The sequence below is a fragment of the Paracoccus sp. SSJ genome (genome assembly GCF_030234105.1).
GTDB lineage: Bacteria > Pseudomonadota > Alphaproteobacteria > Rhodobacterales > Rhodobacteraceae > Paracoccus > Paracoccus denitrificans.
In genome coordinates this window covers 150061-262541 of the sequence record NZ_JASSPE010000004.1, presented here as the reverse complement: position 1 = coordinate 262541, position 112481 = coordinate 150061, and the positions used below count along the sequence as shown (strand labels likewise).

General features: G+C 68.4%; 108 protein-coding genes (2 of these 108 only partly in view). 45 read left to right on the top strand and 63 right to left on the bottom strand.

Annotated features, from left to right (window positions below):
* From QPR87_RS06510 to hutI, 11 genes are all read right to left on the bottom strand, one after another.
* Positions 1–1029, bottom strand: the 5' portion of a protein-coding gene (locus tag QPR87_RS06510) for an NADH:flavin oxidoreductase/NADH oxidase (protein WP_285048802.1). Its footprint begins 75 nt before the window's first position; only the first 1029 of its 1104 coding nucleotides appear in the window; it begins with the start codon at positions 1027–1029; the stop codon falls past the left edge of the window.
* A gap of 216 nt (positions 1030–1245) precedes the next feature.
* Entirely contained in the window at positions 1246–2016 is a 771-nt protein-coding gene (locus QPR87_RS06505) for an amino acid ABC transporter ATP-binding protein (RefSeq protein WP_285048801.1), read from the bottom strand.
* Positions 2017–2020: 4 nt separating this feature from the next.
* Complete coding sequence (locus tag QPR87_RS06500; protein WP_011747063.1) at positions 2021–2683, bottom strand: amino acid ABC transporter permease; 663 nt, start codon at positions 2681–2683, stop codon at positions 2021–2023.
* Positions 2683–3330 carry an amino acid ABC transporter permease gene (locus tag QPR87_RS06495; protein WP_011747062.1) on the bottom strand — a complete coding sequence of 216 codons (648 nt, stop codon included), beginning with the start codon at positions 3328–3330 and terminating at the stop codon, positions 2683–2685. Before QPR87_RS06495 ends, QPR87_RS06500 begins: the two co-directional genes overlap by 1 nt.
* A 57-nt stretch (positions 3331–3387) precedes the next feature.
* Positions 3388–4206 carry a transporter substrate-binding domain-containing protein gene (locus QPR87_RS06490; RefSeq protein WP_011747061.1) on the bottom strand — a complete coding sequence of 273 codons (819 nt, stop codon included), beginning with the start codon at positions 4204–4206 and terminating at the stop codon, positions 3388–3390.
* Between the two features lie 64 nt (positions 4207–4270).
* Complete coding sequence (gene hutU, locus QPR87_RS06485; RefSeq protein WP_285048800.1) at positions 4271–5935, bottom strand: urocanate hydratase; 1665 nt, start codon at positions 5933–5935, stop codon at positions 4271–4273.
* 12 nt (positions 5936–5947) lie between these two features.
* Positions 5948–7102, bottom strand: coding sequence for an acyl-CoA dehydrogenase family protein (locus QPR87_RS06480; protein ID WP_285048799.1), 1155 nt, complete (start codon positions 7100–7102; stop codon positions 5948–5950).
* Positions 7099–8247 (bottom strand): CaiB/BaiF CoA transferase family protein, encoded by a 1149-nt coding sequence (locus QPR87_RS06475; RefSeq protein ID WP_011747058.1) that lies wholly within the window; start codon positions 8245–8247, stop codon positions 7099–7101. Before QPR87_RS06475 ends, QPR87_RS06480 begins: the two co-directional genes overlap by 4 nt.
* On the bottom strand, positions 8244–9035 hold the full coding sequence (gene hutG, locus QPR87_RS06470; protein ID WP_285048798.1) for an N-formylglutamate deformylase: 792 nt from the start codon (positions 9033–9035) through the stop codon (positions 8244–8246). The genes QPR87_RS06475 and hutG overlap by 4 nt, the downstream gene beginning before the upstream one ends.
* Positions 9032–10597, bottom strand: coding sequence for a histidine ammonia-lyase (gene hutH / locus QPR87_RS06465; protein ID WP_285048797.1), 1566 nt, complete (start codon positions 10595–10597; stop codon positions 9032–9034). The genes hutG and hutH overlap by 4 nt, the downstream gene beginning before the upstream one ends.
* On the bottom strand, positions 10566–11768 hold the full coding sequence (gene hutI / locus QPR87_RS06460; RefSeq protein ID WP_285048796.1) for an imidazolonepropionase: 1203 nt from the start codon (positions 11766–11768) through the stop codon (positions 10566–10568). The genes hutH and hutI overlap by 32 nt, the downstream gene beginning before the upstream one ends.
* 96 nt (positions 11769–11864) lie before the next feature.
* On the opposite strand from hutI, the gene QPR87_RS06455 reads away from it, so the two are divergent.
* From QPR87_RS06455 to QPR87_RS06440, 4 genes are all read left to right on the top strand, one after another.
* Complete coding sequence (locus QPR87_RS06455) at positions 11865–13226, top strand: formimidoylglutamate deiminase (protein ID WP_285048795.1); 1362 nt, start codon at positions 11865–11867, stop codon at positions 13224–13226.
* On the top strand, positions 13223–13924 hold the full coding sequence (gene hutC / locus QPR87_RS06450; protein ID WP_011747053.1) for a histidine utilization transcriptional repressor HutC: 702 nt from the start codon (positions 13223–13225) through the stop codon (positions 13922–13924). Before QPR87_RS06455 ends, hutC begins: the two co-directional genes overlap by 4 nt.
* 68 nt (positions 13925–13992) lie before the next feature.
* Positions 13993–14781 carry an inositol monophosphatase family protein gene (locus QPR87_RS06445; protein WP_011747052.1) on the top strand — a complete coding sequence of 263 codons (789 nt, stop codon included), beginning with the start codon at positions 13993–13995 and terminating at the stop codon, positions 14779–14781.
* 62 nt (positions 14782–14843) lie between these two features.
* On the top strand, positions 14844–15803 hold the full coding sequence (locus tag QPR87_RS06440) for a DMT family transporter (RefSeq protein WP_285048794.1): 960 nt from the start codon (positions 14844–14846) through the stop codon (positions 15801–15803).
* On the opposite strand, the gene QPR87_RS06435 is transcribed toward QPR87_RS06440, so the two are convergent.
* Entirely contained in the window at positions 15757–17910 is a 2154-nt protein-coding gene (locus tag QPR87_RS06435; RefSeq protein ID WP_285048793.1) for a lytic transglycosylase domain-containing protein, read from the bottom strand. The two genes, QPR87_RS06440 and QPR87_RS06435, sit on opposite strands and share 47 nt — an antisense overlap.
* Positions 17911–18013: 103 nt before the next feature.
* Between QPR87_RS06435 and dapA the strand changes: the two genes are divergently transcribed.
* A complete protein-coding gene (gene dapA, locus QPR87_RS06430) occupies positions 18014–18889 on the top strand; it encodes a 4-hydroxy-tetrahydrodipicolinate synthase (RefSeq protein WP_011747049.1) in 876 nt (291 codons plus the stop codon).
* A gap of 49 nt (positions 18890–18938) precedes the next feature.
* Here dapA and QPR87_RS06425 read toward each other — a convergent pair whose 3' ends face one another.
* From QPR87_RS06425 to QPR87_RS06395, 7 genes are read right to left on the bottom strand one after another with little or no spacing between them, the layout of a single operon-like run.
* Positions 18939–19211: a hypothetical protein gene (locus QPR87_RS06425; protein ID WP_104491283.1), complete on the bottom strand. Its 273-nt coding sequence runs from the start codon at positions 19209–19211 to the stop codon at positions 18939–18941.
* A gap of 6 nt (positions 19212–19217) precedes the next feature.
* Complete coding sequence (locus QPR87_RS06420; RefSeq protein ID WP_285048792.1) at positions 19218–19601, bottom strand: Na+/H+ antiporter subunit G; 384 nt, start codon at positions 19599–19601, stop codon at positions 19218–19220.
* A gap of 9 nt (positions 19602–19610) precedes the next feature.
* Positions 19611–19880, bottom strand: coding sequence for a K+/H+ antiporter subunit F (locus QPR87_RS06415; RefSeq protein WP_011747046.1), 270 nt, complete (start codon positions 19878–19880; stop codon positions 19611–19613).
* Positions 19877–20368, bottom strand: a complete 492-nt coding sequence (locus QPR87_RS06410) for a Na+/H+ antiporter subunit E (protein ID WP_285048791.1) — start codon at positions 20366–20368, stop codon at positions 19877–19879. The genes QPR87_RS06415 and QPR87_RS06410 overlap by 4 nt, the downstream gene beginning before the upstream one ends.
* Positions 20365–21957 carry a monovalent cation/H+ antiporter subunit D gene (locus QPR87_RS06405; protein WP_285048790.1) on the bottom strand — a complete coding sequence of 531 codons (1593 nt, stop codon included), beginning with the start codon at positions 21955–21957 and terminating at the stop codon, positions 20365–20367. The genes QPR87_RS06410 and QPR87_RS06405 overlap by 4 nt, the downstream gene beginning before the upstream one ends.
* Positions 21954–22307 (bottom strand): Na+/H+ antiporter subunit C, encoded by a 354-nt coding sequence (locus tag QPR87_RS06400; protein WP_011747043.1) that lies wholly within the window; start codon positions 22305–22307, stop codon positions 21954–21956. Before QPR87_RS06400 ends, QPR87_RS06405 begins: the two co-directional genes overlap by 4 nt.
* Positions 22307–25147, bottom strand: a complete 2841-nt coding sequence (locus tag QPR87_RS06395; protein ID WP_230998580.1) for a monovalent cation/H+ antiporter subunit A — start codon at positions 25145–25147, stop codon at positions 22307–22309. Before QPR87_RS06395 ends, QPR87_RS06400 begins: the two co-directional genes overlap by 1 nt.
* Positions 25148–25271: 124 nt before the next feature.
* On the opposite strand from QPR87_RS06395, the gene ruvC reads away from it, so the two are divergent.
* From ruvC to QPR87_RS06370, 5 genes are read left to right on the top strand one after another with little or no spacing between them, the layout of a single operon-like run.
* Positions 25272–25766, top strand: coding sequence for a crossover junction endodeoxyribonuclease RuvC (gene ruvC / locus QPR87_RS06390; protein WP_285048789.1), 495 nt, complete (start codon positions 25272–25274; stop codon positions 25764–25766).
* Between the two features lie 10 nt (positions 25767–25776).
* Positions 25777–26448 carry a Holliday junction branch migration protein RuvA gene (gene ruvA, locus QPR87_RS06385; protein ID WP_104491280.1) on the top strand — a complete coding sequence of 224 codons (672 nt, stop codon included), beginning with the start codon at positions 25777–25779 and terminating at the stop codon, positions 26446–26448.
* A gap of 5 nt (positions 26449–26453) precedes the next feature.
* Positions 26454–27332 (top strand): zinc metalloprotease HtpX, encoded by an 879-nt coding sequence (gene htpX / locus QPR87_RS06380; RefSeq protein WP_285048788.1) that lies wholly within the window; start codon positions 26454–26456, stop codon positions 27330–27332.
* On the top strand, positions 27329–28354 hold the full coding sequence (gene ruvB, locus QPR87_RS06375; RefSeq protein WP_011747038.1) for a Holliday junction branch migration DNA helicase RuvB: 1026 nt from the start codon (positions 27329–27331) through the stop codon (positions 28352–28354). The genes htpX and ruvB overlap by 4 nt, the downstream gene beginning before the upstream one ends.
* On the top strand, positions 28347–28757 hold the full coding sequence (locus tag QPR87_RS06370) for a PaaI family thioesterase (RefSeq protein WP_285048787.1): 411 nt from the start codon (positions 28347–28349) through the stop codon (positions 28755–28757). The genes ruvB and QPR87_RS06370 overlap by 8 nt, the downstream gene beginning before the upstream one ends.
* Before the next feature lie 36 nt (positions 28758–28793).
* Here the strand turns inward: QPR87_RS06370 and QPR87_RS06365 are convergent, their stop codons facing one another.
* From QPR87_RS06365 to QPR87_RS06310, 12 genes are all read right to left on the bottom strand, one after another.
* Positions 28794–29111 carry a chorismate mutase gene (locus QPR87_RS06365; protein WP_011747036.1) on the bottom strand — a complete coding sequence of 106 codons (318 nt, stop codon included), beginning with the start codon at positions 29109–29111 and terminating at the stop codon, positions 28794–28796.
* 328 nt (positions 29112–29439) lie between these two features.
* Positions 29440–31338, bottom strand: coding sequence for an ATP-dependent zinc metalloprotease FtsH (gene ftsH / locus QPR87_RS06360; RefSeq protein WP_285048814.1), 1899 nt, complete (start codon positions 31336–31338; stop codon positions 29440–29442).
* Positions 31339–31398: 60 nt separating this feature from the next.
* A complete protein-coding gene (gene tilS / locus QPR87_RS06355) occupies positions 31399–32628 on the bottom strand; it encodes a tRNA lysidine(34) synthetase TilS (protein ID WP_285048786.1) in 1230 nt (409 codons plus the stop codon).
* The gene (locus tag QPR87_RS06350) at positions 32618–33544 is read right to left on the bottom strand and encodes a tetratricopeptide repeat protein (protein WP_041529770.1); all 927 of its coding nucleotides are present in this window, start codon (positions 33542–33544) and stop codon (positions 32618–32620) included. Before QPR87_RS06350 ends, tilS begins: the two co-directional genes overlap by 11 nt.
* The gene (gene pal / locus QPR87_RS06345; protein ID WP_041529769.1) at positions 33544–34053 is read right to left on the bottom strand and encodes a peptidoglycan-associated lipoprotein Pal; all 510 of its coding nucleotides are present in this window, start codon (positions 34051–34053) and stop codon (positions 33544–33546) included. The genes QPR87_RS06350 and pal overlap by 1 nt, the downstream gene beginning before the upstream one ends.
* Positions 34054–34075: 22 nt before the next feature.
* Entirely contained in the window at positions 34076–35404 is a 1329-nt protein-coding gene (gene tolB, locus QPR87_RS06340) for a Tol-Pal system beta propeller repeat protein TolB (RefSeq protein ID WP_041529768.1), read from the bottom strand.
* Positions 35405–35462: 58 nt separating this feature from the next.
* Positions 35463–37007 carry a cell envelope integrity protein TolA gene (tolA, locus tag QPR87_RS06335; protein ID WP_285048785.1) on the bottom strand — a complete coding sequence of 515 codons (1545 nt, stop codon included), beginning with the start codon at positions 37005–37007 and terminating at the stop codon, positions 35463–35465.
* Between the two features lie 3 nt (positions 37008–37010).
* On the bottom strand, positions 37011–37475 hold the full coding sequence (locus QPR87_RS06330) for an ExbD/TolR family protein (protein WP_011747029.1): 465 nt from the start codon (positions 37473–37475) through the stop codon (positions 37011–37013).
* A 1-nt stretch (position 37476) separates the two neighbouring features.
* Positions 37477–38172 (bottom strand): protein TolQ, encoded by a 696-nt coding sequence (gene tolQ, locus QPR87_RS06325; RefSeq protein ID WP_011747028.1) that lies wholly within the window; start codon positions 38170–38172, stop codon positions 37477–37479.
* Positions 38173–38273: 101 nt separating this feature from the next.
* Positions 38274–38678 (bottom strand): tol-pal system-associated acyl-CoA thioesterase, encoded by a 405-nt coding sequence (ybgC, locus tag QPR87_RS06320; protein WP_285048784.1) that lies wholly within the window; start codon positions 38676–38678, stop codon positions 38274–38276.
* 79 nt (positions 38679–38757) lie between these two features.
* Positions 38758–39342, bottom strand: coding sequence for a hypothetical protein (locus QPR87_RS06315; RefSeq protein ID WP_011747026.1), 585 nt, complete (start codon positions 39340–39342; stop codon positions 38758–38760).
* A gap of 53 nt (positions 39343–39395) precedes the next feature.
* Positions 39396–40076 carry a GntR family transcriptional regulator gene (locus QPR87_RS06310; protein ID WP_011747025.1) on the bottom strand — a complete coding sequence of 227 codons (681 nt, stop codon included), beginning with the start codon at positions 40074–40076 and terminating at the stop codon, positions 39396–39398.
* A gap of 136 nt (positions 40077–40212) precedes the next feature.
* On the opposite strand from QPR87_RS06310, the gene QPR87_RS06305 reads away from it, so the two are divergent.
* From QPR87_RS06305 to QPR87_RS06295, 3 genes are read left to right on the top strand one after another with little or no spacing between them, the layout of a single operon-like run.
* Positions 40213–40911, top strand: a complete 699-nt coding sequence (locus tag QPR87_RS06305) for an aspartate/glutamate racemase family protein (RefSeq protein ID WP_285048783.1) — start codon at positions 40213–40215, stop codon at positions 40909–40911.
* A gap of 28 nt (positions 40912–40939) precedes the next feature.
* Positions 40940–42292, top strand: coding sequence for an NCS1 family transporter (locus tag QPR87_RS06300; RefSeq protein ID WP_011747023.1), 1353 nt, complete (start codon positions 40940–40942; stop codon positions 42290–42292).
* 3 nt (positions 42293–42295) lie between these two features.
* Positions 42296–43057 (top strand): aspartate/glutamate racemase family protein, encoded by a 762-nt coding sequence (locus tag QPR87_RS06295; protein ID WP_011747022.1) that lies wholly within the window; start codon positions 42296–42298, stop codon positions 43055–43057.
* A 127-nt stretch (positions 43058–43184) separates the two neighbouring features.
* On the opposite strand, the gene QPR87_RS06290 is transcribed toward QPR87_RS06295, so the two are convergent.
* Genes QPR87_RS06290 through QPR87_RS06280 form a run of 3 tightly spaced genes read right to left on the bottom strand, consistent with a single transcriptional unit; the run spans position 43185 to position 46620 of the window.
* Positions 43185–43895, bottom strand: a complete 711-nt coding sequence (locus tag QPR87_RS06290) for a sulfite exporter TauE/SafE family protein (RefSeq protein ID WP_011747021.1) — start codon at positions 43893–43895, stop codon at positions 43185–43187.
* The gene (locus QPR87_RS06285; protein ID WP_285048782.1) at positions 43892–45289 is read right to left on the bottom strand and encodes an amidohydrolase family protein; all 1398 of its coding nucleotides are present in this window, start codon (positions 45287–45289) and stop codon (positions 43892–43894) included. The genes QPR87_RS06290 and QPR87_RS06285 overlap by 4 nt, the downstream gene beginning before the upstream one ends.
* A complete protein-coding gene (locus QPR87_RS06280; protein WP_285048781.1) occupies positions 45289–46620 on the bottom strand; it encodes a uracil-xanthine permease family protein in 1332 nt (443 codons plus the stop codon). The genes QPR87_RS06285 and QPR87_RS06280 overlap by 1 nt, the downstream gene beginning before the upstream one ends.
* A gap of 133 nt (positions 46621–46753) precedes the next feature.
* Here QPR87_RS06280 and QPR87_RS06275 point away from each other — a divergent pair, with 133 nt between their 5' ends.
* Complete coding sequence (locus QPR87_RS06275) at positions 46754–47743, top strand: substrate-binding domain-containing protein (protein ID WP_285048780.1); 990 nt, start codon at positions 46754–46756, stop codon at positions 47741–47743.
* Between the two features lie 114 nt (positions 47744–47857).
* Here QPR87_RS06275 and QPR87_RS06270 read toward each other — a convergent pair whose 3' ends face one another.
* The 4 genes from QPR87_RS06270 to QPR87_RS06255 are packed head-to-tail and all read right to left on the bottom strand — an operon-like array spanning position 47858 to position 51823.
* Positions 47858–49138 carry a F390 synthetase-related protein gene (locus tag QPR87_RS06270; protein ID WP_285048779.1) on the bottom strand — a complete coding sequence of 427 codons (1281 nt, stop codon included), beginning with the start codon at positions 49136–49138 and terminating at the stop codon, positions 47858–47860.
* Positions 49135–49917 carry an MBL fold metallo-hydrolase gene (locus tag QPR87_RS06265; RefSeq protein WP_285048778.1) on the bottom strand — a complete coding sequence of 261 codons (783 nt, stop codon included), beginning with the start codon at positions 49915–49917 and terminating at the stop codon, positions 49135–49137. The genes QPR87_RS06270 and QPR87_RS06265 overlap by 4 nt, the downstream gene beginning before the upstream one ends.
* Positions 49905–50837, bottom strand: a complete 933-nt coding sequence (locus tag QPR87_RS06260; RefSeq protein ID WP_285048777.1) for an NAD-dependent epimerase/dehydratase family protein — start codon at positions 50835–50837, stop codon at positions 49905–49907. Before QPR87_RS06260 ends, QPR87_RS06265 begins: the two co-directional genes overlap by 13 nt.
* Positions 50837–51823, bottom strand: coding sequence for a 3-oxoacyl-[acyl-carrier-protein] synthase III C-terminal domain-containing protein (locus QPR87_RS06255; protein ID WP_285048776.1), 987 nt, complete (start codon positions 51821–51823; stop codon positions 50837–50839). Before QPR87_RS06255 ends, QPR87_RS06260 begins: the two co-directional genes overlap by 1 nt.
* A 91-nt stretch (positions 51824–51914) precedes the next feature.
* On the opposite strand from QPR87_RS06255, the gene QPR87_RS06250 reads away from it, so the two are divergent.
* Both QPR87_RS06250 and QPR87_RS06245 read left to right on the top strand, forming a co-directional pair.
* Complete coding sequence (locus tag QPR87_RS06250; RefSeq protein WP_011747013.1) at positions 51915–52505, top strand: TetR/AcrR family transcriptional regulator; 591 nt, start codon at positions 51915–51917, stop codon at positions 52503–52505.
* A complete protein-coding gene (locus tag QPR87_RS06245) occupies positions 52502–53575 on the top strand; it encodes a sulfotransferase (RefSeq protein ID WP_285048775.1) in 1074 nt (357 codons plus the stop codon). The genes QPR87_RS06250 and QPR87_RS06245 overlap by 4 nt, the downstream gene beginning before the upstream one ends.
* 138 nt (positions 53576–53713) lie before the next feature.
* On the opposite strand, the gene QPR87_RS06240 is transcribed toward QPR87_RS06245, so the two are convergent.
* Positions 53714–55177: an alanine/glycine:cation symporter family protein gene (locus QPR87_RS06240; RefSeq protein ID WP_011747011.1), complete on the bottom strand. Its 1464-nt coding sequence runs from the start codon at positions 55175–55177 to the stop codon at positions 53714–53716.
* Positions 55178–55388: 211 nt separating this feature from the next.
* Positions 55389–56873, bottom strand: coding sequence for an inorganic phosphate transporter (locus QPR87_RS06235; protein ID WP_285048774.1), 1485 nt, complete (start codon positions 56871–56873; stop codon positions 55389–55391).
* A 308-nt stretch (positions 56874–57181) separates the two neighbouring features.
* Between QPR87_RS06235 and QPR87_RS06230 the strand changes: the two genes are divergently transcribed.
* From QPR87_RS06230 to QPR87_RS06215, 4 genes are all read left to right on the top strand, one after another.
* The gene (locus QPR87_RS06230; protein ID WP_011747009.1) at positions 57182–58183 is read left to right on the top strand and encodes a TAXI family TRAP transporter solute-binding subunit; all 1002 of its coding nucleotides are present in this window, start codon (positions 57182–57184) and stop codon (positions 58181–58183) included.
* A gap of 82 nt (positions 58184–58265) precedes the next feature.
* The gene (locus QPR87_RS06225; protein WP_285048773.1) at positions 58266–60332 is read left to right on the top strand and encodes a TRAP transporter permease; all 2067 of its coding nucleotides are present in this window, start codon (positions 58266–58268) and stop codon (positions 60330–60332) included.
* Positions 60333–60521: 189 nt separating this feature from the next.
* On the top strand, positions 60522–61943 hold the full coding sequence (locus QPR87_RS06220; protein ID WP_285048772.1) for an alanine/glycine:cation symporter family protein: 1422 nt from the start codon (positions 60522–60524) through the stop codon (positions 61941–61943).
* Between the two features lie 367 nt (positions 61944–62310).
* Complete coding sequence (locus QPR87_RS06215; protein ID WP_011747006.1) at positions 62311–62658, top strand: DUF488 domain-containing protein; 348 nt, start codon at positions 62311–62313, stop codon at positions 62656–62658.
* Here QPR87_RS06215 and ggt read toward each other — a convergent pair.
* The 7 genes from ggt to QPR87_RS06180 all read right to left on the bottom strand — a co-directional run bounded on the left by ggt (position 62652) and on the right by QPR87_RS06180 (position 71242).
* Complete coding sequence (gene ggt / locus QPR87_RS06210; RefSeq protein ID WP_285048771.1) at positions 62652–64394, bottom strand: gamma-glutamyltransferase; 1743 nt, start codon at positions 64392–64394, stop codon at positions 62652–62654. The two genes, QPR87_RS06215 and ggt, sit on opposite strands and share 7 nt — an antisense overlap.
* A gap of 208 nt (positions 64395–64602) precedes the next feature.
* Complete coding sequence (topA, locus tag QPR87_RS06205; protein WP_104491262.1) at positions 64603–67158, bottom strand: type I DNA topoisomerase; 2556 nt, start codon at positions 67156–67158, stop codon at positions 64603–64605.
* A gap of 124 nt (positions 67159–67282) precedes the next feature.
* Positions 67283–68119: a ferredoxin--NADP reductase gene (locus QPR87_RS06200; protein WP_104491261.1), complete on the bottom strand. Its 837-nt coding sequence runs from the start codon at positions 68117–68119 to the stop codon at positions 67283–67285.
* 53 nt (positions 68120–68172) lie between these two features.
* Positions 68173–68544, bottom strand: coding sequence for a DUF934 domain-containing protein (locus QPR87_RS06195; RefSeq protein WP_285048770.1), 372 nt, complete (start codon positions 68542–68544; stop codon positions 68173–68175).
* Positions 68541–69272: a phosphoadenylyl-sulfate reductase gene (locus QPR87_RS06190; protein WP_285048769.1), complete on the bottom strand. Its 732-nt coding sequence runs from the start codon at positions 69270–69272 to the stop codon at positions 68541–68543. Before QPR87_RS06190 ends, QPR87_RS06195 begins: the two co-directional genes overlap by 4 nt.
* Positions 69265–70920, bottom strand: coding sequence for a nitrite/sulfite reductase (locus QPR87_RS06185; RefSeq protein ID WP_285048768.1), 1656 nt, complete (start codon positions 70918–70920; stop codon positions 69265–69267). The genes QPR87_RS06190 and QPR87_RS06185 overlap by 8 nt, the downstream gene beginning before the upstream one ends.
* Positions 70913–71242 carry a DUF2849 domain-containing protein gene (locus QPR87_RS06180; protein ID WP_041529766.1) on the bottom strand — a complete coding sequence of 110 codons (330 nt, stop codon included), beginning with the start codon at positions 71240–71242 and terminating at the stop codon, positions 70913–70915. The genes QPR87_RS06185 and QPR87_RS06180 overlap by 8 nt, the downstream gene beginning before the upstream one ends.
* A gap of 122 nt (positions 71243–71364) precedes the next feature.
* Between QPR87_RS06180 and QPR87_RS06175 the strand changes: the two genes are divergently transcribed.
* Complete coding sequence (locus QPR87_RS06175; RefSeq protein ID WP_011746998.1) at positions 71365–71847, top strand: Lrp/AsnC family transcriptional regulator; 483 nt, start codon at positions 71365–71367, stop codon at positions 71845–71847.
* 49 nt (positions 71848–71896) lie between these two features.
* On the opposite strand, the gene QPR87_RS06170 is transcribed toward QPR87_RS06175, so the two are convergent.
* The 5 genes from QPR87_RS06170 to QPR87_RS06150 form a co-directional block, all read right to left on the bottom strand.
* Positions 71897–73000 carry a pyridoxal phosphate-dependent aminotransferase gene (locus QPR87_RS06170; RefSeq protein ID WP_285048767.1) on the bottom strand — a complete coding sequence of 368 codons (1104 nt, stop codon included), beginning with the start codon at positions 72998–73000 and terminating at the stop codon, positions 71897–71899.
* A gap of 83 nt (positions 73001–73083) precedes the next feature.
* Complete coding sequence (locus QPR87_RS06165) at positions 73084–73320, bottom strand: Lrp/AsnC ligand binding domain-containing protein (protein ID WP_011746996.1); 237 nt, start codon at positions 73318–73320, stop codon at positions 73084–73086.
* A gap of 30 nt (positions 73321–73350) precedes the next feature.
* Positions 73351–74727, bottom strand: coding sequence for an MATE family efflux transporter (locus QPR87_RS06160; protein WP_011746995.1), 1377 nt, complete (start codon positions 74725–74727; stop codon positions 73351–73353).
* A gap of 56 nt (positions 74728–74783) precedes the next feature.
* Positions 74784–75413 (bottom strand): L,D-transpeptidase family protein, encoded by a 630-nt coding sequence (locus QPR87_RS06155; protein ID WP_285048766.1) that lies wholly within the window; start codon positions 75411–75413, stop codon positions 74784–74786.
* Complete coding sequence (locus tag QPR87_RS06150; RefSeq protein WP_285048765.1) at positions 75410–76594, bottom strand: MalY/PatB family protein; 1185 nt, start codon at positions 76592–76594, stop codon at positions 75410–75412. The genes QPR87_RS06155 and QPR87_RS06150 overlap by 4 nt, the downstream gene beginning before the upstream one ends.
* Positions 76595–76684: 90 nt before the next feature.
* Here QPR87_RS06150 and def (QPR87_RS06145) point away from each other — a divergent pair, with 90 nt between their 5' ends.
* The 7 genes from def (QPR87_RS06145) (at position 76685) to QPR87_RS06115 (ending at position 82966) form a co-directional block, all read left to right on the top strand.
* Complete coding sequence (def, locus tag QPR87_RS06145) at positions 76685–77206, top strand: peptide deformylase (protein WP_011746992.1); 522 nt, start codon at positions 76685–76687, stop codon at positions 77204–77206.
* Positions 77199–77756: a peptide deformylase gene (locus tag QPR87_RS06140; protein ID WP_285048764.1), complete on the top strand. Its 558-nt coding sequence runs from the start codon at positions 77199–77201 to the stop codon at positions 77754–77756. The genes def (QPR87_RS06145) and QPR87_RS06140 overlap by 8 nt, the downstream gene beginning before the upstream one ends.
* Before the next feature lie 283 nt (positions 77757–78039).
* Positions 78040–78540 carry a peptide deformylase gene (gene def / locus QPR87_RS06135; RefSeq protein ID WP_230998557.1) on the top strand — a complete coding sequence of 167 codons (501 nt, stop codon included), beginning with the start codon at positions 78040–78042 and terminating at the stop codon, positions 78538–78540.
* Positions 78541–78844: 304 nt separating this feature from the next.
* Positions 78845–80482: an alpha/beta hydrolase gene (locus tag QPR87_RS06130; protein WP_285048763.1), complete on the top strand. Its 1638-nt coding sequence runs from the start codon at positions 78845–78847 to the stop codon at positions 80480–80482.
* Positions 80467–81345 carry a dienelactone hydrolase family protein gene (locus QPR87_RS06125; protein WP_285048762.1) on the top strand — a complete coding sequence of 293 codons (879 nt, stop codon included), beginning with the start codon at positions 80467–80469 and terminating at the stop codon, positions 81343–81345. Before QPR87_RS06130 ends, QPR87_RS06125 begins: the two co-directional genes overlap by 16 nt.
* A 25-nt stretch (positions 81346–81370) precedes the next feature.
* Complete coding sequence (gene fmt / locus QPR87_RS06120) at positions 81371–82264, top strand: methionyl-tRNA formyltransferase (protein ID WP_104491254.1); 894 nt, start codon at positions 81371–81373, stop codon at positions 82262–82264.
* A gap of 153 nt (positions 82265–82417) precedes the next feature.
* On the top strand, positions 82418–82966 hold the full coding sequence (locus QPR87_RS06115; protein WP_011746986.1) for an HdeD family acid-resistance protein: 549 nt from the start codon (positions 82418–82420) through the stop codon (positions 82964–82966).
* A 39-nt stretch (positions 82967–83005) separates the two neighbouring features.
* Here the strand turns inward: QPR87_RS06115 and hrpB are convergent, their stop codons facing one another.
* On the bottom strand, positions 83006–85414 hold the full coding sequence (hrpB, locus tag QPR87_RS06110; RefSeq protein WP_285048761.1) for an ATP-dependent helicase HrpB: 2409 nt from the start codon (positions 85412–85414) through the stop codon (positions 83006–83008).
* 98 nt (positions 85415–85512) lie between these two features.
* Between hrpB and QPR87_RS06105 the strand changes: the two genes are divergently transcribed.
* The 6 genes from QPR87_RS06105 to QPR87_RS06080 all read left to right on the top strand — a co-directional run bounded on the left by QPR87_RS06105 (position 85513) and on the right by QPR87_RS06080 (position 92521).
* Positions 85513–86880, top strand: coding sequence for a YcjX family GTP-binding protein (locus tag QPR87_RS06105; RefSeq protein ID WP_285048760.1), 1368 nt, complete (start codon positions 85513–85515; stop codon positions 86878–86880).
* Positions 86881–86889: 9 nt separating this feature from the next.
* Positions 86890–87999: a YcjF family protein gene (locus QPR87_RS06100; protein ID WP_011746983.1), complete on the top strand. Its 1110-nt coding sequence runs from the start codon at positions 86890–86892 to the stop codon at positions 87997–87999.
* 84 nt (positions 88000–88083) lie between these two features.
* A complete protein-coding gene (gene pbpC / locus QPR87_RS06095) occupies positions 88084–90135 on the top strand; it encodes a penicillin-binding protein 1C (protein WP_285048759.1) in 2052 nt (683 codons plus the stop codon).
* Between the two features lie 66 nt (positions 90136–90201).
* On the top strand, positions 90202–90633 hold the full coding sequence (gene arfB, locus QPR87_RS06090; RefSeq protein ID WP_011746981.1) for an alternative ribosome rescue aminoacyl-tRNA hydrolase ArfB: 432 nt from the start codon (positions 90202–90204) through the stop codon (positions 90631–90633).
* On the top strand, positions 90630–91100 hold the full coding sequence (locus QPR87_RS06085; RefSeq protein WP_285048758.1) for an NUDIX hydrolase: 471 nt from the start codon (positions 90630–90632) through the stop codon (positions 91098–91100). Before arfB ends, QPR87_RS06085 begins: the two co-directional genes overlap by 4 nt.
* A complete protein-coding gene (locus tag QPR87_RS06080; RefSeq protein ID WP_285048757.1) occupies positions 91097–92521 on the top strand; it encodes an inorganic phosphate transporter in 1425 nt (474 codons plus the stop codon). The genes QPR87_RS06085 and QPR87_RS06080 overlap by 4 nt, the downstream gene beginning before the upstream one ends.
* Positions 92522–92531: 10 nt before the next feature.
* On the opposite strand, the gene QPR87_RS06075 is transcribed toward QPR87_RS06080, so the two are convergent.
* A complete protein-coding gene (locus QPR87_RS06075; RefSeq protein WP_285048756.1) occupies positions 92532–94193 on the bottom strand; it encodes a thiamine pyrophosphate-binding protein in 1662 nt (553 codons plus the stop codon).
* 150 nt (positions 94194–94343) lie between these two features.
* On the opposite strand from QPR87_RS06075, the gene smpB reads away from it, so the two are divergent.
* The 5 genes from smpB (at position 94344) to QPR87_RS06050 (ending at position 98370) form a co-directional block, all read left to right on the top strand.
* Positions 94344–94814: an SsrA-binding protein SmpB gene (gene smpB, locus QPR87_RS06070; RefSeq protein WP_011746977.1), complete on the top strand. Its 471-nt coding sequence runs from the start codon at positions 94344–94346 to the stop codon at positions 94812–94814.
* 65 nt (positions 94815–94879) lie between these two features.
* Complete coding sequence (sseA, locus tag QPR87_RS06065) at positions 94880–95740, top strand: 3-mercaptopyruvate sulfurtransferase (protein WP_011746976.1); 861 nt, start codon at positions 94880–94882, stop codon at positions 95738–95740.
* A complete protein-coding gene (locus QPR87_RS06060; RefSeq protein WP_285048755.1) occupies positions 95740–96924 on the top strand; it encodes an amino acid aminotransferase in 1185 nt (394 codons plus the stop codon). Before sseA ends, QPR87_RS06060 begins: the two co-directional genes overlap by 1 nt.
* Positions 96925–97066: 142 nt before the next feature.
* Positions 97067–97513 (top strand): hypothetical protein, encoded by a 447-nt coding sequence (locus tag QPR87_RS06055; protein ID WP_285048754.1) that lies wholly within the window; start codon positions 97067–97069, stop codon positions 97511–97513.
* A complete protein-coding gene (locus tag QPR87_RS06050; protein ID WP_285048753.1) occupies positions 97510–98370 on the top strand; it encodes a TerB family tellurite resistance protein in 861 nt (286 codons plus the stop codon). The genes QPR87_RS06055 and QPR87_RS06050 overlap by 4 nt, the downstream gene beginning before the upstream one ends.
* On the opposite strand, the gene QPR87_RS06045 is transcribed toward QPR87_RS06050, so the two are convergent.
* The 3 genes from QPR87_RS06045 to ubiA form a co-directional block, all read right to left on the bottom strand.
* Complete coding sequence (locus tag QPR87_RS06045; protein WP_011746972.1) at positions 98367–98693, bottom strand: hypothetical protein; 327 nt, start codon at positions 98691–98693, stop codon at positions 98367–98369. The genes QPR87_RS06050 and QPR87_RS06045 overlap by 4 nt on opposite strands.
* Before the next feature lie 30 nt (positions 98694–98723).
* Positions 98724–100994 (bottom strand): OmpA family protein, encoded by a 2271-nt coding sequence (locus tag QPR87_RS06040; RefSeq protein WP_285048752.1) that lies wholly within the window; start codon positions 100992–100994, stop codon positions 98724–98726.
* A gap of 62 nt (positions 100995–101056) precedes the next feature.
* The gene (gene ubiA / locus QPR87_RS06035) at positions 101057–102028 is read right to left on the bottom strand and encodes a 4-hydroxybenzoate octaprenyltransferase (RefSeq protein ID WP_011746970.1); all 972 of its coding nucleotides are present in this window, start codon (positions 102026–102028) and stop codon (positions 101057–101059) included.
* A 16-nt stretch (positions 102029–102044) separates the two neighbouring features.
* Between ubiA and QPR87_RS06030 the strand changes: the two genes are divergently transcribed.
* Together QPR87_RS06030 and QPR87_RS06025 are read left to right on the top strand one after the other, a co-directional pair.
* Positions 102045–102764, top strand: a complete 720-nt coding sequence (locus QPR87_RS06030; RefSeq protein ID WP_011746969.1) for a 16S rRNA (uracil(1498)-N(3))-methyltransferase — start codon at positions 102045–102047, stop codon at positions 102762–102764.
* A gap of 238 nt (positions 102765–103002) precedes the next feature.
* The gene (locus tag QPR87_RS06025; protein ID WP_011746968.1) at positions 103003–103197 is read left to right on the top strand and encodes a DUF1127 domain-containing protein; all 195 of its coding nucleotides are present in this window, start codon (positions 103003–103005) and stop codon (positions 103195–103197) included.
* Positions 103198–103317: 120 nt separating this feature from the next.
* Here QPR87_RS06025 and QPR87_RS06020 read toward each other — a convergent pair whose 3' ends face one another.
* Together QPR87_RS06020 and msrA are read right to left on the bottom strand one after the other, a co-directional pair.
* Complete coding sequence (locus tag QPR87_RS06020; protein WP_285048751.1) at positions 103318–104187, bottom strand: 50S ribosomal protein L11 methyltransferase; 870 nt, start codon at positions 104185–104187, stop codon at positions 103318–103320.
* Positions 104188–104772, bottom strand: coding sequence for a peptide-methionine (S)-S-oxide reductase MsrA (gene msrA / locus QPR87_RS06015; RefSeq protein WP_104491381.1), 585 nt, complete (start codon positions 104770–104772; stop codon positions 104188–104190).
* Positions 104773–104911: 139 nt separating this feature from the next.
* On the opposite strand from msrA, the gene QPR87_RS06010 reads away from it, so the two are divergent.
* Complete coding sequence (locus QPR87_RS06010; RefSeq protein WP_285048750.1) at positions 104912–105895, top strand: P1 family peptidase; 984 nt, start codon at positions 104912–104914, stop codon at positions 105893–105895.
* Between the two features lie 3 nt (positions 105896–105898).
* On the opposite strand, the gene glmS is transcribed toward QPR87_RS06010, so the two are convergent.
* Positions 105899–107716, bottom strand: coding sequence for a glutamine--fructose-6-phosphate transaminase (isomerizing) (gene glmS, locus QPR87_RS06005; protein ID WP_011746964.1), 1818 nt, complete (start codon positions 107714–107716; stop codon positions 105899–105901).
* Position 107717: 1 nt separating this feature from the next.
* Positions 107718–109058: a bifunctional UDP-N-acetylglucosamine diphosphorylase/glucosamine-1-phosphate N-acetyltransferase GlmU gene (gene glmU, locus QPR87_RS06000; RefSeq protein ID WP_285048749.1), complete on the bottom strand. Its 1341-nt coding sequence runs from the start codon at positions 109056–109058 to the stop codon at positions 107718–107720.
* A gap of 104 nt (positions 109059–109162) precedes the next feature.
* Between glmU and QPR87_RS05995 the strand changes: the two genes are divergently transcribed.
* Positions 109163–109837, top strand: coding sequence for an HAD-IA family hydrolase (locus tag QPR87_RS05995; RefSeq protein WP_285048748.1), 675 nt, complete (start codon positions 109163–109165; stop codon positions 109835–109837).
* Positions 109838–109899: 62 nt separating this feature from the next.
* On the opposite strand, the gene bfr is transcribed toward QPR87_RS05995, so the two are convergent.
* Complete coding sequence (gene bfr, locus QPR87_RS05990) at positions 109900–110385, bottom strand: bacterioferritin (RefSeq protein WP_011746961.1); 486 nt, start codon at positions 110383–110385, stop codon at positions 109900–109902.
* Positions 110333–110623, bottom strand: coding sequence for a (2Fe-2S)-binding protein (locus QPR87_RS05985; RefSeq protein ID WP_011746960.1), 291 nt, complete (start codon positions 110621–110623; stop codon positions 110333–110335). The genes bfr and QPR87_RS05985 overlap by 53 nt, the downstream gene beginning before the upstream one ends.
* A gap of 121 nt (positions 110624–110744) precedes the next feature.
* Between QPR87_RS05985 and queA the strand changes: the two genes are divergently transcribed.
* Both queA and QPR87_RS05975 read left to right on the top strand, forming a co-directional pair.
* A complete protein-coding gene (gene queA, locus QPR87_RS05980; protein WP_285048747.1) occupies positions 110745–111800 on the top strand; it encodes a tRNA preQ1(34) S-adenosylmethionine ribosyltransferase-isomerase QueA in 1056 nt (351 codons plus the stop codon).
* On the top strand, positions 111800–112481 hold the 5' portion of the coding sequence (locus QPR87_RS05975; RefSeq protein WP_104491236.1) for an MFS transporter. Its footprint extends 569 nt past the window's final position; the window shows 682 of its 1251 coding nt (coding positions 1–682); the start codon lies at positions 111800–111802; its stop codon lies beyond the right edge, outside the window. The genes queA and QPR87_RS05975 overlap by 1 nt, the downstream gene beginning before the upstream one ends.

Here is a 112481-nt window from a genome sequence, read left to right as displayed (position 1 = left end):
CAGCTTCGCCGCCGCGTGCCAGGGCCAGCGCGGATCGTAAAGCACCGTCCTCGCCAGCGCGATCATGTCGGCATCGCCGGTGGCGACGATGGCCTCGGCCTGCTCGGGCTCGGTGATCAGGCCGACGGCGATGACCGGGATGCCGACCGCCTGCTTGACCGCGCGCGCCAGCGGCACCTGATAGTTGGGGCCGACGGGGATCTGCTGGCGCCTGTCCAGCCCGCCGCTGCTGACATGGATCGCGGCGCAACCCCGCGCCTCCAGCGCCTGGGAAAAGGCGATGCTGCCGGCGATGTCCCAGCCGCCCTCGACCCAGTCGGTGCCCGAGATGCGCACCGTGACCGGATAGTCCTGCGGCACCGCGTCCCGCACCGCCTCGAAGACCTCCAGCGGAAAGCGCATGCGGTTTTCCAGGCTGCCGCCGTATTCGTCCTCGCGCCGGTTCGACAGCGGCGACAGGAACTGATGCAGCAGATAGCCATGCGCGGCATGGATCTGGATCGCATCGATGCCCAGCCGCACGGCACGGCGCGCCGCCTCGGCAAACCCGTCGCGCACCCGCGCCAGCCCCGCGCGATCCAGCGCGACCGGAGGGTTCTCGCCCTCGGCGAAGGGCAGGTCCGAGGCCGAGACGGTCTGCCAGCCATGCTCCGCATCCGGCGCGATCTGCGCGCCACCGTCCCAGGGCTTCGCGGTCGAGGCCTTGCGCCCGGCATGGGCCAGTTGGATGGCGATGGGCATGTCCGACCAGGCCCGCACGCCCTTCAGCACCCGATCCATGGCCGCCTCGGTCGCATCGTCCCACAGCCCGACATCGGCGTATGAGATGCGTCCCTCGGGCAGGACGGCGGTGGCTTCGATGGTCAGGATCGCCGCGCCGGAATGCGACAGCGCGCCCAGATGCATCAGGTGCCAGTCGGTCATCCGCCCGTCCTCGGCCGAATACATGCACATCGGCGCGATGACGATCCGGTTCGCAAGGGTCTGGCCGCCGATGGCGATCGGCTCGAAAAGTTTGGGTTGGGGCATGAGGGGAAAGTCCTTGCTGCTACCCGTTCCAGATAAGCCGCAGCCGCCCCGCCGCAAGCCCCCGCCCGCGCGCTTCGCCGTTTCCCAAATGCTCCGGGGGTGAGGAACGCCCGGAAAAGATCCGGTGGATCTTTTAAGCGAGGAACGAAACAGAACCCCCGCGACGGCCCGGACAAGGGTCCGGCGCAGCGCAGGGGCAAAGCCCCGCCTTTCCCCTCAGAAGCTGTTGCGCTCGTGATAGGTGCGCAGGAAGTTCCAGATCCGTTCGTCCTTCGGCGCATGGAAGATGCCTTGCGGGCTGTCCACCGCCACCAGCTCGCCCTTTTCCATGAAGGCCACCTGGTCGGCGACATGGGCGGCAAAGCCCATCTCATGCGTGACCACCACCATGGTCATGCCCTCGCTGGCCAGCGCCTTCATCACGTTCAGCACCTCGCCCACCAGTTCGGGATCGAGCGCCGAGGTCGGCTCGTCGAACAGCATCAGCCGCGGCTCCATGGCGATGGCGCGGGCGATGGCGACGCGCTGCTGCTGGCCGCCCGACAGGCGTGCAGGGTGATTGCCCATCTTGTCGGCCAGCCCGACCTTTGTCAGCGCCTCGGCGGCGCGGGTCTCCGCCTCGGCTTTCGACAGGCCGCGCACGCGGATCAGCCCCTCGGCCACGTTTTCCTTGGCGGTCATGTGCGGCCACAGGTTGAACTGCTGGAACACCATGCCGATGGAACGGCGCATCTGCCGCAGCTTGCGCCCCGACATCTTGCGGCCCGGCACCTCGTAGCCGATCAGCTGGCCGTCGATGCGGATCTCGCCCGAGTCGTATTCCTCGAGGAAGTTGATGCAGCGCAGCAGCGTGGACTTGCCCGAGCCCGAGGGGCCGATCAGGCAGGTCACCTTGCCCGGCGGGATCGCCAGGTCCACGTCCTTCAGCGCGTGGAAAGGGCCGTAATACTTGTTGACCTTGCGAATATCGACGGCAGAAGCCTGCATCGGCTCAGGTCCTTTCGATCAGGTGTTTGGTGATGCGCGTCTCAAGCCGGCGGCCGACGCGCGAGATGGTCTCGACCAGCGCCCAGAAAAACAGCGCCAGCACCAGGTTCGCCTCAAGATAGCGGAAGGTCTCGGTGGACATGCGGCTGACCTGATACATCAGTTCGGGCACGGTGATGATGGACAGGATCACCGTCTCCTTGGTCAGGATGATCGAGAAATTGACCAGCGCCGGCAGCGACGAAACCAACCCCAGGGGCAGCAGGACGCGGCGCACGATGGTGGGCTCGGCCATGCCGATGGCGCGCGCGGCCTCGATCTGGCCATGCGGTACGGCGCGAAAGCCCGAGCGGAAGATCTCGGCGAAATAGGGGCTGCCATAGATGGTCAGGCCCAGAAGCCCCGCCGGCAGCGCATCCAGCCGCAGCCCGATCAGCGGCCCGCCGTAATACAGCACGAAAAGCTGCACCAGGAAGGGCGTGCCGCGGATCACCTCGATATAGGCCTGGATGATCCAGCCCAGCCAGCGCGGCCCATAGCGCTGGATCAGCGCGATCATCAGGCCCAGCGCCATGCCGAAGATCGTGCCCAGGATCCAGCACAGCACGGTGACGCCGAACCCCCTCAGCAGGGCGGGGCCGTATTGTTCAAGGATGCTCCATTCCATCAGACGGCCGTCCTGTGTTCGAGATAGCGTCCCAGCGCCGCAAGGCACAGGTTGATCGCCAGGTAGATGCAGGCGGCGGCGAGATAGACCTCCAGCGGGCGGAAGGTGGTCGCGGCCTGCGCCTGGCTGGCGCGGGTCAGCTCGAGGATGCCCACGACCGAGACCAGCGAGCTGGCCTTGACCAGCAGGATCAGCTCGTTGACCAGCGCCGGCAGCGACATGGTGAAAGCCTGCGGCAGGATCACCCGCGTCCAGGTGTCGCGCGGGGTCATGCCGATGGCCACGGCGGCCTCGGCCTGGCCCCTGGGCAGCGCCGCGATGGCGCCGCGCCAGATCTCCGAGATATAGGCGCTGGCGCAGATGCCGACCGTCACCACCGCCGCGAAGATGGCGGGCACGTCGATGCCGATCACCGGCAGCGTGTAATAGAACACCAGCAACTGCACCAGCAGCGGCACGCCGCGCAGGAAGCTGACCCAGATCGCCGCGAAGCCGCGCAACGGCGCATAGGGTGAAAGCCGCGCGGCACAGACCAGCGTGCCGATCACCAGCCCCAGCGCGATGCCAAGGCCCGAAATCAGCAGCGTATAGCGTGCCGCCCAGAAAAGCGGCTCGAAGCTTTGAAGGAAGACCGGGATCGAAAACATGCGCGCCTCGCCTTGGCCCTTGGGGAACGGGCGGGGAAGGCCCCGCCCGCCAGCGACTTAGTTGGCCGGGACTTCGCGGGGCAGTTCGGTATGGCTGCCCAGCCATTTCTCCTGGATCGCCTTGACGCGGCCGTCGTCGGTCATCTTCAGCAGCGCGTCGTTGATGGCCTTGGCAAAGCTTTCGCTGCCTTCTTCCTTGCGCAGCACCCAGGCGAAATAGGTCGGCTGGCCGAACTGGGCCGGCTCGAACAGCGCGAAGGTCTCAGCGCGGTTCTTGACCAGATAGGTCAGGTTCGGCAGCGAGCCCGCCACCGCGTCCAGCCGGCCGGCGGCCAGGTCGGCATAGGCTTCGTCCGTGGTGCCGTATTCCTTGACGTTCACGCCGCCCAGGCTTTCGCCATAGGCTTGAAGCTGGCGGAACTGCGCGGTGCCCTGCTGGACGCCGACGGTCTTGCCCTTGATGTCCTCGGGCTTCGTCAGCTCGGTATTCGCGGCCGCGCGGACCAGCGAGACGGTGGCATCGGCGATCGGCAGGGTGAAGGTATAGCGCTCCAGCCGTTCGGGGGTGATCGTCACCGGGGCGATCACGATGTCGAACTTGCCGACCTCGAGGCCCGGCAGTTCGGCGGTCCAGGGAATGTCCTGATAGACCGGCTCGACGCCGATCTCTTTCGACACCTCGTCGAACAGATCCTTGGTCATGCCCTCATAGGTGCCGTTGTTCAGCATGTCGAAGGGGGCATAGTGCATGTCGGTCGCGGTGACGATCTTGCCGGCGGCCTTGATGTCGTCGAGTTGGTCGGCCGAAGCCGCCGAACCGAGCGCAAGCGCGGAAAGCCCGAACAGGGCGGCCTTGAGGCTGGTCTGAAAAGTCATGTCTGTCTCCTAGTTGGACGGTGAAGGGGCGCGGCCCGGTGCGTTGCGACGCCGCGCCTATGGATCAGAGAATGGCGGGCAGATTCAACCCGTGCTCCCGCGCGCAGTCCAGTGCGATCTGATAGCCCGCGTCCGCGTGCCGCATGACGCCGGTGGCCGGGTCGTTCCACAGCACCCGGGCCAGGCGCGCATCGGCATCCTCGGTCCCGTCGCAGCAGATCACCATGCCGGAATGCTGCGAAAAGCCCATGCCGACGCCGCCGCCATGGTGCAGCGACACCCAGGTCGCGCCCGAGGCGGTATTGAGCAGCGCATTCAGCAGCGGCCAGTCGGAAACCGCGTCCGAGCCGTCCTGCATCGCCTCGGTCTCGCGGTTGGGCGAGGCGACCGAGCCCGAGTCGAGATGGTCGCGGCCGATGACGATGGGCGCCTTCAGCTCGCCATTGCGCACCATCTCGTTGAAGGCGAGGCCCAGCTTGTGGCGGATGCCAAGGCCGACCCAGCAGATCCGCGCCGGCAGGCCCTGGAAGCTGATACGCTCGCGCGCCATGTCCAGCCAGTTGTGCAGATGCGGGTCGTCCACCAGCTCTTTCACCTTCTGGTCGGTCTTGTAGATGTCTTCGGGGTCGCCCGACAGCGCCGCCCAGCGGAACGGACCGATGCCCTTGCAGAACAGCGGCCGGATATAGGCCGGCACGAAGCCCGGGAAGGCGAAGGCGCGCTCGAAACCCTCTTCCAGCGCCATCTGGCGGATGTTGTTGCCGTAATCGACGGTCGGGATGCCCTGGTCGCTGAAGGCCACCATCGCCTCGACCTGCTTGCGCATGCTGGCGCGAGCAGCGCGTTCGACGGCCTTGGGGTCGGTTTCCTGGCGCGCGCGCCATTCGGCGACGGTCCAGCCCTGCGGCAGATAGCCATGCACCGGGTCGTGGGCCGAGGTCTGGTCGGTCACGATGTCGGGACGCACGCCGCGCTTGACCAGTTCCGGGAACACGTCGGCGGCATTGCCGATCAGCGCCACCGATTTCGCCTCGCCCGCCGTGGTCCAGCGGTCGATCATCTCCAGCGCCTCGTCGAGGCTGTGGGTCTTTTCGTCGACATAGCGGGTGCGCAGGCGGAAATCGGCGCGCGTCTCGTCGCATTCGACGGCAAGGCAGCAGGCGCCGGCCATGACGGCTGCCAGCGGTTGCGCGCCGCCCATGCCGCCAAGCCCGCCGGTCAGGATCCACTTGCCTTTCAAGTCACCGCCGTAATGCTGGCGCCCGGCCTCGACGAAGGTCTCGTAGGTGCCCTGAACGATGCCCTGCGACCCGATATAGATCCACGAGCCGGCGGTCATCTGGCCATACATGGCCAGGCCCTTCTTATCCAGTTCGTTGAAATGGTCCCAGTTCGCCCAATGCGGCACCAGGTTCGAGTTGGCGATCAGCACCCGCGGGGCGTCCTTGTGGGTCTTGAACACGCCGACCGGCTTGCCGGATTGCACCAGCAGGGTCTCGTCGGTCTCCAGCTTGCGCAGCGCGTCGACGATCAGGTCGAAATCCTTCCAGGTGCGGGCGGCACGGCCGATGCCGCCATAGACCACCAGCTCATGCGGGTTCTCGGCCACGTCGGGATGCAGGTTGTTCATCAGCATCCGCATCGGCGCCTCGGTCAGCCAGCTTTTCGCGGTGATCTCGGTGCCGGTCGGCGGGAAAATGTCGCGGGTGTTGTGACGGGGATTGTCCATGATGCTCTCCGTTCAGGCCAGCATGTTGCCGGAAATGATGATGCGTTGGATTTCCGAGGAGCCCTCGTAGATGCGCATGATGCGCAGGTCGCGGGCGATCCTCTCGATGGGGAAGTCGCGGGTATAGCCATAGCCGCCATGCAGTTGCAGCGCGGTGTCGGCGATCCTGCCCGCCGCCTCGCTGGCCGCGAGCTTGGCCATGCTGGAGGCAAGCGAAAAGCGCCCGCCGCCATGATGCGCCGCCTGCCTCTGCCGTGCCGCGTCCTGCGACAGAAGCAGCGCCTGGCGGAAGGCCACGCCCATGTCGGCGATCATCCAGCGGATGCCCTGCCGGTCGGTGAGCCGCTCGCCGCCGATCACGCGGTCCCTGGCATAGGCGATGGCCGATTTCATCGCCGCCTCGGCAATGCCCAGGCATTGCGCGGCAACCTCGATGCGGCCGTTGTCCAGGACCTGCATGGCGGTGCGGAAGCCCCTGCCCTCTTCGCCCAGCAGGGCATCCTCGGGCAGATGGCAATCGAGGTTCAGGGTGAACACATGCCCGCCCTTCAGCCCCATGGTCTTTTCCGGCGCGCCCGGCTCCAGCCCCGGCGTGCCTTTCGGCAGGATGAAGGCCGAGATGCCGCGATGCGCCTTGTCCGGGTCGGTCACGGCATAGACGACGATGAAATCCGCCACCCCGCCGTTCGAGATGAAGCATTTCGCGCCCTTGAGGTGCCAGCCGCCATCCGTCCGGCGGGCGCGGGTCTTCATGTCGGCGGGGTCCGAGCCGGCGGTGGGCTCGGTCAGGGCGAATGCCCCCAGCGCCTCTCCGGCGGCGGCTTTCGGCAACCACTCCTGCTTTTGCGCCTCGGTCCCGCCCAACAGGATCGAATCGGTCGCCAGGTAATGCGCCGTCAGCGCCGAGGCGGTCGAGCCGCATGCCCCCGCCACGATCGCCACCGCCCGCAGCAGCGCCGGGGCCGAGATGCCGCTGCCGCCATATTCCTCGGGCAGGTTCGCGCCCATCATCCCCGCCTCGCCCAGCATGGCCAGCTGGTCGTGGACGAAGGCCGAGGTCTCGTCGGTTTCCGCCGCCTTTGGCGCGATCCGCTCGGCGCAGATGCGCTCCAGCACGTCGCAGAACAGCCGTTCCTCCTCGGCCAGCATGTGCCAGTCGTCGCTCATGCGGTCTCCTCCAATCCGAATTCGCGCAGGATGGCGGCGCGGTCGCCGCCAAGGCGCGGGGCCGAGGTCTCGGCCACGGGTTTCTCTCCGTCGAAGCGCACCGGCTGGCCGATGGTCGGTGCAAGCCCCAGCACCGGATGCGGCAGGCGGCTGACCAGCCCGCGCGTCAGGGCGTGCTCGTTGCTTGCCGCCTGGGCGATGTCCCAGATCGGCGCGGCGGGCAGACCGGCGCCGGCAAGCGCGGCGACGGCCTCTTCGGTGGTCAGCCCGCGCGACCAGCCTTCGATCAGGCGCTTGAGCTCGGGCTCATGCGCGGTGCGGCTTTCGTCGCTGGCAAAGCGCGGATCGTCCGCAGCATCCGGCGCGCCGATCAGCGTGGCCAGCGCGGCGAATTGCTTGCCGTTCAGCACCGCGATCACCACCTGCCCGTCCCGCGTCGCAAAGCAGCCGAAGGGGGTGGACAAGGGATGGCGGTTGCCCACCCGCTGCGGCAGCGCCCCGGCATAGAAATGCAGCGCATGGCTGGTGGTCAGCATCGAAAACAGCGCGTCATACATGGCGACGTCCAGCGTGGCGCCCTGCCCCGTGGCGTTGCGATTGACCAGCGCCGCCATGATCGCCCAGCTTCCGAACAGGCCGGCGATCAGGTCGGCGACGCTTTCGCCGGTCTTGAGCGGCGCGCCGCCTTCCTCGCCCGTGCCGGCCATCAGCCCCGACATGGCCTGCACCACCAGGTCATAGGCCGGCAGGTCGCGGAACGGTCCCTGCTGGCCGAAACCCGAGATCGAGCAATAGACCAGCCGCGGGTTTTCCGCCCGCAGCGCCTCGGCGCCCAGGCCCAGGCGGGCGGCGACACCGGGGCGGAAGTTCTCGACCACCACGTCGACGCGCGCCGCGACGGCCTTGGCCAGCGCCAGATCCCCGGGGTCCTTCAGGTCCAGCACAAGGCTTTGCTTGCCGCGGTTGTTCAGCGTGAACAGCGCGCTTTCACCGTCCTTGAACGGGCCGATATGGCGGTAATCGTCGCCGGCGGGGGGCTCCAGCTTGATGACCTCGGCACCCAGGTCGGCCAGAAGCGCGGTGCAATAAGGGCCCGCCAGCACGCGGGACAGGTCCAGCACCTTGATGCCTTGCAGCGGCTTCATGCCCGGATCTCCGGCGCCAGCGCGGCCAGGCGTTCAAGGATCGCCTTCAGCGTCACTCGCAGGCTTTCGGCCTTCTGCTCATCATAGGCAAAGGGCGGGGTTTCGGTCGCCAGATGCGTCGCCTGCGCCAGTTCCATCTGGATGGCGTGGACACCCTGTCCCGGCTGGCCGTAATGCCGCGTCGTCCAGCCGCCCTTGAATCGGCCGTTCAGCACATGGCTGCGGCCGGTTGCAGCGCAAGCCTCGAACGTGGCCGCCTCGATGCGCTTGTCGCAAGCGGCGCCGCTGTTGGTGCCGATGTTGAAATCCGGCAGCACGCCCTGAAACAGGAAGGGAATCACCGAGCGGATCGAGTGGCAGTCGTAAAGGATCGCGACCCCGTGCTTCGCCTTCACCCGCGCGATCTCGGCGGCCAGCGCGGCGTGATAGGGGGCGTGGAAACGGGCCTTGCGGTCGGCGATCTCCTTGGCCGTGGGTTCCTCGTTCCAGATCGACTCGCCGTCGAAATCGGTCAGCGGCACAAGGCCGGTGGTGTTCTGGCCGGGATAGAGGCTCGCATCGTCCGGCCCGCGATTGGCGTCGATGACATAACGGTGAAAGGTCGCCCGCACCGTGGTCGCGCCGGGCAAGAGCCCGTCGTAAAGCCGCTCGATATGCCAGTCGGTATCGGCCAGCACCTGCCCGCGCGCGTTCAGCCGGACGCGGACCTCGTCGGGCAGCCATGTCCCGGTATGCGGCAGGCCGAGGATGACGGGGCTGTCGCCCCGGACCACTTCGACGGGATTCACGGCCGCACCTCGTCCAGCAGCTGGCTGGGAATGGAGCCGACCAGCACGCCCTCGCGCACCAGCCGGGCGGATTCGGCCAGGTCGGGGGCAAGATAGCGGTCCTGCTCCAGCGCCGGCACCGTCTGGCGCAGCGCGGCGATCACCGCCTGCAAGGGCGCCGAGGTCGCCAGCGGCGCGCGGAACTCGACGCCGGCGCTGGCGCAAAGCGCCTCGATGCCCAGGATCTGCGCGAGGTTCGCGTTCATGCGTTTCAGCCGCCGCGCGCCATGGGCGGCCATGGAAACGTGGTCCTCCTGGTTCGCCGAGGTCGGCGTCGAGTCGGTGCTGCAAGGCGTCGCCAGGTGCTTGTTCTCGCTCATCAGCGCCGCCGAGGTCACTTCGGCGATCATCAGCCCCGAGTTCAGGCCCGGATCGGGGGTCAGGAAGGGCGGCAGATCATGCGACAGCGCAGGGTCCACCATCAGCGCGATGCGGCGCTGGGAAATGGCGCCGATCTCGGCGATGGCCAGCGCGATCTGGTCGGCGGCAAAGGCCACCGGCTCGGCATGGAAGTTGCCGCCCGAGACGATGCGGTCGGCGCCGACCAGCACCAGCGGGTTGTCGGTCGCCGCGTTCGATTCGATCTCCAGCGTGCGGGCGGCCTGCCAGAGCAGGTCGATGCAGGCGCCCGTCACCTGCGGCTGGCAGCGGATGCAATACGGATCCTGCACGCGGCTGTCGCCCTCGCGGTGGCTTTCGCGGATCTCCGAGCCGTCCATCAGCGCGCGGATCGTCCGCGCCGCGACGATCTGGCCGCGATGGCCGCGCAGGGTGTGGATCTCATCAAGGAAAGGCGCGGTCGAGCCCATGATCGCATCGGTCGAAAGCGACGACGTGACCAGCGCCGCGCGGGCCGAGGCGAAGGCCTCGAACAGCCCCGCCAGCGCAAAGGCGGTCGAAACCTGCGTGCCGTTGATCAGCGCCAGCCCCTCCTTGGCGGCCAGCACCATGGGCTTGAGGCCGGCGCTCGCCAGCGCCTCGGCCGAGGACATCTCGCGGCCTTCATGGACCGCACGCCCCTCGCCCAGCATGGCGGCGGCCATATGCGCCAGCGGTGCCAGATCGCCCGAGGCACCGACCGAACCCTGCGAAGGGATCACCGGCAGCACGCCGCGGGCCAGCATGTCCTCGATCAGCTGGATCACCTCGGGGCGCACGCCCGAGGCACCGCGGCCCAGCGACAGAAGCTTCAGCACCATGATCAACCGCACGGTTTCCGGCTCGACCGGCTCGCCCACGCCGCAGCAATGCGACAGGATCAGGTTGCGTTGCAGCGTGGCGGTGTCCCGCGCCGCGATCTTGATCGAGGCCAGTTTGCCAAAGCCGGTATTCACGCCATAGACCGGCGCCTCGCCATTGGCGGCGGCGGCAATGCGCGCGGCGGATTCGGCAATGCCGGGGCGGGCCGAGTCGGCCAGCCGCACGACAAGGCCCTCGCGCCAGACCTGTTCAAGCTGCGCGAGCGTGGTTTCACCGGGGATAAGGATCAGTTCAGACAAGTTCGCCTCCGACGATGCGGGCATGAAGGGGATTGAAGCCGATGCGATAGGTCAGCTCGGCCGGATGCCGGATGTCCCAGACCGCCAGGTCGGCGCGCATCCCGGGCGTCAGCCGGCCGCGATCCTTGAGACCCAGCGCGCGGGCGGCGTGGCGCGTGACACCCGCCAGGCATTCCGAGGGCGTCATGCGAAACAGCGTCGCGCCCATGTTCATGGTCAAGAGCAGCGAGGTCAGCGGCGAGGTGCCGGGATTGCAATCCGTGGCCAGCGCGATCGGCACGCCGGCATCGCGCAGGGCGGCCATCGGCGGATATTGCGTCTCGCGCAGGGTATAGAAGGCGCCGGGCAGCAAGACGGCCACGGTGCCCGAAGCGGCCATGGCCTCGATGCCGTCCTGCCCCAGATATTCCAGATGGTCTGCCGACAGCGCACCGTGCCGCGCCGCCATGGCCGCGCCGCCCAGGTCGGAAAGCTGCTCTGCATGCAGCTTGACCGGCAGGCCCAGCTTGGCCGCGTGATCGAAGATGCCGGCCATTTCCTCGCGCGTGAACGCGATGCCCTCGCAGAACCCGTCCACCGCGTCGATCAACCCCTCGGCATGGCCGCGCTCCATGCCGGCGATCACCACTTCGCGGATATATCCCGCGCGGTCGTCCTTGTATTCCGGCGGCAGGGCATGGGCGGCCAGCCAGGTCGTGCGCACCGTCACCTTGCGCAACTGCCCGATACGGCGGGCCACGCGCAGCATCTTCAGTTCGCTGTCGATGTCGAGCCCATAGCCCGACTTGATCTCCAGCGTGGTCACGCCCTCGGCCAGCAGCGTATCGACGCGCGGCAGGGCGGCGGCCAGCAGCGCCTCCTCATCCGCCTCGCGCGTGGCGCGGACGCTCGACAGGATGCCGCCGCCGGCCCGGGCGATTTCCTCGTAGGAGGCGCCTTCCAGCCGCATCTCGAACTCGCGGGCACGGTCGCCGCCAAAGACGATATGGGTGTGGCAATCGATCAGCCCCGGCGTCACCAGCCGTCCGCCCAGATCGCGGCGCGTCGCATCGGCATATTGCGCAGGCAGATCCGATTCGGGACCGATCCAGCTGATTCGCCCCGCCTCGATCACCAGCGCGCCCTGCTCGATCAGGCCGTAACCACCTGATTCTTCGTCCATCGTGACAAGTTGCGCGTGGTGAAGAAGCTGCATCGGATCGCATCCCGGATTGATTTCTCGGTCGTTCTATGTCTAAACTTATTTCAACTCTATGTCTAAACTTATTTTGGCACAAAGAAGGGCGACGGGATGACGGTTATCTGGGCGGAACGGGCCTTGCTGCCCGATGGATGGGCAGAGAATGTCCGGGTGACGGTCGATCAGGGCCGAATCGCCGCGGTGGAAAAGGACGCGGCACCGCAAGGCCATCGCACCGGCCTGCTGCTGCCGGCCCTGGCGAACCTGCACAGCCACGCCTTTCAGCGCGCCATGGCCGGGCTTTCCGAGGCCAGGGGCCCCGAGCCGCGCGATACCTTCTGGACCTGGCGGCAGATCATGTATCGCTTCCTCGACCACCTGACGCCCGAGGATGTCGAATCCATCGCCGCGCTGGTGCAGATGGAGATGCTGGAGGCCGGTTATGCCACCAATGTCGAGTTCCATTATCTGCACCACCGCCCCGGCGGCGGGCATTACGACAACATCGCCGAAATGGCCGAGCGCATCACCGCCGCCGCCGGCCGCACCGGCATCGGCTTGACCCTGCTGCCGGTGCATTACCAGTTCGGCGGCGTGGACCGCCGGCCGCTCGCCCCCGGCCAGAACCGCTTCGGCACCACGCCCGAGGAATTCGTGCGGCTGGTCGAGGGGGCCGAGGCCGCGCTGCGCACCCTTCCCGCCGACGCCGGCATCGGCATTGCCCCGCACAGCCTGCGCGCCGTCAGCCCCGAGGCCCTGCAGGCCTGCGTGGCGCTGCGCCCCGGCCGGCCACTGCACATGCACCTGGCCGAGCAGGTGCCCGAGATCGAGGAAATCAGCGCCGCCTATGGCCGCCGTCCGGTCGAATGGCTTCTGGACAACCACCAGCCCGACCGGCGCTGGACGCTGATCCACCTGACCCACATGACCGAGGACGAGACGCGCCGGCTTGCCGCCACCGGCGCCGTGGCGGGGCTCTGCCCGATCACCGAATCGTCCCTGGGCGACGGCATCTTCAACGGCACGATCTGGGCCGAGGAAAACGGCCGCATCGGCTTCGGCTCGGACAGCAACATCCGCATCTCGCTGGTCGAGGAATTGCGGACGCTGGAATACAGCCAGCGCCTGCGCGACCGCGGCCGGGCGATCCTGGCCACGCCGGGACGCTCGACCGGCCGGGTGATCTACGAGGCGGGGCTGGACGGCGGCGCCACGGCGGCGGGGCGCGAGACCGGGGCGATCCGGCCGGGCCTCTGGGCCGATCTGGTCTCGGTGGGGCTGGACAATCCGGTCATGGCGGGACGCCAGGGCGACCAGATGCTCGACAGCCTGGTCTTTGCCGGCCATGACGGGCTGGTCCGCGACGTCTGGTCGGCGGGCCGCCATGTCGTGCAGGGCGGCAGGCATATGGACCGCGACCGCATCATCGCCGATTATCTGGCGACCATCGCCCGGCTTCAGGACCGCATGTGACCGAAAGAAACTCCTCCAAGGCGCAAGCCATCACCAGCGAGGTGCGCCGCCGCATCGTGGATCGCGAATGGCGGCAGGGCGACCGCATCCCGGACGAGGCGGAACTGGCCGTCGAATTCGGCGTCGCCCGCGCCACGGTGAACAAGGCGCTGCAAATGCTGGCCGAGGAAGGGCTTCTGGACCGCAAGCGCCGCGCCGGGACGCATGTGACGGTCAACCCGGCGCGCAAGGCCGTGTTGACCATCCCCATCGTGCGCGAACAGATCGAGCAGGCGGGGATGGAATACAGCCACCGCGTCGTCGCGCAACGCCGCAGCCCGCTGCCGGCCGAGATCGCCGCCCGCATGTCCCTGCCCGAAGGATGCGAACTGATCCACCTGCGCACCGTGCATTACGGCGACGACAAGCCCTTCCAGGCCGAGGACCGCTGGATCAACCCCGCCGCCGCGCCCGGCGCCGAGGCGGTGGATTTCCAGCGCATCACCGCCAACGAATGGCTGGTCAGGAATTTTCCCTGGCTGCATGCCGACATGGCGTTCTCGGCCGAGAACGCCAGCGCCCGCGACGCCCGGCTGCTGGAGACCCGGCAGGGCACCGCGCTCCTGATCCTCACACGCACCACCTTCAACGATCTGGGCGCCATCACCTCGGTCCGGGTGGCCTTTCATCCCGGCTATGCCATGATCGCAACGCACTAGGGCCCGCGCCGGCTTCACTTTATGCGGTCCTTCGCCTAATAGGCTGGCAATCCCAAAAAGGAACAGCCATGGCCAGCGCCAATCTCAACATCATGATCAAGGCCGCGCGCAAGGCGGGCCGCAGCCTCGTCAAGGACTTCCGCGAGGTCGAGAACCTTCAGGTCTCGGTCAAGGGCGCGGGCGACTTCGTCAGCCGCGCCGACCGCGAGGCCGAGCGCATCATCAAGGAAGAACTGCGCACCGCACGGCCCAACTATGGCTGGATCGGCGAGGAAACCGGCGAAGAGGCGGGCGAGGACCCGACCCGCCGCTGGATCGTCGACCCGCTGGACGGCACCACCAACTTCCTGCACGGCCTGCCGCATTGGGCGGTCAGCATCGCGCTGGAGCACAAGGGCGAGATCGTCGCCTCGGTGGTCTTCGACGCCGCCAAGGACGAGCTGTTCACCGCCGAGCGCGGCGACGGCGCCTTTCTGAACGACCGCCGCATCCGCGTCTCGGGCCGCCGGCAGATGATCGAATCGATCTTCGCCACCGGCGTGCCCTTTGCCGGGCGCGGCACCCTGCCTGCCACGCTGCGCGACCTCAGCCGGCTGATGCCGCTGACCGCGGGCGTCAGGCGCTGGGGCGCGGCCTCGCTGGACCTGGCCTATGTCGCGACCGGCCGCTACGAGGGCTATTGGGAACGCGGCATCAAATCCTGGGACGTGGCCGCCGGCATCCTGCTGGTGAAAGAGGCCGGCGGTTTCGTCGAATCGATCCGCCCCGACCAGAGCCCGGTCGAATCGGGCTCGATCGTCGCCGCCAATCCGCAGCTTTTCGACGAATTCGCGGGACTGGTGCGTCAACGCGACTGAGCCCGGCTTGACCTTTCCCGCCGGCAAGGGCATGGGCGAATCTCACGCCCGGGATTCGCACCATGCCCAATAATCGCCAGACGGGGCCGCTGATGGCCCCGGCAGCCCGCCCGCCTGCCGTGCCGCCGCCGCTTGCGGCGCCGCGCAACGACCGACAGGGCACGGCGATCCTGCTGATCTGCGCCTCGGCGCTGATCTTTGCGGCGCAGGACGGCATCTCGCGCTATCTGGGCGCGGCCTATTCTCCGATCTTCGTCATCATGCTGCGGTTCTGGTTCTTCGCGGCATTCGTCATCCTGCTGTGCGCCCGCGCACCGGGCGGGCTCGGCCGCGCCATGCGCTCGAAGCGGCCATGGACGCAGATCTTCCGCGGCGTGCTTCTGGTGGCAGAGGTCGTGGTCACGGTCGAGGCCTTCGTGCGGCTGGGCCTGATCAACACCCATGCGATCTTTGCCTGCTATCCGCTGCTGATCTCGGCGCTGTCGGGGCCGTTCCTGGGCGAAAAGGTCGGCTGGCGCCGCTGGGTTGCGGTCGCGGTGGGCTTTGCCGGCATCCTGATCGTGCTGAAACCGGGCAGCGGCGTCTTCAGCGCCGATGCGGTGCTGCCCTTCGTCGGCGCGGCCATGTTCGCGGTCTATGGCCTGCTGACCCGGCTGGTCGGGCGCGACGATCCGGCCATGGTCAGCTTTTTCTGGACCGGCATCGCCGGGGCCGTCGCCATCACCCTGGTCGGCGTCTGGCATTGGGAACCCATCGCCGGGCGCGACATTCCCTGGCTTCTGCTGCTGTGCCTGACGGCGGTGGTGGCGCATTTCATGCTGATCAAGGCCTATGAGCTGGCAGAAGCCTCGGCCTTGCAGCCGTTTTCCTATACCCAGCTGGTCTGGGTCAGCATCTTCGGCGTAGTGATCTTTGGCGAGACGCTGGCGCCGAACGTCGCCACAGGCGGGCTCATCGTCGTCGGCGCCGGCCTCTTCACCTGGTGGCGCGCACGCCAGCGCGAGCGGGCCGGACAGGGTTGAGCGGCACGGCGCTGGCCTCCTCGACCGGGGCCGGGCCCAAGACCTCGGCCAGCACCCCGCCCGCGGCATAGCCGGCCAGCGTGCGCACAGGCATCAGCGGCCGGGCGGAACGCGCCAGCCGGACCGGCGGCTGCGCAGGCGCAGGCTTCACGCCGCCGCCCGTCAGATCCCAGCTCGGCACCAGCGGCACCGGCGCCCCCTTGATGCGGGCGCGATAGATGGGCAGCGCCTCGGCCACCCGCATGACATAGTTGCGGGTCTCGTCGAAGGGGATCATCTCGACCCAATCGACCGGATCGACCTCGCCGCGCAGGTCGCCGAACTCGCCCAGCCAGCGGGCCGAGCGGCCCGGCCCGGCATTGTAGCCCGCCGCGACCAGCGCGATCGAGGGGCCGAAGCGTTCGCGCAGCCCTGCCAGATAGGCCGCGCCCAGCCGCGCGTTATAGGCGGCATCGCGGGTCAGCCGCGCCTGCTCGAAAGGCTCGCCGATACGCCGCGCCATGGAACGCGCGGTATCCGGCATGACCTGCATCAGCCCCAGCGCGCCGGCATGCGAAGAGACGGTATGGTTGAACTCGCTTTCGCGCCGGGCGATGGCCATGACCAGCTCGGGCGGCAGGCCCAGTTCGCTGTTCTCAAGGCCCGTCAGCGGAAAATAGGCGGCCGGATAGACCGCGCCCTTGGCGGCGGCGGCCTTGGCCAGCCGCAGCGCGTGCCAGGGCAGCCGCATCTCAAGCATCATCCGCGCCATGCGGCCGATATCCTCGGGCGCAGCGGTCTCGGCCAGGTGCAGGAAGAAGCGCGCGCCCTGATCGGGCTCGCCCGCCGCGACCAGCCAGGTACCGGCCTGCCAGACCGGGTTGGTGCGCAAGAGGCTGCCGCGCCAGTCGGGCAGGCTGGCCTCGCTGCGCCCGGCGACGGCCAGGTCGGGCAGCATCGGCAGGCCCAGCCTTTCCGCGGCAAGCTGCCCATACCAGGCCGATTGATAGCCGGCGGCGCGGGCATAGGCCGCGTCCGCGCCCGGCCCGTCGCCCTTGGCCTCCAGCGCGCGGCCCTGCCAGTAATGGGCGCGGGACAGCGAGATCGGGCTCGCCACCGCCCTTTCCAGCGTCTGGAAATGCCCAAGCGCCCGGTCGGCCGCACCGCCGCGCAGCGCGCCGTAGCCCGCGAGCCATTCCAGATCCGAATAGGCATCGCTGCCCGGCGGCAAGAAATGCCCCGCCGCCAACCTTTCGGCCAAGGCCCAGTCGCCCTGCCGCAACGCCAGCCGGGCGTAATCGGCGCGCTTGCCGGCCCAGGCGGCGGGGTCGCGCAACGCCTCGGCGCTGGTCGAGCGTTCCAGCATCAGTTCGCGCGCCAGTTCCGGCATCTTGGCCCAGACCCGCCAGCGGAAACGGTCCAGCGCAAGCCCCGCATCCCCCCGTTGCGCGCCCGGCAGGGCCAGGATCAGCGTATCCACCCCGGCCTGCCCCGATTGCAGCGCCAGCCGTGCGCGGCCCAGGGCCTGCGCGGGGGCCGAGGCCATGGGCAGCACCACCTGCGCCGCCTGCCATTCGCCCAGGTCCAGAAGCCGCATCAGCCGCGCGTCGTGCAACCCCGCGACCTCGGTGCCATGCGCGGCCAGAAAGGCGTCGGCCTCGGGCTTGGTCAGCGCCTGCTCGGTCCAGAAGCGCGCGATCTCGGCCTTGGCGGCCGGCGGATCGGTCGCCTGCAAGGCCGCGATCAGCGCCATGGCACCGTTCAGCGTGTCGGGGCGGCGGGGGCCGAACCATTCGATCACCTCGGCCGGCGGCAGGTCGGCGCGCAGCACCGCATCGCCGCGCTTCCAGAACAGCGCCATGCCGGGCCAGTCGCGGTTGCGGGCGGCAAAGTCGCGATATTCCGGCCAGCTGCCCTGCCCGGCCCGCAGCCGCTGCCACTGGATCAGGTCGCGGGCGATGGGACCCGAGGCGTCGGCCTCGGCCGTCGCGGTCGTCCAGTCGCGCATCGCCGCCGCGGCCAGCGCACGCGACAGGTGCCCGGCATCCTCGGCCCCGGTCGGTTGGGCAAGGCTTAGGGCAAGGGCCAGCAGCGGCGCCAGGAGCCTGTCACGGAAAGGATACATCATGCCCCCATTTCTGCGAGGTTCCGCCGGGCGGCGCAACTCACATCCTTGGCAATCCGCGCGCCCGGATGTAAGCCGCCATAAGAGGCAAATTCAGGATACCCACATGTTCAAAGGCTCGCTGCCCGCGCTGGTCACGCCCTTCACCCCGGATGGGGAGTTGGATCTCCCCGCGCTGGAAAAGCTTGTCGAGTGGCATGTCGAACAGGGCAGCCACGGGCTGGTGCCCGTCGGCACCACCGGCGAAAGCCCGACGCTGAGCCATGAGGAGCACCGCCAGGTCATCGAGGAAGTGGTGCGCATGGCCGCCGGCCGCATCCCGGTCATCGCCGGCGCCGGCTCGAACTCGACGCGCGAGGGCATCGGGCTGGTGCAGCACGCGCAGGCCGCGGGTGCCGACGCGGCGCTGGTGGTGACGCCTTATTACAACAAGCCGACCCAGGCCGGGCTGATCGCGCATTACACCGCGCTGCACGATGCCAGCGACCTGCCGATCATCATCTACAACATCCCCGGCCGCTCGGTCATCGACATGCTGCCCGAAACCATGGGCGAGCTGGCGAAGCTGCCGCGCATCATCGGCGTCAAGGACGCGACCGGCAAGCTGGAGCGCGTCTCGATGCAGCGCGCCGCCTGCGGCAAGGATTTCGTCCAGCTTTCGGGCGAGGACGCGACCGCGCTCGGCTTCAACGCCCATGGCGGAGTGGGCTGCATCTCGGTCACGGCGAATGTCGCGCCGAAGCTTTGCGCCGCGTTCCAGGAGGCGACGCTGGCCGGCGACTACGCCAAGGCGCTGGACTATCAGGACCGGCTGATGCCCCTGCATGTGGCGATTTTCCTGGAGCCGGGCGTTTCCGGCGCAAAATATGCGATGTCGCGGCTGGGTCTTTGCAGCGAACGGGTGCGCCTGCCGCTGGTCGGGCTGACCGACGCCACCAAGGTGCGCATCGACGAGGCGCTTGCCCATGCCGGGCTGATCTGAACGGCGATCAGAACGGATGAAGGGGCGGGTTTGCCGCCCCTTTTCCATATCAGGGTTCCGCCGCCAGCCGCGCGGCGATCACCCAGCCTTCGTTGTCCTGTCTGAGACGCCAGCTTTTGCGCACGATCCGGGTGCCGCGCGCGGTGCGATAGGCGGCGATGTCCAGCACCGGCCCGGACGTCTGGGTCACGGTAAGCCGCCCCGGCACCTCGATGCCGTCGGAAAAGCCCACGATCACGTCCCGGTCGCGGTCGGGCACGCCGTCCGGCAGCGCCAGCCGGCAGCCGCGATAGGCATGCGTATCCCGCAGCAGGACACGCATCGGTCCCTATTCGCCGGCGCGGCGATCGACCAGGCTTTCCTTGTCCGGGTCGCAGAAGGTCGCCCAGTCCTTGTCGGGCGCCGGGCGGGGCAGTTCGTCGCGGCTCCAGCCCAGATGCATATGCGCCTTGGCGATGAAATAGCCGGTGACCGGCGCGGTCAGGAACAGGAACAGCGTGATCAGCAGCTCGTGCCAGGTCAGCACCCCATGCCGCGCCGGGAACCAGATCAGCGAGGCGATCAGCACCGCCCCCACGCCCAGCGTCGCCGATTTCGTCGGCGCATGCAGCCGGGTCATCGGATCGGGCAGCTTGACCAGCCCATAGGAGCCGACGAGGCCGAAGAACCCGCCCACCACCACCAGCACCGAGACGACGATTTCCGCGATCATGCCCGCCCCCTATTCGATGATGTCGCCGCGCAGGACGAATTTCGCGTAAGCCACGGTCGAGATGAAGCCGACCATGGCGAACATCAGCGAGGCCTCGAAATACATCGTGGTCCCCTTGTCGATGCCGAACAGCGTCAGAAGAGCGATCACGTTGATCGCCATGGTGTCCAGCGCCAGCACCCGGTCCGACAGGCCCGGCGCGAAGACCACGCGGTAAAGGCAGAACAATAGCGCCAGCCCAAAGCAGCCATAGGCGAAGAAAAGCGCATAAGCGATCATTCGAAGATCTCCTTCAGCCGGGCCTCGTAGCGGGTCTTGATCTCATCCAGCACCGCATCCGGGTCGGGGGCGTGCATGGCGTGGACCAGCAGCGCGCGGCCGTCCTCGGACAAGTCGCAACTGACCGTGCCGGGGGTCAGGGTGATGGTCGCGGCCAGCGCGGTGATCGCCTCGGGGTGGCGCAGGTCCAGCGGCACGGCGATCCAGGCGGGCCGGAGCGCGCGGCGCGGCGTGAACAGCACGATCCGCGCGACGGCGAAATTCGCCTTGGCGATGTCCCACAGCACGATGGCCAGATAGGCCGGGATCTTGTGGGGCGCGCGATAGCCCTTTGCGCCGGGCCAATAGGGCGCGGTGATCAGCGGCACCACCACGCCGATGATCGCGGCAAAGACCAGCGAGCCCACGGCCCAGCGGTTGACCAGGGCCATCCAGACCAGGACCAGCGTGACCGACAGCCAGGGATGCGGGAACAGGCGGCGGATCATTTCGTGCCCTCCTGCCCTTCCAGCACCGCCGAGACATAGGCGTCGGGGTTGTGAAGCTGCGCCGCCGTCGCCTCGGCCAGCCGCATGGCGGGGCCGGCGAAAGCGGTCAGCGCGACGATGCCCGACAAGAGCAGCACCACCGAGGCGACCGCCAGCCAGTTCGCCGGCGCATCGCCAAGATCCTGGATCGGCTCGTCCGGCTCCAGCTTGGGACCGCCCGCGGTTGCGGGGGCGGGCACGGGGGCGGAGGCCATTGCGGGGGCTGGACCAAGCTGGAAGCTTTTCCAGAACAGGATCGAACCGGCGCGCGACAGGGCATAGATCGCGACCAGCGAGGTGATCAGGATGGTGGCCCAGATCCAGACCATCGCCGGCGCCGCCCCGGTCGCCTGCATCACCAGGAGCTTGCCGATGAAGCCGGAAAACGGCGGCATGCCGACCACGGCGATGGCCGCGGTGAAATACAGCGCGGCAACCAGCCCATTGCCCGGCATCACCCGATCCAGCCGCAGCCACAGATCGCCCCGGCGCGCTCCGACCATGTCCATGATCAGAAACAGCGCGCCTGCCGCCAGCGTCGAGTGGATCATGTAATAGACCGCCGCCGAGGTGCCCTGCAGCGTGAACTGCGCCACCGCGATCATCAGCGTCCCGATCGAGCCGATGGCGGCGAAACCGGCCAGCCGGCCCAGATGGCGGGTGCCGAGGATGCCGATCTGCCCGATGGCCAGCGTGAACAGCGCGGCGGGCAGAAGCAGATCGGCCACCACGCTTTCGATCACCCCATCCTGCGGAAAGACCAGCGTGAAGAAGCGGATGATGCCATAGACCCCCACCTTGGTCATGATGGCGAACAGCGCCGCCACCGGCCCCGGCGCATTGGCATAGGTCGAGGGCAGCCAGAAATGCAGCGGCACCAGCGCCGCCTTGACGGCAAAGACCAGCATCAGCAGCACCGCGCCCACGCGCAACAGCGCGGTGTCCTCGGCCGGCATCGCCGCCACGCGCAGCGCCATGTCGGCCATGTTCAGCGTGCCGGTAACCGAATAGAGCACCCCCAGCGCCGCCAGGAACAGGGTCGAGCCGGCAAGGTTGTAGGCGACGTATTGCACCCCGGCGCGCAGCCGCATCTCGCCCCCGCCATGGATCATCAACCCATAGCTGGCGATCAGCAGGATCTCGAAGAACACGAACAGGTTGAAGGCGTCGCCGGTCAGGAAGGCGCCGCAGACGCCCATCAGCTGGAATTGCCAGAGCGCATGGAAATGACGGCCCTTGCGGTCCCAGCCCGAGCCCATGGCGTAAAGCTGGACCGCCAGCGCCAGCACGGCCGTCAGCAGCAGCATCAGCGCTGCCAGCCGGTCCAGCATCAGGACGATGCCGAAGGGCGCGGCCCAGTTGCCCAGGCGATAGACCTGCACCTCGCCGCCCGCGGCGAGCACGTTCAGGTAAAGCGCCACCCCGGCCAGAAGCGCGGTCCCGACAATCGAGAACACCCGCTGCAACAGCAGGTCGTTGCGCATCCACAGGATGATCAGCGGCCCGATGACGGCGGGCAGGATGACGGGGGCGATGATAAGGTGGTTCATGCGTCGCCATCCCCCGGCAGGCGGTCGGCGCGCGGCATGTCGACGCGGTCGTCGCCCCCCTCGAGGAAAGCCCCCAGCGCCATCATCACCACCACCGCCGTCATCCCGAACGAGATCACGATGGCGGTCAGGACCAGCGCCTGCGGCAGCGGGTCGGTATAGACCTCCACCCCCTTTTGCAGGACCGGCGGCGCGTTGACCACCAGCCGCCCGGTCGAGAACAGGAACAGGTTGATGGCATAGCTGAGCATGGTCATGCCCAGCACCACGGCAAAGCTCCGCAGGCGCAGGATCAGATAGACCCCTGCGGCGGTCAGCATCCCGATCGCGCTCGACAGCAGAAGTTCCATCAGCGCCTCGCCTCCTTGCTGGGGTCGATGTCCATGGGGTCCAGGTTTACCGTCTCGCCCGCCTGCCGCGCGATCCGCGACAGCGAGTTCAGCGCCAGCATCACCGCCCCCACCACGCACAGGAACACGCCCAGGTCGAAGCCCATGGCCGAGGCCAGTTCGAATTCCTCGATCCCCGGCAGCTTCACATAGCCATAGGCCGAGCTCAGGAAGGGCAGCCCGGCGAACCAGGCGCCGATGCCGGTCAGACCGGCGGCGATGACGCCGGCGCCGATCAGGGCGTGATAGTTGATCTTTTGCCGCTCCTGCGTCCAGGCAAAGCCCGAGGCCATGTATTGCGACACCAGCGCCACCGAGACCACCAGCCCGGCGACGAAGCCGCCGCCCGGCATGTTGTGGCCGCGCAGGAAGATATACAGCCCGACCACCAGCGAGATGGGCAGGATCAGCCGCGTCACCACCACCAGCGTCAGCGGATGGCGGTCGCCGGCGCGGCGGCTGTCATGGACCCAGTTGCGCAGCCGTCGGCCGCTTGCGCCCGCCAGCAGCGTCTCGGTCAGGGCGAATATGGTCAGCGCGGCGATGCCCAGCACGGTGATCTCGCCGAAGGTGTCGTAGCCGCGGAAGTCCACCAGGATCACGTTCACCACGTTGTCGCCTCCGCCCAGCTTGTAGCTGTTCGCCAGCATGTATTCCGAGATCGACGGAAACGCGAAATCGCTGCGCATGATGACATAGGCCAGCGCCCCGAAGCCGAGCCCGGTTACCGTGGCGATAAAGGCGTCCATGCCGCGCTTGCGGTCGCGGCTGTCGATCACGGTGAACTTGGGCAGGAAATTCAGCGCCAGCAGCAGCAGGACCACCGTGACCACCTCGACCGAGATCTGCGTCAGCGCCAGGTCGGGGGCCGAAAGATAAATGAAGCTGACCGAGACCATCAGCCCGATGATCCCGACCAGCACCAGCGCCAGGATGCGCCGGCGGTGAAAGGCGACCATGCAGCAGGTCGCCACCATCAGGGCCGCCCAGCCGACCAGCGGCACCGGCTGGACCGGCAGCATCGGCCGGGTCGCGCCCTGCCAGCCTCCGGTCGAAAAGGCCCAGAGCCCGCAAAGCACGACGGTCAGCGCAAAGGCGGCAAGGGCGCGCGACATCGACCCGTTGGTCAGCCGGTCGGTAAAGAACCCCGCCGCACAGGTCGCGGCGCGGGTGATGGCGTCGAAGATCGCCTTGGCGTCGGGCCAGGCGATGGCGGCGCGGGCCGCCAGCATCGGACGATTCAGCGCCAGCAGCACCGCCCCGCCGGCCAGGGCGGCGGCTGACAGCGCCAGCGGCAGGTTCAGCCCGTGCCACAGCGCCAGATGCGGATGCTGGGCGGTGCCGGTGACGGCGCTGGCCGAAACCTCGACCAGCCAGCCGGCCATGCTGCCCGGAAACAGCCCGATCAGCACCACCAGCACCGCCAGAAGCGCCGGGGCGGACCACAGGCCGAAGCCCGGATCATGCGGCTTGTGCGGATAGTCGTCCCGCTCGGGTCCGAAGAACACCTGCCAGACGAAGCGCAGCGAATAGCAGACCGAGAACAGCGCCCCCAGCGTCGCCATCGCAGCCATCAGCCACGGATTGCCCTGCCAGACGGCATGGGTCGCCTGTTCCAGCATCAGTTCCTTGGACAGGAATCCGTTCAGCGGCGGAATGCCCGCCATGGACAGCGCGGCGATGGTGCCGATGGCGAAGGTCACCGGCATCAGCCGGCGCAAACCGCCCAGCCGGGCGATGGAACGCGTGCCCGTCTCGTGGTCGATGATGCCGGCGGTCATGAACAGCGCCGCCTTGAAGGTGGCATGGTTGACGATGTGAAAGACCGCCGCCACCGCCGCCGCCTCGGTGCCGAAGCCCAGCAGCATGGTGATCAGCCCCAGATGCGAGACGGTGGAAAAGGCCAGCAGCGATTTCAGGTCGTCGCGGAAGATGGCGATCCAGGCCGCCAGCACCATGGTCACAAGCCCGGTCGTGGCGACGATGTAGAACCATTCCGGCGTCCCCGACAGCACCGGCCACAGCCGCGCCATCAGGAACAGCCCGGCCTTCACCATGGTCGCGGAATGCAGATAGGCCGAAACCGGCGTCGGCGCCGCCATGGCGTGCGGCAGCCAGAAATGGAACGGGAACTGCGCCGATTTGGTGAATGCGCCCAGCAGGATCAGCAGCAGCGCCGGCAGGTAATACGGGCTGGCCTGGATCGCCTCGCGCGCCTGCAGGATGTCGCCGATGTCGAAGCTGCCGGCGATATTGCCCAGGATCAGCATGCCCGCGATCATGGCAAGCCCGCCCATGCCGGTCACGGTCAGCGCCATGCGGGCGCCCTGCCGCCCCTCGGGCAGATGCTTCCAATAGCCGATGAGCAGGAAGGACGACAGCGAGGTCAGCTCCCAGAACACCAGCAGCAGCAGGATGTTGTCCGACAGCACGATGCCCAGCATCGCGCCCTGGAACAGCATCAGATAGGCATAGAACACGCCCGCCGGATCGTTCCTCGACAGGTAATAGCGCGCATAGGCGATGATCAGCAGGCCGATCCCCAGGATCAGGATGCCGAACAGAAGGCCCAGCCCGTCGATGCGGAAATTCGCGTTCAGTCCCAGCGAGGGCAGCCATTCGAACCGCGCCGTGATCACTTCGCCCGCCATGATCGCCGGGATGTGCAGGCAAAGGCCCAGGAGCGCGATGAATGTCGCCGTCGCGCAGGAGACGGCCGCGACATCGCGTCCCGAGCGGATCAGCAATCCGGGCAACAGCGCCCCGATGAACGGAAGCGCGGCGATCAGTGCTGGCGACATTGTCCCTCGTCCCTTTTCATGCACCTCTGTTCGCGGCGGGGGGCTCCGATGTCAAGCCAATGACAAAGCAACTAGGCGATGTTCGCCTTTCGTGCTAACCCTTGGCCAAAACAAGGGAACAGGCATGAAGATCATCGGCATAGACCCCGGCCTGCGGAACATGGGCTGGGGGGTGATCGCGGTCGAGGGGCCGCGCCTGCGGCATCTGGACAATGGCATCGTCCATTCCGAGGCGGGCGATCTGGGACCGCGCCTTGCCGCGCTTTATCGCGGGCTTTGCGCGGTGATCGCCCGGCACGCCCCCGATGCCGCCGCGGTCGAGCAGACCTTCGTGAACAAGGACGCGCTCGGCACGCTCAAGCTGGGGCAGGCGCGCGGCATCGCCCTCCTGGCCCCGGCCGAGGCGGGGCTGGAGATCGGCGAATACGCCCCGAACGCGGTCAAGAAGGCCGTGGTCGGCGTCGGCCATGCCGCCAAGGAGCAGATCCAGCACATGGTCCGCTTCATGCTGCCCGGCGTCGAATTCGCCGGGCCGGACGCCGCCGATGCCCTGGCCGTGGCGATCTGTCACGCCCATCACCTGCAGGGCCGCGCCTTGCGAATCAAGGCAAGCGCATGAGGGCCGGGCAATGATCGGACGCATCGCCGGAGTGATCCTGCATCGCGCGCAGGACCATGTGCTGATCGACGTGCGCGGCGTGGGCTACATCGTCCATGTCAGCGAACGCACCGCCGCCAACCTGCCCCCTGCCGGGCAGGCGACCGCGCTTTACACCGAATTGCTGGTGCGCGAGGACCTGTTGCAGCTGTTCGGCTTTCCCACGCTTCTGGAAAAGGAATGGCACCGGCTGCTGACCTCGGTGCAGGGCGTCGGCGCCAAGGTGGCGCTGGCGATCCTGGGCACGCTGGGACCGGACGGGCTGTCGCGCGCGCTGGCGCTTGGCGACTGGTCGGCGCTGAGGAAAGCCCCCGGCGTCGGCCCGAAACTGGCGCAGCGCGTGGTGATGGAGCTCAAGGACAAGGCGCCGGCCGTCATGGCGCTTGGCGGGGCGCTGACTGTCGATCCCGGCCCGCTGCCCGAGGTCGAGCTGGTCGAGGCCGCCGTCCCCGCGCCAGTCCCGGCAAAAGCGGCGCCCTCTTCGGCGCAGACGACGGCGGATGCGCTCTCGGCCCTGGGGAATCTGGGTTATGCTCCGTCCGAGGCCGCATCGGCGGTGGCCGAGGCTGCGGCACGGGAACCCGCCGCGCCGACCGCGGCGTTGATCCGCGCAGCCCTGCGGCTGCTGGCGCCCAAGGAGTAAGGACGATGACCGGGAACCTGCGCACCTTCATCCTGATGGCCGCCCTGACCGCACTGGTCATGGGCATGGGCGGGCTGATCGGCGGCCGGGGCGGAGCGGTGATCGCACTGGTGATCGCCGGGGCGGGCAATCTCTTCGCCTGGTGGAACAGCGACAAGATGGTCCTGCGCCAGCAGGGCGCGCATCTGGTCACCCGCCAGCAGGCGCCGGAACTGGTCGACATGGTGGCGGCGCTGGCGCAGCGCGCGAACCTGCCGATGCCCAAGGTCTATGTGCTGGAAACCGAACAGCCCAACGCCTTCGCCACCGGCCGCAACCCGGAAAACGCCGCCGTCGCGGTGACGCAGGGCATCATGCGGGTGCTGAACCGCGACGAGCTGGCCGGCGTGATCGCGCATGAGCTGGCGCATATCAAGCATCGCGACACGCTGACCATGACCGTCACCGCCACCATGGCCGGCGCCATCGCCATGCTGGGCAACATGCTGATGTTTTCGTCCATGTTCGGCGGGCGCGACGACAATCGCGGCAGCGGGCTGGCGGCGATCCTCGCCATGATCTTCGCGCCCATGGCGGCGGGGCTGGTGCAGATGGCGATCTCGCGCACCCGCGAATACGAGGCCGACCGCATGGGCGCCGAGATCTGCGGCCGGCCGATGGCGCTGGCCGGCGCGCTGGCCAAGATCTCGCGCGCGGCAGGCCAGGTTGTGAACATCCCGGCCGAAAGGAACCCCGCCTCGGCCAGCATGTTCATCGTGAACCCGCTGCACGCGCTGCGCATGGACCGCCTTTTCGCCACCCACCCGCCGACCGAAGAGCGCATCGCCCGGCTGCAGGCCATGGCCTCGGGCGCCCCGGCCTCGGGCCCCTGGGGCACGCGATGAGCCAGCCCGACCCGATGCTGCGCCCCGAACCGCTGGAAAGCGACGGCGAGGACCGCGCGCTGCGCCCGCAACGGCTGGAAGATTTCGTCGGCCAGGCCGAGGCGCGGGCGAACCTGCGCGTCTTCATCGAAAGCGCCCGGATGCGGGGCAAGGCCATGGATCACACGCTGTTCCACGGCCCGCCCGGCCTTGGCAAGACCACGCTGGCGCAGATCATGGCGCGCGAGCTGGGCGTCAACTTCAAGATGACCTCCGGCCCGGTGCTGGCGCGCGCGGGCGATCTCGCCGCGATCCTGACCAATCTGGAAGCTCGCGACGTGCTATTCATCGACGAGATCCACCGCATGAACCCGGCGGTCGAAGAGATCCTCTATCCGGCGATGGAGGATTTCGAGCTGGACCTGGTGATCGGCGAGGGGCCGGCGGCGCGAACCGTACGGATCGAGCTGCAACCCTTTACCCTGGTCGGCGCCACCACCCGCCTTGGCCTGCTGACCACGCCGCTGCGCGACCGCTTCGGCATCCCGACGCGGCTGCAATTCTATACCATCGAGGAGCTCGACCTGATCGTGACCCGCGGCGCCCGGCTGATGGGCATCCCCTCGGAACCCGAGGGCACGCGCGAGATCGCCCGCCGCGCCCGCGGCACGCCGCGCATCGCCGGCCGCCTGCTGCGCCGGGTGGTCGACTTCGCGCTGGTCGAGGGCGACGGCCGACTGACCCGCAAGATCGCCGATTCGGCCCTGACCCGGCTTGGTGTCGATCACCTGGGGCTCGACACCGCCGACCGCCGCTATCTGACGCTGATGGCCGAGCATTACGGCGGCGGCCCGGTCGGGGTCGAGACGCTTTCGGCCGCGCTGTCGGAAAGCCGCGATTCCATCGAGGAAGTGATCGAGCCCTATCTGATGCAACAGGGGCTGGTCAGCCGCACCCCACGCGGCCGGATGCTGGCGCGGCTCGGCTGGCGGCATCTGGGCCTCGACGCCCCCCGCACGCAGGAGAGCCTGTTCGATGAATGACCTGGAAAGCCGCATCCGCACCAGTTTCGACCGCCAGAGCATGATGCGCACGCTGGGCGCGCGGCTTGCCCTGATCGAACCCGGGCGAATCGCCATCACCGCGCCGATCCTGCCCACATCGCTGCAACAACATGGCGCGGGCCATGCCGGCCTGACCTTCAGCATCGGCGATTCGGCCGCGGGCTACGCCGCGCTGACCCTGATGCCCGAGGCAGCCGAGGTCATGACGGTCGAGATGAAGATCAACCTGATGTCCCCCGCGACCGGCGACCAGCTGGTGGCCGAGGGCCGGGTGATCCGCCCCGGCCGCCGCATCATGGTCGTCACCGCCGATGTCTGGGCCGAAACCGGCAAGACGCGCAAGCATGTCGCCATGCTGCAGGGCACGATGATCCCGGTCTGACGCTTGTCGGGGCCTGATCTGCGGCAGGCTTGCCGCCTAGCCTTGCTTCGGGACGGAAAGCACCCGGTCCTCCTGGGCGATGAAATGCTCCATCATCACGCGCCAGAGTTGCTCGGCCAGGTCTGGGTCCAGCCCATGCTCGGCCGCCAGGGTGCGGGCATTGGCGGCAACCTCCTCGACGCGGCTGTCGATGCGGGCCGGCAGATTCTCGCGGGCCTTGATCCGCGCCGCTTCGTCGATCAGGGCCGAACGCTCGGCCAGAAGCGCCACCAGCCGCGCATCCAGCGCGTCGATGCGCGTGCGCAATTCATGCATGGCAGAGTTCGGCGGCAGTTCAGGTTCGGATCGGCTCATGCCCGTCCCATGCCCCGCCCCGCCGTCCTACGCAAGCCCCGGCTGTAGCCAAATTACCGCAGTCGATCGGCGGATTTCCGCTCAAGACGGAACGGCATGGCGAGAATCGGCGTTCTGGTTTCAACTGACAAAAGGGGATCTTCCCCGTTTCTTGCGAGGTCACCGGATGAAGGTTGCCAGCTTCGTGATCAATGTGGGTTTCGGCCTGGGCGTGGCCCTGGGTGCCGTGGCGCTTCTGCTGCTCTGACCAGTCGCAGCCCCGTTCAGCTTTCGCCAATGCAAAGCCCCCGGACCTGCGCCCGGGGGTTTCCCTGTTTCCAATACGCGTTCAGCCTTGGGGCTGGGGCGCCGCATCAGGCGCTGGCTTGGCCGCCCCTGCCCGCGGAATCGCGCTGACCGACGGAATCGTGGAGCCGGGCGCATCGTCGTCGCCGCCCAGCGGCTCGCCCCGGATCACCCGGCCGATATCCTCGCCGGTCAGGGTCTCGTATTCGAGGAGCCCCTTGGCGAGGCGCTCGAACTCTTCCTCCTTCTCGATCAGGATGCGGTAGGCTTCGCGATAACCCTCTTCGATGAGGTCATGGACCTCTTTCTCGATCAGCTCCTTGGTCGCCGCCGAAACCGAGAAGCCGCCGGTATTGCCGGAATAGCCCTCATGCGCCTCGGCATAGTCGATGTTGCCGACCTTGTCGGACATGCCCCAGCGCATCACCATGGCGCGAGCTAGCTGGCTGGCCTGCTGGATGTCGCCGGCCGGGCCGTTCGAGACGCCCTCCTCGCCGTATTTGATGATCTCGGCCGCCTTGCCGGCCATGGTCATGGCCAGCTTCTGCTTGGCCTCGTCCTTGTGATAGTTCAGCCGGTCCATTTCGGGCAGGCTGACCACCATGCCAAGCGCGCCGCCGCGCGGAATGATCGTCGCCTTGTAGACCGGGTCGCATTTCGGCAGCGACAGGCCGACGATGGCATGGCCGGCCTCGTGATAGGCGGTCTTTTCCTTCTGCTCGGGGGTCAGGACCATGCTGCGGCGCTCGACACCCAGCATCACCTTGTCCTTGGCGTTCTCGAAATCCTCCATGGTGACGAAGCGGCGGCCGATGCGCGCGGCCATCAGGGCGGCCTCGTTCACCAGGTTCATCAGGTCGGCGCCGGAAAAGCCCGGCGTGCCGCGCGCGATGATGCGCAGGTCCACGTCGGGACCGACAGGCACCTTGCGCGAATGCACGCCAAGGATCTTTTCGCGGCCCTTGATGTCGGGGTTCGGGACATAGATCTGGCGGTCGAAGCGGCCGGGACGAAGCAAGGCCGGGTCCAGCACGTCCTTGCGGTTGGTGGCGGCGATGATGATGACGCCCTCGTTGGCGTCGAAGCCGTCCATCTCGACCAGCAGCTGGTTCAGCGTCTGCTCGCGCTCGTCGTTGCCGCCGCCGATGCCGACGCCGCGGGCACGGCCCACCGCGTCGATCTCGTCGATGAAGACGATGCAGGGGGCGGATTTCTTGGCCTGTTCGAACATGTCGCGCACGCGCGAGGCACCGACGCCGACGAACATCTCCACGAAATCAGAACCCGAGATGGTAAAGAACGGCACCCCCGCCTCGCCGGCGATGGCGCGGGCGAGCAGCGTCTTGCCGGTGCCGGGCGGGCCGACCAGCAGCGCGCCTTTCGGGATCTTGCCGCCCAGGCGGCTGAATTTCTGCGGGTTGCGCAGGAATTCGACGATCTCCTCCAGTTCCTCCTTGGCCTCGTCGATGCCGGCCACGTCGTCGAAGGTCACGCGGCCATGCTTTTCCGTCAAGAGCTTGGCACGCGACTTGCCAAAGCCCATGGCCCCGCCCTTGCCGCCGCCCTGCATCCGATTCATGAAGAAGATCCACACGCCGATCAGCAGGATGAAGGGCAGCCAGACGCCCAGAAGCGACATGAAGCCCGATTGCTGCTGGCGCTCGACCTTGACGTCGACGCCCCGGTCGATCAGGCGGTTCGCGAGCTCCTCGCCCTGCGGCCGGACGGTGGCGAACAGCTTGCCGTCCTTGTCGGTGATGCCGACATTCTCGCCATCTATGGTGACGGCGGAGATCTCATCCTTTTCCACCCGCTGGATGAAATCGGAATAGCTGATCTGGCGGCTGTTCATCTGGGCCGATCCGTCGCTGAACAGATTGAACAGCGCCAGGATCATCAGAAACAGCACGACCCAGAAGGCGATATTGCGCGCGTTGCCCAAAGGCATGTCCTCCGCGGGTAAACAGGCTTTCGCTTGAAAATAGGGATTCCGGCGTCAGGTTCAATGCGTATAGAGCAGGGCGCGGAATTCCTTCACCCCGCGCAGCGGCTTTGCGCCATATCCCGGGGCGGGACGCAGCACCGGCGCCGCGATCAGCCGGTCCCCCGCCCAGATGCCGGGGCTGGCCGCGGCCTCGTCCCGCATCAGCCCGGCGCCGCGCCAGTCGAATCCCGGCAGCGGCTCATGACCAAGCGCGCGCACCTGATCGCCGGGCCGCAGGCAAGCGACCTGCCAGCGCCGGTCCCAGATCACCTCGGCGCCCTCGGCGGCGGGACTGCGCAGGGCGGCGGCGGGTTCGCGGACCAGCCACAGAAAACCGTCGCGCGGCTCGGCGATCACGCCCTCCAGCGTCAGCCGCCCGCCGTCCTCCAGCACCGCCAGCGCATGCAGCAGCGGCCCGCGCCGGGGCGGGTAATCGGAACCGCCGACAAAGCGCAGCCCTGCGACAAGAAGCCGCCGCCGGATCTCCAGCGGCGCTGCGCGAAAGGCGTCCAGCGGCAGCGCCAGCGATCCGGCGCGGCTTTGCGCGCCCTCGGCCACCCGCGAAGCAAAGTCGCACAATGCATCCCGCGCCATGGCCAGATTCGCCGCCGATTGCGCCAGCTGCCGCATCGGCAGGTCCAGCGCTGCGATAGCCTTGCGGACCCGCACCCGCTCGAAATCCTCGTTCTCGTTCGAGGGGTCGTCGGCCCAACCCAGCCCGCGCGCGGCCAGCCAGTGCCGCAGATCGGCGCGGCCGATCTCCAGCATGGGGCGCAGCCAGGTCACGCCGAACGCCTCGCGCATAGGGGCCATGGCCGACAGTCCATCCATCCCGGCGCCCCGGTTCAGGCGCATCAGCAGCGTCTCGGCCTGATCGTCCAGCGTATGGCCCAGAAGCACGGCGGACAGCCCGTGCCGCCCGGCCCAACCGGCCAGCAATTGCAGCCGCGCCTCGCGCGCCGCCGCCATCAGGTTGCCGCCGCCCTGGCGCGTCCAGCGCAGCGTTTCATGGGGGATGCCCAGGGCGGCAGCAGCCAGCCCGGCCTGCCGCGCCTCGTCGGCCGAGCCGGGACGCAACCCGTGATCGACCGTCGCCGCCAGCAGGCGCGCACGGCCCCAGCCATGGGCCAGATGCATCAGGGCGGTGGAATCGCCGCCGCCCGACAGGGCAATGCCAAGCGTGGGGCGATGGCCGGCCAGACGGTCCAGCGCGGCGTGAACCCGCGCCGCGACCGGCTTAGCCGTCATCCGCCAGATCCGCCGCAGCCTCGGGGTCCAACTCCCCGGCAGGGTCCTCATCGACCGGCGCGTCGCAGCCGGTATCGGCGATGCGCCGCTCGGCCTCGGCAGCCTGCGGAGCGCTGGGGAAGCGGGCGATGATTTCCTGAAGATAGAAGCAGCCTTCCTGCGGGCCGGCCTTGGCCGACATGGCCCGCGACAGGCCCAGCAGCGCATCCGCCGCCTGCGGCCCGTTCGGGTTGGCGGCAAAGCTTTCCAGCCAGGCCACGCCCGCCCCTTCCAGATCGCCTGCGGAATCAAGCGCCGTCCCGCGCAGGAACAGCGCCTCGGCGGTCAGCGGGCCGCCAACATGGGTTTCGGCAATGGCCGCAAAGAGCTCTGCAGCACGACGAAAGTCACCTTGACCGAGCACCTCCCGGGCCCGGTCGAAATCGGCCTTTTCCGCCGCGGTCGCGGCAGCCCCGGCCGAAGGGGGTTTGGACTGTGTCAGCGCACCCTGCTGGTCCGAAGACGGCAAGGGTGCCGACCCGCCGCCCTGCGCGCCCAGCGTCGGCGTGGTCAGGCTGCCAAGGTCGCAGCCCTCCTCCATCTCGCAAAGGCGGAACTCGATGTCGCCGATGCGGGTGGTGCCGTCCCTGACGATGCGGTCGATGCGGTTCTGGAGCTGCTCGGTCTGGCCGGTCAATTGCGCCAGCCGCGCCTCCATGGCGTTCATGCGGTCGATGGCGCTGTCGCCGCCCGCCGCCGCAAAGCCCGCCGGCCCCGAGGCGACGAGCTGCGCGCGCAGACTTTGCAGGTCCGCCGAAAGCTGGTTCAGCTCGGTCCGGATGTCGGCCAGGGTCTGTGCGTCCTGCGCCGCCACGGGCCAGGCCGCCAGCGCGAGCCCCGCCGCGAGAAGCAACCCCCTGAAACCCCGGGCAGCCATCACATGCCCGCCCCGGGGCTGACCACCGTCACGGCACGGCGGTTCTTGGTAAAGCATTCCTCGGTCGAGCAGATCGCCAGCGGGCGCTCCTTGCCATAGCTGACGGTGCGCAGCCGACCCGGCGCGATGCCTTGCGAAATCAGGTATTCCTGCACCGAATTCGCCCGGCGCGCACCCAGGGCGAGGTTGTATTCGCGGGTGCCCTGCTCATCGGCATGGCCCTCGATCACCGCGGCGAAACCGGCATTCTGGTTCAGCCAACCGGCCTGATTGGCCAGGATCACCCGCGCCTCGGGGGTCAGGGTGGACTGGTCCAGCGGGAACAGGACCGTGTCGCCGACGCTGGCCTTGAAATACTCGGCGCTGCCCGGCAGCACCGAGGCGCCGACGCCCGAGGCGCCGCCCGCACCGGCATAGGGGTCCTGGATCTGCATGTCCTGCGCGGGCCGGGCGCAGGCCGCCAGCGCGAGAATGGCGCCAACCGCGGCAATTTTCATGAAAGTTTTCATTATCCTGTCCATCTCACGCAATTCAGGGCAGCAGCGGCCCCCAATCGGGGTCCGAAGCTGCGCCGTTGATCTTGACCGGACGCATGTTGCGCCCCGTGATATCCACCGAATGCAGGCGCGGCTGGCCGTCGCCGCCCGGAGTCACCCGCGTGAACATCACGACGCGCCCATTGGGGGCCCAAGTCGGTCCCTCGTCAAGGAACGATTCCGTCAGCATTTTTTCTTCCGAACCGTCGGTGCGCATCACGCCGATGTGGAACTTGCCGCCGACCTGCCGGGTAAAGGCGATCATGTCGCCGCGCGGCGACCAGACCGGGGTGCCATAGCGCCCCTCGCCAAAGCTGATCCGCCGCGGTTCGCCCCCGTTCGCGCCCATGACGTAAAGCTGCGGCGTGCCCGAGCGGTCGCTCTCGAACACGATCTGCTTGCCGTCGGGGCTGTAGCTGGGCGAGGTCTCGATCGACGGGGCGTTGGTCAGCGCCCGCTGCGCGCCGGTGGCGGCGTCCATCTGGTAGATGTCGGTATTGCCGTTCTGTTCCAGCGAATAGACGATCCAGCGCCCGTCCGGCGAAAAGCGGGGCGAAAAGCTCATCGTGCCCTGCTGGCCCGCGCCAAGCTGGCGGGCGGCGAGCGAGTTCACGTCCATCATCATCGCCTGCGGGAAGCCCGTGGCATAGCTGGTGTAAAGCAGCCGCGAACCGTCCGGCGAAAAACGCGGCTTCAGGACCAGCGTCGAATCGTCGGTCAGCCATTTCACGTTGGCGCCGTCGTAATCCATGATGCCGATGCGCTTGCGGCGCGCGTCCTTGGGGCCGGTCTCCTGCACGAAGGCGACGCGGCTGTCGAAATAGGGGCCCTCGCCCGTCAGCCGCGAATAGACCTGGTCGGCGGCCTTGTGCGCGGCGCGGCGCCAGTTGCCGGTCGAGGCATCGAACTGCATGCCGTCGCCCAGCGGCTGGCCGGCAAAGACGTCGAACAGGCGGAACTTGACGACGACCTTGCCGCCCTGGACCTTGACCGAGCCGGTGATCAGCGCCTGCGCGTTGATCGCCTTCCAGTCCTCGTAGGACACGGGCGCCTCGAAGCTTTCGGGACGCGCGATATGGGCGCTGGCCGGGATCTCGCGGAAAAGGCCGGTGCCGGTCAGGTCGGCGGCAATCAGGTTCTGCACCTGCGCCAGGTATTCGCCCGCCCCGCCCTCGTCGTGAAAGCGGGCGATGGCAAAGGGCATCGGCTCGATCACGCCATCGGTGATCTCGATCCGCAACGGCCCGTCCTGCGCCAGCACGGGCGCGGCAAGACCAAAGCCGGCAAGGGCCATGACGGAAGTCAGCAGGAATTTACGCAACATGTTTCGCCCTCTGGAGGTCTTGGCTGCAGGATAGAGCGTTGCACGGAGAGATGCCATGTCACTTCACCCGCGCACCGCCGCTGGCGTTGAAGTCGATGATGACATCCTTCCAGCGGTTGTATTTCTCGGGCGGCAGCTTGTAGCCGCCCTTTTCGCACATCAGGATCGCCCGGCGCGCGGCCTCATAGGCCTGTTTCGCCGCCGCATCCGAACCGCCGTCATGGCCGATCATGCGCAGCGAGCCCTTTTCGACCGTGCCGTCCGGGGCCATCGAGAACTGCACCGAAACCGTGGTCCGGCTGGCCTCGGTCGAGAGCGAGCCGCGGTTCCAGCATTGCTCGACCGCGACGCGGAAGCCATCCTTCTCGCCCTGGCTCAGCGGGGGGCCGCTGGCCGCCGCCCCGCCGCCGCCCGACCCGGCCGAGCCCTGGTCCTGCATCGCCTCTTTCAGTGCGGCCTGCTTGGCGGCCTCGGCGGCCTTGCGCTCGGCCTCGGCCTGTTCGCGGGCCTTGGCCTCGGCGGCAGCCTTCTCGGCCGCCTTCTTCTCGGCGGCGGCTTTTTCGGCCGCGGCCTTTTCCTCGGCTTCCTTGCGGGCCTTGGCCTCGGCGGCCTTCCGTTCCGCCTCGGCCTTTTCAGCAGCGGCCTTTTCGGCGGCAGCCTTCTCCGCAGCCGCTTTCTCCGCAGCCGCTTTCTCCGCAGCGGCGCGGCGTTCGGCCTCGGCCTTGCGCTCGGCAGCGCGTTTTTCCGCCGCGGCCTCCTCGGCGGCGGTCTTCTCGGCTGCCTGGGCAGCAGCCTGACGGCGCGCGCGCGCCTCGGCCTCTTCGGCCTTGCGGGCGGCTTCCGCGTCGGCGCGGCTGCGCTCGGCCTCGCGGCGTTCCTCGCGGGCGCGTTCTTCGGCGGCACGACGGGCGGCGGCCTCATCGGCCTTGGCGGCCGCGGCGCGTTCGGCGGCAGCCTCGGCCTCTTGCCGGGCCAGCAGTTGCTCGCGCTGGCGCGCAGCATCGGCGGCGGCGCGGCGGGCCTGGACGGCCTCGGCCAGCCCTTCGGGGCGACCGCGGGGGCGCGAGGATTCGACCGGCGCCAGCGCGGAACGCTGCGGAATCGGCGCCGGGGATTGCGGCTGCGCCGGGTTGCGCGCCGGATCGGGCCGGTCGCTGCTCTGCGGCAACGCCGCCAGTTCGACCGTATTCTCGGGCTCGGCAGGACGCGGCGCATCTGTCGCCACGGCGACGGGCCGGTTCGGGGTCTGGAAATCCGACAGGTCGGGTCGCGCCTCGGGCCGGTCCGAAGGCGTGGACAGTTCCGCCGCCTGCGCATCGGGGGCCGGGGGACTGACCGCCTCGACCTCGCCCAGCCGGTTCTCGTCGGCGGGCGGGCGCGGCTGCGCCGGCGTGGTCGCGGCGGCATCGGATACCGGCCCGCGTCCGGCGGCAGCGGCGGCCAGCGACTGGAACTCGGCCTCGGACATGGTGGCGACCTCGGCCATGCGCACCGCCTCCAGCGGCTGCGGCCGGAACAGCGCGCCGCCGACCAGCGCCGCGCCCAAAAGCCCGGCATGGGCAAAGCCCGAAACCCAGAAGCCGATGCGTTCCGCGCGGTCCATGGCTCAGCCGTCCGTGCCCGCGTCCATCCGCGGCCCGCCGGCCTCGGTCACCAGGACGATATTGTTGAAGCCCGCCGCGTTCAGCGCCCCCATCACCTGCATGATCCGCGCATAGGGGATCGAGCCGTCGGCGCGCAGATAGATCTTGTCGCTCTGCCGCTCGGCGGCGACGGCGCGCAGCCGGGTGACCAGCTCATCCTCGGGGACCTCGGTGGTCATGACCAAGATCGGCCCCTCGGGCGTGACCGAGACGCTCAGCGGCTCCTCGGGCTCGGCCGGCACGGCCTGCGCCGCGGTCTTGGGCAGTTCCAGCGGCACGCCCACGGTCAAGAGCGGCGCCGCCACCATGAAGATGATCAGCAGCACCAGCATCACGTCCACGAAGGGCGTGACGTTGATTTCCGCCATCGGCTGACTGCGGGCGCGGCCCTTGCCGTTGCGGCTGCGTTTGACGACCCCGGCACCCATCTTATTCGTCGTCCAGCTGGCGCGAGAGGATGGTCGAGAATTCGTCGGCGAAGGTCTCGTATCCCCCGGTGATGCGGTCGGCGTCCGAGCTGAGCTTGTTGTAGAAGATCACCGCCGGAATCGCCGCAAGCAGGCCAAGCGCCGTCGCCACCAGCGCCTCGGCGATGCCCGGCGCCACCACGGCAAGCGAGGTGTTCTGCGAGATGGCGATTTCCTCGAAGGCGGTCTTGATGCCCCAGACCGTGCCGAACAGCCCGATGAAGGGCGCGGTCGAGCCCACCGTGGCCAGGAAAGGCAGGCCGCGCGTCAATCGGTCGTTCTCGCGGTTGATGGTGACGTTCATGGCGCGGTCGATGCGCGCGGTCACGCCGGCGATCAGGTTGCCGTCGTCGCGATGGCTGCGGCGCCATTCGGCCATGCCCGCGGAAAAGATGCGCTCGGCCGGGCCCGAGGGCGTCTCGCCGATGCGGTCGTAGAGATCGTCCAGCGGCTGGCCCGACCAGAAGGCGCGGTCGAAGCGGTCCGCCTCGCGCCGGGCGGCGTTGAAGCTGATGAATTTCTGGATGATGATCGCCCAGGCCCAGAACGAGGCCAGGATCAGGATCACCATGACGATCTGGACCGTCAGCGAGGCGCGCGCGAACAGCGCGATAAGCGAGAAATCGACCGGCTGCCCGGCTCCGGCGAGTTGTTCCATGGAATTCGGCCTGTCCTTTGGGCCGCTGAGATGCGGCTTCTGCTAGAGCGCAGTTAGCAGAACCGCCCAGCGGAGCAACCCCGGGACGCGTCAATTCTGCGTCAATTGCCCGCGAGATCGGCCGCCGCAAGCCGCGCCGCCACCTCGGCCGGGATGCGCGCGGGCCGGCCGGCAGCCGTCAAGCAGGCCAGGGTAACGCGGGCCTGGAACAGCGTCCGGCCGTCGCGGACGATCGCCTGGTCCAGCACGATCCGCGCCGGGCTCAGCGCATGAAGCCGCGATTCGACGGCCAACAGGTCATCGAAACGGGCGGGCGACAGGTAGTCGGCCTCGACCCGGCGCACGGCAAAGACCAGCCCGGCACGCTGCAAGGCCGCCTGGTCGATGCCAAGTTCGCGCAGCCATTCCGACCGCGCGCGCTCGATGAACTTCAGGTAATTCGCATAATAGACGATCCCGGCAAGGTCGGTGTCCTCGTAATAGATGCGGATCGCGAAACAGTGCATGGCGGCCCCGGCTGGCAAGGGAAAGGTCAAGGCTGCAAGTCCCGGCAAGAATATTGAGTGGGGACCGGCATGCAAACGGTCATTGCCGCAGGCGCGCGGCAAGCCGCAGCGCATGCGAGGGATCGGTCGCCACGGCCGGCATCACCGGGTCATAGGCGGCGCGGATCAGCGCCGCCAGCTCCTGCGTCGGCGTGACGTCGCGGGCAAAGCTCAGCATGGCGCGCACGGCGACGGTCTCGGCCAGCTGGCCCGGATGCGCCTCGGCCAGCCGCCCGCCCATGTTCACGAAGCCGATGCAGGCCCGGATGGCACCGTCGGCGTCAAAGCGGAACAGCCGATACTGGTCGGCATCGCTGCCCTGCAGCCGCTCGGCCAGGCCGGGCTGGCCGGTCAGCCGGTCGAGATCGGGCAGGTCGCGCAATTCCTGCCAGCCGCGCAGGAAAAAGGTCATCATGTTCGCGCCCATCTCGGGATCGGTCTCGGCGATCGGATGGCGGGCATGGGCCAGCACCGCACGAAGAGCGTCGCGAAACACCGCCAGGCTGTCGTCGGCCAGGCCGAAGATGACCGGCGCCACCGGCCGCCCCCAGCGTGCGCAAAGATAGCGCCCGTCGCGGGTGAACAGGCCGGCAATGGCTTCAGGAGTCAGGGTGGTCTGCGTCATGCCGCGACCTTAGCCCGGCCCAGCAGCGGAAGAAAGCGCCGCCGTCCGATCCTTTATGCGGGCGAGCCGAGAAGCTGGTCCTTCAGGCTGACCGAGGACACGGGCGGAAGATCGAAATTCAGCTCCGCCTCCAGATGGCGCAGGTGCTCATCGGTCAGGCGCAGCAGCAATTCCTCGTCGCGGGCCATCAGGGCATCGACGATTCCGACATGGTCGTCGCAGTTCGAGCAAGCATGTTTCGCACTGGGATACATACCCAGGATCAGGGTGCTGCGCATGGTCAGCTCGGCCAGGAAGCGTTCCAGCACGCGGTTGCCGGAAAGCCGCGCAAGATACATGTGGAACTGCTGCGACAGCCGCAACTCGGCCGGCTTGTCCCGGCGCGCCCGCGCCTCGGTCTCGGCGGCGATATTGGCACGCAGATAGGCGACATCCTCGTCACGCACCCGGGCGACGGCCTGACGGGCAATGGTCCGCTCGATCGCGCGGCGGGCCTGGAATATCTCGCGCGCCTCCTGCGCCGAAGGGGTGACGACGAAGGCGCCGCGATTGGGACGCAGCTCGACGACCTGCTTGGCAGCCAGAGAGGCCAGCGCGCGCCGGACATTCGCACGGTTGCAATTGAACAGCTCGCTCAGCGCCTGCTCGCCCAGCTTTGCCCCGGCGGGAAGGCGCTGCTCGGAAATCGCGTTCAGGACCGCATCGACAATCTGGCTTTCGGGCTGGGCGTCCATCTGCGTTCTGTTTTTCTTTCTTATCGACCCCCGGAAATTACCGGCAAATCCCGGGGCAGGCAACCGCCGCCACGAAATCCGTTGACTTGATGACAATCTTTGTTAACAATCTTTGTTAACATAAATGGAGGTAGTGGTGGAAATCCTGGTCGTCAATCCGAACTCGACCCAGTCAATGACCGACAAGATCGTCGAGGCCGCCCGCGCGGTCGCCAGCCCCGGGACGGTGATCCATGGCGCCACCGCCGCCGGTGCGCCCGCCAGCATCGAAGGGCATTACGACGAGGCGATGTCCCTGCCCGGCCTGATGGCGCGGGTCCGCGAAGCCGAGGCGAAGGGAATCGACGGCATCGTCGTCGCCTGCTTCGACGATCCGGGCATCGCCGCCTGCCGCGAACTGGCCAGCGGCCCGGTGCTGGGCATCTGCGAGGCCGCGGTAAAGGCGGCCAGCATGCTGGCGACCTCGTTTTCCGTCGTGACCACGCTGCCGCGCTCGGTCCCGGTGATCGAGCACCTGATCCACGGCTACGGCATGTCGCATCAATGCCGCCGCGTGCGTTCGGCGGCGATCCCGGTGCTGGCGCTGGAGGAGCCCGGCTCGAACGCACGCATCAAGGTGCGCGACGAAATCCTGTGCGCCATCCGCGAGGACCGCTGCGAAGCCGTGGTTCTGGGCTGCGCCGGCATGGCCGACCTGACGGCCTGGCTCAGCGAGGAAACCGGCATTCCCGTCATCGACGGCGTCAGCGTCGCGACCCGCATGATCGAGGCGCTGGTGGGCGCGGGACTGAAGACCAGCAAGATCAACGCCTACGCTTTCCCCAACGAAAAATAGGGAAGCACGAAAGGGAGGAGGACTGACGATGACAACTCACGAGATGGCGCCCGACAGCGCCGTGATCGAACACAAGGCGGTCGGCGAGGAAAGCCTGGCCCCGCAGGAAGCCCGCATCATGGACCCCTGGTCCTACCTGTTCGCCTGGCTGGGCGGATGCGTCTCGATCGGGACCTTCACCGTCGGCTCGGGGCTGGTGGGAACGCTGAACCTGCTTCAGACCTTCGTGGCCATCACCATCGGCTGCACCGTGATCGGCGTGGCGCTGATGATCAACGGGCAGGCGGGCCACAAGTACGGCATCCCCTTCATGGTGCAGGCCAGATCCTCTTTCGGCTTTACCGGGACGCGAATCCCGGCGCTGGTGCGCTCGGTCCCGGCAATCGTCTGGTTCGGCTTTCAAAGCTGGATCGGCGCAGGGGCGCTGAACCTCGTGTCCGAAACCATGTTCGGCTATTCCAATATCTGGGCGTTCTTCATCGGCTTCCAGCTTTTGCAGATCGGCCTGTCGGTGCTGGGTTTCCATGGCATCAAATGGCTGGAAAACATCGGCGCGGTCTTCATCATCGGCTCGCTGATCTACATGTTCTTCAGCGTCATCAATCGCTATGGCGCCGAGATCAGCGCCAATCTGATCAATGCCGAAGGCACCTGGGGCGCACCCTTCTGGGGCGGCACGATGCTGTTTCTTGGCGTGTATTCGACGATGATGCTGAACGTATCGGACTATTCGCGCGAATTGCAGCATCGCGTAGGGCGGATGCGGCAGGTGGTGATCTATGCCAACTCGATCCTGCCTGCGACGCTGTTCATGGGCCTGATCGGGCTGATGGTGTCCAGCGCGACCGGCGAGGTCGATCCGATCAAGGTCTTTTCCAGCGCCGTGGACAACAAGGTGCTGCTGGTCGTGACGCTGCTGTTCATCGCCTTCGCGCAGGTGACGACGAACATCCTCAACAACGTCGTCCCGCCCGCCTATGCGCTGATGGACGTGTTCAAGATCAACTTCAAGACCTCGGCGGTGATCGTCGGCCTGCTGGCCTTCGTCACCTTCCCGTGGGAACTGGTCAAGGACGAATCGGCGGCGGGCCTGAGCCTGTTCATCCGCACCTATTCCGCCTTCCTCGGCCCGATCTTCGCGATCCTGGTGGTGGATTACTTCGTACTGCGCAAGCAGCAACTGAACCTCGAAAAGCTCTATGATCCCGAAGGCCCCTACAAGGGCGTCAACATGGCCGCCGTCATCGCCATGGGCGTCGGGATCGTCTTCGCGCTGATCTTCTCGGGCATCTCGTGGTATGCGAGCCTGCTGCCCTCGGGGATCCTCTATTATCTGCTGATGCAGCACCTGCCCTCGGCGCAGCGTTTCCGGGAGAATTGAGCCATGACCGACATCACCGGACGCGCCCGGCGCTGGGCGCTGGCAGCCGGCTGCGCCATGGGCCTGCTGTCGGGCCAGGCCCCGGCCCAGGACGCAGGCAGGATCATCGTGCTGATCAACCCGAACTCGAACGAGGGCGCGACGCAATCCATGGCAGAACTGGCGCAAGCCGAGGTCGGGGACGCCGCCACGGTCGAGGGGCGCAGCAATGCCGGCGCCCCGGCCCTGCTGACCACGCCCGAGGACATGGCCAATGCCGTCCCCGGCGTGGTCGCCGTCGGCACCGAGGCGGCATCGGACCCGCGCGTGGCGGCGCTGATCGTCTCGGCCTTCAGCGATCCCGGCCTGCCAGAACTGCGCGAGGCGGTCGACATCCCGGTCTTCGGCATCGGAGAGGAGGTCTTTCACGAGGCCGCCCGCGATGGCCGGCCCTTCGGCATCGTGACGGTGACGCCGGACGAGGATCTGATCGAGTCCTTCCGCCAGAAGGCGGCCTCGCTCGGCTACGAGGCGCAATATCGCGGCGTCCGGGTCACGCCGGGCGATCCGGCAGAACTGGTGCAGGATCCCGACCGACTGGACGCCGCGCTGGCCGAGGCGGTCAGGCAATCGGTTGCCGAGGACGGCGCCGAGGCGGTCATCATGGGCGGCGGTCCGCTTTCGGCCTCCGCCATCCGGCTGCAGCCGCAATTCGAGCAGCCGCTGGTGGTCGCGGTCAACGCCGCCGCCCGCGCCGCGGCGCAAAGGATCGCTGCCCCGGACTGAACCGCCGTCACGAATGCGGCAGTCCGCCACGCACCCAGCCCGGTGCGTGGCGGACGCTTTTCTCATCCGGCAAATCGTGCGGAAGCTCCGGCACCCCGCCGGGCCGCAAGGGAAAAGCGCGGCCCGATCACCCCTTCACCACCAGCGCCGCCCCGCTGACGATCGAGAAGATCAGCACCGCCAGTCGCAATGCCGGACCGTTGATGCGGGAATGCACGCGGCGCGACAGCCCGCTGCCGATCAGGACCGCCGGTATCAGCAGCAGCGCCGCAAGCGCCTGATCCTGCCCGATCCGCCCCGCAATCAGCAGGATGACCAGCGAGATCACCTCGCCGACCAGAAAGCAGGCCGCGACGGTCGAGCGCAGCACCGGGCCGGAGGAATGCTGATACAGCAACGCCAGCGGCGGGCCGCCGATGCCGGTCGCGGTTTCCGTCACGCCGGTGAACAGCCCGACGCCCAGCGACGCTTGCGGGCGCGGCGAAAAGGGCGGCGAAAGCAGCGCAACCACCGCGGCCAGCACGGTCAGCAGGCCCACCGCGATCTCGAGCTGCCGCACCGACAGCGCGACCAGCACCGCCATGCCCAGGAAGGTGCCGAAGAAGCGCCCCACCGTGATCCAGCTCGCCCCGCGCCGGTCGATCGAGGCCCGCTCGCGCCAGGCGACCAGGAAATTCAGCGGCAGCATCAGGATCAGCAGCGTCACGGGCAGGTAGCTTGCATCGATAAGGCCGAAGATCGGCGCCATGATCAGGGCAAAGCCGATGCCGACCGCGCCCTGGACGAAGGCAGAGGCGCCGACCAGCAGCGACAGGGCCAGAAAGACGGAAAGTGTCACGCATGCCTCGTTGCGATCAGGCTGTCGGCCGTGGGATGGATACGCTGGATCGGCGCGGCGGCGGTGGCCGGGGCGGCAAGTTCCCGAATCTCGGCCATCAGGGCGCGCGCGTCCCAGTCGACCGGCCAGCCCTGTACCATCCGCAACCGGCCATTCGTGAACACCGCGTCGATCTGGTCGCGGTTGCCATAACGCACCAGTTCCCAGGACAGGTCGTGCGAGGGGGTGAATTCGGGGCGGTCCAGATCGACCAGCAGGAAATCGGCGGCCAATCCTTCGGCGATGCGCCCGGTCACGGCGGAAAGCCCGCTGGCATCGGCCGCCATCCGCGTCGCTGCATCCAGCCACAGCCAGCCCCCGCCGCAGGAACTGTCGCCCGAGGCGAGGCCGTAGCCCACGCGCTGCATGGTCTCGGCCGCATCCATCAGCCGGAAGCCGTCGGCGCGGGTGCCGTCGGTGCCCAGCCCGAAGCGGATGCCAAGCGCCTGCATCTGCAACGCGGGCGCAACCGCATTGCCCTTCCAGACCGAGGCGACGGGGTTGTAGGCAACGGCAGTGCCGGTATCGCGCAGCAGGTTCAGCTCGGACGGCGTGACCAGCGTGGAATGCGCGATCAGCGTCTGCGGGCCCAGCGCGCCGACATGGGCCAGATGCTCCAGCGGGCGGCGGCCGTTCGCGACCAGCGAGCGTTCGACCGCCACCAGATGCTCGTTCACATGGGTCTGGAAGGTAACGCCCGCCCCCGCCGCCATCTGCGATATGTCGCGCAGCATCGCGTCGCTGGCCACCTCGGGGATCGAGATCGCCAGCGAGGCATGGATCAGCGGATCGCCCTGGTAGGTGGCCAGATGCGCCTCGGCCCGGCGCAGGATCTCGGCACGCTCGGGCACCTGCGCCGCGCCGCCCAGGTCGTTGCAGATCTGCGCGACGACCAGCCGCAGCCCGGCCTCGCGCGAGGCCTGGACCAGCTTGCCGATATGCCCGGCCGAGCGGGTGCCGGCGTCGACCGCCGTCGTGAAGCCGCCGCGCAGGCATTCCAGCGCCGCCAGCTTCGAGGACAGATAGACCATATGCTCGTCCAGGCTGCCCTCCAGCGGCACCCAGATGCGGCGAAAGATCTCGGAGGGCTCGCCAAAGACCAGCGACTTGCCCAGCGATTGCGTCAGGTGGGTGTGGGTGTCGATGAAGCCCGGCATCATCAGGTGGCCGGGCATCTCGGCCAGCCGCGCCGCCGGATGGCGCGCGCGCAATGCGGCGCGCTCGCCGATCTCGGCAAAGCGGCCGTCACGCAGCAGCACGGCCATGTCGGATTGCGGCCCATGGCCCAGCAGCAGGCGGCCCGGCGCGACGATCAGGTCATCGGTCGCGGCGAAGGTCCGGCGCAGGTCGGTCATCAGGCATGCTCCTTGTGGTCGAGAGAGTTCGGCGCCTTGAACTGGAAGAGCGCGTTGACCACCGCCGCCGTGATCGTGCCCATGGCCAGCCCGTTGCCCAGGATCATCTGCGACCATTGCGGGAACTGGCTGTAGATGCCGGGCACCAGGATCGGCATCAGCCCCATCGCCAGCCCCGAGGCCAGGGTGAACATCGCCCCGTGCTCGCGCAGATCGACGCGGCTGAGGACATGGATGCCGATCACCCCGATGATCGAGAAGACGATGACCGCCGTGCCGCCGACGACCGGCCCGGGCAGCACGCTTGCCAGCCGCGAGATCGGCGCGATCAACGCGATCAGGACGAGGATCACCCCCGCCATGGCCGTGACATAGCGCGAGCGCACGCCCGTCGCGCGGACGATGCCCACGTTCTCGCCCGAGGTGATGATCAGCGAGGTGCCGAACATGCCCCCCAGGAGCGACATCGCCGCATCGCCCCGGATGGTGCGCGGCACGATGGCATGGGCGTCGCCCTTACGGTCCACGATCTCGGCGGTGGCGATGGTCTGGCCGGTCGCCTCGGCCATCGAGATGATGGAAAAGATGATCAGCGGCAGCGCGGCGATGACGTCGAATTTCGGCATCCCGAACGGAAACGGCTGCGGCACCGCGATGAACGAGCCCTGCATCACGCCCGTCATGTCCAACCGGCCCAGGGCCGCGGCCAGCAGCGTGCCCGCGATCAGCCCCAGCATCACCGAGATGCGCTGCAGGGTGCCGGTGAAGATGCGCGAGAAGATCACCGTCAGCGCGATGGTCGCCAGCGCCAGCCCGACATTGACCGGATCGGCAAAATCCGCGCTGCCCGAGCGGCCGGTGATCGTGCCGCCATAGATCTTGACCAGGTTCACCGCCACCAGCAGCAGCATGGTGCCGACCACGATGGGCGGGAAAAAGCGCAGCAGCCGGCGAAAGACCGGCAAGGCCAGGAAATAGAACGCCCCCGTCATCAGCACCGAACCGACGGCGGTCTGCACGTCGGTCTGGTTGGCGATGGCCAGAAAGATCGCGATGGGGGCGCCGCCGGGCACCATGATGAAGGGCAGGCGCGCGCCGAAACCGGCCGTCCCGAAGCTTTGCAGGATCGAGCCGATGCCGCAGACAAGAAACGTCGCGCTGATGATCGAGACGGTCAGCGCCGAATCGAAGCCCAGCGTCTGCGCGACCAGGAATACCGCCGTGATCGGCGATGCGGCCATCACCAGCACATGCTGAAAGCCATAGAGAATCAGGTCCTTGAGCGGCAGGACCTCATCGACCGGATCGGTTGGGGTTCTTTGCGATGTCATGTGTCTTCCCTGTTGCTGGGTGGGTGTTTGCATTCATGCAAATCGTTTTGCTTCCCCACGATTAGCACGTCTTTCGATTCGTGCAAATCGTTTTGTCATGCTAGACTGCCCACAAACGGGGAATGAGGACGGTTTGAGCAAGCCCACCATCTCGGATCTGGCCAGGGCGGCGGGGGTGTCGGTCACCACCGTTTCGCATGCCTTCAGCGGCCGGCGGCGCGTGGACCCCGAAACCAGCAAGCGCATCCACGCGCTGGCGGAACAGATGGGTTATCATCCCAGCAGCATGGCGCGCGCCCTGCGCAGCGGGCGGACCGGGACCATCGCACTGGCCTCGTCCATGCCCTTCGCCGTCGCGGCCGGACCGTCGCGGCTGGGCTTTCTGATGGAGATCGCGGCCTCTGCGGCCATCTCGGCCCTGACCCGCGACCTGGCGCTGTGCCTGATCCCCCCGCATCCCGCCGGGAAAGGCTATGCTTCGGTCGGGTTCGACGGCGTGATCCTGGTCGAGCCGATGCGCGACGACCCGCTGGTCGCCCATTTCGAGCAGCGCAAGACCCCCATCGTCTCGGTCGGGACGGTGCCCGGCCGGCCCGACATTCCCGCCGTGGACATGCGCTCGGGCGAGACGGCCTCGATGCTGCTGGACCACCTGGCCCGGCAGGGGTGCCGCCACATCGCCGCGCTGATCGGCTCGGCCCCGCGGACCAGCCAGATCGAGGCCGAGGCAGCCTTTCGCACCCTGGCCGCGTCCTCGGACAGGCTGCTGAAGCTGAGCGAAGAGGAAGGCGAGGAGATCGGCTATCGCGAGACGCTGCGGCTGTTGCGCGACGATCCCTCGATCGACGGGATATTCGCCGCCGTCGACGCCTTTGCCAGCGGCGCGGTCCGGGCGGCGCATGAACTGGGACGGGTGATTCCCGATCAATTGCGCATCGTGACCCGCTATGACGGGCTCAGGGCCAAGCTGTCCCAGCCCCCCCTGACGGCTGTCGACCTGCACCTGCCAGCAGTCGCCGAGGCGGCGGTCCATCTGCTGTTTGACCGCATCGAGGGCACCAGCAGGACGGTCGCGGCGGAACTGCCGGAGCTGGTCGTCCGGCAATCTACGGCCGTCTGCTAGGCTTTCGACCCCGCCAGCTGGCGCAGGCGCCGGGATCGGCCGATGGTTCCGCCGGATTCCCTGCGCCACCGACGGCGGCAGCAGGCTGCCCGGGCACCCCGATCAGCGCCGCCATCACCGTGGGGCGGGGGTGTCCGGCTCGACCCGGATCCGGCGGCGCTTGGCGTCGGATTCCGGCGGCAGGCCGCGATGAAAGGCAAGCTCCGGCAATTGGCAGCCCATCTGCCGTGCCAGCCCCGCCAGGCTGGCCCCCAGCGCCGTATCGGCCCCCGATGCGGCATCATCCAGCCAGATATGCAGCCCCCTGCCGCGCTGGATCACCCGATAGTCGCGCAAAGGCTGGGGCAGGCAGGCAATGGCGGTTCGGATCGCCTCGGACGTGACCATGCGCGGCCCCGCGGCCGAGGCCCACCACAGGATATCGTCCTCGCGCCCCTCGATGCGGGCGATGCGCTGGCTGGCGCAGCCGCAAGGGCAAGGGTCGGGATCGGGGATCAGCACGTCATCCAGACGATGGTTCAGGATCGGCAGGCTTTCACGCGTAAAGTCGTGGATGACCGGGCAGAAGGCGCCCGTCGCCCGATCGATCACGTCGCGGTCGATGCGCAGCCAGCGCTCGTTCAGATGCAGGTTGCCCGCCCGGCAGGTCATCGCCAGAACGCCCTCGGTCGCCTGATAGACCTGATCGACGCGGATGCGGAAGGCTTGCCCGATCAGCGCCGCGTCGTCGGGCGACAGCGTCTCGGCCACCGAGATCACCCGCCGCGGCGACAGGGAAATCCGGCCGGCCACCTGCCGCTCGGCCAACATTGCCAGAATCCGTGCAGGCGCGATCAGCACGCTGGGATTTAGCCCGGCCAGCGCTGAAAGGTGTTCCTCGAACGGCAACAGCAGGTCGAAGAACTCGAAGCGGACCAGCGCATTCGACAGGCTGCGATAAAGCGTGTTGTCGGCACGCATGAAGAACGCCACGCGCTGGCGGCGCCACAGCTCCGGCCAATAGCGCCCCAGCATGATCGCGGCCCACAGCCGCCTTTCGCGCGGCGTCGCCAGAAACAGGCCGCGCTGTCCCGAGGTGCCGGTCGACAGCCCGACCGAGACCTCGCCGATCAGCGGGCGGAAGTCGCGGCCGGTCTCGGCGCGGATGGCGGTCCGCATCGCCGTGTCATGGTCGATGCCGCAGGTGTTGATGGCCGAGAAATTCGCCATCAACCGGGCCTTGTCCATGCGCGGCAGATCTTCCAGCGGCAGTTCGGCCATGCCGCGATAGAAGGGCGAGCGCGGCATGACCTGCGCGCGGAACCGGCGAAAGGCGGCGGCGTGATGCGCCTCGATTTCGGCGCGAGAGGCGAAGCCGCGCCCATAGCGGCTGTGCAGGAATGCGGTCAGGCTCATCTGGCGGTCTCGGGGCAATGCGACGGGTCGATGGTGATGTCGGGGCGGCGCTGCATCAGCGCGCGCAGCCGGGCGAAGGTCCGGCGATAGGCGGCGGCATCGCCCAGGCGCGCCAGCACCGGGCCGGGCGGCAGGCGATCCTGGCGCAGCATGGCGCGGCCATAGGCGGCATCGGCGACCAGAAAGCGCGCGGCCTCGGGCAGCCACAGCCCCATCTGCCCGGTGCCGTGGCCCGGCAAGGGCACCGCGATCAGGCGACCGTCGCCCAAAAGATCACGGCCTTGCGGAAATTCGGGCAGGCCCGTCGGGATCGCCGGGCGCGCCTCGACCGGCTGCGGATCGTGCGCCAGGATCGCGTCGCGCAAAAGCGGCGGGCAGGCGGCGCGAATACTCGCCAGATCGCCAAGCGCATGCAGCTCGGCGATCGCCTCGGCCGAGGCCATGACCGGAATGCCGGCGGGCAGGTCGATCAGCCCGGCGCTGTGATCGGCATGCATATGCGTCAGGAACACCAGATCCGGCAGGCGCGGCAATCGGCGCAGCAACTGTTCCTGCGCCGGCAGCCGGACCGGGGTCAGCCAGCGATACAGCCGGGCCGGAAAGCGGCGCGTCGCCGTGAAAAACGCGGGGCCATAGCCGGTATCGACCAGGACGCAGGCGCTTTCGGTTTCGATCAGCGTCGCCAGCGCCGGGAAAGTGGCGCCACCCAAGCCGGGCAGCCCCGCGCCCCAGGCGGGGGCGCGGCACTCGCCGATCTTCAGCGTGGTCAGGCGAAGCATTCGGCCACCCCCTCCTCGAAACCGACCTGCGGCCGATAGCCCAGATCCCGGCGCGCGGCCGAGATATCCAGCGTCAGGCTGCTGCCCAGCGACGCCACGGCCTGCAAGGTCAGCCGCGGCTCGGCTCCGCCCCGCATCCTTGCCAGCCCCTCCGACGCCCCGGCCAGCCAGCGCGCCAGACCATGCGGCAGCGGCAGGCTGCGCACCGGCAGCCCGCTGCGGCGCGCAATGATCTCGACCAGGTCGCGGAACCGGAAAGCCTCGCCCGAGGTGATGTTCCACACGCCCCCGCGCGGCCCCGATGCGGCAAGGATCATCCCCCGAGCCGCATCGTGCCGATGCGTCAGGTCGATCAGCGCCCGCCCGCCCCGGATCATCGGCAAGCGGCCGTGCCGCATGGCGTCGATCACACGCGGCAGCAGTGCGCGGTCGTGGCGGCCGTAGATGGCGCGGGGGCGGATCGCCGTGCAGATCATGGCGCCGGCATGGCCCAGCACCATCCGCTCGGCGGCCCGCTTGCTTTCGGCATAAAGCGACAGCGGGCGCACCGGCAGCGGCGCATCCTCGGCCACGTCCAGCCTGTCAGTGCCGTCGGCATAGATGCTGGGCGAGGATGCAAGGACAAAGCGCTTGACCCCTGCCCCCTCGGCCGCATCCAGCAATCGCCGCGTCGCCAGCACGTTGGCGGCATGGAACTCGTCCCTCGTGCCCCAGGCCGAGCTGCGCGCGGCACAGTGAAAGACCACGTCGATGCCATCCAGCAGCGGTGCCAGGCCGGCGCTGGCCAGATCCGCGGCGCGAAAGCCGGGCAGCGCCACGGGCTGGCGCGCGGTGGTGCCGACATCCCAGCCATGGGCCGACAACTGCTCGACCAATGCGCGGCCCAGGCAGCCGCTGGCCCCTGTCACCAGCGCCCGCATCAGAACCGCACCATCATGCCGCCGACCGAAATCCCGGCCGAGGTGCCCATCAGCAGCGCGACATCCCCGCGCACCAGCCGCCCCGAGCGCACCGCATGATCCAGCGCCGTCGGGATCGAGGCGGCGATCTGATTGCCGGTGCGGGCAAAGATGTCGATCACGCGGCCGGGCGGCAGCCACAGGTTGCGGGCCGCGTGCTGCAGGGCCTGCGCACTGGCCTGATGCGGAATGATGCAGCCGATGCCCGCCAGCCCCACCCCGGCCTTTTGCAGCAGTCTTTGCAGAAAGCGCGGCAGATAGCGCGAGGCAAGCTTGAACGCCTTGCCGCCGTCCATGCGAAAGCGGTCCTCGCCCGGGGCGATGCCGCGCGCCGGATTGACGCGCGTTCCGCCAGCCGCCAGCACGCAGGCGTCATGGCCATGGGCATAGGTCTGGAAATCATGCGCCAGCACCGCGCCCTTGCCCCCCGCCTCGACGACCACCGCCGCAGCGCCGTCGCCAAAGATCGCGGCGGCCTCGGGCCGGTTCCAGTCCAGCCCGACCGAGGCGATGTCCGACGAAAACACCAGCGCCCGCCGCACCCGGCCGCATTGGACATGCAGCGCCGCAAGGTCCAGCGCCTGAAGGAAGCTGAGGCAGGTCGCATTCACGTCGAACGCCGCGATCCCCGAACGACCCAGCCCCAGGCGGTCCTGCACCAGCGTCGCGGTCGAGGGGATCGGCTGCTCCATCACCCCGCATGCGCCAAGGATCAGGTCCAGGTCCTGCGGCCCGCAGCCCGCCATCTCCATCGCGCGGCGCGCCGCCTCGGCCCCCATGAACGAGTTGGTCTCCTCGGGCATGGCGACATGGCGGCGGGCGATGCCGAAACGCGCTTCGCATTCGCCCCGCGCCCAGCCCATGCGGTCGTCGATATCGGTCGAGTTCAGCACCGTGGCAGGCAGGTAGCTGCCGGTCCCGGTAATCGTGAGGTTGATCGAAGGCATCTTGGGGCACCATTATTGAACAATGTTCACTAACGTTGACAACCACGCCGTTTCCTGTCAAGCATATTTTTGAACACAGTTCAGGAACACCATGGCCAGACCCAGACAATACGACCACGACGCCCTGCGGACCCGCACCATCGAGGCCGCCAAGCTGCTTCTGGAAGAAGGCGGGCCGGCGGCGCTGACCGCCCGCGCGCTGGCGAAATCGGTCAAGACGACGCCCGGCACGATCTACAATCTGTTCGACAGCATGAGCGCCGTGCTGCAAGAGGTGAACCGGCAGGCGCTGGTCGATCTGGCGATCCTCGTCGACGGGGTCGGCCAGACCGACCCGCGCGAGCGCCTGCTGGCGCTGGCCGAGGTCTATGTGACCTTCATGCTGGATCGCCGCGCGGTCTGGCGGGCTTTGTTCGAGGGGCCGCGCATCTCAAGCACCTTCCCCGACTGGTATCTGGCGCAGATCGACGGGCTGATCGGCCGCATCACCCAGCCGGTCGCGGCGCTGAAACCCAAGGGCGATCCGCGCCTGCTGGCGGAACAACTGCTGCTGTCGGTGCATGGCATCGTGGCGCTGGCGGCCATCGACCGGCTGGACCTGATCACGATGCAAAAGCCCATGGACCTGGCGCATGCCGCGGTCGAGCGCATGATCGCCGCCATCCGTGCCGGGGCCGAATGATGCCCTGCGGCGACCATGCGGCGCCGGCCCTGCGCGGCGGGCTGATCCTGGGCTCGGCCCGCTGCGGCTCGACGCTGGTGTCGCAGATCCTGAACGCGCATCCGGCTGTCCTGTCGGTGTCCGAGCTTTTCGCGGCCGTCGGACACAACGCCTTTCGCCCGGGGCATCTGGACGGCGCGCGGTTCTGGGCACATATGGCCACGCCCTCACGCGCCATGTCGCAGGTGGCGAACCCCGATGCCGCGTCGTCGGAATTCCTTTACGGCCGTGTTCCGCAACCCGCGCATGATCCCTGGAACTGTCCGCCGATCCTGGCCGTCGCGCTGCCGCATCTGAGCGAAAACCCCGACGCCATGTTCGACATGCTGGCCGAACACATGCGCCGGCGGCCGGCGGCACCCCTGGCCGCGCATTACGATGCACTTTTCCAGGCTATGGCCCGGCAGGTCGGCGGGCGCGAGATCTGGGTCGAGCGTTCGGGCGGGTCTCTGGTCGCCTCGGCGACGCTGCGCGAGATGTTTCCCGATGCGGCGCTGGTGCTGCTGACCCGCAACGGGCCGGATACGGCACTGTCGATGCGCGACTATCCCGCCGCACGGCTGGCCATCTGGTGCTGGCGCCGGCTTGGGCCGATGGGCCTCGACCTGCTGCATCCCCGCCGGCATTTCGGGCGTGGCGCCGCCTGGCCGCTGATTGCCGCGATCAGCGGGCGATCCGGCGTCCGGCGCATCGTCGCCCGCCGCCCCGGCCTTGCGGAAACCGGCGCTTTCTGGTCGGCATTGACGATCCGCGGCCTTCAGGGGCTGGGCAATGCCCGACCGATGATCCTGCGCTACGAGGATCTATGCCGGGACCCCCGCATCTGGATCGAAAGGCTGGGCGCGCATCTGCAAGCCGGCGCCCCCGCCGCATGGCTCGACCGGACGGTCGGCTTGCCGCAGCCGCGCCCGTCGCGCCTAGCCGCACTCTCTTCCGCCGAGCGCGATGAAATCGAGCACGCCTGCGCCCCCGGCGAAGCCGCCCTTGCCGCCTATGCCGCCGGCGTAGATGCCGAAGCGACCCGTCCGTAAGGTTATCGGCCGCAATCCGCCCCGCGCGGCCAGTCACAAAGACAAGTTGCCGCGCCTGTGCAGAAGGCCCAAAGGGGCGCGATCGCCGGAAAGGCCCCGCCGGTCGCGGGCGGGGCCCCTGTCATTGGCCGGGGATGCTTACGACCGCTCGCTCGCCTTCCATTCCGCCCAGCTCGGCTGGCCCTTCATGAAATCCTCGATCTGCTGGCGGTTGGCCTCCAGCCGGGGATCGTGGCGAAGGTAGAAGCGGGTCTCGCGCGCGATCAGGCCCGACAGGATCAGCAGCCCGATCAGGTTCGGAATGGCCATCAGCCCGTTCATCACGTCCGAAAAGCTCCAGACGACGCCCAGCTGGACCGTGCAGCCCAGCAGCACCACCAGCGAAAACAGGATGCGGAAGGGCATGACGCCGCGATGGCCGACCAGACGTTCAAGGTTGCGTTCGCCGTAATAGGCCCAGCCCAGAATGGTCGAATAGGCGAAAAGAACCAGGCCGACGGTCACGACCCAATGCCCCCACTGCCCCGGCAAGCCGTGGCTGAAAGCCTGTCCCGTCATGATCGAGGGCGAGATCTGCAATCCGGTCTGCGGATCGATCTCGTTCCAGACGCCGGTGGTGATGATCACCAGCCCGGTGCAGGACACGACGATGATCGTGTCGATGAAGGTCTGGGTCATCGACACCAGCCCCTGCCGCACCGGATGCGTGGTCTGCGCCGAAGCCGCGGCGATCGCGGCCGAGCCCATGCCGGATTCGTTCGAGAAGATGCCGCGCGCCACGCCGAACTGCACCGCGATCATGATCGTGGAGCCCAGGAAGCCCCCCGTCGCCGCCGTCCCGGTAAAGGCCTGCGAAAAGATCTCGCCCAAGGCAGCCGGCACCGACTGGATGTTGACCAGCAGGATATAGAGCGCGCCCAGGACGTAGAACAGGATCATCACCGGCACCAGCCCGGCGGTCACCCGGCCGATGGACTTGATGCCGCCGACCAGAACCACCAGCGTCAGGACCGCCAGGACCGCGCCCGTAAGCCAGGTCGGGATCATGAAGCTGCGTTCCAGGTTCGAGGCGATCGAGTTGCCCTGCGTCATGTTGCCGATGCCGAAGCAGGCGCAGACGGCGAAAACCGCAAAGCACAGCGCCAGAACCTTGCCAAAGCCGTTCGGGATGCCGCGTTCAAGGTAATATTGCGGGCCGCCGTTCTTCTCGCCCACCTCGTCGGTGGTGCGGAAGCGGACGCCCAGGAACGCCTCGGCATATTTCGAGGCCATGCCGAGGATCGCGGTGACCCACATCCAGAACAGCGCACCGGGGCCGCCGGCCGCGATGGCCGTCGCCACGCCGACGATATTGCCGGTGCCGACGGTTGCCGCCATGGCTGTGGTCAGCGCCTGGAATTGCGAAATGTCGCCTTCGGCATCGTCATCCTTGCGTTTCAGCAGCCCCAGGCGCAGGGCCGCGCCCAGGCGGACAAGCTGGATGCCCTGCAGCCGGATCGTCAGGTAAAGCCCGGTGCCCAGCAGCAGCGGGACAAGAAGGTAAGGCCCCCAGACGATCCCGCCGATTTTTCCCAAGACTGCTTCTATCTGGTCGAGTTCCATCGATACCGTCCCTCGTCATTGCAATGGCAGCAAACGGAGGTGTCCGGTCCCGAATGTCAAGTTCGGCCATGCGCGGGGCCTTGCCGATGCGGATGCGAACCGCTTGCGACGATCCCGCGCCGGGGATCGTGGCAGGCACCGTGACTTGATCCGGGTCACCTGTCCGCAAGCCGCAGTCCCGCGCGGCCGGCCTTGTCCGCCAGGGAACGAATCAGGCCGGGATCTGCCGCAGGATCAGGAACAACAGCGCCGACAGAAGCGCCGCGGCGGGAACGGTGACGACCCATGCCGCCCCGATGGTCAGCACATGCAGCCTGCGGACCAGCTTGCGGCGGCGACGCTCATCCGCCGGGATGTATTCCGGCCGGGGAACGGCCACGCGGGCCTGCTTCAGGCGCCGCTCGGCATCCCATTCGCGGAAAAAGCCCACGCCGAAGATCGCGCCCACCGCGATATGGGTCGAGCTGACCGGCAATCCCAGCCAGCTTGCCAGGATGACCGTGATCGCCGCCGACAGCGCGACGCAATAGGCGCGCATCGGATTGAGCTTGGTGATCTCGCTGCCGACCATGCGGATCAGCTTGGGACCGAACAGGCTGAGCCCGAAGGAGATCCCGAAGGCACCGATCAGCATGACCCACAAGGGAATCGTCACGTCGCCGTTGAAATCGCCGGTCTGCACCGTCTGCACGATGGCCGCCAGCGGGCCGACGGCATTCGCGACGTCGTTCGCCCCATGGGCGAAGCTGAGCAGCGCGGCCGATGCGACCAGCGGGATGCCGAACAGCACCTTCAGCGACTTGTTGCGGTTCTCCAGCCCCCGGGACTGGCGGCGCGTGACCGGGATCATCAGCAGCCAGCAGCCCAGACCGACCCCCAGCCCCAGCAGCAGCGCAACGCCCATCGAGACCTCGACCAGCTGCTTCAGCCCCTTCATCACCAGATAGGCCGCGAAAGTGCCCGCCATGATGCCGACCAGAACCGGCACCCAGACGCGGGCCGCCGCGATCTTGTCCTCGCGATAGACGATGCGGCTCTTGATGAGCCACAGAAAGCCCGCCGCCACGACGCCGCCCATCACCGGAGAGATGACCCAGCTGGCCGCGATGGCGAACATCTGGTCCCAGTTGACCGCACCGAAGCCGGCCCCCGCGATGCCGGCGCCCACGACCCCGCCGACCACGGCATGCGTGGTCGAGACCGGCGCCCCGATCCATGTCGCAAGGTTCACCCACAGCGCCGAAGCCAGCAGCGCCGCCATCATCGCCCAGATGAAGGTCGCGGGCGTATCCAGCGCCTCGGGCGCGACGATGCCCTTGGCGATGGTCGAGACCACGTCGGCGCCGGCGATCAGCGCCCCCGCGCTTTCGAAGACCGCCGCGATGATGATGGCGCCGCCCATGCTGAGCGCATTGGCCCCCACCGCCGGGCCCATGTTGTTGGCCACGTCGTTGGCGCCGATATTCAGCGCCATGTAGGCGCCGAACACGGCGGCGGTGACGACGATAAGCATCTCGCCGCTCTGCCCCAGCAGCATGGCGGCGGCGAGCCCGGCCAGGATGATGAAGACGAAGCCGATCCCCGGCGCCACCAGGGGCCGGGACACATAGGCGGCAGCCGCCTCCAGGTTGGCAAAGCGGCCGAGATCGCGGTCCAGCGTTTCGAGGTGTCGGGGCTCGAGATCCTTGTCAGACATGTTTCGCCTTTCTGTTCCCGCGGGTGCTAGGAGGGAATCGACAACATATCAAGCCGCATCCGACTGCGGAAAGCCGCGCAGGCCCGCCCGCCCGCCGGGCCTGGTCCCCGCTTCGCTGGACAAGGCAAGCCGCGCGCCCCGGCACGGCTGCAAGGGAAGGCCCGGCGCGCACAGCGCCGTCGGCAAGGCGCAAGACCCGGGACGGGACGGCGCGTCACGACGGCATGCCGGCGGGCCTGGACGGTTGTCGTCGGCGTCGGCTCTGGGCTAGTCTCGGCCCAGACGATCAGGGAAACAGGGACAAACACATGAAACTCAGGACATTGTTCGCGGCCTTTGCCATCGCCGCCTCTTTCGGCCAGGCCGCGGCGGCGCAGGAGATGTCGTTCTTCCGCATCGGCACCGGCGGCACCGCCGGCACCTATTACCCGATCGGCGGGCTGATCGCGAATGCGATCTCGAACCCGCCCGGCTCGCGGGCCTGCGAGGACGGCGGCTCTTGCGGCGTGCCGGGACTGGTGGCGACGGCGGTAGCCTCGAACGGCTCTGTCGGCAACGTGAACGCCATCAACGGGGGCGCCATGGAGGCAGGCTTCAGCCAGTCCGACGTGGCCTTTTGGGCACAGACCGGCACCGGGCTGTGGGAAGGCCAGCCGGCGGTCGAGAAGCTGCGCCTGATCGCCAACCTCTATCCGGAAAGCATCCACCTGGTGGCGCGCAAGGACGCGGGCATCGCCTCGGTCGCCGATCTCAAGGGCAAGCGGGTCTCGCTGGACGAGCCGGGCTCGGGCACGCTGGTCGATGCCAAGATCATCCTCGAAGCCTTCGGCCTGTCCGAATCCGACGTCACGCCGGAATATCTCAAGCCCGACCAGGCGGCGGACCGGATGCGCGACGGGGCGATGGACGCCTTCTTCTTCGTCGGCGGCTATCCTGCGGGCGCCATCGCCGAGCTGTCCAGCCAGCATGACGTGGTGCTGGTGCCGATCACCGGCCCCGAGGTCGACAAGCTGCGCGAAACCTACAGCTTCTTCGCCACCGACACCGTTCCCGCCGGAACCTATGAAGGGCAGGATGCCGACGTCGCCACGATCTCGGTCGGGGCGCAGCTGGTGACCAGTGCCGACCAGCCCGAGGAACTGATCCACGGCATCACCCAGGCACTCTACAACGAGAACACGCAAAAGCTGTTCGCCGCCGGCCATGCCAAGGGCAAGCTGATCACGCTGGAAAGCGCGACCGAGGGCGCGGGCATCCCCTTCCATCCGGGCGCCGAGCGTTTCTACAAGGAAGCCGGCAAGCTCGAATGAGCATGGCCAGAAGCTGACGAAAGGACGCGGCCGGACCCCGGTCCGCGTCCTTTGGCCCTGAACCGAACGGCAGGAAAACCGCATGACCGAGACCCCACCCCCGCTTTCCGACGACGAGCTTCGCGCACTGGAAGAGGAATACGATCCCGAGGCGCGTTTCCGCACCGTGACGCGCCCGATCGCCATCCTGTCCGGGGTCGTCCTGTTCCTGCTCTCGGTCTATCACTTCTACACGGCCGGCTTCGGCATCCCGCGCGCCACCACGCATCGCGGGCTGCATATGGGCGTGTCGCTGTTCATCGTCTATCTCAGCTTTTCCTCGCTGGCGCGCAACCGCCACAAGACGGACGGCTTCGCCGTCCTGGGCGTGCCGGTAACTGACTGGATGCTCGCCATCGGCGGCGCTGTCAGCGCCTTCTATGTGCCGTGGATCTATAGCCAGCTGGCCTTCCGCGTCGGCAATCCGCTGCCCATCGACATCGTCATGGGCACCGTGCTGCTGGTGGCGCTGATGGAGGCGGTGCGCCGCTCGATGGGCTGGCCGCTGCCGGTCATCGCAGCGCTGTTCATCGCCTATGCCTATTTCGGCAAGTCGATGCCGGGCATCCTGGTGCATCCCGGCGCGGACTGGGCCAATATCGTCAACCACCTCTACCTGACCTCGCAGGGCATCTACGGCACCGCGCTCGGCGTGATCGCGACCTATGTGTTCCACTTCGTGCTGTTCGGGGTGATGGCGCAGAAGATCGGGCTGGGGCAGCTGTTCATCGACCTGGCCACCGCACTGGCCGGCCGTTTCGCCGGCGGCCCGGCCAAGGTCTCGGTGGTTTCCTCGGCCATGCTTGGCACGATCTCGGGCTCGTCCATCGCCAATACCGTGACCACCGGCGCCCTGACCATCCCGGCCATGATCAAGATCGGCTTCAAGCGCCACTTCGCCGCCGCGGTCGAGGCAGCCTCCTCGACCGGCGGGCAGATCACGCCGCCGGTGATGGGCGCGGTCGCCTTCCTGATGGTCGAGTATCTGGGCATCCCGCTGCGCACCATCCTGATCGCGGCCGTCGTCCCGGCCTTCATGCATTTCTTCGGCGTGCTGGTCCAGGTGCACCTGGAGGCCAAGCGCCTGGGCATCCGCGGGCTGCGCCAGGAAGAGCTGCCGAAAGCCGCCAAAGTCCTGCGCGAGGGCTGGCTGTCGGTCTTTCCGCTGATCCTGCTGGTCTGGATGCTGATGTCGGGCCGCACGCCCTTCCTGTCGGCCTTCTGGGCCATCGCCGCCTGCATGGTCGTCTACCTGATCCAGCGGGTCATGGCGGCCGGTGCCATCGAGGGCATCAAGGAAACCGCCGCCGGCATCTATGAAGGCTTCGTCGCGGGCGCCCGGCAATCGCTGGCCGTGACCGCGGCCGCGGCGCTTGTCGGCGTGGTGATCGGCGTCGTCACCCTGACCGGTGTCGGCTTCAAGATCGCCTTCATGGTCACCAGCGTGGCGCAGGACTGGGCCACCTCCTTCCATGGGCTGCTGGCGGTGCTGCCGTTCGAACTGTTCACCATCCAGACGCTGACGCTGCTCTTCACGCTGCTGATGACCGCGGTCGTCTGCGTGCTGATGGGATGCGGCGTGCCGACGACAGCGAATTACATCATCATGGTGGCCGTGGCCGCGCCGGTCCTGGGCATGATGAACGTCGAGCCGCTGGTGGCGCATTTCTTCGTGTTCTATTTCGGCGTGCTGGCCGACGTGACCCCGCCGGTCGCCCTGGCGGCCTATGCGGGCGCCGGGATCGCGGGGGCCAACGGTTTCAAGGCCGGGAACACGGCCTTCCGGCTGTCGATGGGCAAGGCGCTGGTGCCTTTCGTCTTCGTCTTCTCGCCCTCGCTCCTGCTGGTCACGCAGTCCTTCACCCTGCCCGACTTCCTGCTGGCCTTTGCAGGCGCGGTGCTGGGCATCGTGGCGCTGTCGGCGGCGATCACCAACTGGCTGCTGGGGCCGCTGCTGCTGGTCGAACGGATGCTGCTGCCCGCCGCGGCGCTGATGATGATCGCGCCGGAGCTCGTCTCGACCCTGATCGGCGCGACGATCCTTGGCGTGGTGCTGCTGCGGCAATATCTCGCGGGGCGCTCCGGCCCCACCCCTGAGCCGGCCACATAAGCCGGGGCCTGTCCCGCCGTCCCGGGCGGCCGGCGCGCGGATCGCGCCCGGCCGCCCGTCATTGATCCCGGCAATGCCGAAGGGCCGGCGTCCCGAAAGACCATGGGAATTGCCCCGTCACCGAACGCAGGCTAGGCTTCCCAGGCAGGCGTCAACCATATCCATCCCGCCCGAACCGGAGAACCCAAGGTGACGACAGTTATCGGCTTTCTGAACACGATCTTCTGGGGATATGTCCTGATCTACGGCCTTCTTGCCGTCGGGGTCTATTTCACCATCCGGCTGCGCTTCCAGCAGATCCTGCATTTCCGAGAGATGATCCGCTCGATCACCGCCGCCCCTGCGGCAGACCGACAAGGGATTTCCCCGTTCCAGGCGCTTTGCACAAGCCTGGCGTCGCGGGTGGGAACCGGCAACATTGCCGGGGTCGCGGTAGCGCTGGTCCTTGGCGGGCCGGGGGCGATCTTCTGGATGTGGATGGTCGCCCTGGTCGGCATGGCGACCGCCTATGCGGAATCGACGCTGGCCCAGCTCTACAAGGTCAAGGACAGCCGCGAGCCCGACGGCGTCTATCGCGGCGGTCCCGCCTTCTACATCGCGCGCGGCCTTGGTCTGCCCTGGCTTGGCGGCGTGTTCTCGGTCTGCCTGATCCTGTCCTTCGGGCTGGTGTTCAACGCGGTGCAGGCGAACTCGATCGCGGATGCGATGGAGGGGGCCTTCGGCATGCCCAAGCTGGCCACCGGGCTTGCCATCGCCGCGCTGACCGGCGTGGTGATCTTCGGCGGCATCCGGCAGATCGCCACCGTGGCGGAATATGTCGTGCCCTTCATGGCCGGCATCTATCTGCTGGTCGCGATCATCGTCGTGCTGATGAACCTGGGCGCGGTTCCGGGAATGCTCGGCCATATCGTGTCCAACGCCTTCGGCCTGACCGAGGCGGCCGGCGGCATCACGGGCGGCATCGCCGCCGCCATGCTGAACGGGGTGAAGCGCGGGCTGTTCTCGAACGAGGCCGGGATGGGCTCGGCGCCGAACATCGCGGCGACGGCGACGCCCAACCCGCACCATCCCTCGAGCCAGGGCTTCGTGCAGGCTTTCGGCGTCTTCATCGACACCATCCTGATCTGCACCTGCACCGCGCTGATGATCCTGCTCTCGGGCGTCTATGTGCCGGGAGGCGAGCTGACCGGCACGCAACTGACCCAATCCGCCCTGGCGGACCATATCGGAACCGCCGGCCCGTTGTTTGTCGCGGTGGCGATCTTCTTCTTCGCCTTCACCTCGATCATCGGCAATTACGCCTATTCGGAAATGGCGATGACCTTTCTTGGCATCGGCAACAGGGCCGGGCTTACCGCCCTGCGGTGCCTGGTGCTGGTCATGGTGCTGTGGGGGGCGTTGCAGGCTGTCACGACGGTGTTCGATCTTGCCGATGCCTCGATGGGGCTGATGGCGACGATCAACCTGATCGCCATCGTCGCCCTGTCGGGAACGGTGGTGGCGCTGACGCGGAACTATTTCGCGCAGCGCGAGGAAGGACGCATCCCGAGGTTCAGCATTCGCGAGCATCCCGAAATGGCAAAGGGCGTCGATAGCGATATCTGGTCCTGATCTGGACGCTCGATGAGACCGGCCCGTCGGTTCCGATTGCTGGAACCGTCGAAGGCTGGTCCGACCGTGGTCCGGCGGCAGGGTCGGGAAGGATGGAACCACCTCGACGCCATTCCCGTCCGCGCCCTGCATGGGCGCTGGATCGGCCTTAAGCCGCCTGCGCCGCAATCACGAGATCGCAGCGAATCCCTGTCGGATTGGCCGGCGCTGCCCCGTGCGGCATATCGTGCCATCCCGGTCATGCGGTTTGGTGGATCAGCCGGATAGGCCGCCCCTGCGCCCCTCGCGACCATGCCGGTCCCGAAAACGGGACGGACATGGAACCTGACCGCCCGCCCGGGAATTTCCTTGCGAAAGAGGCTTCGCCATGACCGACATCTCTCTTCGCCGCGCCTATGATCCACCCCTGCCGCAAGAGGGCCGCAGGGTGCTGGTGGACCGGCTCTGGCCGCGCGGGATCAGCCGCGAGACGCTGGGGGCGGATCTCTGGCTGAAAGAGATCGCGCCCTCGGACGAGTTGCGGCACTGGTTCGGCCACGACCCCGAGAAATGGCCCGAGTTCCGCCGCCGCTACGGCGCGGAACTGGACGCCAATCCCGGCCCCCTGCACGAGTTGCGGGCGCTGATCCGCAAGGGTCCGGTCACGTTGCTTTATGGCGCGAGGGACACCCAGCACAACAATGCCGTCGCCCTGCGCGACTACCTGGCTCAGTAGCCCAGCGTCGCCGCATCCGGCCGGCGCGGGTCCGAGGCGCCGTAAAGCGTCCCCGTCGCCGGGTCGCGCATGATCGACTGGGTCGAGCCCATCGCCTCCTTGACCGCGACGCCGTGCCCCTTGGCCTGAAGGATGCGGATGGTGTCCAGGCTGATGCCCTCTTCCACGCGCAATTCGTCGGGCAGCCACTGGTGATGGATGCGTGGCGCGGTCGAGGCTTCGGCCACATTCATGCCGTGGTCGATCATGTTCATGATCACCTGCAACACCGTGGTGATGATGCGCGCACCCCCGGGAGAGCCGGTGACCAGCCAGACCTTGCCGTCCTTCAGCACCATGGTCGGCGTCATCGACGAAAGCGGCCGCTTGCCCGGCTCGACCGCATTGGCATCGCCGCCGACCAGGCCGAAGGCATTGGGCACGCCGGGCTTGGCCGAGAAATCGTCCATCTCGTTGTTCATCAGGACGCCCGTGCCCTCGGCCACCAGCCCCGAGCCATAGTTCAGGTTGATGGTATAGGTGTTCGAGACCGCGTTGCCGTCCTTGTCCACCACCGAGAAATGCGTGGTCTGGTCGGATTCGTAAGGCGCAAGGTCCGCCGGCTTGATCATCACCGAGGGCGTGGCGAAATCGGCGCTGATCTTGCGGCGCATCTCGACCGCGTAATCCTTGCCGGTCAGCGCAGCGACAGGCACATCGACGAAATCCGGGTCGCCCAGATATTCCGAGCGGTCGGCATAGGCCAGCTTCATCGCCTCGGCCATCAGGTGGATGGTCTCGCCCGAGTTCTGCCCCAGCGCACCGATCGGATAGCCCTCCAGCGCATTCAGGATCTGGATCAGGTGCACCCCTCCCGATGAGGGCGGCGGCATCGAGACCACCTCATGGCCGCGATAGGTGCCGCGCACCGGCTCGCGCAGGATGGGCTGGTAGGCCGCCATGTCCTCGACGGTGATCAGCCCGCCCGCTTCCTGCACCGAACGCGCGATGGCCTCGGCCACCTCGCCCTTGTAGAAGCCGTCCGGCCCCTCGGCGGCAATCTTCTTCAGCGTCGCCGCCAGATCGGCCTGCACCAGCCTGTCGCCGGGCCGATAGGCTGCCCCGCCCTCCTTGAAGAAGATCTTCGCACTCGACGGGAATTTCTCCAGATGCTCGCGCTCGGCCTCGATGCTGTCGGCCAGTTCCGGGGTGACGGTGATGCCCTCCTCGGCCAGCCGGATCGCCGGGGCGATGACCTCGGCCCAGTCCATGCTGCCATATCTGTCCAGCGCCAGCTTCATCCCCGCCACGGTCCCCGGCACTCCCGAGGCCGCGCCGCTGTAAAGCGACTTCTCGCTGTCGGCCTCGCCCTCGGCATCCAGGAACATGTCGCGCGAGGCGCCCCGAGGCGCCATTTCGCGATAGTCGATGGCGTGGGTCTGGCCGGTTTCGGCATCATGCACCAGCATGAAGCCGCCGCCGCCGATATTGCCGGCGCGCGGCAGGGTGACGGCCAGCGCAAAGGCCACCGCCACGCCGGCATCGACCGCGTTGCCGCCCCTGGCCATGATGTCGCGGCCGATCTCGGCGGCCAGGCGCTCCTGTGCCGAGACCATGCCGCTTTCCGCCCAGACCGGATGAATCCGGTCCATCACATCGAAGATCGCGGCGTCCTGCGCCGCGGCTGGAACCCCGATGCAGCCTGCCGCCAACACGATGGCCGCCGCACGGCCCATCCCGACGATTCGATCCTTCATGGCGCCCTCCGCTCAACCCTTGCAGGTCGAGCCTATCAGCAGAACGGCCCGGATCAAAAAGCCAAAACCGCGGCGTTGCCCCAGCGTCCTGGCCGCGTCATGAGTATTTAGGGAACGAAGAAGCCCGCACTTGCCTTGAAAATCAGGCTCCGCACGAGGTCTTCTTCGTTCCTCAAATACTCAAAATGCAACCGCGAAGCCCGGCGCCCTACCCGGCCTTCTTCGCCTTGGCCGCAGCCGGCTTCTTCGCAGCGGGTTTCTTTGCGGCCGGTTTCTTCGCGGCAGCCTTCTTCGCCGGCTTCTTGCCCGATTTCGCGGCTTTCTCGGCGATCAACTCCAGCGCACGCTCAAGCGTGACCGCGCCGGGCTCCAGGTCACGGGGCAGCGTCGCATTGACCTTGCCCCATTTGACGTAAGGGCCATAGCGGCCGCTCATCACCTGCACCGGACCGCCTTCGGGATGCTCGCCCAGTTCCGCCAGCGGCGCGGCCACCGCAGCCCTGCCCCGCACCTGTTTCGAGGCCAGGACCTCGACCGCGCGGTTCATGCCGATGGTAAAGACCTCGTCCACATCCGGCAGGTTGGCGTATTTCGCGCCATGCTTCACATAGGGGCCGTAGCGGCCGATGCCGGCCTCGACCGGAACGCCGTCCTCGGGATGCGAGCCGATCTCGCGCGGCAGCGACAAGAGCGCCAGCGCCCGCTCCAGATCGACCGAGGCCAGGTCCCAGCCCTTGGGGATCGAGGCGCGCGGTGGCTTCGGATTCTCCGCCGTGGCCTCGCCGCGCTGCACATAGGGTCCGAAGCGGCCGTTCTTCAGGCTGATCTCATCGCCATTGTCCACGCCCAGCACGGCATCGCCCACCACCTCGGCATCGGGCGAGCTGATCGGCCGGGTAAAGCGGCAATCGGGATAGTTCGAGCAGCCGATGAAGGCCCCGCCCGAGCGCGCCGTCTTCAGGTGCAGCCGCCCCTTGTGGCAAAGTGGGCATTCGCGCGGGTCCGAACCATCGGGCCGCGGCGGGTAGAGATGCGGCGCCAGCGCCTCGTCGATGGCGTCGAGCACCTCGGTGATGCGCAACTCGGACGTGCCCTCCAGCGCGGCGGTGAAGTCCCGCCAGAAGCGGCGCAGCACTTCGCGATAGGCGCGCTCGCCCGAGGAGATGTCGTCGAGCTCCCCCTCCAGGTTGGCGGTGAAATCGTAGCTGACATAGCGCGGGAAATATTTCAGCAGGAAGATGGTGACCAGCCGGCCCTTGTCCTCGGGGATCAGGCGGTTCTGCTCCTTGCGGACATAGTCGCGGTCCTGAATGGTGGTCACGATGCTGGCATAGGTCGAGGGCCGGCCGATCCCCAGTTCTTCCATGCGCTTGACCAGCGTCGCCTCGGTATAGCGCGGCGGGGCCTGGGTGAAATGCTGCTCGGGCGTGACGGAGCGCTTCTCGGCACGCTCGCCCTCCTCGATCGAGGGCAGGCGGCGGCTGTCCTCGTCCTCCTCGTCGTCTCGACCCTGGTCGTAGACCCGCAGGAACCCGTCGAACAGCATCACCTGCCCGTTTGCGCGCAGGCCCACCTGCCCGTCCGCCGAGCCGATCTCGACCGTGGTGCGCTCCATCCGCGCCGATTCCATCTGGCTGGCGATGGTGCGCTTCCAGATCAGGTCGTAGAGCGCCTTCTGATCCTTGTCCGAAACCGGCAGCCGGTCGGGCGACAGCATCATGTCGGTCGGCCGAATGCATTCATGCGCCTCTTGCGCGTTCTTGGCCTTGTTCTTGTACATGCGCGGCGATTTCGGCAGGTATTCCGCCCCGAAGCGCGCCTTGATCGCGTCGCGTGCCGCCATCACCGCCTCGGGCGCCATGTCGATGCCGTCGGTCCGCATATAGGTGATATGGCCCGCCTCGTAGAGCCGCTGCGCCGCCGACATGCAGGCCCGCGCGCCCAGGCCCAGCTTGCGGCTGGCCTCTTGCTGCAAGGTCGAGGTCATGAAGGGCGGCCAGGGATTGCGGCTCGCGGGCTTGGCAGCAACGCTGGCGACCCTGAGGTCGCGCGAGGTGATCGCGGCCACGGCCAGCTTTGCCTGCTCCTCGCTGGCAATGTCGAAGCGTTCCAGCTTCTTGCCACCGAAGACGGTCATGGTTGCGTCGTATTCGTCGCCGCGCGGTGTCGCCAGCCGGGCATGGACCGACCAGTATTCGCGGGCCTTGAAGGCCTCGATCTCCATCTCGCGATCGACGATTACGCGCAGGGCGACCGATTGCACCCGGCCGGCAGACTTGGCGCCGGGCAGCTTGCGCCACAAGACCGGCGACAGGTTGAAGCCGACCAGATAGTCCAGCGCCCGGCGGGCCAGATAGGCATCGACCAGCGGCTGGTCGATCTGGCGCGGATTGGCCATCGCCTCGGTCACCGCCGCCTTGGTGATGGCGTTGAAGGTGACGCGGCTGACCTCGGCGCCCTTCTTCAGCGCCGGCGCCAGGGTTTCCAGCAGGTGCCAGGAAATCGCCTCGCCCTCGCGGTCGGGGTCGGTGGCCAGGATCAGGTTCGGATCCGCGGCCAGCGCGTCCCGGATCGCCTTGACGTGCTTTTTCGATTCCGATGCGACTTCCCATTTCATGGCGAAATCCGCCTCGGGATCGACGCTGCCATCCTTGGGCGGCAGGTCGCGCACATGCCCGAACGAGGCCAGAACCGTATAGTCGTCGCCCAGGTATTTGTTGATCGTTTTGGCCTTGGCCGGGGACTCAACGACGACGACGGGCATGAAGATTCCTTCGCTTGATTCGGCGCCGGAACATGGGCATCGCCCGACGAACTGTCAACGCCGGGCTTTTTCCGTTTCGCAAAATACCCCGGGGGGGCCGGGGGTGCGAACCCCCGGAGCGACCTCAGATCCCGTCGCCGACAAAGGCCTTTTCGACCACGAATTCCTTGGGATCGCTGTTGGCGCCCTCGCGCAGGCCGAACCCTTCCAGAACCGTCTTCACATCCGTGTTGAAGGCCAGGCTGCCGCAGATCATGGCGCGGTCATTTGCCGCATCCATGGGCGGCAGGTTCAGGTCGGCGAACACCTTGCCCGAGGTCAGGTTGTCGGTGATCCGGCCCATGTATGGCGTCTCTTCCCGCGTCGTCGTGGGATAATACAGCAGCCGGCTGGCGAATTCCTCGCCGTAAAGCTCGCCCAGAAGCGGGTCGTGCTTCAGGTTCTCGACCAGTTCGCGGCCATAGGCCAGCTCGTCGGCGGTGCGGCAGGTGTGCATCATGACGACCTGCTCGTAACGCTCATAGGTCTCGGGGTCGCGCATCAGGCTGGCGAAGGGCGCAATGCCGGTGCCGGTGGCCAGGAACCACATGCGCTTGCCGGGCAGCAACGCGTCCAGCACCAGCGTGCCGACGGGCTTGGGGCGCAGGATGATCTGATCGCCCGGCTGGATGTTCTGCAAGCGCGAGGTCAGCGGCCCGTCCGGCACCTTGATCGAGTAGAATTCCAGTTCCTCGTCCCAGTTGGGCGAGGCGATGGAATAGGCGCGCAGGATCGGCTTGCCGTTGTCGTCCGGCAGCCCGATCATCACGAACTCGCCCGAGCGGAAGCGCAGGCTGGCGGGCCGCGTCACGCGGAACGAGAACAGCCGGTCGGTCCAATGCCTGACCGAGGTCACGGTCTGCGCATCGGGCAGCGTCTTGGCGGGTTTGGCGGCAATGTCCACAGAGAGATCCAGCGTCATTTCGGAGTCCCGGTTTATCTAATGCATGGGGAGGCGGGGCGAAACCCCGGGTTTCAGCCGGCGAGCCGCGACCGATGGTCCCAGTCCTGCCAGTCGGCGCGATAGAGCCATTGCTCCTGCGGCTGGCGAGCGGCAAGCGCGGCGGGGATGCGCACCTCGTCGAAGCCGACCCGGCGGGCCATGGCATACTGGTCCGAGATCAGCCCGCCCACGGCGCGCAGCCGGCCCTTGTAGCCCTTTTCGCGCAGGATGCGGGCCAGCGAAAAGCCGCGCCCGTCCGTCATCGCCGGAAACTCGATGGCGATCAGCTCATGGTCCAGATAGTCGCCCAGCGTGGCCGGATCGGTATCCGGCGCCAGGCTGACCGGCTCGGCCCCGTCATCGGGGTGGAAGCCGTCATCGCGGACAAGGAAGAAATCGCTCATGCCTTCGCTCCTGCGCGGACCATGCGCCCGCCGATGAAATGAATGCCGCATTCGGTCTTCTGGCTGCCCCGCCAGCGGCCGGCGCGCGGATCCTCGCCCGGTTTGATCGGCGAGGTGCAGGGCGCGCAGCCGATCGAGGCGTAGCCCTTGGCCACCAGGGGATGGCGCGGCAGGTTGTTCTCGGCCATGTAGTCCTGGACGTCCTGAGGACGCCAGTGGGCCAGCGGGTTGATGCGCAACCGCGAGGGCGGCTCGGATTCGAAGAACTCCAGCTGCTGGCGCTCGCCGCCCTGGAACCGCTTGCGGCCGGTGATCCAGGCATCGAATTTCGACAGTTCGCGCTCCAGCGGAACGGTCTTGCGGAAATCGCAGCAGGCGTCGGTGTTGAACTGGTGCAGCGTGCCGTCCGGGTCGTTCAGCGCCACTTCGCGCTCGGAGGCGCGGATCACCCGAACGTCGGTCAGCCCCAGCTTCTGGGTCACGTCCAGCTGGTAGTCCAGCGTCTCCTGGAACAGCATCATCGTGTCGATGAACAGCACCGGCGTCCCCGGCGCCACCACCGAGACCATGTGCAGAAGCACCACCGATTCCGCCCCGAAGGACGACACCAGCGTGGTCGAGCCCAGGTCGGGGTCGCGCAATGCACGCCGCAGCACCTCGGTCGCGGCGTGGTGGCGATAGCGGTCGTTCAGCCGCGCCGCGCGGGCATCCAGCGTCTGGTCAAGCATCGGCCGGATACAGCGCCGCCTTGAACGGAGCCACTCCCAGACGGCGATAGGCGTCGATGAAGCGCTCCTCGGGCGATTCGCGCAGTTCCAGATAGGCGTCGATCAGCCGGTCGATGGCCGGCACGACCTCTTCGGCCGGGAAGCCCGCACCGGCGCGCTGGCCGATGGCCGGGATGTCGTAGCCGTCGCCGCCCAGCGTGATCTGGTAGTTCTCGACCCCCGCACGGTCCAGGCCCAGGATGCCGATATGGCCCAGGTGGTGGTGGCCGCAGGCGTTGATGCAGCCCGAGATGCGGATGTTGAACTGGCCGATCTCTTCTTCGAGGCCGCGGGCGCGGAAATGCGCCGCGATGTCCTGGGCGATCGGGATCGAGCGGGCGGTGGCCAGCGTGCAATAGTCCATGCCCGGGCAAGCGACGATATCGCTGATCAGGCCCGCATTCGCGGTGGCGAGGCCGGCGGCCTTCAGCTCCTGATAGACCGCGAACAGGTCGGACTTGTGGACATGCGGCAGCACCACGTTCTGCTCGTGGCTGATGCGCAGGTCGTGATGGCCGAAACGCTCGGCCAGTTCGGCCAGCAGGCGCATCTGTTCCGCCGAGGCATCGCCCGGCGTCTGGCCCGGCGCCTTGAAGGTCACGGTGACGCTGGCATAGCCCTCTTGCTTGTGGGCCGACAGGTTGGTGTCGGTCCAGCTGCGGAAGACCGGGTCGGCGGCGCGGCGCTGTTCGTAGTCGCCCTCGGGCTCGTTGCGGAAGGCGGGCGGGGCATAGAGGCTTTTCAGCGCCGCCAGCAGGTCCTGGTCGACGCCGGTAAAGGCTTCGCGGCGACGCAGGAACTCGGCCTCGATCTCCTCGCGCATCACGTCGAGGCCGCGCTCGGCCACGGTGATCTTGATGCGGGCCTTGTACTTGTTGTCGCGGCGGCCCGAGAGGTTGTAGGCCGCGATGATCGCCTCGACATAGGGCAGCAGGTCGGCCTCGGGCAGGAACTCGCGCACCACCTGGCCCAGAAGCGGCGTGCGGCCCAACCCGCCGCCGATCCAGACCTGATAGCCCAGCTCGCCCTTGTCGTTCCCAACCAGCCGCAGGCCGATGTCATGGGCGGCGATGACGGCGCGGTCCTTCTTGCCGCCCGAGACGGCGATCTTGAACTTGCGCGGCAGGAACTGGAATTCGCCGTGGTCGGTGGACCATTGCCGCAGCAATTCGGCATAGGGACGCGGATCGGCGACCTCGTCGGCGGCGGCGCCGGCAAAGGCGTCCGTCGTCACGTTGCGGATCGTGTTGCCCGAGGTCTGGATGGCGTGCAGGCCGACATCGGCCAGCGCATCCAGCATGTCGGGGATATCGACCAGCTTCGGCCAGTTGTACTGGATGTTCTGCCGCGTGGTCCAATGGCCGTAGCCCTTGTCCCATTTCTCGGCCAGAAGCGCCAGGGTGCGCATCTGGTCGGGGCTGATGGTGCCATAGGGAATGGCCACCCGCAGCATATAGGCATGCAGTTGCAGATAGACGCCGTTCATCAGGCGCAGCGGACGGAACTCGTCCTCGGTCAGGCTGCCGTCCAGCCGGCGCTCGACCTGCTGGCGGAACTGCTGGGCGCGGTGGCGCAGATATTCGTTGTGCTGGGGACGCGCGTCAAACATTGCTGGCCTCGAATTCGGCTTGCTTGCCATGGAAGTAGTTGGAGGGCCCCCGGCGGCGGAACGCCTCGCGGAAATGCGTCGGCTGGGGGCGGCCGTCGGGGCCGCGCCTGGCCTCGGCCAGATAGGGACCGACGACGATATTGGCCTGCGCGATGGCGTCGAGCAGGGCCAGTTCGGCGATGGCCTCGTCCTCGAACAGCTCGGCCTCTCGCGGGTCAGCCGTCCAGGCACCGTCGCGCATCCACACGCAATGGCCCATGCGCAGGTCATTCGCGGTGATGACGGCGGGGGTCGCGGGGGATGGGGTGAAGCCTTTGGACATGGCCTTTGCCTTTCGTTTCCTGTGGTATCTATATAGAAAAAAATCCCCCATATTGACGAGTAGGGCGGAAAAATAAGAAACATCTTCGCATGTCAGCGCGACAGCAAGGACCAGGTTTCACGATGAGCGACAACAGACAAACACCCATCCGGCTGGACGATACCGACCGCAAAATCCTGTCCCTGCTGCAAGAGGACGCCACCCTGTCGCTGGACGACATCGCAGCCCGAGTCGGCGCCTCCAAGACCCCGGTCTGGAACCGGATTCGCAAGCTGCGCGAGGCGGGGGTGATCCGTGGGCAGGTGGCCTTGCTGGATCCCGATGCGCTGGGGCTCGACGCCTGTTTCTTCGTGCTGATCCGCACCAGCGAGCACGACCCGGAATGGGCGCGGCGCTTCCTGGCCGCCGTGCGCGCCCGGCCCGAGGTGATCGAGGCGCATCGGCTGGCCGGCGACATCGACTATATCCTCAAGGTGAGGGTGCGCAACGCGCGCGCCTATGACCGCTTCTACCAGGCGCTGATCTCGGAGGTGAAGATCCACAACGTCACTGCGCTGCTCTCGATGGAGGAGCTGAAGGCGACCACGGCGCTTCCCCTGGATTGACCTGCCCCGGCGGCGCGGTCCTTTGAGTATTTTCAGAACGAAGAAGCCGTCAGGCCAGTGCCCCGATCACCTTGGGCAGCGCCTCGGCAAAGGCGGCGAGTTCCTGCGCGGGACCGCAGGAGACGCGGATGCAGCGGTTCATCGGGGCCGCGCCCGGCATGCGGACGAAAACGCCCTCTTGCGCCAACCCGTCCAGCAGGGCCTGGGCAAAGGCGCCATCGCGGCCGCAATCGACGGCGACGAAATTCGTGGCCGAGGGCAAGGCGGCCAGCCCGTTCATGCGGGCGATGTCGCCGATACGGTCGCGAGCGGCAGCGACCTCGGCCCGGATATGCGTCAGCCAGTCCCGATCCCCGAGCGCCGCCAGCGCGCCGACCTGGCCGATGCGGTTGATGCCGAAATGGTTGCGGATGCGGTCGAAGCCGGCGATCAGTTCGGCCGGGCCGATGGCATAGCCGATCCGCGCGCCCGCCATGGCATGGGCCTTGGAAAAGGTGCGGAAACGGATGACGCGCGCATCCTCGGCATCGATGCGCGGGATGGCGTCTTCCGGGGCGAATTCGGCATAGGCCTCGTCCAGCACCAGCAGGCTGCCCTGCGGCAGATCGTCCAGCATGGCCTCGATCCGCGCGCCGGAATGCCAGCTGCCCATCGGGTTGTCGGGATTGGCCAGATAGACCAGCCGCGCCCCGGTCTCGCACGCCGCGGCGACCAGTGCATCGGGATCCTCGGCATCCTCGCGATAAGGCACCTTCACCAGCCGGCCGCCGAAGCCCGCGACATGATAGTTGAAGGTCGGATAGGCCCCGTCCGAGGTCACCACCACCTCGCCCGGCGCGACCATCAGCCGGACCAGCAGGCCAAGGAGCCCGTCGATCCCCTCACCGACCATGACGTTCTGCGGCGCGACGCCGTGATGCGCAGCCAGCGCATGGCGCAGGTCATGGCTGTCGGGATCGGCGTATTTCCATGCCTCGGCCGCCGCCCGCTCCATGGCCTCGACCGCACGGGGCGAGGGGCCGAAGCCGTTCTCGTTGGCCCCCAGCCGCGCACGGAACGGCGCGCCGCGGCGACGCTCCAGCGTCTCGGGGCCGGTGAAGGGAACCGTGGCGGGCAGCGCGGCGGCGATCGGGGCGAAGCGAAAGCGGGTCATGCCGCCACAGAAACCGCAAAGCCGGCCCGCGCGCAAGGGCATCCGCTGCCCGCACCGCTTTCGTCACCCATGCCGCTGAACGTCTAGAACGCCTTGAAGGTCATCGTGGTCAGCGTCCGCACGATATGCGGGATGTCGAACAGCTTTTCAGAGAGGTAATGCCCGACATCCTGGTCCTCGGGCACATAGATCTTGGCCAGCAGGTCGTAGTCGCCCGAGGTCGAGTAAAGTTCGCTGACGATCTCTCGGTCGTAGATGGCGTCGGCGACCTCGTAGGTCTTGCCGGGCGAACAACGGAACTGGACGAAAACCGGGCGCATGACGGGCCTCCTGACTTCTGCGCGGCCAAACTAGACCGCCGGCGCCTCGCCGGTCCAGTCCCCGCGCGCAAGCCCGCGCCAGAAGCGGTGCATCAGCAGCGCAGCAGCGCAGGTCAGCCCCGCGACCAGGCCCAGCCACAGGCCGGCCGGGCCGATCCCCGCCACGAAGGCCAGGCCGTAGGCCACCGGGATGCCGACCAGCCAGTAGCTTACCGCCGCGATCACCATGGGCACCCGGGTATCCTGCACCCCGCGCAGCAGCCCCAGCCCGATCACCTGCATCGCATCCGTCAGCTGGAACAACCCGGCATAGAACAGCAGGCCCGCCGCGATCCCGATGATGGCCGGGGTCTCGGGGTGGGCGGCGTCCAGATAGAGGCCGACGAGTTGGCGCGGGAACAGCTCGAACGCCGCCATCGCCAGCGCGGCGATGACCGCCGAGACCGCCGTGACCGTCACGCCGGCATCGCGCATCCAGCGGCCGTCGCCCCGGCCCCTCGCCTGCCCGATGCGCACGGTGGCGGCATTCGACATGCCCAGATGCAGCATGAAGGTGATCGAGGCGAGTTGCAGCGCGATGCCATGCGCCGCCAGCTCGCGCGTGCCGATCCAGCCCATCATCACGTTCGAGCCGACGAACAGCCCGCCCTCGGCCACCATGGTCAGGCCGATGGGCAGGCCCAGCATGAAGACCGCCCGCATCCCGGGCCAGTCCGGGCGCCAGAAGCGCTGGAACAGCCGGTATTTGCGCGCCGAGGGCAGCCAGGCCGCATAGGCGGCGATGGCCAGAAGCTGGCTGAACTGCACCGCGATGGCGGCGATGGCGGCACCGCGCACCCCCAGCGCCGGAGCGCCCAGGTTGCCGAAGATCAGCACCCAGTTCAGGAAGATCACCAGCGGCAGCCCGGCCAGCGTGATCCACAGCACCACCTGCGGCCGCTCCATCGCGGCCAGATAGCTGTTGAGCGTCAACTGGCACAGCATCGCGATCAGGCCGAAGCCGGCGATGCGCAGGTAGTCCTGCGCCAGCCGCGCCACCGCCGGTTCCTGTCCGATGGCCAGCAGGATCGGCTCGGAATGCCACATGGCGGGGACGACCGCCACGGCAAAGGCAAGCGACAGCCACAGCGCCATGCGGGCCGAACGGCGCACCTCGACCTCGTCGCCGCGGGCGATGGCGGTCGCGATCAGCCCCATGACGCCGATGCCGAAGCCCATGCCCAGGAAGAACAGGATGTTGAAGAACGACACCGCGATGACCAGCGCCGCCAGTTCCGTGACGCCATACCAGCCAACCATGATGGTATCGGCGACGTGAATGGCCATTCGTGCCAGATGGCTGCCCACGAGCGGCAGTCCAAGCGCGAGAGTCGCGCGCAGATGGGGGGCATAGCGGTTGAACGTCATGGCCCTGCCTTATCCTTGGGCACAGGCCGCGGCAAGTGTGGCCGAAAGGCCGCGATTCAGGGCAGAATCTCGACCTCGGTGCCGATGCGGGCATGGGCGAAGATCTCTTCGATCTCGGCATTGTCGACGGCGATGCAGCCGGCGGTCCAGTCGCCCTTGACGCGATAGCCGTCGGGCACCTGGTTCGGCTGGCCGTGGATCATGATGTCGCCGCCGGGGCTGAGGCCCAGCCGGCGCGCCGCCTCGCGGTGGTGCTTCTGCGGATAGTCTATGCCCAGCGACAGGTGATAGGCGCTCTGCCGGTTCAGGCGGTCGATGCGGAAGATGCCCTCGGGCGTGCGGCCGTCGCCCTCGCGGCTCTTGTCGCCCTCGGGCGAAAAGCCCAGTGCGATGCGAAAGGTCCGGGGCGGGCCGCTTTCCTGATAGACGGTCATGCGGCGGGCGGATTTCTCGACCAGGATGCGCCGGACGGGCGAGGCGATGGGCGCTTCCGGCTGCACCGGCGGCCGCTGGAAGATCGGCGGCAGGGTGATGCGCGGCAGCCGGAACTCGGGCAGACCCGGCCAGTGCCAGCCCGCCGCCGGCGGCTGCGGCAGCGGCGCGGGCTGCGGCGCCCAGAGCAGCCACAGCCCCCAGAGCACCGCCGCGAGGCAAAGCGCCGAGAAGATCCCGCCCAGCCGCTTCATTGCAGGTCGCGGAACGCCTCTTGCAACCGCGCAACCGCCTCGGCCACGCGGGCGCGGGGCGTGGCGATGTTGAAGCGCAGGAAGTCCTCGCCCCCGGTGCCGAAGGTGCCGCCGTGGTTCGCGGCAATGCGGGCGCCCTGCTCGACGCGGCGGGTGAACTCGGCCCGCTCCATCCCGGTGCCCGAGAAGTCGACCCAGGCGAGGTAGGTCGCCTGCAAGGGCATCGAACGAATGCCGGGAATCGCGTTCACCCCCTGGTCGAACAGCCGCCGGTTGCCGTCCAGATAGCCGGTCAGCGCATCGACCCACGTCGCGCCCTCGGGCGAATAGGCGGCGGCGACCATGCCCGGCCCGAACAGCCCGGGCGAGATGCCCAGAGCCATCAGCCGGGTCTGCAGGCGCTTGCGCAGCCCTTCGTCGGCCACGATCAGGTTGCCGATATGGGCGCCGGCGATGTTGAAGGTCTTGGTTGCGGCGGTCAGCGTCACCAGGCGCGGCGCGGCCTCGGGCACGGCGACCGCCAGCACGGAATGGCGCGGGCTGCCGGGCATGACCAGGTCGTGATGGATCTCGTCCGAGACCAGGATCAGGTCATGGGCGGCGCAGAAATCGGCGACCTGCCGCAATTCCTCGGCGGTCCAGACCCTTCCGCCGGGGTTGTGGGGCGAACACAGGATCAGCATCCGCTCGCGCCCGGTCAGCAGCTGCTGCCAGCCCTCCCAGTCCATGCGATACTGCCCGTCATGGATGGCCAGCGGGAACTCGGCCACCTCGCGGCCGGACGCGCGGATGACGCGGGCGAAGGCATGATAGACCGGGGTCATGACGATCACCCGGTCGCCCGGCTGGGTGAAGGCATCGACGCAGATCGCCGTGCCGTTGACCAGCCCGTGCGCCGAGAGGATCCATTCCGGCTGGACCTCCCAGCCATGACGGTTCGCCATCCACCAGCGGATCGCCTCGACATAGGCCGGATTGGCGCCGGGATAGCCATAGACGCCATGCGCCGCGATCCGCTCGACCGCGCGCTGGACCGGGGCCGGTGGGCGAAAGTCCATGTCCGCGACCCACATCGCGATCCCGTCCCCGGGCGAGACGCCATAGACCGCCTGCATGTCGTCCCATTTGTTGCAGCCGGTGCCGGTGCGGTCGATGATCTCGTCGAAATCGGGCTGGGCCATGTTTCCCTCGTTTTCCGTTCGGGCGCTTTCTGTTCGCAGGCAGCATAGCGGCTTGTTGCGCAAGGCCAAGGCTTGCCCTAGATCACGGTCATGACATTGCGCAGCATCATCCTCCACCCCGATCCGCGGCTGAAGAAGATTTGCGAGCCCGTGGCCCGCATCACCCCCGAGATCGAGACGCTGGCCGCCGACATGCTGGCCACCATGTATGACGCGCCGGGCGTGGGCCTGGCCGCGCCGCAGGTGGGCGTGCTGTCGCGGCTTTATGTCATGGACTGCGAAAAGGACCCCGAGGCGCCGCGCAATCCGATCGTCATGGTCAACCCCGAGGTGACATGGACCTCGGAAGCGCTGAACACCTATGAGGAAGGCTGCCTGTCGATCCCCGAGCAATATGCCGACGTGACGCGCCCCGCCGAGGTCAGGGTGCGCTGGCTGGGCCTTGACGGCAAGACGCATGAGCGCGAATTCGAGGGGCTCTGGGCCACCTGCGCCCAGCACGAGATCGACCATCTCGACGGCAGGCTGTTCATCGACCATCTCGGCCCGATCAAGCGGCAGATGATCACCCGCAAGATGGTCAAGCTGAAGCGCGAGCGCGGCCGTGCCTGAGCCCCTGTCGGGCGAGGACGCCGCGCAGGCGCCCAAAGGGCCGGACCCCGCCGGGCTTGCCGCACAGGGGCGCGTCCGCCCGATCCTGATCCATCCCGACCCGGCGCTGCGCGTCATCTGCGAGCCGGTCGGACGGCTGGGCTGGGACGAGATCGCCCGGCTTGCCGCCGATCTGCTGGCGACAATGTATGACGCAGGCGGCCGCGGCCTTGCCGCGCCGCAGATCGGCGAGGGCTGGCGCATCTTCGTCATGGACCACGGCTGGAAGGAAGGCACCCCCCTGCCCCGCGTGGTCATGGACCCCCAGATCGCCCCCTTGGGCGGCGAGGTCGGGACCATGGAGGAAGCCTGCCTTTCGATCCCCGGCCAGCCGGTTTCGGTGACGCGGCCGGTCACCATTTCGATGCGCTGCTTCGATCTGACCGGCACGCTGCAACTCCTGACCCTGACTGGGATCGAGGCCCGCATCGCCCAGCACGAAACGGATCATCTCGACGGCCGGCTGATCCTCGATGCACCGAAGGGCCCGGAAGATTCCGACGCGCGTTAAGCCTGTCTTAGACTTTTCGCGCTAAGCCGGGGCAAATGCCCCTGCGAGGAGTTGTCGCTTGTCCGTCCTGTCTGCAATCCTGTGCTTTCTTGTCGGCCTTGGGCTGGGAAGGCTGCTGGCCCCTGTCCGCGCGCGGCGAAGGGATGATCCTTGCAATCCCGGGCCAGGCCAAGGCCCGGCCATCCATATGCGGCGCGATGGCAGGCGGGCGGAAAGCCCGGGCCGGATTTACCTTCATTCGCCACCGTGATAGCCGGGCGGGCATTCCTGACAAGGCCGCCCGATGACCGTCCGCCCCTTCCTGCCCTATGCCGACCGCCGGCTGCACCTGCCGGCCGAGCCGGTCCCCGCGATCACCGAGACCGTGCGGATGATCTGGGACGACATGATCGACACGATGGAGGCGATGCCGGGCGTCGGCCTGGCCGCTCCGCAGATCGGCATCATGCAGCGGCTGGCGGTGGTGGACGCCTCGGAAAAGCGCGGCCAGGCGGTGCGCATGGCCAATCCCGAGGTGCTGCATGCCAGCGTGCAATTGCGCGCCCATGAGGAGGCGAGCCCGAACCTGCCCGGCGTCTCGGCCCGGATCGAACGGCCGCGCGCCGTCACCGTGCGCTTCCTGAACGCCGATGGCGAGATCGAGGAACGGGATTTCGTCGGCCTCTGGGCGACCTCGGTGCAGCATCAGATCGACCACCTGAACGGCCGGCTCTATATCGATCGCCTCTCGCCCCTGCGCCGCAAGATGCTGGTGGCGAAATCGGCCAAGTTCGCGCGGCGCTGAACCGGCTTCACTCGCGGGATGCGGACCGCGCGAACGGCCCGCCCGAGGGCCGGATCGGTGGGTATGCCGGGGGCGGATACCCCCATGCCCGCGGCGGATGGGCTCCACGTATCGCTGACCGTGGTGATCGGCCTGATCCGAAGCCTTTTCTTTGCCGCGGCGGCCCCTTAACCTCGGCCGCGAACGGGGTGGAAGCGGGCCTTGCGGGTGGCCCATGGCCTTCCGCATCCCGCAGCCGATGCCCCGTTCCCGCTGAAACCCGCCCGCCGCTCGCGCGGGCATAGCCTCGGACGATAGGCCACAGATGTTCTCCGTGCTGCCCCTTCTTGCCGGCCTGTTGTTCCTTGCGGCCTCGCTCACCCCCTCGCTGATCCCGCGCGACTGGCTGATGCAGGGCGTGCTGGCCGGGGTCTCGATGGCGGCGGGCTATGTGATGACCCAGTTCCTGCTGGCGCTGTGGCGCGCGCTGGAGCTGCCGGTGATGAAGGGCCGGCCCGCGCGCATCGCCCATGCCGTTCTGGCCGTTCCTGTGCTGGTGCTGCTGGGTCGCGGGGTGATCCTGTCGGGCACCTGGCAGAACAGCATCCGCGCCCGCATGGGCATGCCGGACCTGGAGGTCAACAACACCGCCAAGATGCTGGCCCTGGCGCTGGCGGTGTTCCTGGTGCTGTTCGTGATCGGCAAGGCGATCCAGGCGCTGTTCGACCTGCTGCGGCTGCGGCTGGCGCGCTATATCCCGGTGCGCAGCGCCAATGTGCTGGGCCTGCTGCTGGCGGCACTGATCGTGATCACGCTGACCCGCGACGGGGTGGTGAACTGGGCGATGCGCATCGCCGACAGTTCCTATGCCGCGGCCCAGCACCTGACCGACCCGAATGTCGCCCCGCCCGGCGAGCCGTGGCAATCGGGCTCGGTCGCGTCGGGCATCGACTGGGAGCTGATGGGCAAGCCGGGGCGCGACTTCATGCTGGGCGGGCCGCGCGCCCGCGCCATCTCGGGCTTCACCGGCCGACCCGCCAGGGAGCCGCTGCGCATCTATGTCGGCCTGGCGCAGGACAAGGATCCCGACACCCGCGCCAAGGTGGCGCTGGACGAGATGCTGCGTGTGGGCGCCTTCGACCGCAAGGTGCTGGTGCTGGCAAGCCCGACCGGCACCGGCTGGATGGACCCGGCCAGCTACGATGCGCTGGAATACATGCATGGCGGCGACGTGGCGACGGTCGCGGTGCAATATTCCTATCTGCAAAGCCCGCTGGCCCTGATCTTCGAGACCGAAGCCGGCCTGGACCAGACCACGGCGCTGATGCGCGCGGTCTATGACCATTGGCGCCACCTGCCCCCGGATCGGCGGCCCCGGCTTTATCTGCACGGCATATCCCTGGGCGCCTGGTCGTCGATGTATGCCTTCAACCCGTTCCAGATGATGAACGAGCCGGTCGCCGGCGCCTTCTGGGTCGGGCCTCCCTTCCCCTCGACGCTGTGGCGGCAGGCCAATGACGCGCGCCAGCCCGGCAGCCGCTTCGTCCTGCCCGAGCTGGATGAGGACGAGGTGATCCGCTATGCCAGCCAATACGCGCCGCCCGACCGCTCGGGCCGGGAATGGGGGCGGCTGCGCATCCTGTTCCTGCAATATGGCAGCGATCCCATCGTGTTCTACGACCCGGCCTCGCTGTGGCGGGCACCGGAATGGATGCGCGAGGCGCCGGCGCCCGATGTCTCGCCCCGGCTGCGCTTCACCCCGGTGGTGACGCAGCTGCAACTGGCGGTGGACATGCTGGTCTCGACCTCGGCTCCGCCGGGCTTCGGCCACACCTATCACGCCCGCGACTATATCGACGGCTGGGTCGCGGTCACCGCGCCCGAAGGCTGGACGGCGGCCGACACCGAACGGCTCAAGGCGATCTGCGGCCAGGACGGAAAGCTCGGATGCGCAAACGGCTGATCCTTGTGCTGGCGATGCTAGGGCTGGTGGCCCTGGCGCTGGGGCTGAACACGGCGCGCAACTACGCCGGCTGGCAGCCCGCGACCGACACCCCGGCCGAACGGCTGGCCCGGCTGGAGCCGCATTGGCGCCTCCTGCAACCCGACGGCCCCGGCCCGCACCCCGCCGCGGTGCTGCTGTCGGGCTGCGACGGGGTGCATGACAACATGGACTATTGGGCCCGGCAATTCGTGGCCATGGGCCGGGCGGCGCTGATCCTCGACAGCCACGCACCCCGGCTGCTGGACAAGGCGCAGGCCTGGCGCGCGCTCTGCGCCGGCCAGGTGCTGCCGGGGGCCGAGCGTGCCGGCGACCTGGCCGTGGCGCTGGCCGCGCTGCGCGGGATGCCGGGCATCGACGCCTCGGATATCGCGCTGCTCGGCGCCTCGCATGGCGGCTGGACGGTGATGGAACTTCTGCGCCAACTCGGCGAGGACGAGCCGCCGCCGGGCCTGACCGCATGGCCCGCCCCGCCCGACAGCCTGGCCGCGCCGCTTGGTCCGGTCGTGCTGCTCTATCCCTATTGCGGCCTCTTGAACGGCGCGGCCAAGGGACCGTGGCCCGGCCATGTGCAGGGGCTGATGCTGCTGGCCGAGCTGGATTCGATCACCGATTCCGCCGATTGCCGCCAGATGGGCGAGGATCTGATTGCGCAGGGCGCCCGCCTGACCGTCACCACCTATCCCGGCATCAACCACGGCTTCGACCAGCGCGAGCGCTCGTCGCTCTCACCACTGGAATTCGACGCAAAGGCGCGGGCGCGGGCCACCCGCGACATCCGCTCCTTCATGCAGGGTTTTGCCGCGCCCGCGGCCGGGATATGAGGCCGCAAGGACAACGGAGGCAGCGATGCGCGTCATCTTCATGGGCACACCCGATTTCTCGGTTCCCGCGCTGCGGGCCATCGCCGCGCGCCATCAGGTCGTCGCGGTCTATTCCCAGCCGCCGCGCGCGGCAGGGCGCGGGCAGAAGCCCCGCCCCTCGCCCGTCCATCGCGCCGCCGAGGAACTGGGCCTGCCCGTCCGCACGCCCGAGCGGCTGAAATCGCCGCAGGACCAAGGGGATTTCGCCGCGCTGCAAGCCGATGTGGCAGTGGTGGTGGCTTACGGCCTGATCCTGCCGCAGCCGGTGCTGGAGGCGCCGCGGCTGGGCTGCCTGAACATCCACGCCTCGCTTCTGCCGCGCTGGCGCGGCGCGGCGCCGATCCATCGGGCGATCATGGCCGGCGATGCGGAAACCGGCGTCGCCATCATGCAGATGGAGGCGGGGCTGGATACCGGCCCGGTCCTGGCCGAGGCGCGCACCACCATCGGCGCCGAGGACACCACCGCCGACCTGCACGACCGGCTGGCCGAGATGGGCGCGGCGCTGATCGTCGAGACGTTGCACCGCCTGCCCCTGCCCGCCGAACCGCAACCGGCCGAGGGCGTGACCTATGCGCAAAAGATCGACAAGGCCGAGGCGCGGATCGACTGGGGCCGACCGGCGGCGCAGGTGGACCGGCAGATCCGCGGCCTCTCGCCCTTTCCCGGCGCCTGGTGCCTGATCGGGGGCGAGCGGGTGAAACTGCTGCGCTCGCGCCTCGCCGCCGGTTCGGGTGCGCCGGGCCGGGTGCTGTCGGGCTTTACCATCGCCTGCGGCGAGGGCGCCGTCGAGGTGCTGGAGGCCCAGCGCGAGGGCAAGCGCCCGATGCCGGCGGCCGAGATCCTGCGCGGCATGGCCCTGCCCGATCGGCTCGATTGACGGCATTGTAGCAAATTCGCCACAAGTTTCGGTCGAGGGCAGGGGCGCAGGCCGTTCCGCTCAACCCCATGTTAACCTTTCCCTGCCAGACCGGATCCGAAGGCTTTTCGATCCGGCGATCCTGAAATGGGCCTGAAAAGGGAAACGACTATCATGGAAAACCTGATCCGTGTGATGGCCGATCATTGGTGGGTGCCGCTGCTCCGCGGCATCGCGGCGATCCTGTTCGGCCTGATGGCGCTGATCTGGCCGGGGCTGACCGTCTATGCCCTGCTGCTGGTCTTTGGCGTCTATGCGATCTTCGACGGGGTAATGTCGACCGTCGTGGCCTTCCGGCGCAAATCCTCGGACGACCGCTGGTGGGCCTGGGCGCTGGACGGCGCGCTGTCGATCCTCATCGGCCTGATGGCGCTGTTCTGGCCCGAGGCGACGGCGCTGGCCTTCATCATCTGGATGGCCGCCTGGGGCGTGGTCGCGGGCGTCTTTCGCATCATCGCCGCGATCCGGCTGCGGCACGAGATCGAGGGCGAATGGGCACTGGGGCTCAGCGGGCTGTTGCTGGTGGCCTGGGGCGTGCTGCTGGCTCTGGTGCCGGCGGCCGGTCTGCTCAGCATCGCCTGGCTCATCGGGCTGTTCGCCCTGCTGATCGGCGTGGTGATGATCGTGCTGGCCTTCCGGCTGAAAGGCTTGCGGACCGCCTAAGCCGTGCGGCCGCATGAGTATTTGGAAACGGTGAAAGGGTCAGGTTCCGCGCGGCTTGGCCCTTGTGGTCGGGTCGGCCTCCAGCGGGTTTTCCGGCCAGGGATGGCGCGGATAGCGGCCGCGCATGTCCTTGCGGACCTCGCCATAGCCGCCCGCCCAGAAGCCCGGCAGGTCGGTCGTCACCGCGATGGGCTTGCCGCCGGGCGACAGCATGGTGATGCGCAGCGGCCGGCCGCCGACGACCGGATGCCGCGCCAGGCCGAAAAGCTCTTGCAGCTTCAGTTCGACCGAAGGCGTCTCGTGGTCGTAGTCGATAGGCACCTTGCGGCCCAGGGGCGTGACGAAATGCGCTGGCGTCGCCTGGTCCAGCCGGCGCTGGCCGTCCCAGCCGATGCGCGCCTTCAGCGCCTCGGTCAGATCCAGCGCACGCAGGTCGGCCAAGGTCCGCACCTTGCCAAGATAAGGCAGCAGCCAGTCCGGATCGGCAAGCAGGCTCGCGTCATCGACCGGACCCAATTCCGGGATCAGCGCCATCCGCGCCCGCAACCGTGCGGCGCCGGGGGTCCAGGTCAGCCCGTTGGTCCGCAGCCCTTCGAAGGCGGCGCGGGCCAGCGCCTGCGGGTCGGGATCGTTCAGCGCCCGGTCGGCCAGCGCCAGCGCGCCAAGGCGTTCCTGCCGGCGGGCAAGGATGCGGTTGTCGCGGCGGGACCATTCCACCACCTCGACGGTCTCGATACGGTCGGGGAACAGGGCGCGGATCTCGTCCTCATCGACGGCCACCGCCATGCGGATGCGGGCCTCTCGCGCATCGCCGTCAAGATCGGTCGCGACGATCAGCCGCTGCGCGGCCAAGGCGTCGCCTTCGGGCAGCACCGCGCCCTTGCCGCCCGACAGAACGTGGCGCGGCTGGTCGCCCTTGCGGCGCAGCCCGATGCGGTCGGGATAGGCCAGCGCCGCCATGGCGCCAGGCGACAGGCCGACGCCCTCGCCCGCCATGCGGCGCAGGCGTTTTGCCTCGTCGCGGATGCGGTGCAGGACGCCGGGATTGACCGGCCAGGGGTGGCGGTCCTGATAGGCGCGCAGGTCGCGGATCGCCGCCAGCCGCAGGGCCAGGTCGGCGGGGGCGCCGGTCAGCGGGTCGCGCTCGGCCATCAGCGCCGCCAGATCGGCGGCGTCGCGCCCCGCCGTGACCAGCATATGCGCCAGCCGCGGATGCAGCGGCAGCGGCGCCAGCCGCCGGCCATGCGGGGTGATGCGGTTCTCCGCGTCCAGCGCGCCCAGATCGCGCAAAAGCGCCCGCGCCTCGGCCAGCGCGGCCTCGGGCGGCGGGGTCAGGAAGGCAAGGTCGCGCCCATCCGAACCCCAGATCGCCAGTTCCAGCGCCAGCCCGGCAAGGTCGGCCACCGCGATCTCGGGCGGGGCGAAGGCCGGCAGCGCGCCTTCTTCGGCCCGCGCCCACATGCGATAGCAGATGCCCGGCGCGACGCGGCCCGCGCGACCCCGGCGCTGCTCGGCCTCGGCGCGGCTGACGCGTTCGGTCACCAGCCGCGACATGCCCGAGCCGGGATCGAAGCGCGCCCGCCGCGCACGGCCGGCATCGACCACCACCCGCACCTCGGGAATGGTCAGCGAGGTCTCGGCGATCGAGGTCGCGAGCACGATCCGCCGTCGCCCGCCCGGGGGTTGCAGGGCCGCGCGCTGCGCCTTGAAATCCATGGCGCCGTAAAGCGGCAGCACCTCGGCATCCAGGTCCAGCATGGCCAGGACGCGGCGGATCTCGCCCTCGCCCGGCAGGAAGGCCAGGATGGTGCCGCCCGTCCCGCGCGTCGCCGCCTCGGCATCGGCGATCAGCCGCGCCGCCTCGGGGACCAGCCGGGCGCCCGCAGGAAGGGGTCGGTCCAGCCAGCGCGTCTCGACCGGAAAGGCGCGGCCTTCCGAGCGGATCACCGGGGCGCCGTCCATCAGCGCCGCGACCGGCTCGGCATCCAGCGTCGCCGACATCACCAGCAGCGCGAGGTCGGGGCGCAGCGCCGAGCGCGCTTCCCATGTCAGGGCCAGGCCCAGGTCGGCGTTCAGGCTGCGCTCGTGGAATTCGTCGAAGATCACGCAGCCGATGCCCGAAAGCTCGGGGTCGGACTGGATCATGCGGGTCAGGATGCCCTCGGTCACCACCTCGATGCGGGTGCCCGCCACCGCCTCGCCGCGGATGCGATAGCCGACGGTCCGGCCCAGGGGCTCGCCCAGCGTCTCGGCCATGCGCTCGGCCGCGGCGCGGGCGGCAAGGCGGCGCGGCTCCAGCATGAGGATGCGGCCGGGGACCGCGGGCAGCAGCGCCAAGGGCACGCGGGTCGTCTTGCCCGCCCCCGGCGGCGCCATCAGCACGGCCCGGCCATGCGCGGCCAGCGCGGCGGTCAGTTCGGGCAATACGGCGTCGATGGGCAGCTGCATTCCCGCCTTATGGCAAAGCGTCGTCGGGGCGAAAAGGGCTGCCTCTACACATCCGCCGCCGGCCTGCCTATCTTGACCCGGCCAAAGCGAGGGACGGAATGGGTATCGCCGACGATCTGATGCAGGGCCTGGGAATGTCCGACCCGGTGATCCGGCTTGGGGTGACGGGGCTGTCGCGGGCCGGCAAGACCGTGTTCATCACCTCGCTGGTGGCGAATCTGCTGGATCGCGGGCGCATGGCGGCGCTGCGGGCCGCCGCCGACGGCTCGCTCAAGGCGGCGTGGTTGCAGCCGCAGCCCGACGACACCGTGCCGCGCTTCGATTACGAACGGCATCTGGCGGCGATGACCGGCCCCGACCCGCATTGGCCCGAGGGCACGCGCCATGTCAGCCAGCTGCGCCTGTCGCTGCGCATCCAGCCGCGCGGGCTGATCGCCGGCTGGCGCGGCCAGCAGGTGCTGCACCTGGACATCGTGGACTATCCGGGCGAGTGGCTCCTGGACCTGCGGCTGATGGACAAGGATTTCGACCAATGGTCGCAAGAGGTGCTGGACCGCATGGCCGGCCGCCCCGGCGCCGAGGATTTCCGCATCGCGCTGGCCGCGACCGATCCCGCGCGCTTTGACGAAACCGCCGCGCAGGCGCTGGCCGCGGCCTATACCCGGCACCTGCATATGGCGCGCGAGGCGGGCTGGTCGGACTGCACCCCCGGCCGCTTCCTGATGCCGGGCGAACTCGACGGCTCGCCGGCGCTGACCTTCACGCCGCTGCCGCACGAGATGCGGGCGACGCCCTTGGGGCGCGAATTCGCGCGCCGCTTCGGAGCCTACAAGGCGCGGGTGGTGAAGCCGTTCTTTCGCGACCATTTCGCCCGCATCGACCGGCAGGTGGTGCTGATGGACGTGCTGGGCGCGATCCATGCCGGCCCGCCGGCGGTCGAGGACATGCGCCGCGCCATGGCCGACATCCTGACCGCCTTTCGCCCCGGCCGGGCCGGCTGGCTTGCGCAGTTGCTGGGTTCGCGCCGGGTGGGGCGCATCCTGTTCGCCGCGACCAAGGCCGACCACCTGCACCACATCCAGCATCCGCGCCTGACCGCGATCACCGCCGCCATGCTGCGCGAGGCCCGCGACCGCGCCGACTTCTCGGGCGCGCGGACCGAGGCCATGTCCATCGCCTCGCTGCGCACCACCACCGAAGAGATGATCCGGCAGGACGGCGAGGAACTGCCCGCCGTGCGCGGCACGCTGATGGACGGGCGGCAGGCGGCCTTCTATCCGGGCGAGCTGCCGGCCAATCCGGCCGAGCTGCTGGTCCCGGCAAGCCAGGGCGCGACGCGCTGGCTGGATGGCGATTATGCGATCATGGATTTCGCCCCGGCGCCCGGCACGCTGCGGCCGGGCGACGGGCCGCCGCATATCCGCCTGGACCGCGCGGCCGAGTTCCTGATCGGCGACAGGCTATAGGAGAGCGCCATGGCTGAACCTCCGAAACGGCGCGGGCCGGTGCTGATGGAAATGGGCGCGGAACCCCAGGCGCCGCGCTCCGAGCCCATGCCGGAGCCCCGCACCGACCAGCGCGACCGCAAGGCGCCGCGGGCCGAGTGGCGAGAGGGCGAACCCGCGCCCTCGCCCGCCGATGCGCCGATGATCGACGACGGGCTGGCCCCGCCGCTGCCGCAGCCGCGCACCATGCAGCTTGTCGCGCGGCTGGTCGGGCGCGGGCCGTCGCGGCTGACGCGCTTCTTCATCAATACCGGCGTGGCGCTGTTCACCTTCCTTTTGTCGGTGGCGGCGCTGCGATATCTGACGGATCTGCTGAACAGCTATCCGCTGCTCGGCTGGATCGGCATCGCGCTGATGGTGCTGTTCTGCATCGCGGCGCTGGGGATGGCCTGGCGCGAATACCGCGCCTGGTCGCGCTTTGCCGCCATCGACGGCATCAACCGCGATGCCGGGGCGGCGCTGGCATCGGGCGACCTGAAGGCGGCGCAGCATGTGGTCGGGCGGATGGAGAGCCTTTACCGCGCCCGGCCGGAGCTGGAATGGGGCCTGACCCGGCTGCGCGAGCGCAAGGGCGACGCCTATGATGCCCAGACGCTGATCGCGCTGGCCGAGACCGAGTTGCTGGCGGCCCTGGACCAGCAGGCCCGGCGCGAGATCGAGGCCGCCGCCCGCACCGTCGCCGCCGCCACCGCACTGATCCCGCTGGCGCTGGCCGATGTGATCGCGGCCCTGGCGGCGAACCTGCGGATGATCCGCCGCATGGCCGAGATCTATGGCGGCCGCGCCGGCGCCGTGGGCGGCTGGCGGCTGGCGCGCACGGTGATGACGCATCTGATCGCCACCGGCGCGGTCGCGGCCGGGGACGACCTGATCCACACCGTCGCCGGGGGCGGGCTGCTGGCCAAGGTCTCGAAGCGCTTCGGCGAGGGGGTGGTGAACGGCGCGCTAACCGCCCGGGTTGGCATTGCGGCGATGGAGGTCTGCCGGCCCCTGCCCTTCATCCACCAGCCCCGGCCCAAGGTCGGCAACCTGATCGCCCGCGGGTTGAAGGGGCTGTTCGGCGAGGACGAGGCGAAGTAGGCGCGGATCGCGCGGTCGCATGAGTATTTGGGGAACGAAGAAGGTGAGGTTCTTTCCCGGCCGCATCTGGCGTATTGATCGGGCATGAGATCGCGCCGCTTCGCCCTGTCGCTGATGGCTGCCGTTCTGGTCCTGGGCATCGGGGCCGGGGCGCGGGATCGGTTCGACGATTGGGTCGATGCGACGGCGCTGCCGCGGCTGGAGGTGCCGGTGGGGACCGAGGTCGTCGCGCGGGACGGCACCCTCTTGCGGGCGTTCCAGGTCGCGGACGGGCGCTGGCGGCTGGATGCGGGGCCGGTCGATCCGCTGTTTCTCGACATGCTCCTGCTGTGGGAGGACCGGCGGTTTCCGGGCCATTCCGGCATCGATGCACAGGCGCTGCTGCGCGCGGGCGTGCAGGCGCTGCGGCATGGCCGCGTGGTCTCGGGCGGCTCGACCCTGACCATGCAGGCCGCCCGGCTGATCGAGGACGGGCCGACCGGGCAATGGGCCGGCAAGGGGCGGCAGATGCGGTTGGCCCTGGCGCTGGAGCGGCGGCTGGGCAAGCGCGAGATCATGGAGCTTTACCTGCGCCTCGCCCCCTATGGCGCCAATGTCGAGGGCATCCGCGCCGCCAGCCTGCAATGGTTCGGCAAGGAGCCGCGGCGGCTGACGCCGGCGCAGGCCGCGCTGCTGGTCGCGCTGCCGCAATCGCCCGAGACGCGGCGGCCGGATCGTTTCCCCGAGAGGGCCACGGCCGCGCGCGACCGGGTGCTGGCGCGGGCGGCGCGGGCCGGGCTGATTTCGGATGCCGATGCGCGGGCGGCGATGGCCGAGCCGGTGCCGCGCGTTCGCCGGGCCTTTCCGGCGCTGGCGCCGCTGCTGACCGCGCGGCTGGTGCGCGAGCATCCGGGTGCCTTGCGGATCGAGACCACCATCGATGCGCGCCTGCAGCGCCGGGCCGAGGAACTGGCCTCGCGCGCCGTGCGCGGCGCCGGGCGGCGGCTGTCGGCGGCGGTGGTGCTGGCAGATCACCGCAACGGCGAGATCCTGGCCGAGGTCGGCGCGGCGGACTGGACCGATGGCGCATCCGCCGGCTTCGTCGACATGGCGCGGGCCTGGCGCAGCCCCGGATCGACGCTGAAGCCCTTTGTCTACGGGCTGGCCTTCGACGACGGGCTGGCCCATCCCGAGACGCTGATCGAGGACCGGCCGACCGTCTTCGGCCGCTGGCAGCCGCAGAACTTCGACCATCATTTCCGCGGCACCGTCAGCCTGAAGAACGCGCTGATCTGGTCGCTGAACATCCCGGTGGTGAAGCTGGCCGATGCCGTGGGGCCGAACCGCGTCACGCAGGCGCTGCGCCGGGGCGGGATCGAGCTGCGCCTGCCCGGCGAGGTGCCGGGGCTGGCCGTCGTGCTGGGCGGTGCGGGCGTGACGCTGGAGGGGCTGGCCGAGGGCTATGCGGCGCTGGCCCGCGGCGGGCGGGGCATCACGCTGTCGGCCCTGCCGGGCGCGGGCGAGGAGCGGTCGGCGCCGATGTTCGGGCCGGTCGCCGCCTGGCAGGTCGGCAACATCCTCGGCCAGAACCCCGCCCCGCAGGGCGTCCGGCAACGCGTTCTGGCCTACAAGACCGGCACCTCCTACGGGCATCGCGACGCGCTGGCGGTGGGGTTCGACGGCGCGCGGGTGGGCGCGGTCTGGCTGGGGCGGCCGGACGGGACGCCTGTGCCCGGCGCCTTTGGCGGCGATCTGGCGGCGCCGGTGCTGTTCGACCTGTTCGACGCGCTGCCCTCGGTCGCGCTGCCGCCGCCTCCGCCGCAGACGCTCACGCTGCCCAACAGCGCCCTGCCCCTGCCCTTGCGCCGCTTTGCCCCGGCGGGCACGGCCAGCGCCATGGCGGCCCGCCCCGCCGGCCCGGACGCGCTGCGCCTGACCTATCCGCCCGACGGCGCCGAGATCGACGCACGGGGACCGCTGACCGCCAAGGCGCGGGGCGGGCGCGGGCCATGGACCTTTCTTCTGAACGGCGCGCCCGCCGCCATCGCCCAGCCGCAGCCCCTGGCCAGCCTGCCCAATCCCGGTCCGGGCTTTGCCGAATTGACGGTGGTGGATGCGGATGGGGCCTCGGCGACTGCGGCAATCCGGCTGCACTGACGCAATTTGCGCGCTTCGTGATTCGCTTGATCTTTTCTTAACCGGGATTTGCGACATATTCGCACCATGCTGCGCATCAACGACCAGATCGCCATCGAGGAATGGGAACTGTCCGAACAGTTCACCCGGTCCCAGGGACCGGGCGGGCAGAACGTGAACAAGGTCGAGACGGCGGTCGAGCTGCGCTTCGAGGCCGAGCGTTCGCCGCATCTGGCCCCGCCGGTCAAGGCGCGGCTGAAGCGGCTGGCCGGGCGGCGCTGGACACAGGACGGCGCCGTGCTGATCCGGGCCGAGGAAACCCGCAGCCAGGCCCGCAACCGCGAGTTGGCGCGCGAACGGCTGGCCGAACTGATCCGCCAGGCGCTGGTGGCGCCGCGCAAGCGCATCCCGACCCGTCCGACGCTGGGCAGCCAGCGCCGCCGGCTGGCCGCCAAGACCCAGCGCGGCGAGGTCAAGGCGACGCGCGGCCGCATCCGCGATGCGGAGGACCCGGCATGATCATCGAGTTCCGCGAAAGGCTGGCGCGGCTGATCGGCCGCCGCCCGCCCGACATGCAGGTCGCCGCGCTGTGCCTGAACGAGACGACCGGCGACGTGCTGCTGGTGACCAGCCGCGGCACCGGGCGCTGGATCGTGCCCAAGGGCTGGCCCATGCCCGGCCGCAGCCTGGCCGACGCCGCCCGGCAGGAAGCATGGGAGGAAGCCGGCGTCGTCGGCCGCGTCGCCGAGACCGAGATCGGCCGCTATCACTATGACAAGGACCAGGATCGCGGCTTCGCCATCCCGGTCGAGGTGCGGGTCTTTCCGCTTTACGTCGACAGGCTGGAACGGGAGTTCCCCGAGGCGCATGAGCGCAAGCGCCGCTGGTTCACCCCCGAGGACGCCGCCCTCATGGTCGCCGAGACCGGGCTGAAGCAGCTTCTGCGCCGCCTGCCCGCAGCCAAGCACCGGCCGGCGCCCGAATGAGGCGCGAACCCCGCGAATACCGCACGCTGGACAAGGATCTGAGCCGCGTCACCAATGCCGAGCGCGCAGGGCTGCATTCTGCGCGCCCGCTCATGCGGCTGGGACTGGCGCTGATCTTCATCGCCGCCGCCAGCTATGTCGGCACCGGCTTTCTGGCGGATCAGCCCGCCCTTGGCATCCTGGCGGCCAGCATCGCGGTCGCGGCCTATCTGGCGCTGTCGATCGGCGGCAACGACGTGGCGAACGCGCTGGGGCCGGCAGTGGGCGCGGGCGCCATCGGCATGACCGCCGGCCTGCTGCTGATGGCCGCGATGGAGGTGCTGGGCGCGGTCATCGCCGGCAGCGCGGTAACCGCCACGCTGACCGAGGGGCTGGTCGGCAGCACGCTGGGCGAGGGCGAGGCGACGGCGCGGATGATGCTGGCCGCGCTGCTGGCGGCGGGCAGCTGGATCAGCCTTGCCACATGGCTCGGCGCGCCGGTCAGCACCACGCATTCCGTGGTCGGCGCCATCGCCGGCGCAGGGATGGCGACCTTTGGCGCCGGCGCGGTGAACTGGCCGGCCATGGCGATGATCGCCTTTGGCTGGATCGCCTCGCCACTGATCTCCGGCCTGATCGCGGCCGGGCTGATGGTGCTGCTGCGCATGCTCGTGCTGGATCGCGAGGATCGCATCGCCGCCGCCCGCACCTGGATGCCGGTGATCGTCGGGCTGGCCTCGGCCATGCTGGCGGGGGTGGCGGAACTGGCCTGGCACGGCTCGGGGCTGGCGGCGAATGCGATGCTGGTGCTGGTCTGCGGCGGGCTCGGCTGGCTTTATACCCGGCGGCGCATCGACCGCCAGGCGCGCGGCATGGGTGGCGGGCGTCTGGCGATGAAGCAGTTGCTGGCGGTGCCGCTGATTGCCGCGGCGCTGGTCATGGGCTTTGCCCATGGCGCCAACGACGTCTCGAACGTGGCGGCGCCGCTGACCATCATCCTCGACAGCCTTTCGGCGGGGGGCGACGACGACCTGCGCGCCCGGCTGGTGCTGCTTCTGGGCGGCCTTGGCATCGCGCTGGGTATCCTGCTGTTCGGGCGGCGGCTGGTGCATATGGTCGGCAGCCGCATCACCCGGCTGAACGCCTCGCGCGCGCTTTGCGTCTCGCTGGCGACGGCGTCGACGGTGCTGTGGGCCTCGCTGCTCGGACTGCCGGTCTCGACCACGCATGTCGCGGTGGGCGGCGTGTTCGGCGTCGGCTTCTATCGCGAATGGCGCGACCGCCGGCTGGCGGCCAGCCACGCCCCCCTGCCCGCCGAGGAACGCCGCCGCCGCCATCTGGTGCGCCGATCCTACATGCGCATGATCCTGGGCGCCTGGCTGGTGACGGTGCCCGCCGCCGCCACGCTGGCCGCGGCGCTGGTCCGAATCGTCGGGCTCTAGATCGTCAGGTCTAGGCCCGGCGCAACCCGGCCTCGCCCGCCGCGCGGGTTTCGGCAAGGGTGGCCCCCGTGCTCAGCGCCTCGGGGTCGAGCATCAACTCCAGCACCGCCAGCCTGCCCGCCGCCTGCGCCCGGGCGAAGGCATCTGCGAAATCCTCCTGCCGGGTCACCGTCTCGCCATGACCGCCATAGGCCCGGGCCAGCGCGACGAAATCGGGATTGGCCAGCGCCGTGCCCGAGACACGACCGGGATAGCTGCGCTCCTGATGCATGCGGATGGTGCCGTAATGGCCGTTATTCGCCACGATGACGATGACGGCGGCGCCATGCTGGGCGGCGGTGGAAAGCTCGTTCACCGTCATTTGCAGGCAGCCGTCGCCGGCCATGCAAACCACGCTGCGGCCGGGATGCTCCAGTTTGGCGGCGATGGCGGCGGGCAGGCCGTAGCCCATCGAGCCCGAGGTCGGCGCCAGTTGCGTGCCCCAGCGGCGAAAACGGTAATAGCGATGGACGAAGGCCGCATAGTTCCCGGCGCCGTTGGTGATGATCGCATCCGGCGGCAGATGGTCGGACAGCCAGCGCACCACCGCCTCCATCCGCACGGCGCCGGGGGTGGGGCGCGGCTGCTGCCAGGCCTCGTATGCCGCGCGCAGCCCGGCGGTCCAGCCGTCCCAGCGCCGCGGCACCGGCAAGGCGGCCAGCGCCGCAACCACCACGCGCGGGTCCGCCACCAGCCCCGGATCGGGCCGCCACAGACGCCCCAGCTCGTCGGGCGAGGGGTGGACATGGATCACCCGCGCATGCGGGCGCACCGGGTCCATCAGCTCGTAGCCGCGCGTCAGCGTGTCGCCCAGCCGCGAGCCCAGCGAAAGCACGCAATCCGCCTGCGAAAGCGCCTGCCCCAGCGCCGGGTTCATGCCGACGCCCAGGTCGCCGACATAGTTCGGATGCGCATTGTCGATATGCCCCTGGCGGCGGAAGGGCACCGCGACGGGCAGGCCCCAGCTTTCGGCAAAGCGCGCCAGGTCGTCGGCGGCCGCCTGCGACCACAGCGTCCCGCCGGGCACGACCAGCGGACGTTCGGCCCCGGCCAGCGCCTGCGCGACGGCCTCGACCGATTCCGCGGCCACGGCGGCCAGCGGCGCAGCGGGCGGCGGCAGGTCCGGCACCTCGGCCCGGGCCGAGATCATGTCCTCGGGCAGCGCCAGCACCACGGGGCCGGGTCGGCCCGACATGGCAAGATGAAAGGCGCGGGAGACATATTCCGGTATGCGCTCGGTCTGGTCGATCTCGGCCACCCATTTCGCCAGTGGCCCGAACATGGCGCGGTAATCGACCTCCTGAAAGGCGTCGCGGTCACGGTCGGCGCGGGCGATCTGGCCGACGAACAGGATCATCGGCGTGCCATCCTGCCGCGCCACATGCACCCCGGCGCTGGCATTGGTGGCGCCGGGGCCGCGGGTGACGAAACCCACGCCGGGCCGTCCTGTCAGCTTGCCATGCGCCTCGGCCATCATCGCGGCGCCGCCCTCGTGCCGGCAGACGACGTTCCGGATGCCGGATGCGTAAAGCCCGTCCAGCACCGCCAGAAAGCTTTCGCCGGGGACCGAGAACACCCGCCCGACCCCGTTCGCCTTCAGCGCATCGACCAGAATCTGCCCACCGTGCCGCATCGCCGTCCCTCCGCTGTTTTTCTGTCCGGGCAGTCTGGGCCAGCTTGCATCGAACTGGCAAGATGCCCCGTCGATCAGGGCCGATCATGCCGCCGCCATCCGTGCTCCGGCCTTTACAGCCCCGCGCGCCCGCCCTATCTCTGCCCGATCATGGCCACGAAATCCGACCCGAACTACAAGATCATCGCCGAGAACCGCCGGGCGCGCTTCGATTACTTCATCGAAAGCGATCTCGAGGTCGGCATCGTGCTGACCGGGTCCGAGGTGAAAAGCCTGCGCACCGGCCAGTCCAACATCGCCGAAAGCTATGCCTCGGTCGAGAATGGCGAGCTGTGGCTGATCAACGCCTATATCGCCGCCTACAAGCAGGCCGGCGTCTTTGGCCATGAGGAGCGGCGGCGGCGCAAGTTGCTGGTCTCGCGCAAGGAACTGGCGCGGTTGTGGCAGGCCATCGGGCGCGAGGGCATGACGCTGGTGCCGCTGGTCATGTATTTCAACGACCGCGGCAAGGTGAAGCTGAAGATCGGCGTCGCCAAGGGCAAGAAGGTCGCCGACAAGCGCGAAACCGCCGCCAAGCGCGACTGGAACCGGCAGAAACAGCGTTTGCTGAAGCAGGGTTAAGCCTTGCCGCCCCGCGCGGCTGCGGTTACATCGGTGTCGTTTCTGCGCGCGCGGGAGGAAGGCCGATGTCCACCGATTCCGACGATCCGAAAGTGCTGGTCTCGACCGACTGGCTCGCCGCCCATCTGAGCGATCCCGACCTGCGCGTCATCGACGCCACCTGGTTCCTGGAGCCTGGCCGCGATGCGCGGGCCGAATACATGGCCGCTCATATCCCCGGCGCCCGCTTCTTCGACATCGACGAGATCGCGGACAAGCGCAGCGAACTGCCGCATATGGCGCCCCAGCCCGAGATGTTCATCAGCCGCATGCGCGCCATGGGCATCGGCGACGGCCATCAGGTCGTGATCTACGACAATTCGCCCGTGCGCTCGGCGGCGCGGGTCTGGTGGACCTTCAAGCTGATGGGCAAGCAGGACGTGGCGGTGCTGGACGGCGGCTTCGGCAAATGGCTGGCCGAGGGCCGCGAGATCGAGGACATGCCGCCGATCCTGCGAGACCGCCACATCACCGTGCAACGCCAGGCGGCGCTGGTGCGCGACGTGACCCAGGTCGCCGCGGCCAGCAAGCTGGGCGACCACGAGATCGTCGATGCGCGCTCGGCCGAACGCTTCCGCGGCGAGGCGACCGAGCCGCGGGCCGGCCTGCGCTCGGGCCACATCCCCGGCTCGAAAAGCCTGCCCTTCGGCCGGCTCTACGACCAGGACGGCACGCTGAAATCACCCGATGCGCTGCGCGCCGAATTCGAGGCCGCCGGCGTGGACCTGTCGAAACCCGTCATCACCACCTGCGGCTCGGGGGTGACGGCGGCCGTGCTGTTCCTGGCGCTTGAACGCATCGGGCACCGGGACCATTCGCTTTATGACGGAAGCTGGGCCGAATGGGGCAGCTTCCCCGACCTTAAAATCGCAACCGGAGACGCGTGATGCTGGGCAATCTGAAACCGCAGGCCCCCGACAAGATCCTGGCCCTGATGGGCGAATTCAGGGCCGATCCCCGCCAGGGCAAGATCGACCTGGGCGTGGGGGTCTACAAGGATGCCACCGGCCACACCCCGATCATGCGGGCCGTCCACGCCGCCGAGCAGCGCATGCTGGAAACCGAGACCACCAAGACCTATGCCGGCCTCTCGGGCGAGCCCGAGTTCCAAAAGGCCATGGGCGAGCTGATCCTGGGCGACGGGCTGAAATCCGAGACCACCGCGACGCTGGCGACGGTCGGCGGCACCGGCGCCCTCCGGCAGGCGCTGGAACTGGCGCGCATGGCGAATCCCGACCTGCGGGTCTTCGTCAGCGATCCGACTTGGCCGAACCATGTCTCGATCATGAATTTCATGGGCCTGCCGGTGCAGACCTATCGCTATTTCGATGCCGAGACCCGCGGCGTCGATTTCGAGGGCATGAAGGCCGACCTCGCCGCCGCGAAAAAGGGCGACGTGGTGCTGCTGCACGGCTGCTGCCACAACCCGACCGGCGCCAACCTGACGCTGGATCAATGGGCCGAGATCGCCTCGATCCTGGAAAAGACCGGCGCGCTGCCGCTGATCGACCTGGCCTATCAGGGCTTCGGCGACGGGCTGGAAGAGGACGCGGCCGGCACCCGGCTGATCGCCTCGCGCATCCCCGAGGTGCTGATCGCGGCCTCGTGCAGCAAGAACTTCGGCATCTACCGCGAACGCACCGGCTGCCTGCTGGCGCTTTGCGCCGATGCGGCGACCAGGGAGCTGGCGCAGGGCGCCATGGCCTTCCTGAACCGCCAGACCTATTCCTTCCCGCCCTTCCACGGCGCCAAGATCGTCTCGACCGTGCTGACCACGCCCGAGCTGCGCGCCGACTGGATGGCCGAGCTGGAAGCGGTGCGCAGCGGCATGCTGCGCCTGCGCGAGCAATTGGCGGGCGAGTTGCGCGATCTCAGCGGTTCGGACCGTTTCGGCTTCGTGGCCGAGCATCGCGGCATGTTCTCGCGCCTGGGCGCCACGCCCGAACAGGTCAAGCGCATCAAGGAAGAGTTCGGCATCTACATGGTGGGCGATTCGCGCATCAACATCGCCGGGCTGAACGACAACACCATCCCGATCCTGGCCCGCGCCATCATCGAGGTGGGGGTCTAAGCCACCGCAAGGGCGCCGGAGACGGCGCCCTTTTTCGTTCCGACCTGTCGACCAGGACAGGCCAGGTGCGACGACAATCCAGTTGCGAGACGCGAACCTGCTGCCTAGAACTAGCGCGTAAGTGGTTGTTCAAGAGGTTGCAATGTCAGAGAGTTTCGTTCCGTCCAGCCTGGACGAGGCCATCGAATTCTGCCAGTCGGCGATGCCGCTGCGAAAGATCAGGGACTTTCTGGACCGCACCGCCCTGTCTGCCGATCTCAAGGCGCTGCTTTACGATCTGGCGCAATTCACCGTGAAGGTCGGAGAGGTCGTGGTCGCCATCGGGCGGCGCATGATCAGCATCGCCATGTGGCTGGCGCAGACGATTCCCAATACCGCCCTTGGCGTGGCCGTCGCGCTGGCGTTGACAGCGGTAATAGGAACGGTGCCGGTCATGGGGGGCCTTCTCGCCGTAGCATTGCAGAAACTGCTGCTGCTGATCGGCCTCACGGCAGGCGCGATCGAGGATCTTCGCCAGCACGCGATGAAAGATGCGATGGACCGCATGGCCCGGCAGTTCGCGGCTTTCAACGGCGGGGTCGTGGCATGACAACGGAACAGGACCAGATCGGTGAATTCGACGACGTGAAACGCGTCATCGCCAACGACCTGAAATTCAAGGCCCGGCTGGGCATCCGCGAGGATGCCTTTGCTTCGGTGAAGCTTGGCAAGACCATCGGCAGCCTGTCGGAGGTGGGTGGCGCCGCGGCTACCGGGGCCGGTATCGCGCAATCGGGCATGGTCGCATCGACCTTCTTTGCCAAGTCGGGATTGATGGCCGCTCTGGGCATCGGGGGTGCGGCGGCGACTCCGGTGGGTTGGGTCATCGCCGCGGCGCTCGCCAGCGGTGGCGCCTATTACGGGGTGACGAGGCTGTTCAAGGGCTACGAGGATTCCCGCGTCGATGTGGTCCCCCGGTTCCTGAACACCCCCATCGACCTGCTGGGCGCCTCGATGCTGGACCTGATGGGTTCGCTGTCCCTGAAGGTCGCGGCGATGGACGGGCAGGTCGATCCGCGCGAGGTCGCGGTCATCCGCGATTATTTCGTGGATGACTGGGGTTATGATGCCGATTATGTCGATCATGCGCTATCGGTGCTGCAAGCCAATGCCGACAAGTCCCGGCTGGCCGAGATGACCCAGGCGCTGGCCGAATTCGTCCATGCCAATCCCGACTGCAAGTTCACCGCCATCCAGCAGGAGATCAAGGTGCTGCTGCATGAGATCGCCCAGGCCGACGGCAAGCTGGACGAGCGCGAGGACATGGCCATCGAGCGCATCCTGCGGGCGCTGGACGAACAGAATTCGATCCGCGCCTCGATCGGTCGCGCGGCCTCGGGGACGGTTGCGGCGGCATCCTCGGCGGCGGGCTGGATCGGCAGCAGGTTCGGCCTGGGCAAGACCTAACGCTTCAGCTTACGGTCGATATATTCCCGCAATTCCTCGATCTCGGTCAGGCTTTCGCGCAGTTGCCCCTGCGCGGCACGCAACTCGGCCTCGGTGGTCGAAAGCCGGGCGACCAGATCGGCCTCGCGCGTCTCAAGCTCGTCCACGGCGCGGTCACGGGCCTCCTCGGCCTCGTGCAACTGCTGGGCCATGCTCTCCAGTTCGCCCATCTCGGCACGGGTGACACGCGACAGGCGATGGATCAGCCAGCTTGCGAACCAGCCCAGCATGAAGGCGGCGAACAGGATGATCGCGGTGGCGACGATGAATTCGGTGCGGTTCATGCGAAGGGCTTCAGGGCAAGGGGTTGCGGATCACGGCGCCGAGGCCGGTTCGGGACGCGGCAGGGGGCGGTTCACATGCAGCGCAGCGCGCGCGGGCATCGTCGCCGCCTCGATGGCGGCGCCGACCAGCGCCTCCTGCACCGCGCGGGTGGCGGCTTCGGCAGGCTCGACCAGTTCCGCAGCCTCCGGCAGCAGGCTCGCGGCCGGCAGGGTCGCGGCCCGCAGCGCCGGCAGTTCCGGCAGCGCGGCCTCTTGCGCGGGCCGGCTGGCGACGCGCGACGGATCGATCCCCGACACCAGCAGCCGGACGGGCTCGGTCGCGGCGAACAGCGCCGCCTCGGGGTCCGTGGGCACGCCCAGGGCGGGACCGATGGCGGCGGTCGCGGCATGCAGCGCCGCGGCCGTGACCCGCGCCGCCACCACCTCGGGACTGTCGGTGACGCCCTTGACCAGTTCGGCGGGGGCCGGAGCTTCGGTCACGACCGGATCGTCGGCCAGCAACAGGAACTCGATGCGTCGGTTGGCCTCGCGCCCGGCATCGGTGTCGTTATCGGCGATGGGCTGGCTCTCGCCATATCCCTTGGCGGTCATGTTGGCGGTGTCGATGCCCGCCGCGGTCATCGCCGCCAGCACCGCCTGCGCCCGGGCGCGCGAAAGCTCGGCATTGAACCTCTCGGAGCCCTGCGAATCGGTATGGCCGCCGATCTCGATGCGGAAATCCGCGCATAGCTTCATCGTCTCGGCCAGCCGTTCCAGCGTCGGCCCCGGATCGCCCGCGATGACGGATTTGTTCGGCTCGAAGCCGATCTCGGACTGCTGCATCGCCGCATTCAGCCGGTCCACGCATTCGATGCCCGAGGGCAGGCCCAGGAGCGGATCCATGCGCCGGTCGTAACGGATCGCCAGCTCATAGCGCGCGCCGGCGCCCAGCCGCTGCGCCAGCCGCGCCGCCGCCATGTCCGAGGCGGTCTGGCTGCCCGAGACGCCGCTGATCCGCACCAGATCCCGCGTCACCTTGGCCTCGCCCCGCGCCAGCCCGTCCAGCGCCTCGAGCGCGGCGATGGCGCGCAGCGTCCAGCCCTCGGGGACCGAGACATCGCTGCGCAGCGCGCTGTCCACCTGGCCGAAGCGTGCCCGTGCCAGGCTTTCCACGGCGTCGCGCATACGCTCGTCGGTGATGCGGCCGCGCAGGCTGACGCCGCCAGGATCGACCAGGGCAGAGAACTCGGCCGGCCCCGCCTCGGCCTCGCCGGGTTTCTCATGCCGGGCGGCCAGCGTGAAGGCCGGGGGCAGCGCCGCTTCCAGCCGACCCACCGCCTCGTCGAATTGCGCCGCCTCGACATCGGCGGGGGCGAACAGCGCCACATCCGTGTCCGAGATGGTGACCGACCCCGCGCCCAGCGCCTTGATGGCGCGGATGGCCGGGACGGCGGCATCGGCCCAGCGGGGCGAAGGCGCGCCAAGCCCCAGCGTGCATTGCGGCTGGTCCGGCACGCCGGCATCGCGCCCGGCCTCGAGGATGCGGTCGCGGGCGGTTTCGGTATCGGCGGCGCAGGCATCGAAGCGGGTGCCGGTCGCATCCTTGACGAAACGCAGGGTAAAGGGCGCGATCACCGGCCGCGGCGCGGTGATGTCGGCGGTCAGCGTCACGCTCGCCGGCTTGGCACGCTGCAGCGCCGTCTCCAGATCGCGTTTCTCGCGCGGGCTGTCGGCGATGGCGCGGATCGAGACCTCGCCGGCCGCGATCGAGACCTTGGCGCGCTTGGCCAGTTGCGCGGCCTTCAGGCCGAAGGCAAAGGCGTCCTCCCAGCCATCGGGGACCGGATAGTCGGCGCCTTCCATCAGGTCCGAGACCTGGGGCGCGCCGGTCTGGCGCTTCAGCCGCTCGACCAGCGCGACGCGGTCCAGGCTGGCAGGCACGAGGCCGATGATCGAAATGCTCTGGTCGTTGCGCAGAAGCTCGATCTCGAAGGCCGGGGTGGCCAGCTCGGCGCTGGCGGCGACCTGCATCTTGTCGATCACCCGGCCCGAATCGACCACGGTTTCGGCCCGGGCACGGGCGCGGAAACGCTGCACCTCGTCCGGGGCGATGCCTTCGAGCTGGACCTGCAAGCCGTCGGTCCTGACCTGCACCCAGTCGTAATCGGCCAGCGCCGCGCGCAGATCCTCGGCCGAGCGGGTCTCGACGAAATCGGCGGCCGCACGCGCGCCCAGAAAGGACAGGCCGGCCGCCGCCGCAAGGGCGATCAGGCTGGCGGCAAGGACAGGAGCCCGACGCGCGGGTCGCTGGGGATTGGCCATCCGGGGAACCTTCGGGCTGTTTCCGACCCGCCGCATGTAATCCCTGCGCCGACTTTTCGCAATCAGACCAGCCCCGCCAAGGCGAGAAACAGCGCAACCACCAGCCCGGCATCGCGGTTCGAGCGGAAAAGCCGCAGGCAGCCGGCACCATCCGCCATGTCGAATTGCCGCAACTGCCAGGCCAGATGCGCAGCGAAACCCGCGACGCCCAGCAGGCCCAGCGTCAGGCCCAGCCCCTCGGGCGCCGCCGCCATCACCGCCAGTCCCAGCAGCAGCACCGAGGCGGTACCAAAGCCCGCCAGCCAGCGCGGCGTGTCGCGCCCGAACAGCCGGGCGGTGGACTTGACGCCGATCAGCGCGTCGTCCTCGGCGTCCTGATGGGCATAGATCGTGTCGTAGAAGATCGTCCAGGCGATGCCTGCAAGGTAGGCCAGCACCGGCGCCGGGGCCAGGTTGCCCATATGCGCCGCCCAGGCCAGCAGCACGCCCCAGTTGAAGGCGAGGCCCAGGAACAGCTGCGGCCACCAGGTGAAACGCTTGGCGAAAGGATAGATCGCCACCAGCAGAAGCGAGGCCACGCCCAGCGCGATGGCCGCACCGCCCAGCGTCAGCAGGATGGCGAAGCCGGCCAGCGACTGGGCGACCAGCCAGACCATCGCCCCCCGGACCGTCACCTGCCCCGAGGGGATCGGCCGCGAGCGGGTGCGCGCCACCTTGTCGTCGATGTCGCGGTCTGTGATGTCGTTCCAGGTGCAGCCGGCGCCGCGCATCAGCACTGCGCCCACGCCGCAGGCCACGGCGATCCACAGATCGCGCCAGCCGGGGCTGCCCGCGATCATCGCCAGCCCGATGCCCCACCAGCAGGGCAGCAGCAAAAGCCAGGTGCCGATCGGCCGGTCGGCGCGGGACAGGCGTAGCCACGGCCTCCAATCGGGCGGTGCGTAGCGGTCCACCCAATTGTCCGGCGGCGCGTCGGCGACGGTGCTTGGGCCCTCTGGCGTCGGCCCCTCTGGCGTCCGGTGGTCGGTCTGCATTAGGCTGCGCCCCATCATGGCGAAAATCAGACTGTTCATAGATCACCCATTGGCCGAGGGACAAGGCATCGAGCTGAATGCCGACCAGTCGCATTACCTTTCCTCGGTCATGCGGCAGGGTGCCGGGGACGAGATCCTGGTCTTCAACGGGCAGGACGGCGAATGGCTGGCGCGGATCGAGCGCATCGCCAAGCGGGGCGGCGCGCTGGAGGCGCTGCGGCAGACCGCGCCGCAGTTGAACCCGCCCGACCTGTGGCTGGTCTTTGCCCCGATCAAGAAGGCGCGCACCGATTTCATCGTGGAAAAGGCGGCCGAGATGGGCGCCGCCCGCATCCTGCCGGTGCAGACCGACCACACCAATTCCGAACGCATCCGCCAGGACCGCTTGCAGGCCCATGCCGTCGAGGCGGCCGAGCAATGCGGCGGCACCCATGTCCCCGAGGTCTGCGACCTGGTGCCGCTGTCGCGGCTGCTGGACGGCTGGGATGCCGGCCGGCGCATCCTGTGGGCGGACGAGGCACTGGCGGGGCCGGCACAGGTGCTGTCCGGCCTGCCGCGCGGACCTTGGGCGATTCTCATCGGCCCCGAGGGCGGCTGGTCCGAATCGGAGCGCAAGCGGCTTTCGGCCATGGATTGCGTCACGCGCATCGCCCTGGGGCCGCGAATCCTGCGCGCCGACACCGCTGCCGTGGCGTCACTGGCGCTGTGGCAGGCCAGCCTGGGCGACTGGCGCTGAACGATCCGGTTTGAATTGTGCAATCTTCCTGCGGGAAAACGACCCCGCGCGGGAGAATTTTGCGATGCGGCGTCATTTCCGGCCGCTTGCCGCAAAAAGTTAAGAATTCCGGTCCCTTATGCACGCGCTGCATGGCAGAGATGCCGGTTTGTCCGTGGTTTTCGCAAACTGCCCGGCCTATATGCTTTTGCATCAACGAAGCGCCCGATGAGCGGGCAATGATCTCAAGGTGAAAACTATGTCGGCGATTGACACGAACCGCATCCATGGCGGGGCGGGCTCTCTCGGTATTGGCTCGAAAATCTGGGCGGCCCTGTCCGCTTGGAACGATGCGCGCGTGACCCGCAATGCGCTGAGCCGTCTTACGGATCGCGAGCTGGACGATATCGGTCTGTGCCGCGGCGATATCGAACAGATTGCGCGCGCCCGCTAAGCAGCGGTTGAAGACGCGAAATCGGCTGCGTGGGAAACCGTGGCAGACCCTTTTCCAGCCCTGACCGGGCAAGACGACCAGGCGGCCCCGCAAGGCCGCCTTTAGTATTTTCGGCGCCCCTCAGCCGCGTCTGACGACCAGGGTGGACCATTCGCCCATATCGTCGCGCCGCTCCAGCGCCAGCCCGCCTGCCGCATAGGCCGCGATTACTTCCTCGGCCTGGGTGGCCAGGATGCCCGACAGGATCGCCCTGCCGCCCGACGCAAGATGACGTGCCATATCCGGCACCAGGTCGATCAGCGGCTGCTTCAGGATATTGGCGAAAACCAGGTCGAAAGGCGCCGCGTTCTCGATCAGCGGATGGTCGAAGCCGACCGCCTCGACACATTCGACGCGCCCGTCCAGCCCGTTGGCGATGACATTGGCGCGGGCCACGTCCACCGCCTGCGGGTCGATGTCACCCGCCAGCACGATCACCGGGAACGACCGCGCCGCCGCCATGGCCAGAACCGCCGTGCCGCAGCCGATGTCGACGATACGCCGTAGCTCGACGCCCTCGGCGATCAGCCGGTCCAGCGCCAGCAGGCAACCCTTGGTCGTGGCGTGATGGCCGGTGCCGAAGGCCATTGCCGCCTCGATCAGCAGCGCCTCGGCGCCCGCGGGCACCTTGTCGGCATCATGGCCGCCATGGACGAAGAAGCGTCCGGCCTCGACCGGCGAAAGCTCGCGCCGGACATGGGCCACCCAATCCACCTCGGGCAGTTCCGAGACCACGAAGGGCTCGGCGTTCCAGGCCGCAGCCAGAAGCGCCAGGGCCACGTCGTCGGGGGCCTCGGTGAAGTAAAGCCCTACCTCCCAGCGGTTCGAGCCGTCCTCGATCTCGAAGACGCCGCTGCCGACGGGCTCGGGGGTCAGATCCTCGCCCGCCTCGGCAAGCGCCTCGGCCGCCTCGCGTCCGATGGTGTGGGTCAGCGCGGTCCAGGTCGCCATTCAATATCCCTCGGCTATGTCGGTCAGGGGTGCTTTGACACCCGTGCCGCGCAAGCCGCAATAGCCATCTGGATAACGGTCGAGATATTGCTGGTGATCGTCCTCGGCCCGCCAGAACGGACCGGCGGGAAGGATCTGCGTGGTGATGTCGGGATAGCCCTGCACGGCCAGCCGGTTGCCGTAATCGGCCTTGGAAAGCTCCGCCGCCGCCTTCTGGCTGTCGTTGAACACCATGATCAGCGAGCGGTATTGCGAGCCCACGTCGTTGCCCTGGCGGTTGCCCTGGGTCGGGTCGTGGTTTTCCCAGAAGATCTGCAACAGCCGCTCATAGCTGACGCGCGAGCTGTCATAGACCACGCGCACCACCTCGGCATGGCCGGTGCCGCCGGCGCAGACCTGCTTGTAGCTGGGATTCTCGGTCGTGCCGCCGGCAAAGCCGACCTCGGTCAGCCAGACGCCCTCCTGCTGCCAGAACAACCGTTCGACGCCCCAGTAACAGCCCATGCCGAAGATCGCCTGATCGTATCCTTTCGGCATTTCGGCATCGAGCGGGCGGCCGAAGATCCTGTGAATGGGGGCATTCATGGTTGCGTCCTTTCGCATGTCCTGCCGCATTAGGTAGGCGCGGCGGCATCGTCCTGCAACGCCGGAATGCGGGCGCGGGTTGCAGCCGGCGGGTCGCGTCGTGCAGATTGCAGGCCGATCCCCCTTGCAGGAGGCCCAGATGCGACCCGGACCGCGAAACCTGATCACCGACGTGCCCGGCCTGCGGGTCGGCAATGCCCGCGACGACGCCCTGCGATCGGGTGCGACGGTGCTGCTTTGCGAGACGCCCTTTGCCTGCGGCTTCAACGTCATGGGCGGCGCGCCCGGCACGCGCGAGACCGAGCTGCTGGCCCCCGACAAGCTGGTCGGCGGGGTCGATGCGCTGGTGCTGTCGGGCGGCTCGGCCTTTGGGCTTGCCGCCTGCGACGGCGTCTCGGACGGGTTGCGCGCCATGGGCCGCGGCTTCCAGATCGGGCCGGTGCGCGTGCCCATCGTGCCCGGCGCCATCGTCTTCGACCTGCTGAACGGCGGCGACAAGGATTGGGACGCCAACCCCTATCCCGCGCTTGGCCGCGCGGCACTGGCGGCGGCCGGCGCCGATTTCGCGCTTGGCAGCGAGGGCGCGGGAACGGGCGCGCTAACGCATCGCTGGAAGGGCGGGCTCGGCTCGGCCTCGGCGATGCTGGAGGGCGGCATCACCGTCGGCGCGCTGGTGGTGGTGAATGCGCTGGGATCGGTGACGGCGGGCGAGACCCGGCAATTCTGGGCCGCGCCGTGGGAGCTTGCGGGCGAATTCGGCGGGCTGGGCCTGTCCGGCCCCTACCCCGCCGGCGACGAGCCCAACCCGGCGAAGCGGCTGGGCGAGGCCACGACCATCGCCATCGTCGCGACCGACGCGGCGCTGGACAAGGCCGGGCTGACGCGGCTGGCGACGGCGGCGCAGGACGGCATGGCCCGCGCCATCGTACCCAGCCACACGCCTTTCGACGGCGATCTGGTCTTTGCCGTCTCGACCGGCACGAAGCCCCTGCCCGATCCGGCGCTGACGCCGTTCCGGCTGGGCCATGCCGCGGCCTGCACGCTGGCCCGCGCCATTGCGCGCGGCGTCCATGCGGCAAGCCCGCGGCCGGGCGACCTGCAACCCTGCTGGCGCGAGGGGTAGGCTCTATTCCACCGTCACCGATTTCGCCAGGTTGCGCGGCTGGTCCACATCCGTGCCCTTGGCGACCGCCGTGTGATAGGCCAGATACTGCATCGGCACGGCATAGAGGATCGGCTGGAACAGCCCGCCGCCCGGCGGCATGGCCAGCCTGGCGTGAATGCCGTGACCGCCCGTCTCCAGCCCCTCGGGATCCGAGATCAGCAGCACCTGCCCGTGCCGCGCCATGACCTCCTGCATGTTCGAGACGGTCTTTTCGAACAGCGCGTCGCGCGGGGCCAGCACCACCACCGGCACGTTGCGGTCGATCAGCGCGATGGGGCCGTGCTTCAACTCGCCCGAGGCATAGCCCTCGGCATGGATGTAGCTGAGTTCCTTGAGCTTCAGCGCCCCCTCCAGCGCCACCGGGTAAAGCGCGCCGCGGCCCAGATACAGCACGTCCTGCGCCTCGGCCAGCCAGCCGGCCAGGCGGCGGCATTCGTCGCTGACCGTCAGCGCCTGGTTCAGCAGCCCCGGCAGCGCGCGCAGATCGGCAAGATGCGCCGCCAGTTCGGAATCCGTCAGCCGGCCGCGATCCCGCGCCGCCTTCAGCGCCAGCACCGCCAGGACCGCAAGCTGGCAGGTGAAAGCCTTGGACGAGGCCACGCCGACCTCGATCCCGGCCAGCGTCGGCAGGGCGATATCGGCATCCCTCGCGATGGCCGAGGTGCCCACGTTGACCACCCCCACGGTGCGGGCCACCTTGTCGCGGGCGTAATGCAGCGCGGCGAGCGTATCCGCCGTCTCGCCCGACTGGCTGACGAAGATCGCCCAGCTTGCCGGCGAAAGCGGCGGCTCGCGATAGCGGAACTCGGAGGCCACATCCAGGTCGCAGGGCAGGCCCGCCAGCGATTCGAACCAGTAGCGCGCGACATGGGCGGCATAGAAGGCGGTGCCGCAGCCGACCAGCGTCAGCCGGTCCACGTCGCGGAAATCCAGCGCCTCGGGCAGCACGATCCGGTCGCCCTTGATATAGTGGTTCAGCGCATCGCCCAGCACCACCGGCTGCTCGGCGATCTCCTTGGCCATGAAATGCCGATAGCCGCCCTTGTCGATGCGGGTCGCGCCCACGTCGATCTGCTGGATCTCGCGATTGGCGGGGCGGCCCTCGGCGTCGAAGATCTCGGCGCCCGAACGGCGGATGACGGCATGGTCGCCATCCTCCAGATAGGTGATCCGGTCGGTAAAGGGCGCCAGCGCGATGGCATCCGAACCCAGGAACATCTCGCCCTCGCCATGGCCGACGGCCAGGGGGCTGCCCTTGCGGGCGGCGATCATCAGGTCGGGCTCGCCCTCGAACAGGAAGGCCAGCGCAAAGGCGCCGTCGAGCCGCGCCAGCACCGCCCGCGCCGCCTCGACGGGGGCAAGGCCCTGCCCCATGTGCCACGCGGTCAGCAGCGCCACCGTCTCGGTATCGGTCTGCGATTCCGGCTGCATCCCCAGCCGCGTCACCTCGTCGCGCAATTCGCGGAAATTCTCGATGATGCCGTTATGGACCACGGCCACCGGCCCGCGGCGATGCGGATGGGCGTTGGCCTCGGTCGCGGCGCCATGGGTCGCCCAGCGGGTATGGCCGATGCCGGCGTGACCGGCCAGCGGCTCGTGCACCAGCCGGTCGGACAGGTTCACCAGCTTGCCCACGGCACGGCGGCGATCCAGATGCCCCGAGGCATCCACCGTCGCCACCCCGGCGCTGTCATAGCCGCGATATTCCAGCCGCTTCAGCGCCTCGACCAGCTGCGGCGAAACTTCGTGATCGCCCAGAATTCCGATGATGCCGCACATGTCAGTTCCCTTTCTTCTGGCGCAACGCCTGCATCAGCCGCGTGGCAAGCCCCGGCTTCACGACCTGCTTGGCGCGTCCCAGCGCCAACGCATCGTCCGGCACGTCCTCGGTGATGACCGAGCCCGAGCCGGTCATCGCCCGCGCCCCCACGCGCACCGGCGCGACCAGCATGGTGTCCGAGCCGATGAAGGCATGCGCCCCGATCTCGGTCCGGTGCTTGCTGACGCCGTCATAGTTGCAGGTCACGGTGCCGGCGCCGATATTCGTGGCCTCGCCGACATGGGCATCGCCCAGATAGGTCAGGTGGCCGACCTTGGCGCCCTCGTCCAGCACGCTGTTCTTGATCTCGACGAAATTGCCGACATGAACGTCGCCGCCCAGCTCCGCACCGGGCCGCAGCCGGGCAAAGGGGCCGACCGTGGCGCCGGCGCTGACATGGCAGCCCTCCAGATGGCAGAAAGGCAGGATCTCGGCGCCGCTTTCCACGGTCACCCCGGGGCCGAAGACCACGTTCTGCCCGATCACCGCATCGCGGCCGATGTAGGTGTCGAGCGCGAACCAGACCGTCGCCGGATCGGTCATGGTGACGCCGTCCTCCAGCGCGCGGGCTCGGGCGCGGACCTGGAAGGCGGCCTCAGCGGCGGCCAGCTCGGCGCGGGTGTTGATGCCCAGCGTCTCGGCTTCGTCGCAGGTCACGACCTCGACCCGGTGTCCGGCGGCGCGCGCGAGTTCGGGGATGTCGGTCAGGTAATATTCGCCGGCGGCATTGCGGTTGCCGATCATCGGCAAGAATTCGCGCAACAGCGCCGCATCCGCCGCCAGGACGCCGGAATTGACCAGCCGGATCGCCCGCGTCGCCTCGTCGGCATCCTTGTATTCGACGATCCGCTCCAGCCCCTCGGGGCCGGTGACGAGACGGCCGTAGCGACCGGGATCGGCGGCCTCGAAGCCCAGCACCACCACGTCGGCGGGATGGGCGGCAAGGCTTGCCAGCGTCTCTTGCCCGATGAAGGGCGTGTCGCCGTAAAGCACGATCACCCGGCCCTCGAAACCCTCCAGTTGCGGCAGGGCCTGGCTGACGGCATGGCCGGTGCCAAGCTGCTGTTCCTGCAAGGCGATTTTCGCCTCTGGGTTGAGTTTCGCCACCGCCTTGGCCACCGCCTCGGCGCCATGGCCGGCGACGACGACGACCGCCTCGGGCTCCAGCGTCCGGCCCGTGGAAAGCGCGTAGCCGACCAGCGGCACGCCCCCCAGACGGTGCAGCACCTTTGGCAGGTCCGACTGCATGCGGCTGCCCTGCCCGGCAGCCAGCACGATCAGCGCGACGGGTTTCTCGGTCATCTCTGCCCTCTTGCCTGTTCCTTATCCTTGCGGGGCGTTCTACCTAGAGGGCAACGGTGGGGAAAGACCCCGAAGCATCAAACATCTTGACGGAAGGTTACAGCATGGCAGGAACGGTGGTCTTCGATCTGGACGGCACGCTGGCCGACACCTCGGGCGACCTGATCGCGGCGGCGAATGCCTGCTTTCAGGCGCGCGGCCTGGGCCCGCTGCTGGACCCGGTCGAGGATGCGCTGATCGCCTTTCACGGCGGGCGGGCCATGCTGCGAGCGGGCTATGGCCGCCTGCCCGCCGACCGGCTGCTGCCGCCCGGCGCCGAGGACGAGGACTATCCCCGCCTGCTGGTGCATTACGGCAAGGCCATCGCCGTGCATACGCGGCTTTATCCCGGCACCGAGGCCGCGCTGGAGCAACTGGCGGCAGCCGGTCACCGGCTTGCGGTCTGCACCAACAAGCCCGCCGCCCTGGCCGAGACATTGCTGCGCCAACTGGGCATCCGCGACCGCTTCGCCGCGATGATCGGCGCCGACACGCTGCCGGTGCGCAAGCCCGATCCCCGCCCCTATGCCGCCGCGGTCGAGACGGCGGGCGGGACGGTGGCGCGATCCTTCCTGGTCGGCGATACCGAGACCGACCGCAAGACCGCAGCCGCCGCCGGTGTGCGGGTGGCGCTGGTCGCCTTCGGCCCCGAGGGAGAGGCGCTGCGCCGCCTGGCGCCCGAGGCGATGCTGGCACATTTCGACGACTTGCCGGGCCTGGCCGCCGACTGGCTGGCCTGAGCCAAAATCAAAGGGGGCCGCGAAGGGCCCCCTGACAAGCGGATCTGCCGCGACAAGCCCTATTATTCGGCCTCGTCGGCGGATTTGGCGTTGAGCTGGCCGTAATTCTGCGCGCCGATTTCCTCGTAGAGACCCAGCTGGGTTTCCAGGAAGTCGATATGCCCTTCCTCGTCGGTCAGCAGCGCGTCGAACAGGTTCTTGCTGACGTAATCGCCGACCTTGTCACAATATTCCCGCGCCTCGATGTAAAGGGTGCGGGCGTCGTGTTCGGCCGCCAGGTCGGATTCCAGCGTTTCCTTGAGGTTCTGGCCGATCCGCAGCGGGTCCAGCTTCTGCAGGTTGGGATGGCCTTCCAGGAAGATGATTCGCTGGATCAGCCGATCCGCGTGATGCATCTCCTCGATGGATTCGGCGCGCGACTTGTCGGCGACCTTGCCGTAACCCCAGTCTTCTTGCAGCCGATAGTGCAGCCAATACTGGCTGACCGCGGTGAGTTCAGACCGTAGCGCTGCGTTGAGATACTCGATGACCTTTGCGTCGCCCTTCATGGCTTACCCCTGTGCGGTTGGCTTTCAGCCCCCTGAGAATGGGGGGCACAGCCAGATTATCGCATCCGCGCATGGTGTCCAGAAACAAAGGCATACAGCCCCCGCAATCGGCACGCTTGCCGAGTGCGTGGTAGATCTTGCCGGGGGTGATGATCGTCTCGGGGTCCGCGGCACGCATCCAGTCAATGGCAGCCTTGATGTCGTAGTCCGAGATCTGGGTGCAGTGGCAGACGATCATTTACTCACCTTCGGTTGGACAAAACTTACCCATTTCCTCGGATAAGTAAAGCCTGAGTTTTTCACTTTGTGATGACCTCCCGCCTTGACGCTTCCCAATGGCCCGGACAGAACCTAAGCCCATGAAGCTGGACGATTTCGACTTTCACCTGCCCGAGACATTGATCGCGACGCGCCCGGCGCGGCCGCGTTCCTCGGCGCGGCTGCTGCTGGCGCAGGGCGATTCGATTCGCGACCTGCATGTGCGCGACCTGGCGGATCTGCTGGGTTCGGGCGACCTGCTGGTGCTGAACGACACCAAGGTCATCCCGGCGCGGCTGAACGGCACCCGCGCCCGCCAGACCCCGCAGGGCGAGGCGGTGGCAAAGGTCGAGGTCACGCTGCTGGAGCCCGTCGCCGATGGCTGGAAGGCGCTGGCGAAACCGCTGCGCAAGCTGAAGCCGGGCGAGGTGATCCGCTTTGGCAGCGCGCTGTCCGCCGAGGTGGCCGAGATCGCCGGGGGCGAGCTGACCCTGCGCTTCGACGCCACGGGCGAGGCATTCGACGCCGCGCTGGCGCAGGTCGGCGCCATGCCGCTGCCGCCCTATATCGCCGCGCTGCGCGCCCCGGACGAGGCCGACCGCCAGGATTACCAGACCGTCTGGGCACGCAATTCCGGCGCCGTCGCCGCCCCCACCGCCAGCCTGCATTTCGACCGCGAGTTGCTGGACCGGCTGGCGGCCAGGGGCGTGCGCTTCACCCATGTCACCCTGCATGTCGGCGCCGGCACCTTCCTGCCGGTCAAGGTCGAGGACGTGACCACCCACAAGATGCACGGCGAATGGGGCGAGGTCACGCCCGAGGCGGCGGCGGCGATCAACGCCACCCGCGCCGCGGGCGGGCGGGTGATCCCCGTCGGCACCACGGCGCTGCGGCTGATCGAATCGGCGGCTGCCGAGGACGGCACCGTCCATCCCTTCCAGGGCGTTACCGAAATCTTCATCTATCCCGGCTATCGCTTTCGCGTGACGGATGCGCTGATGACCAATTTCCACCTGCCGAAATCGACCCTGCTGATGCTGGTCAGCGCCCTGATGGGCCAGGACCGGATCCGCGGGATCTATCGCCATGCCGTGGAATCGGGCTATCGCTTCTTCAGCTATGGCGACGCCTCCCTGCTGATTCCGAAGGACCCGTGATGCTTACCGTGCTGCGCACCACCTGGCCGTTGCTTCTGGGCATCCTGCTCTTGATGGTCGGGAACGGGATGCAAGGCACGCTCCTGGGCATTCGCGGCAAGATCGAGGGCATATCGACCACCCAGATGTCGGTGGTCATGTCGGCCTATTTCGGCGGCTTCCTGCTGGGCTCGCGCGTGGTGCCCGAACTGATCCGCCAGGTCGGCCATGTGCGGGTCTTCGCGGCGCTCGGCTCGCTGATCTCGTCGGTGCTGATCCTTTACGCGGCCGCGCCGCACTGGATCTCGTGGTCGCTGATGCGGCTCCTGATCGGGTTCTGCTTCTCGGGGGTCTACATCACCGCGGAAAGCTGGCTGAACGCCGGCACCACCAACGAGAACCGCGGCCAGGCCATGTCGGCCTACATGATCATGCAGATGCTAGGCATCATTTCGGCCCAGTTCCTGATGAACACGGCCGATCCGGCGGGCTATCTGCTGTTCGTGATTCCCTCGGTGCTGGTCAGCGTCTCGTTCCTGCCGATCCTGCTTTCGACGCAGCCCGCGCCGCAATTCGCGACCCTGAAGCGCATGAGCTTCGGCAGCCTGTTCCGCGTCTCGCCGCTGGGCTGCATCGGCATATTCCTGATGGGCGGGGTGTTTTCGGCGCTGTTCGGCATGGCCTCGGTCTGGGGCTCGACCA

Bases quoted from the DNA above. Each gene is read 5' to 3' on its own strand.
- QPR87_RS06505 (WP_285048801.1), bottom strand. From the start codon at position 2,016: ATGCAGGCTTCTGCCGTCGATATTCGCAAGGTCAACAAGTATTACGGC.
- QPR87_RS06500 (WP_011747063.1), bottom strand. From the start codon at position 2,683: ATGGAATGGAGCATCCTTGAACAATACGGCCCCGCCCTGCTGAGGGGG.
- QPR87_RS06495 (WP_011747062.1), bottom strand. From the start codon at position 3,330: ATGTTTTCGATCCCGGTCTTCCTTCAAAGCTTCGAGCCGCTTTTCTGG.
- QPR87_RS06490 (WP_011747061.1), bottom strand. From the start codon at position 4,206: ATGACTTTTCAGACCAGCCTCAAGGCCGCCCTGTTCGGGCTTTCCGCG.
- hutU (WP_285048800.1), bottom strand. From the start codon at position 5,935: ATGGACAATCCCCGTCACAACACCCGCGACATTTTCCCGCCGACCGGC.
- QPR87_RS06480 (WP_285048799.1), bottom strand. From the start codon at position 7,102: ATGAGCGACGACTGGCACATGCTGGCCGAGGAGGAACGGCTGTTCTGC.
- QPR87_RS06475 (WP_011747058.1), bottom strand. From the start codon at position 8,247: ATGAAGCCGCTGCAAGGCATCAAGGTGCTGGACCTGTCCCGCGTGCTG.
- hutH (WP_285048797.1), bottom strand. From the start codon at position 10,597: ATGCCCGCATCGTCGGAGGCGAACTTGTCTGAACTGATCCTTATCCCC.
- hutI (WP_285048796.1), bottom strand. From the start codon at position 11,768: ATGCAGCTTCTTCACCACGCGCAACTTGTCACGATGGACGAAGAATCA.
- QPR87_RS06455 (WP_285048795.1), top strand. From the start codon at position 11,865: ATGACGGTTATCTGGGCGGAACGGGCCTTGCTGCCCGATGGATGGGCA.
- QPR87_RS06445 (WP_011747052.1), top strand. From the start codon at position 13,993: ATGGCCAGCGCCAATCTCAACATCATGATCAAGGCCGCGCGCAAGGCG.
- QPR87_RS06440 (WP_285048794.1), top strand. From the start codon at position 14,844: ATGCCCAATAATCGCCAGACGGGGCCGCTGATGGCCCCGGCAGCCCGC.
- QPR87_RS06435 (WP_285048793.1), bottom strand. From the start codon at position 17,910: ATGATGTATCCTTTCCGTGACAGGCTCCTGGCGCCGCTGCTGGCCCTT.
- dapA (WP_011747049.1), top strand. From the start codon at position 18,014: ATGTTCAAAGGCTCGCTGCCCGCGCTGGTCACGCCCTTCACCCCGGAT.
- QPR87_RS06425 (WP_104491283.1), bottom strand. From the start codon at position 19,211: ATGCGTGTCCTGCTGCGGGATACGCATGCCTATCGCGGCTGCCGGCTG.
- QPR87_RS06420 (WP_285048792.1), bottom strand. From the start codon at position 19,601: ATGATCGCGGAAATCGTCGTCTCGGTGCTGGTGGTGGTGGGCGGGTTC.
- QPR87_RS06415 (WP_011747046.1), bottom strand. From the start codon at position 19,880: ATGATCGCTTATGCGCTTTTCTTCGCCTATGGCTGCTTTGGGCTGGCG.
- QPR87_RS06410 (WP_285048791.1), bottom strand. From the start codon at position 20,368: ATGATCCGCCGCCTGTTCCCGCATCCCTGGCTGTCGGTCACGCTGGTC.
- QPR87_RS06405 (WP_285048790.1), bottom strand. From the start codon at position 21,957: ATGAACCACCTTATCATCGCCCCCGTCATCCTGCCCGCCGTCATCGGG.
- QPR87_RS06400 (WP_011747043.1), bottom strand. From the start codon at position 22,307: ATGGAACTTCTGCTGTCGAGCGCGATCGGGATGCTGACCGCCGCAGGG.
- QPR87_RS06395 (WP_230998580.1), bottom strand. From the start codon at position 25,147: ATGTCGCCAGCACTGATCGCCGCGCTTCCGTTCATCGGGGCGCTGTTG.
- ruvC (WP_285048789.1), top strand. From the start codon at position 25,272: ATGAAGATCATCGGCATAGACCCCGGCCTGCGGAACATGGGCTGGGGG.
- ruvA (WP_104491280.1), top strand. From the start codon at position 25,777: ATGATCGGACGCATCGCCGGAGTGATCCTGCATCGCGCGCAGGACCAT.
- htpX (WP_285048788.1), top strand. From the start codon at position 26,454: ATGACCGGGAACCTGCGCACCTTCATCCTGATGGCCGCCCTGACCGCA.
- ruvB (WP_011747038.1), top strand. From the start codon at position 27,329: ATGAGCCAGCCCGACCCGATGCTGCGCCCCGAACCGCTGGAAAGCGAC.
- QPR87_RS06370 (WP_285048787.1), top strand. From the start codon at position 28,347: ATGAATGACCTGGAAAGCCGCATCCGCACCAGTTTCGACCGCCAGAGC.
- QPR87_RS06365 (WP_011747036.1), bottom strand. From the start codon at position 29,111: ATGAGCCGATCCGAACCTGAACTGCCGCCGAACTCTGCCATGCATGAA.
- tilS (WP_285048786.1), bottom strand. From the start codon at position 32,628: ATGACGGCTAAGCCGGTCGCGGCGCGGGTTCACGCCGCGCTGGACCGT.
- QPR87_RS06350 (WP_041529770.1), bottom strand. From the start codon at position 33,544: ATGGCTGCCCGGGGTTTCAGGGGGTTGCTTCTCGCGGCGGGGCTCGCG.
- pal (WP_041529769.1), bottom strand. From the start codon at position 34,053: ATGAAAACTTTCATGAAAATTGCCGCGGTTGGCGCCATTCTCGCGCTG.
- tolB (WP_041529768.1), bottom strand. From the start codon at position 35,404: ATGTTGCGTAAATTCCTGCTGACTTCCGTCATGGCCCTTGCCGGCTTT.
- tolA (WP_285048785.1), bottom strand. From the start codon at position 37,007: ATGGACCGCGCGGAACGCATCGGCTTCTGGGTTTCGGGCTTTGCCCAT.
- QPR87_RS06330 (WP_011747029.1), bottom strand. From the start codon at position 37,475: ATGGGTGCCGGGGTCGTCAAACGCAGCCGCAACGGCAAGGGCCGCGCC.
- tolQ (WP_011747028.1), bottom strand. From the start codon at position 38,172: ATGGAACAACTCGCCGGAGCCGGGCAGCCGGTCGATTTCTCGCTTATC.
- ybgC (WP_285048784.1), bottom strand. From the start codon at position 38,678: ATGCACTGTTTCGCGATCCGCATCTATTACGAGGACACCGACCTTGCC.
- QPR87_RS06315 (WP_011747026.1), bottom strand. From the start codon at position 39,342: ATGACGCAGACCACCCTGACTCCTGAAGCCATTGCCGGCCTGTTCACC.
- QPR87_RS06310 (WP_011747025.1), bottom strand. From the start codon at position 40,076: ATGGACGCCCAGCCCGAAAGCCAGATTGTCGATGCGGTCCTGAACGCG.
- QPR87_RS06300 (WP_011747023.1), top strand. From the start codon at position 40,940: ATGACAACTCACGAGATGGCGCCCGACAGCGCCGTGATCGAACACAAG.
- QPR87_RS06295 (WP_011747022.1), top strand. From the start codon at position 42,296: ATGACCGACATCACCGGACGCGCCCGGCGCTGGGCGCTGGCAGCCGGC.
- QPR87_RS06285 (WP_285048782.1), bottom strand. From the start codon at position 45,289: ATGACCGACCTGCGCCGGACCTTCGCCGCGACCGATGACCTGATCGTC.
- QPR87_RS06280 (WP_285048781.1), bottom strand. From the start codon at position 46,620: ATGACATCGCAAAGAACCCCAACCGATCCGGTCGATGAGGTCCTGCCG.
- QPR87_RS06270 (WP_285048779.1), bottom strand. From the start codon at position 49,138: ATGAGCCTGACCGCATTCCTGCACAGCCGCTATGGGCGCGGCTTCGCC.
- QPR87_RS06265 (WP_285048778.1), bottom strand. From the start codon at position 49,917: ATGCTTCGCCTGACCACGCTGAAGATCGGCGAGTGCCGCGCCCCCGCC.
- QPR87_RS06260 (WP_285048777.1), bottom strand. From the start codon at position 50,837: ATGCGGGCGCTGGTGACAGGGGCCAGCGGCTGCCTGGGCCGCGCATTG.
- QPR87_RS06255 (WP_285048776.1), bottom strand. From the start codon at position 51,823: ATGCCTTCGATCAACCTCACGATTACCGGGACCGGCAGCTACCTGCCT.
- QPR87_RS06250 (WP_011747013.1), top strand. From the start codon at position 51,915: ATGGCCAGACCCAGACAATACGACCACGACGCCCTGCGGACCCGCACC.
- QPR87_RS06245 (WP_285048775.1), top strand. From the start codon at position 52,502: ATGATGCCCTGCGGCGACCATGCGGCGCCGGCCCTGCGCGGCGGGCTG.
- QPR87_RS06240 (WP_011747011.1), bottom strand. From the start codon at position 55,177: ATGGAACTCGACCAGATAGAAGCAGTCTTGGGAAAAATCGGCGGGATC.
- QPR87_RS06235 (WP_285048774.1), bottom strand. From the start codon at position 56,873: ATGTCTGACAAGGATCTCGAGCCCCGACACCTCGAAACGCTGGACCGC.
- QPR87_RS06230 (WP_011747009.1), top strand. From the start codon at position 57,182: ATGAAACTCAGGACATTGTTCGCGGCCTTTGCCATCGCCGCCTCTTTC.
- QPR87_RS06225 (WP_285048773.1), top strand. From the start codon at position 58,266: ATGACCGAGACCCCACCCCCGCTTTCCGACGACGAGCTTCGCGCACTG.
- QPR87_RS06215 (WP_011747006.1), top strand. From the start codon at position 62,311: ATGACCGACATCTCTCTTCGCCGCGCCTATGATCCACCCCTGCCGCAA.
- ggt (WP_285048771.1), bottom strand. From the start codon at position 64,394: ATGAAGGATCGAATCGTCGGGATGGGCCGTGCGGCGGCCATCGTGTTG.
- topA (WP_104491262.1), bottom strand. From the start codon at position 67,158: ATGCCCGTCGTCGTCGTTGAGTCCCCGGCCAAGGCCAAAACGATCAAC.
- QPR87_RS06200 (WP_104491261.1), bottom strand. From the start codon at position 68,119: ATGACGCTGGATCTCTCTGTGGACATTGCCGCCAAACCCGCCAAGACG.
- QPR87_RS06195 (WP_285048770.1), bottom strand. From the start codon at position 68,544: ATGAGCGATTTCTTCCTTGTCCGCGATGACGGCTTCCACCCCGATGAC.
- QPR87_RS06190 (WP_285048769.1), bottom strand. From the start codon at position 69,272: ATGCTTGACCAGACGCTGGATGCCCGCGCGGCGCGGCTGAACGACCGC.
- QPR87_RS06185 (WP_285048768.1), bottom strand. From the start codon at position 70,920: ATGTTTGACGCGCGTCCCCAGCACAACGAATATCTGCGCCACCGCGCC.
- QPR87_RS06180 (WP_041529766.1), bottom strand. From the start codon at position 71,242: ATGTCCAAAGGCTTCACCCCATCCCCCGCGACCCCCGCCGTCATCACC.
- QPR87_RS06175 (WP_011746998.1), top strand. From the start codon at position 71,365: ATGAGCGACAACAGACAAACACCCATCCGGCTGGACGATACCGACCGC.
- QPR87_RS06170 (WP_285048767.1), bottom strand. From the start codon at position 73,000: ATGACCCGCTTTCGCTTCGCCCCGATCGCCGCCGCGCTGCCCGCCACG.
- QPR87_RS06165 (WP_011746996.1), bottom strand. From the start codon at position 73,320: ATGCGCCCGGTTTTCGTCCAGTTCCGTTGTTCGCCCGGCAAGACCTAC.
- QPR87_RS06160 (WP_011746995.1), bottom strand. From the start codon at position 74,727: ATGACGTTCAACCGCTATGCCCCCCATCTGCGCGCGACTCTCGCGCTT.
- QPR87_RS06155 (WP_285048766.1), bottom strand. From the start codon at position 75,413: ATGAAGCGGCTGGGCGGGATCTTCTCGGCGCTTTGCCTCGCGGCGGTG.
- QPR87_RS06150 (WP_285048765.1), bottom strand. From the start codon at position 76,594: ATGGCCCAGCCCGATTTCGACGAGATCATCGACCGCACCGGCACCGGC.
- def (WP_011746992.1), top strand. From the start codon at position 76,685: ATGACATTGCGCAGCATCATCCTCCACCCCGATCCGCGGCTGAAGAAG.
- def (WP_230998557.1), top strand. From the start codon at position 78,040: ATGACCGTCCGCCCCTTCCTGCCCTATGCCGACCGCCGGCTGCACCTG.
- QPR87_RS06130 (WP_285048763.1), top strand. From the start codon at position 78,845: ATGTTCTCCGTGCTGCCCCTTCTTGCCGGCCTGTTGTTCCTTGCGGCC.
- QPR87_RS06125 (WP_285048762.1), top strand. From the start codon at position 80,467: ATGCGCAAACGGCTGATCCTTGTGCTGGCGATGCTAGGGCTGGTGGCC.
- fmt (WP_104491254.1), top strand. From the start codon at position 81,371: ATGCGCGTCATCTTCATGGGCACACCCGATTTCTCGGTTCCCGCGCTG.
- QPR87_RS06115 (WP_011746986.1), top strand. From the start codon at position 82,418: ATGGAAAACCTGATCCGTGTGATGGCCGATCATTGGTGGGTGCCGCTG.
- hrpB (WP_285048761.1), bottom strand. From the start codon at position 85,414: ATGCAGCTGCCCATCGACGCCGTATTGCCCGAACTGACCGCCGCGCTG.
- QPR87_RS06105 (WP_285048760.1), top strand. From the start codon at position 85,513: ATGGGTATCGCCGACGATCTGATGCAGGGCCTGGGAATGTCCGACCCG.
- QPR87_RS06100 (WP_011746983.1), top strand. From the start codon at position 86,890: ATGGCTGAACCTCCGAAACGGCGCGGGCCGGTGCTGATGGAAATGGGC.
- pbpC (WP_285048759.1), top strand. From the start codon at position 88,084: ATGAGATCGCGCCGCTTCGCCCTGTCGCTGATGGCTGCCGTTCTGGTC.
- arfB (WP_011746981.1), top strand. From the start codon at position 90,202: ATGCTGCGCATCAACGACCAGATCGCCATCGAGGAATGGGAACTGTCC.
- QPR87_RS06085 (WP_285048758.1), top strand. From the start codon at position 90,630: ATGATCATCGAGTTCCGCGAAAGGCTGGCGCGGCTGATCGGCCGCCGC.
- QPR87_RS06080 (WP_285048757.1), top strand. From the start codon at position 91,097: ATGAGGCGCGAACCCCGCGAATACCGCACGCTGGACAAGGATCTGAGC.
- QPR87_RS06075 (WP_285048756.1), bottom strand. From the start codon at position 94,193: ATGCGGCACGGTGGGCAGATTCTGGTCGATGCGCTGAAGGCGAACGGG.
- smpB (WP_011746977.1), top strand. From the start codon at position 94,344: ATGGCCACGAAATCCGACCCGAACTACAAGATCATCGCCGAGAACCGC.
- sseA (WP_011746976.1), top strand. From the start codon at position 94,880: ATGTCCACCGATTCCGACGATCCGAAAGTGCTGGTCTCGACCGACTGG.
- QPR87_RS06060 (WP_285048755.1), top strand. From the start codon at position 95,740: ATGCTGGGCAATCTGAAACCGCAGGCCCCCGACAAGATCCTGGCCCTG.
- QPR87_RS06055 (WP_285048754.1), top strand. From the start codon at position 97,067: ATGTCAGAGAGTTTCGTTCCGTCCAGCCTGGACGAGGCCATCGAATTC.
- QPR87_RS06050 (WP_285048753.1), top strand. From the start codon at position 97,510: ATGACAACGGAACAGGACCAGATCGGTGAATTCGACGACGTGAAACGC.
- QPR87_RS06045 (WP_011746972.1), bottom strand. From the start codon at position 98,693: ATGAACCGCACCGAATTCATCGTCGCCACCGCGATCATCCTGTTCGCC.
- QPR87_RS06040 (WP_285048752.1), bottom strand. From the start codon at position 100,994: ATGGCCAATCCCCAGCGACCCGCGCGTCGGGCTCCTGTCCTTGCCGCC.
- ubiA (WP_011746970.1), bottom strand. From the start codon at position 102,028: ATGCAGACCGACCACCGGACGCCAGAGGGGCCGACGCCAGAGGGCCCA.
- QPR87_RS06030 (WP_011746969.1), top strand. From the start codon at position 102,045: ATGGCGAAAATCAGACTGTTCATAGATCACCCATTGGCCGAGGGACAA.
- QPR87_RS06025 (WP_011746968.1), top strand. From the start codon at position 103,003: ATGTCGGCGATTGACACGAACCGCATCCATGGCGGGGCGGGCTCTCTC.
- QPR87_RS06020 (WP_285048751.1), bottom strand. From the start codon at position 104,187: ATGGCGACCTGGACCGCGCTGACCCACACCATCGGACGCGAGGCGGCC.
- msrA (WP_104491381.1), bottom strand. From the start codon at position 104,772: ATGAATGCCCCCATTCACAGGATCTTCGGCCGCCCGCTCGATGCCGAA.
- QPR87_RS06010 (WP_285048750.1), top strand. From the start codon at position 104,912: ATGCGACCCGGACCGCGAAACCTGATCACCGACGTGCCCGGCCTGCGG.
- glmS (WP_011746964.1), bottom strand. From the start codon at position 107,716: ATGTGCGGCATCATCGGAATTCTGGGCGATCACGAAGTTTCGCCGCAG.
- glmU (WP_285048749.1), bottom strand. From the start codon at position 109,058: ATGACCGAGAAACCCGTCGCGCTGATCGTGCTGGCTGCCGGGCAGGGC.
- QPR87_RS05995 (WP_285048748.1), top strand. From the start codon at position 109,163: ATGGCAGGAACGGTGGTCTTCGATCTGGACGGCACGCTGGCCGACACC.
- bfr (WP_011746961.1), bottom strand. From the start codon at position 110,385: ATGAAGGGCGACGCAAAGGTCATCGAGTATCTCAACGCAGCGCTACGG.
- QPR87_RS05985 (WP_011746960.1), bottom strand. From the start codon at position 110,623: ATGATCGTCTGCCACTGCACCCAGATCTCGGACTACGACATCAAGGCT.
- queA (WP_285048747.1), top strand. From the start codon at position 110,745: ATGAAGCTGGACGATTTCGACTTTCACCTGCCCGAGACATTGATCGCG.